A 109,944-nucleotide genomic window follows, 5' to 3' on the forward strand; every position below is an offset into this window, starting at 1 on the left:
CACGGCCACCACCCGGGAACGTCGCATGGCCCGAGATTACCGGCGGCCTCGCGCCGGCCCCGGGGCGGGGAAGCTGCCGGTCGGCTCTGGGCGCAATGGGCGATTGCCGCCGAGTCCGGGCAGGAGCGAACCGCCGCGCTGCACCAGGAAAGTCTGCGTCAGGCCGACTGCCAGCAGGAGCGTCACGACCAGGAAGCCGATCCAGTACGTCGGCGGCAGCAGCAGCCCGACCGCGCCGCCGAAGCACCACGACAGCTGCAGCACCGTCTCCGAACGCCCGAACGCGGACGCACGCGACTGTTCCGGCAGATCCTCCTGGATCACCGCGTCGAGACTGATCTTCGCCAGCGCGCTGGCCGTCGCGCCGATGAGGCCGACGATCGCCGCCGTGGCGAGGCCGGGCAGGAGCGTCGCGACCAACGTCGTCACCACACACGCCGCCACACAGGCCACGATCACCTGGTCCGCCGCACCGAAGTGCAGCCGCGAACCCAGCGCGTTGCCGACGAATCCGCCGACACCGGCCGCGCCGCCGATGATGCCCAGCAACAGCAGCTGTACGAACGGACTGTGCCCGGCGTGCTCGGTCTGCGCCTTCACCGCGAAGGCGGCGAACATCATCAGGAACCCGGTCAGCACGCGGACGGAACCGTTGCCCCACAAGGCAACGACGATGTGCCGTCCCATCGGCTGGCGCTGCCGCTTCTGCTTCGGCTCCGGCCGCGCGGACAGCGACGTCGGGACCTCGCCCTCGGTCACCTCGACCCACGACGGGATCCGCATCGACTGCACGGCCGCGGCCACGCAGATCGCGGCGGTGAACCACAGCGCGCCGGAGGAGTTGGTGAGCCCGCTCACGCCGCTGGCCAGCGCACCGAACGCGCCGCCCGCGATCAGGCCGAACACGGTGATCCGCGCGTTGGTCTTCGACAGCGTGATCTCCGGCGGTACCACGCGAGGCGTGACCGCCGCCTTCAGCACGGTGAACGACTTCGAGAGCACCATCATCCCGAGCGCCGCCGGGTACAGCAGCCAGTCGTCGAAGTGCAGCGCCATCACCACGGCCATCAGGCCCTGCCCGACCGACGAGACGCACATCGCGAGCCGGCGGCCGCGCTGGATCCGGTCCAGCGCCGGCCCGATCACCGGCGCGACGAGCGCGAACGGTGCGATCGTGATCAGCAGGTAGAGCGCGACCTTGCCCTTGCTCTCGCCGCTGGTCGCGGCGAAGAACAGCGTGTTGGCCAGCGCGATCGCCATCGCCGCGTCGCTGGCGTAGTTCAGCATCACCGCGTACATCAGCGAGGTGAGACCGGACTTGTCCGCGCCGTCCGCCTTGGTGGCGCGCTGGAACGCGCCGACGGCCCGCCCGCTCAGCTGACGGCTGCGCAGCGCGGCGACCCGCGTGACGGTGAGCTTCTTCGGCAGCTTTGGGACCGAGCCAGCGCCGGGGACCGCGGTGGTGTTGAAGGCCTCGTCTTGCTCGTCCTCGACGCGGGGCTCGCCCGCGTAACCGCCGGTGTCGTAGTGCTCGTAACCGGCGCTGCCGGGACGGTCGTCGTACGGCCGCGGGTGGACGGGCTCGGTGCGGTGCTCGCGAGGCGGGTACGGCCGGGCACCGCGCGGGGGCGGTGGCGGCGGACGGTGTCCCATCGGGACCGCGCCGGTGGGCGCTTCCTCGGCGTTCGGCTGGAACGGCGGCGCGTCGTCGTAGAACGAGCTGCGCGGCTCCGGCCGTCCGGGGTAAGCGCGCGGAGGACGCTGATCGACGTGCTCGGTCCGCGGTTCGGCCGGTCGGCCGCGGGGCGGTTCGGGTGGAATGCGCTCCGGCCGGGCCCTCGGCGGTTCCGGCGCGTACGCCGGCGGATCCTGGCGAACGCGCTGGTCAACGGCCTGATCGACCCGGGTCGGCGGGGTGTCGCGCCACGACCGGGCCTGCGCCGCGCCGGGCTCGGGAGTCCAGCGGCGCTTCTTCTTCCCACGGCCTTTGCCCGACTGCCCGCCGAGGGGGCTGTCGGAACCGGAGCGCGAGCTGAAGAGTGCCACGGTTCAATCCTGCCTCATCGAGGTCCCGCGCCGCCCGCTCACGTGCCAGTTCGCTGATTTTCGGGGACGAACTTCACGCGGAACGACGACGGCCACAGCTTCCCGGTGAGGAGGAATTGGTCGGTGCCGGGGATCGCGGCGATGCCGTTGAGCACGTCCTCGCCGGGCCGGGTCGGCGTGCGGAGCCGGCTGGCGTCGATCTTCGCGGTGATCCGTCCGGTGGCGGCGTCGATACGCAGAATGGTGCCCGTCTGCCAGACATTCGCGTAGACGGTGTCGCCGACGCACTCCAGTTCGTTCAGCTGATCCTGGCCGACGTCGACGGAACCGGTGACCGCAAACGTTTGCGGATCACGGAACGTGAGCTGCGAGGACCCATTGCTCATCACCAGCCGCCCGTTGGGCTGGTGGCAGAGACCCCACCCCTCGCCGTCGTAGTGAACGCGCCGCAGCTCGGCCAGCGTCTGGGAGTCGCGCTCGATGGCGATTCCGTCGCGCCAAGTCAGCTGCCACAGCTTCGGCCCGAGCACGGTGATGCCCTCGGCGAACAGCGGCGACGGCACCGTCACCTGTTTGGCTGGAGTTCCACCGGCCGGGCCGGCGGTGAGCGAGGACTGCCCTTCGAGGCCGCGACTTTCGTACAGCGTGCTGCCGGAGTACTCGAGCCCTTCGGTGAAGGCAGTCGAGTCGTGCGGCAGCGTTCCGAGCACCTGAACAGTGAGCCGTTCGGGCTGGGCGGGCGTGGCTTGAGTGCCCGCGCATCCGCCGAGCAGGGCAGCGGCCACCAGGGGCCAGACGATCCGGGTTCGCACGGACAACAGCCTGGCACGGGCGGCGCGGATGCGTGCGGCACAATTGGGGGTATGACGCTGCTGTTGACCCTGGACGACGGCTCTCTCCACCGGAAGCTCGCGGACGCCGTGGCGGTCGCGCGGGAGGCCGTGCTGGCGGAAGCCCCCGCTGAACAGGTCGGCGAGCACGTCGGGGTGGAGCGCGAGGACGCGGTCTCCGCGAGCCACCTCTTCGAAGCGACAGTGCCCGGATACCGCGGCTGGCGCTGGTCGGTCACCGTCGCGGTGGCCGGACCGGACGAGCCGGTCACGGTGAGCGAGCTGGTGCTGCAGCCGGGCCCGGAGGCCTTGGTCGCGCCCGCTTGGGTGCCGTGGGAGCAGCGCGTGCGCGCCGGCGACCTCGGCGTCGGCGACCTGTTCCCCGCGGACAAGGACGACCCGCGCCTCTCGCCCGCGTACCTCCAGTCGGACGACCCGGCCGTCGAGGAAGCTGCGCACGAGGTCGGCCTCGGCCGGGTGCAGGTCCTCTCGCGCTACGGCAGGCTGGACGCGGCCGCCCGCTGGCACAGCGGCGAGTTCGGCCCGCGCTCGGACATGGCCCGTAGCGCGCCCGCGACCTGCGGGACCTGTGGTTTCTTCGTGCCGCTGGCGGGTTCGCTGCGCGGCTCGTTCGGTGCGTGCACGAACGACATCGCGCCTGCGGACGGGCATGTGGTGGACGTGGCCTACGGGTGCGGGGCGCACTCGGAGGTGCGGGTCGAGGTCACTTCCTCGGTCCCGGTCGCGGAGCTGGTTTACGACGATTCGCTGATCGACTTCACGCCGGTCCCGGAGCCTCGGGGGACTGTTGCCGAGCCGAGCGCGGCGGCGGACCCGGCGGTGGTGGAAGAGGCGGCGGCTGCCGCGGCTGAGGAGACCGCCGCGGTCGCGGCGGTGGAGCCGGAGGCGGCTGCGGAAGTGGCTGTCGAGGAGGCTGCGGCGGAGGTGGCCGAGGTTTCGGACGCTTCGGACGCGGTTGAGGCTGCGGACGCGGTTGAGCCGGTCGCGGCGGAAGCGGCGGAGACTCCGGCCGAGGTCGAGCCGGTGGAGAGCGCGGCTGCCGAGCCGGTCGAGGGCGCGGGCGTCGGCGAGGCTTCGGTGGCGGGTACTGCGGCTGACGTTGTCGTCGAGTCGGTCACGCCAGTTGCGGCAGAGACGGCCGATGGCGCGCAGGGAGAAGCCCCTGGCGAGACCTCCGCGCAGCACGGCACCGACACTGACGACACCGACGGGAGCGATGTCCTCCGGTGAGCGAAGTCGCTGGGGGAGCGGCTGATCCTTTCGGGACAGTCCGTCTGCGGGAAGCAGTGCTGAGCGCCTGGCGCGACTCGCCCACCCGCTTCATCGAGGACACCAACTCCGAGCGCGACCTCCGCGTCGGCGCCTACCGCGATCGGTTGTTCGTCGAGCTGGCGCAGAACGCCGCCGACGCCGCACAGATCGCCGGGGAGCCGGGGCGGATTCGGGTGTCCGTTGTGGACGGTGAGTTGCGGTTCGCGAATACCGGCGCTCCGTTGGACATCCGGGGGGTCGAATCGCTGGCGTCGTTGCGGGCGTCGGCCAAGAAGGGAACCGTCGGGCGGTTCGGGGTCGGGTTCGCGGCCGTTCTCACTGTCACCGACGAGCCTCGAGTCGTCTCTGTCTCCGGCGGGGTCGCGTTTTCCGCGCAGCGCACGCGCGAGGAATCCGGGCGGGACGGCGACGTTCCGGTGTTGCGGCTTCCGTTTCCCGTCGCGGAGCAGCCGACCGACGGGTTTGCCACCGAAGTGCGGTTGCCGCTCAGGGAGTCCGGGGAAGGGCTGCTCGACGGGCTGGCGAACGAGATCGAGGATCTCTTGCTGGCGCTACCGTGGCTCGCCGAGGCCGAAGTGGACGGTCGCAAGTGGACTCGGAGCGGCGAGGGCATCGTCGAGATCGCTTCGCCGAGCGGGCATAAGCGTTGGCTGAAGCACGGGGTCTGGGCGGTGCCGGTCGACGCCGATGGAGTGCCGCAACCGCTTGAGGACGATTTGCTGCACGCGCCTACTCCGACCGACGAAGGGCTTTCGCTCCCGGCTCGGTTGATCGCGGAGGTGCCGCTGGAGCCGTCGCGGCGGCGGGTGCTTCCCGGGGAAGAGCTCACTCGGGCGTTGGAGAAGGCGGCGAGTGAGTACGTCGAGCTGGTTCGGGCGGTAACGGCGGAGCATCGACCAGAACTGGTTCCCGCGGCGGGGTTTCCGCAGTCCACTGTGGACGCGAAGCTGAAGGAGCTGGTGTACGCCGAGCTTGCGCGGAAACCCTGGCTGGCCACAGTGGACGGTCAGGAAGTCTCCGGACAGCAGGCTCGGGTGCTCGACGTCGACGGGCTGGCTCCGTTGCTCAAGGACGTCATTCCCGGTCTGGTGCAGGCGAATCCGCGACTGCTCAAACCGGTGTCCGCGAACATTCTCAACATCGGCGACGTTCTTGAAGTCCTGACTGGCATCGACCGCGAGCCCGACTGGTGGCAGAAGCTGTACGCCGCACTGGCGGTCGCGGTCGAGAGCCATGCGCTCAGTGCGAATCAGCTGGACGGGCTGCCGGTTCCGTTGTCGGACGGGCGGACGTTGCCGGGTGTCAAGGGCGCGCTGCTGGTCGACGGCAGCAGCGAACTTCGGGAACTTCTATCCGATGTGGACGTTCCGGGGCTCCGGCTGGTGCATCCGGGCGCGGCGCACCAATTGCTGGAACTGTTGGGGGCCAAGCACGCTGACGCGCGGCAACTGCTCGAAGCGGAGCAGCTGCAGTACGCGGTGGAGCACAGTGTCACCGACGTTCAGTCCGGTTTGGACGGGATGAACCTCGCCGGTGCGGTACTCCGGCTGGTCGCGGATTGCGGGAACCAGGCGCCAGCGTGGATCGGCGCGCTGGCGCTGCCCTCGGAGGACGGCTGGCGGCGTGCGGACGAGCTGGTGCTGCCGACGTCGCCGTTGCTGGAAGTGATCGACCCCGAGGTGTTCGAGCCCGGCGGCGCGCTTTCCGTGCTGGACGAGGAATTCGCGGAGGACTGGCCTGCCGAGATCCTCGTCGCGGCGAGGGTGCTCGACTCGTTCGCGGTCGTGCTGGACGAGGAGCCGCACGAACCCGATCATCATCTGCCGGACGAAGAGCAGTGGTGGGATTCGTTCGAGCAACCGCCAACCACGGTGGTGTCCATTCGAGACCTCGACCTCGTCGCGGACGACGCTTGGCCGGACGCGCTCCGGCTGATCGCGGCGCGTCCGGAAACGTGGCAGGCGCTGCACAGCCCGGACGGCCACGCGGGCTGGTGGCTCGCCCGGTACTCCTTGCTGGCCGGGGAAGCGCCTGGCGCGTGGCGGCTCGCTTCGGCGACCGCGCTGGCGGGGCTGTACGACCCGGTGCCGGACCTCGGCCTGAGCGACGACCTGCTCCGCGCGGTCGGCGTCCGGACGGGGCTGGATCTGGAGACCGCGGAAGACGTCACCGATCTGCTCGAAAGGCTCGGCGATCCGCGACGCACTCCGACGTCGGGGCTAGTCGCTCGTGCGCACGCGGCGTTGGTGGCCGCGCCGATAGACATCTCCGACGTGGACGCGCCCGCGCGAGTCCGTGCGGCGGACGGGAGCGTCGTCGAGGAAGCCGTGGTGCTGGACGTGCCTTGGGTCGCGGCGGCACTCGAACCGGCGAGGATCCTGGTCGCGCCGGTCGAGCCGGAGCGGTTGGCGGAACTGCTCGACGTCCCGGTCGCGAGCAGTCTCAAGGCCGAGGTCGACAGCACCGGCGAGTACGTCGCGTGGGCCGACCTGCCTGCCCTCGCGCTCGCCGCGGATCAGCTCGGCATCCCGCTGCCGGACGGCGGCGTGCTGCTGCACGATCCGCTTACCGTGACGGTCGACGGCGAAGCGGCCGAGGTGCCGTGGTGGTCCGACGACCGGCTGCACGCGGCCGACACGTCCGAGGGGCTGGCGCGCGCCTTCGCCTGGGCGAGCGACCACTGGGGCGAGCGCTACCGCATCACCGCGCTGCTGGAAGACCCCGCGCCGCGCACCCTGCTGAACTGACCGCCGCAAAGCCCGCGACACCAGTGAAAAGCGGCGGAAACGTCAGAGCCGCTGCGCCGACTTGGACCCGCGCCGAGCCGCCGCGCGCTGCCAGAAAATAATCCCGAACCCGATAAACCCGAGCGCGATCCCCGCGGCACAAGTCCACACCCACACGCCCCCGCTCGTGAAGAAGAGCACCACGAGCGCGACAAGCCAGAGCGCAGTACCTACGATCACCACCGGCGTCAGGTCGGTGAGCCGCTTCGGCAGGTCCGGCGTGTGCCGCAAGGCGGCCGGAGCGTCCGGGGCACTGGTCGGTTCGTCCACGGACCAGAGCTTACCCGGACGGAAACAGCGAGACAGGCGGGGAAATGGCGGAGCAGCGCGAACGGGCCGGGTCCACTCTGGACCGCTTCTTCCGGATCAGCGAACGCGGGTCGAGCGCCGGGCGGGAGATCCGCGGCGGCGTGGTCACGTTCGTGACGATGGCCTACATCGTGGTCCTCAACCCGCTGATCATCGGCAGTTTCGCGGCGGACACCCCGTCCGCGCACAAGGACGTGCTCGGCCACATCCTCCCGGTGCCGCAGGTCGCGGCGGTGACCGCGCTGGTCGCCGGCGTGCTGACGATCCTGATGGGGCTCGTCGCGAACTATCCGTTCGGCATCGCCACCGGGCTCGGCATCAACAGCCTGCTCGCGGTCACCATCGCGCCGCAGATGAGCTGGCCGGAGGCGATGGGCTTGGTGGTCATCGAGGGCGTGATCATCGTCCTGCTCGTGCTCACCGGCTTCCGCACGGCGGTGTTCCGCGCCGTGCCGCTCGCGCTCAAATCGGCGATCGCGGTCGGCATCGGGCTTTTCATCTGCTTGATCGGCCTGGTCGACGCCGGGTTCGTGCGCCGGCTGCCGGACGACGCGCACACCACCGTGCCGGTCGGGCTCGGCATCGGTGGTTCCATCGCGTCGTGGCCGACCGCGGTGTTCGTGGTCGGGCTGCTGCTGACCGCGGTGCTCGTGGCCAAGAAGGTCAAGGGCGCGATCCTGATCGGCGTGCTCGGCTCGACCGTGCTCGCGATCGTGGTCGAGGCGATCGTGAAGGCCGGGCCGTCGAACGGCACCGACCCGAAGGGCTGGAACCTCGGCTACCCGGCGCTGCCGAGCAAGGTCATCGGACTCCCGGACCTGTCGCTGGTCGGCGACGTGTCGTTCGGCGCGTGGACCCGGCTGCCGATCATCACCGTGGTGCTGCTGGTCTTCACCCTCGTGCTCGCGGACTTCTTCGACGCCATGGGCACGATGACCGGCCTCGGCAAGGAAGCGGGACTGGTCGGCAAGGACGGCCAGCTGCCGAACGTCGGCAAGGCGCTGTTCGTCGAGGGCCTCGCGGGCGCGGCCGGCGGGTTCGGCTCGGCCAGCTCGAACACGGTCTTCGTGGAATCCGCGTCCGGCATCGCGGAGGGTGCGCGGACCGGGCTGGCGAACGTCGTGACCGGCCTGCTGTTCATCGCCGCGATGTTCCTGACCCCGCTGTATCAGGTGGTTCCGGTCGAGGCGGCCGCCCCGGCGCTGGTCGTGGTCGGCGCGCTGATGATGGCGCAGGTCCGCGACATCGACTTCACCGATTTCAAGATCGCGCTGCCCGCGTTCCTGACCATCGTCGTCATGCCGTTCACCTACTCGATCGCCAACGGCATCGGCGCCGGATTCGTCAGCTACGTCGTGATCCAGGCGGTCACCGGCAAGGCCAAGAAGGTCCACCCGCTCATGTGGGTGATCGCGGTGGCGTTCATCGCGTACTTCGCCGTCGGCCCGATCGAGGCCGCGCTCAGCTGACCGGCGTAACCACCGGGCGCAAGTCGTGAGGTATGCTAACTATATGTCCGGCGACCCGCACGAGCGTTCCTTGGCGAGCCGCTTGCGTCTCGCGGTGGTGCGGCTCAACCGCCGTCTCCGGGCACAGCGGGTGGCTGACGACGTGTCGCTCACGCAGATCGCTGCGTTGTCCACCCTGCACAAATGCGGCCCGCTGACCCCAGGTCAGCTCGCCGCGAAGGAAGGCGTCCAGCCGCCCTCGATGACGAGGGTCATCGCCGCGCTCGAGGAGATGGGGTTCGTCGAGCGCAGGCCGCACCCGACCGACGGCCGCCAGGCCATCGTCGAGCTGTCCGACGACGGGCTCACGTTCGTGCGCAAGGCCATCTCGGTGCGGGAGGCGTGGCTGGACCGGCAATTGGCCGAACTCGGCGAGGAAGAGCTCGAGGTGCTCTCCCGAGCCGCGGAGATCATCGACAGGATGGCGGGGAACTAGCACAGGTGACCACCACGGGTAGCGAAACAGGATGTCCGGCCCAGTCCACTGCTACCCGGGACACGGCACCGCCGCCGTCCGGTTCCGCTCCGCCCGGCCCCTCTTCGGCCCCGGCCGGGAAATCGTCTTCCGCCCCGGAAACCCCCGCGGAATCCCCGGACACCAAGACCCGTCGCACGATGTTTTCGTCGCTGCGCGTGCGGAACTACCGGTTGTTCTTCAGCGGCCAGGTCATCTCGAACATCGGCACCTGGATGCAGCGCATCGCACAGGACTGGCTGGTGTTCACGCTGTCGGGCAACGACCCGGTGGCGCTCGGCGTCGCGGTCGCGCTGCAGTTCATCCCGACGCTGCTGCTGTCGCTGTGGGCGGGCGTGCTCGCCGACCGCGTCGACAAGCGCAAGCTGCTGATGCTCATCCAGGCGGTGAACTGCCTGCAGGCCGTGCTGCTCGGCGTGCTCGACCTGACCGGCGTGGCCCAGCTGTGGCACGTCTACCTGCTGTGCGTGATGCTCGGGACGACCTCGGCGATCGAGGTGCCGACGCGGCAGTCGTTCGTCGCCGAGATGGTCGGCCGCGACCAGGTCGCGAACGCGGTCGCGCTGAACTCCTCGATCTTCAACATGGCGCGCATCGTCGGACCGGCCATCGCCGGGTTCGCGATCACCTGGGTCGGCACCGGCTGGCTGTTCATCGCGAACGCGGCGAGCACGCTCGCGGTGATCACCGGGGTCGCGCTGATGAACCCGGCGAAACTGTTCCGCGGCCCGGCCATCCCTCGCGCCAAGGGCCAGCTGATGGAGGGCCTGCGCTACGTGCGCGGACGGCCGGACCTGGTGACCGTCATGGTGCTGATGTTCTTCGTCAGCACATTCGGCATCACCTACTTCACGTCGCTGCCGATCGTCGCCGCGAACGTCTTCCACACCCAGGCCGACGGCTACGGCCTGCTGTCGACGCTCGTCGCGGTCGGCACCTTCACCGGCGCGCTGGCGTCCGCTCGGCGTGGAGTCAAGAGCCAGCCGAGGGTGCGGCTAATGCTGGTGTCCGCGGCGCTGCTCGGGGTGTTCGAGTTCGCTACCGCGTTCATGCCGACGTACCTGGCGTTCGGGATCGGGCTGATCCCGCTCGGCTTCGCCACGATCACGTTCCTGAACACGGCGAACGCGCTGGTGCAGACGTCGGTGTCACCGGAGATGCGCGGCCGCGTGATGGGCATCTACGTGCTGGTGCTGATCGGCGGAAACCCGATCGGCGGGCCGATGACCGGCTGGATGGCCGACGCGTTCGGCGGCCGGTCGCCGTTCTACATCGGCGGCGCGATCTCGGCGATCGCGGCAGTGGTGTGCGCGGTGGTGCTGATCCGGCGCGGCGGCGTGCGGCTGCCCCGGCGGCTCGGCAACGGCCTGCGAATCCTGCCCCGGGAACGGGTCTGACCTGCGGTAATGGCTGTCAGAACCGGCGGAGACCGCCAAAAGTTGTCACTCGGGCGGGTGAGACTGAGGTCTCCGCTGGGACGGTCTTGCTTCCATTGGTGAGGTTAGGCTAACCTCATACATGTCCGCTTCGTGGTGGGAGCGGCAGTCAGTTCGGGAACGGACAGAGCCCCGCAACCTGGGAACCCCGGGAGGCGGGGCTCTGTTCATCCTCAGGGCTCTTCGCCGCGAGGGCAAGGCCGTTCACGAGGTGAGCGTCAGGACGCGTGCGGGGTCGGCTTCGAAGCCTCCAGCGGATGCTCGCCGGGGCGCATCGGAAGGCGGCGCAGCCGCAGGCCGAAGTACACGTGATACGCCAGCCGCACGGCCTCGTCGTTCGGCAGCAGCACCTCGTTCCGTACGCCGTCCACCGTCTCGATCAGGCGGTCGCCGGACAGTGTCACCCGGCCCTGGGCGGTCGGGCGGGAGCAGGTCAGGGTCTGCGTGAAGTGCGATTGCGGCGACGTCGACTGCCACCACGCCATCGGCCCGAAGTCCGACAGCTGCCGTGGGCGGCGCTCCAGGCGGTACTCGGGCTTGCCGTCGCGCAGGACGTCCACGTCGCCGTATGGAGCGTCCAGGAGGAGGTAGTCGCCCTCTGGGTCGCTCTGGGGCTCGACAGCGGACAGCGCCAGCGGCTGCCGGCTGAACTTGCCGAAGCCGACGTCGACCAGGTACTGCTCGTCGCCGAGCTGGACGAGGATGGCGGCGTGGTCCAGCGGCGGGCCGGGCACGCCGGCGTCGTTGAAAACGCGAGCCGCGTGCAGCGTCGCGGCGAAGCCCAGCTCTCGCAGCAGGGCGACGAAAAGACCGTTCAGTTCGTAGCAGAATCCGCCGCGACGGCGGCGCACGAGCTTGTCGAAGAGCGCTTCTTCGGTGAGTTCGATCGGTTCCCCGAGGTGCACGCTCAGGTTCTCGAACGGGACGTGCATCAGGTGTCGTTCCTGCAGTTGTCGCAGCGCGGCCAGGTCTGCCGCCGGAGGCACCGGCAGGTCCAGGCGAGCGAGATAGGCGTCGACGTCCATGGGTTCCACTCTCACACCTCCAGTGCACTCCAGGTCAAGCGAAATAAAACGGGGCCCGGCCTGTTCGCCAGGCCAGGCCCCGGTGCGCTGCGTGCCTCAGCCGAGCAGCAGGCCGTTGCCGCCGGCGACGGCGTTGTCGAAGCGCTTGCTGATCTCGGCCCAGTTGAAGATGTTCCACAGGGCGTTGACGTAGTCCGGCTTCACGTTCTTGTAGTCCAGGTAGAACGCGTGCTCCCACACGTCGACCAGCAGGATCGGCACGGTCGGCAGGATCAGGTTGTTGTGGTGGTCGCGCAGCTGCTGGGTGATCAGCGTCTTGCCGATCGGGTCCCACGACAGCGCGCCCCACCCGTTGCCCTGGATCGTCGTCGACACCGCGGTGAACTGGGCCTTGAACTTGTCGAACGACCCGAACGCCTCGTCGATCGCCGCCGCCAGCTCGCCGGTCGGCTTGTCCCCGCCCTCGGGCGAGAGGATCTTCCACCACACCACGTGGTTGGCGTGCCCGGCCAGGTTGAACGCCAGCGTCGTCTCCAGGCCCACGATCGACCCGAAATCGCCCGCGTCGCGCGCGGCGGCGAGCTTGTCCAGCGTGTCGTTCGCGCCCTTCACGTAGGTCGCGTGGTGCTTGCTGTGGTGCAGCTCGTTGATCTCGCCCGAAATGTAGGGCGCGAGAGCGCCGTAGTCGTAATCGAGTTCGGGCAGCTCGTACCGGGCCATTGGCCCTCCTTCTGGTCGACGCACGGTTTTGCTTGGCGGCTTCCCTCGCGGGAGCCTTCCGAAACCGAGCCTCGTACTTCAAGCTAGGTAGAGGTCAACTCGCTGTGACCCGGGTCATGCGGAAGGATCGCGGTACCGCGCGAGGTCGCGGGCCAGTTCGTCGAACACCGCCACGTTGTGCTCGAACGCGACCACGGATTCGTCGATCACCCGCGCGCGGTCGTCCTCGCTCCACGGCGCCTCGTCGAGCTTCGCGCGGTAGCGGTCGCGGAACGCGGGGGCGCTGCCGATCTCGTCGAAGCGGTAGAAGAGCGTGCCCGCCTCGGCGAGGTCGAACTTCTTCTCCAGCAGCCGCCGGATGATCTGGCCGCCGGCGATGTCGCCGAGATAGCGCGTGTAGTGGTGCGCCACGAACCCGCCGGACCAGCGCGACGCCTCGGCGATCCGCGCGGTGTAGGCCTCGGTGGCGGCGAGCGGAGCGATCTCGGTGCGCCAGCCGGGGCCGACCAGACGGGCGAGGTCGCGTTCCAGCGCGGGCAGCCGGCGCAGTTCCTCGAACACGAACTGGCCGCCGACCGGGTCGCCGGCCATCGCGTCGCCGGCGCGCTCGATGGCTTGGTAGATGAAGTAGTACTGGGTGGCGAGCGCCGCGTAGCCCTCCAGCGTCAGCTCGCCGCCGAGAAGCGCGTTCATGTACGTGGAGTGATTGGCCTTCTCGTGCACCGTCCTCGTGGACGCGCGCAGCTGTCCGGAGAACGGGCTGGCTTCGAGGTCCGCGGTCACCGTCATCAAAGGCCTCCGACGTTCTTTATGACAAGCTGTCAGAAAGAACTGTAGGCCACAATCCGCACTTAGGCTACCCTAAAATCAGCCGTTTTCACTCGAACCGACCGCCCGGCGGACGAACCGCACGGCGGCTTCAACAGCGTCTTCCAGCTGGTCAGCGGGCACATCGATGACCTGCCGGCTGCCGAGGGCGGCAGTGATCATCGGGACCACCACCTCGAGGTCCTGCGCGGGCCAGCTGCCCGCGTCGACTCCGGCGAGCAGTACCGAACGCAGCTGTTCGATGATCGGGTCGGCGTGCGCGCTGATCCGCTGATACGCGGCGGGCGCGAGCGCGGACTCCAGCGCGGTGCCCGGCGGAAGGTGGTGTTCGGCCAGCACGCGCAGCTGCAGCCGGACGAACGTGGCCAGTTGGGCGACCGGGTCGTCTTCGGCGTCCACCGCCGCGCGCAGCCGTTCGACATACCGCGCGGCCTCGTCCTCGACGAACGCGACGAGCAGGCTTTCTTTGTCCGGGAAGTGGTTGTACATCGCGGTGCGGCCGAGCCCCGCCTCCGCGGCGACGCCGGCGAGCGTGATCGCGTCGAAGCCGCGCTCGTACAGCTGCGCACGGACGACGTCGAACACTCGTGAACGCACTTCGCGGCGGTGCGCTTCGAGCGAACCGCCCAGCACCTTCGGCACGCGCGCCACCCCCTTCCCGTGCGAAACACTGTAGGGGACCGCGCGAATCGGCTCAGTCGTCGAGCGCCCAGGTGTGCACCGGCTCGCCTTCCGCCGACAGTTCGAGGTAGCGCCGCAGCATCCAGTTCAGCGCGGTTTCGCGGTCGGCTCCGCGTTCGTGCGCGCGCAGCACGTAGTCCCGCTGCCAGGTCGCGCCGCTGCGGCGGGCGAGGCAGCGGCGTTCGATGATGCCGAGGTAGCGCACCCGGGCCTCGTCGGAGACGTCCGACCGACGCAGACCTTCGTGGGCCAGCGGCAGCAGTACGCGCAACGCCAGTTCGTCCGGTGGGATCCAGCCGATGCCGGGCCAGTACAGCTGCGCGTCGAAACCCTTGCGTGCGCCCTCGTACAGGTTTTCTTCCGCTGCCTGGAACGACATCTGCGACCAGACCGGCCGCTCCTGCTCGGCCAGCGCGCGTTGTGCGCCGTAGAAAAACGCCGCGTTGGCCACCATGTCCGCGACTGTCGGACCGGCGGGCAGCACGCGGTTTTCGATGCGCAGGTGGGGCAGGCCGTCCACTACGTCGTACACCGGCCGGTTCCACCGCCAAATCGTTCCGTTGTGCAGCCGCAGTTCGGAAAGTTTTGGCGCCTGCCCGGATTCCAGCGCTTCGATCGGGTCCTCGAGATCAGTCTCCGGCAGCAGGCCCGGGAAATAGCGGACGTTTTCCTCGAACAGGTCGAAGATCGACGTGATCCACCGTTCGCCGAACCACACGCGCGGCCGGACGCCCTGGTTTTTCAGCTCCTCCGGCCGGGTGTCGGTGGCCTGCTGGAACAACGGGATCCGGGTTTCGTGCCACAGTGCCTTGCCCAGCAGGAAAGGCGAGTTCGAGGCGAGCGCGGTCTGCACGCCGGCCAGGCATTGCGCGGCATTCCAGTGCGCCGCGAATTCCTCGGGGGCCACCTGCAGGTGTAATTGGACCGAAGTACAAGCGGCCTCCGGGAGAATGGACTCCGCGTAGTGCCGCAGCCGTTCCGGCTGGGTTCCGGGAAGCGCCGGCCCGTCCATCGCGAGCGCGATCCGCTCGCCGCGCGCGGCGAAGATCTCGTCGTTCAGTGACGAATAGCGCGTTTTGTGGGAAAGCCACTTTTGGTCGAAGTGTTCCGGTCGCAGGGTCGGAAGAATGCCGATCATGGCCACCGACGAGCCGGTGTGCGCCGCGCTCTCCCCGGCTTTCGCGAGGTAGGAGTGCAGGTCTTCTTCCAGCCGCAGCGCGGAATCCCCGGCGAGCGGGCGCGGCGGCACGTTGAGTTCCAGGTTGTGCTGGCCGAGCTCCGTGGTGAACACGGTGTCGTCGAGCGCTTCCAGCACGACCGAGTTGGTCATCGACGGACGCAGCTGCCCGTCCACCAGATTCAGCTCGACCTCGAGGCCGATGTTCTTGCGGGGAAAGGAAAAACTGCCGTCAGTGAGCATCCGCGCCAGAGTGTCCAGACACCGCTGGACCTTCCGGCGGTACCGTCCGCGATCGAGCCGGCCGGGGTGTGCCGATAGATCCGTACCCATGGTTCGACGCGCTCCTTGGCTGCTGTCCGCAGTGGTCTGGGCGGCTAGTACGCCAGGCAGACCACCGTCGCACAGCGAAGTGTCCTGGGCTAGCGGCCAAACTGGTGCTCTCCGTCACCGGCGGTTGACCCTGCGCGTAACTACGCCGTTTGCACTAGAACGGGCCACGCGTTCGGAGCAATCGCCCGCGGGTCCGGTCGGGTGCGAGACTGTCCGATGTGGCTCAACTGATCTTCACCGAGGACCGGGCGCATCCGGGCCTCGACGATTTCCGCGACCTGTCCACAGCGGACCGTCGCCCGGACCGTCCCGGCGGACGCGGGCTGGTGATCGCCGAAGGAACCGTCGTGGTCGGACGGCTGCTTGCTTCGCGCTATCCGGTGCGAGCGCTGCTCGGCGTGGAGAGACGGCTGCGGGAACTGGAAAACGAGCTCGCGGACGTCGACGTGCCCGCGTATGTGACGTCGGCGGAGACGATGGCCGACGTGGTCGGTTTCCATCTCAACCGCGGCGTGCTCGCGGTCGCGGACCGCCCGGAACCGCCGACGGTCTCCCAAATCGTGGACAGCGCACAGGTTTTGGCGGTTCTCGAAGGCGTCGGCGACCACGAAAACCTGGGCGCGCTGTTCCGCAACGCGGCCGCGCTCGGCGTCGGCGGGATATTGCTCGGCCCAGGGTGTTCGGATCCTCTTTACCGGCGCAGTGTGCGCGTTTCGATGGGACACGTGCTGCGCGTCCCGTTCGCGACTTTCGACAGCTGGCCCGGCGGCCTGGATGTGCTGCGGGCACGGGGTTTCACGGTGGCCGCGCTCACTCCGCGCGCGGATTCCGTGCCGCTGCGCGGATTGCGCGAAAAGGTGCCGGGCCCGATCGCGCTGCTGCTCGGCGCGGAGGGACCGGGGCTGACGGATGAGGCGATCGACGCCGCGGACGTCGCGGTCCGCGTGGAGATGGTGTCCGGCGTCGACTCGCTGAATGTCGCCACGGCCGCGGCGATCGCGTTCCACGAAGTCTCGGCGGGGGTCTCCCCACTAGAGTGACCCCCGGCACGTTTCTTGCGGGGAGGGGCACCATGGAGCTGCGGATCCGCGGCGAGCAGGCGGTGCTGGCCGGACCGGGCGGCGAGCACGCGCGGGAGGTGGACCCGCGCCGGCTCGCGATCGGCGCGGACCTGGCGCAGGCGCTGCACGAGTGGGCGCGCGTGGCGTCGGCGTTGGCGCGATCCGAGTCAGACCCGGACGTCGCAGGTTCGGTGGTGTCTCAGCGCGGCCGTCAGCTCGCCGCTCGACTGGCCGCCGTGATGGGCACCGAGGTGCGTTTCGTCGACCCGGTGACTGGCGTGGAGACGGTGGTCGAACCGCCGCCGCGACCGGATCAGCCAGCGCGGGTCGCAACGCCGGACGAGCCGACGCCTTGGTTTACCGGGCTTACGGTGTCGGCGTTCGCGGCGGTCGTGGTGATCGTGGCGATGCTCGCGCTGGCCGGCACGCTCGCGCGGGAGACCAGTACGTGGCTTGCGCTGATCGCGTCGCTGGTGGTTACCGGCGGCGTCGCGCCGTCGCTGTGGCTGGGGCGGAAGGTGCCGATCCTTCGCTGGGCGGTGTACGGCGCGGCCGGCGGCCTGGTGCTCGCGTGGATCGGCGTGCTGGCCACGGTCTTCTGACTCGCGGATACTGGCCCGATGGCTCCGCTCGACGAACTGCGCGCCCTCTGCCTCGCCCTGCCCGAAGCCACCGAACGGCTCAGCCACGGCGAGCCGACGTGGTTCGTCCGCGGCCGCAAGACGTTCGTGATGTTCGCCGACCGGCACCACGACGACAAGCTCGCGTTCTGGTGCCCCGCCCCGCCCGGCGTACAGGAGGAGCTGGTGCGCACCGAGCCGGACCGGTTCTTCCGGCCGCCCTACGTCGGAGTGCACGGATGGCTCGGCGTGCGGCTCGACGTGGACGTCGATTGGACCGAGGTGGACCAGATCGTGCGCGAGGCTTACCGGCACGTCGCGCCGAAAAAACTGGCCGCCCTGCTGGACGCGTGAAAAAGCCGGAACCGCGCTGGGCGGTTCCGGCTTTCGTCAGTCAGGTCAGCGCGGGTCAGCCGCGCTGGGTGCGGACTCCGAGCAGCACGTCCTCCCAGGACGGCACTATCGGATGGCTCTTCTTCGCCTTCGTGCGCGGCTGCTCGGCTTCGTCCCCGTCGGACTCGCCCGGGACTCGCGGGATCTCGCGGGTCTCGTCGTCGCCCTCGTCCGGACCCTCGATGGCGCGCGGCTCCTCGACGGCGTCGAGCGTCGGCTGCACCACCGAATCACGGGCCGGGGCCAGCGCACGCACGGTGCGCGGGGCGACGTACGAGTTCGGGTTCAGCAGGACTTCGGCGTTCTCGTCGAGCGCGTGCACCGTTCCGCCGTGCGCGCCGGGCGAGAACGACCAGTGCGCGCGGTTGTCGGAGCGGCCGGCTTTCCAGCGCAGCACGACGACCCACTTGCCGTCGTCGCCGCGCCAGGCGTCCCAGGCGGCCTGGTTGTAGTCGTGGCCGCGGACGCCGAAGGCGTAGGCGATGACCTCGCCGAGCGTCTGGACGTCGGGCCCGTCCTCGCGGACCGGGTGCGCCGACTGCGCGAGCTCCGCCGTGCGGGACCGTTCGAGCAGCACCGGGTAGGCGAATCGCTCCACCCGCTGCGTCGAGACGCCCGCGCTGCTCGCGACCTGCTCGACGGACTCGCCCGCGCGGATTCGCGCCTGGATCTCGCGTGGCCGCATCTGGCTCTCCAACTCGATCTCGATCTGGCCCAGCCGGGCTATGTCCCCCCTCGCCGCCGCACGCAGTCTCTCGTCGGCCGGGAGCAGGAAGCGGGTACGGCTCGCCGGGTCCTCCAGCACGAGGGACTTCCCGTCCTCGTGCAGCCCGACCACCCGCAACGCCCGCATTTCTCGCCTCCCCGGTGTTCACCTTTGTGGGTGCCCACGTTAGAACGGCGCGTCGGCTTGACGTGCGAGGCGCGCCGACGCCTCACCCATCCGAACTCAATCCGACGACACTTTCCCGGCCATTTTCGCGGCGCCGGTTATCGGGCGCCGCCGTGACACGCCGACCACGGTGTGTCACGAACGAGTGGTCGTCAACGCATACCGCCCCGCGAGCCGGGCGGCTGGCGGGGCGGTATGGGCGTTTTTCTTTCAGCCCAGTCGTTCCACGACGTATTCGATGCTCTGGGTGAGCTTCGTGACATCGTCCGGGTCGATCGCCGGGAACAGGCCGACGCGCAGCTGGTTGCGGCCCAGCTTCCGGTACGGCTCGGTGTCGACGATCCCGTTGGCGCGCAACGCCTTCGCCACCGCGGCCGCGTCGACCTCGTCGGCGAAGTCGACCGTGCCGACGACCTGCGAGCGCAGGTCCGGGTTCGCCACGAACGGCGTGGTGTACGAGGTTTTCTCGGCCCATTCGTACAGCCGGGTCGAGGATTCCTTGGTGCGCGAGGTGGTCCAGTCGAGGCCGCCCTGGCCGTTCATCCACTCGATCTGCTCGGCGAACAGGAAAAGCGTGGCGACGGAGGGGGTGTTGTAGGTCTGGTCCTTGCGCGAGTTGTCGAGCGCCGTGGTGAGCGACAGGAACTCGGGGATCCAGCGGTCGCCGCCGCCGATCTCGCCGATCCGCTCGATCGCGGCGGGCGAGGCGAGCGCGATCCACAGCCCGCCGTCGGACGCGAACGACTTCTGCGGCGCGAAGTAGTAGACGTCGAAGTCCTCAGCCTTGACCGGAAGGCCGCCGGCGCCGGACGTCGCGTCGATCGCGACCAGCGCGCCGTCGCTGCCCTCGGGACGCTGCACCGGCACCGCGACGCCGGTGGAGGTTTCGTTGTGCGCCCAGCCGACGAGGTCCGCGCCCTGGGAGTAGGCGATCTCCGGCGCGCTGCCCGGGTCGGCCTTCACCACGATCGACTCGCCGAGGAACGGGGCCTTGTTCGTGACGGTGGCGAACTTCGAGGAGAACTCGCCGTAGGTGAAGTGCTGGGCGCGCTCGCGCACGAGGCCGAACGCGGCGGCGTCCCAGAACGCGGTCGTCCCGCCGTTGCCGAGGATGACCTCGTACCCGTCCGGGAGGGAGAACAGCTCGGACAGCCCGGCGCGCACGCGGCCGACGAGCGACTTGACCGGCTTCTGCCGGTGCGAGGTGCCGAGGTAGGTGGAACCGGACCGGGCGAGGGCGGCGAGCTGCTCTTCGCGGACCTTCGAGGGTCCGCAGCCGAAGCGGCCGTCGGCCGGCTTGAGGTCTGCTGGGATCGTCAACTCAGCGTCGGTCATGTGCTTAGTCTCTCAGGTCGGGACAACGCAGGTAACGGCGGTTGGCGGGTGTCCGACATGTGGAATCGTGACGGAAACGCACGGTTGCCGGCCGCGCTGGGGATGGTTTGCGCTCTTCGCCTTGACGGCGTTGGTGCACCCGTGGGACTCGACTGCGCTGATCGGCCTCCCGGTCGGGTTCGCGGTGACGCTGCTCCTGGTTTTCGTGCCGAGCTGGCCGCGGTGGTCGTTCCCGCGGCGGCTGGCCGCGCCCGCGGTGTTCGGGCTTTCGGTCGTAGTCGCTGGGCTGTTCGCCGGTGCCTTGGTCAAGGAGCCGCCGGACCCGGACGAGGTCGGCTCGGCGATTTTCGTGGTCGTGCTCGCGGCCGCGTTCGTTCTCGGCTCGTTGTGGTGGTGGCGGCCGTGGAACCGACCGGCCCGCGTGCGTCCGAAGGGACTAATGCGCGAGGTCCGCGCCGTGCTCGACGGGGATACCACTCAGTGGGACTTCGGGCAGGAGCCTTCGAGCCTGCTGCGGGTCGTGGTTCGTCCGCGCGGCTACCTGACTCTGCTCGACTGTCCGCAGGAGCAGGCGCGTGAACTGTGGCGGATCGGACGGCTGCGGCTGGACGAGCCGGACGCGCGGGGCCGGGTCGCGGTGGAGATCGGCGGAGTAGTGACGCCGGGGCTTTTCACGACCGAACCGATGGGCCTGCCCGTTCGGAAACGCTCGCTGCGAAGGTTGCGCTGGCAAGCGGCGGCGGCCGTGCCCGCCGCGGTGCTGGCGGTGATCATCGCGGTGGGCGGGGTGGTCGCGGCGTTCTGGTTCGGCGGAGGTTCCGCGTGGCCGGTGCTGATCCCCGCGCTGGTCTGGGGCGGGGTCGCGGTGGGGTGGGCCGGACGAGTCCGCGAAACCTGGCGGTCGGGCCGGGCTCCGCTCAACCCGGTCAGGGCGGCGCTCCCGGACCGGAATGTGTGGCCAGGGACGTCGGTGACCGGCTGGCTCGTGCTCGAACCCGGCTGGCCAGCCCGGTTCGGCATCGAGTCCTGCCCGCCGGAACTCGCCGCCGAGCTGATCGAGCACCGGCGGCTGTGGGCCTTCGGCATGCCGCGGATGGGCAACGTCCTGGTCGGCTTGCCCGGACAGAACTTCTACGCGAAGGCGTGGCTGATCCCGACCGGACGGCCTGCCGACCTCGACACCGAAGCAGAGCCCGGCGTCGAGGTCGAGGCAGGTTGAACCTCAGCGCCACCCGGCCTCGTCCAGCCCGCCGGGGATCGGTGCGGCCGGGTCGTACGGCGTGCGGCTGAAGATGAACGTCGCGAGGTTCAGGTGGTTCGCCGTCCCGTTCGCGTCGCGGCCGACACCGGCGGCTGTGGGTGTACGGCATGCCGCGGATGGACGTCTACGCGAAGGCGTGGCTGTCCCCGACCGGGCGAGCGCCCGACCTTGACGCCGAAGCAGAGCCCGGCGTCGAGGTCGAGGCAGGCTGAACCTCAGCGCCACCCGGCCTCGTCCAGCCCGCCGGGGATCGGTGCGGCCGGGTCGTACGGCGTGCGGCTGAAGATGAACGTCGCGAGGTTCAGGTGGTTCGCCGTTCCGTCCGCGTCGCGGCCGACGGTGAGCGTTTCGCCCGCGTAGTAGCCGTCCAGGCCGATCCAGGTGTCCGGTCCCTCGGCGCGGAATCGCGACGCCCGTCCGCCGCCGACGGCCGGGTTCAGCGAGATCAGGCCGTCGCCCTGCACGCGCAGGAAGTACGGCGACGGGCCCCAGTGCCACAGGCCGGTCAGCGCGAGCAGTTCCGGGTCCACAGTGGACGGGACCCACTCGTCGGGCAGCGCGGGTTCGAGGTCGTCGGCGGTGGTGAGCAGGTCGAGGCACAGCTGCGTGATGTTGACCCCCGCGGTGGAGTTCGCGAGGCACAGCGCGCCGGTGCCGCTGCGCGGGTCGACCAGGGTCGCGGCGAGGAAGCCGGGCATCGAGCCGGTGTGCCCGGCCAGGTGCCTGCCCTGGTAGCGCACGACCATCAGGCCGAGGCCGAATCCGGTCGACCACACCTCGGTGTCGTCGACGGTGTTCATCGTCCGCATCTCGTCGACGGTGTCCGCGGACAGGACGTCGCCGGTGTGGCCGCCGAGGAACGACGTCCAGCGGCCGAGGTCGGTGATCGTGGACCAGAGCTGGCCTGCCGGGGCCATCGCGCCGGCGTCCGGCCACTTCTCCGGCATCAGCACGTCGGCGAACGGGTGCACGGCGAATCCCTCGGCGTGCGCGCCTTCCGGATGCGGGGTCGTGCGGTTCATGCCCAGCGGGGTCAGGATTTCGTCGCGCACGACGTCGTACCAGGGCCGCTCGCGGTGCCGGGCGACCAGTTCGCCGAGGGTGCCGTAGCCGACGTTCGAGTAGTGGAACTTGGAGCCGGGACGCAGCTTGGTCGCGCCCTTTTCCAGGCTCGCGACGAGCGCCGCCCAGTCCGCGCCGGGCGCGCGTTCCCACCACTGACCTGGCGATTCCGACGTGAGGCCGGAGGTGTGCGACAGCAGCTGCGCGATGGTGACCGAGCCGAACGCGGTGCCCGGCAGATGCCGTTCCAGCGGGTCGGTGAGGTCGAGTTTGCCCTCGTCGCGCAGCCGCATGACCGCGGTCGCGATCATCGTTTTGGTGATCGACCCCAGCCGGTACTGCGTGTCGTCGTCCGGGCGCTGGTTGCCGACGCGGCCGCGGGCTCCGGACCAGACGACGTCGCCGCCTCGCACGACAGCGGCGACGAGGGACGGGGCGCGGCTGACGGACTGCTCCTGCGCGAGCCGTCGGTACAGGGCGAGTTCGGTGGAGTCGAGCATGGCGTCATTCTGCCCGGTTGGGTCAGCCGAGCAGTTGCCGGTCCAGCGCCGTCGTCACCGCCGCCGTGCGGTCGGAAACGCCGAGTTTCGAGAACACCCGCAGCAGGTGTGTTTTGACCGTCGCCTCGCCGATGTGCAGCTCGCGGCCGATTTCGGCGTTGGTGTGGCCCTTCGCGACCAGCCGCAGCACCTCCACCTCGCGCGCGGACAGCGGCGAGGCCGGCGTCGGGTTCCGCATCCGGTGCACGAGTTTCCCCGCGACCGACGGTGCCAGCACGGTTTCGCCGCGATGCGCGGCCCGGATCGCACCGGCCAATTCGGTGCGCGACGCGTCTTTCAGCAGATAGCCCGACGCGCCTGCCTCGACCGCGCGCAGGATGTCCGCGTCAGTTTCGTAAGTGGTCAGCACGACGATCCGGCGCGCGGGCGTCTCCTTGAGGATCGCGTGGATCGCGCCGACGCCGTCGAGGCCCGGCATGCGCAGGTCCATCAGGATGACGTCGGGCTGTTTCACGCGGTCGAGCGCCACGGCTTCGTTGCCGGAACCGGCTTCGCCGACCACCGTGAGGTCGTCCTCGGCTTCGAGCATGCCGCGCAGTCCTTCGCGCACCACGGGATGGTCGTCGACGAGCATGATCGTGATCACGCGGGCACCTCCAGTTCCAGTTCGGTGCCGCCGTTCGCGCCGGTCCGCACTTCCAGGGCACCGCCCACCTGCTCGGCCCGCGAACGCATGCCGCGCAACCCGAATCCCGTTCCGTCGGCGTCCGGGGTGAAGCCGCACCCGTTGTCGGCTACCCGCAACCGTATCGCTCCGTCCACAGCGGACAGCTGCAGGCGGACGAGCGTCGCGCTCGAATGCTTGCGCACGTTCGACAGCGCTTCTTGCGCCGCGCGCAACAGGACCACCTCGACCGCAGTGGACAGTGGCGGCAGTGCTTCGTCCACTTCGCACTCAACCGGAATGCCGAGCTCCTCAGCGAGCCGATCTGCCTGACGCTGCACGGCTTCCGACAGCGAGCCAGTGGCCAAATCGGACGGTGCGAGCGCAGCAACCATCGCGCGAGCCTCGGCGAGGTTCTCTCGCGCGGTGCGGCCGGCGAGCGCGAGATGTCTGCGCACAGTGGACAGATCAGTGTCCAGTTCGGACTCGATCGCCTGGGTCAGTGTGATGATACTGGTGAACCCCTGCGCGAGCGTGTCGTGGATTTCCCGCGCCAGCCGTTCGCGTTCGGCCGCGGTGCCCGCCTCCCGCGACAGCCGGGCGACCTCGGCCTGGCTGGACTCCAGTTCGCGGATCAGCTCGGCGCGGGCGCGACTCTGCCGCAGGACGTCGCTGGTGAACTTCCCGGCCAGCACGCTGAAGACGATGAGGATCGCGGTCATCGGCAGCAGGACCGACAGCAACTGGTTGTCCCAGCCGCCGTTCACCACCGCCGAGACCGGCTCGATCAGGATCAGCAGCGTCGTCGCGGCAACCCCCGGACGCAGGTCCAGCAGCATGAACAGCAGCGGGCAGGCGAGGAACAGCACGAAGCTCGCCGAGGTGGTCGCGAGAATGGCGGTGGCGGTCAACGCGATCAGCGCCCCCGCCGCGACGCCGCGGGCGGTTCCGTTGTCCTCGCCGTGCACGACGCGGCGTCCCACAGCCAGATACCCGACGGCGATGGCGCCCAGCGCCGCTTCGGTCACGATCTTCGTCGCCGCCGAACCGTCGTTGACGAGCACCAGGAGGGCGGTCGCCACGTAGGCGACCGCGAACATCACCTCCCACGCCCAGTACGACCGTTCCCACGCGTCGGGCTGGTTCACTTCGCTTCGTTCGTCCACCGGAACGTCACCCTCGCGAGCACCAGGCCCACCACGCACCACACCGCCAGCACCAGCGCCACCTTCGGAAGCTCCCATGTCCCCGCCATCTCCTGGGTCGCGGCCTCCGGCGGAAGGAACACCGAGCGGAAGCCCTGGCAGATCCATTTCAGCGGGAAGAACGACGCGACGTCGACCATGATCCTCGGCAGGTGCGTGATCGGCGTGACGAACACCCCGGAGATGAACTGCAGCACCAAGTACACCAGCTGCACCAGCGCCACGGTTCCGGTCGCGGACCGGGCGACCGAGCTGATCGCGATGCCGAGCAGCGTCGAGGAGACGATCCCGAGCAGCAGCACCCAGAGCAGGGTCAGCCACTTCGCCGGGTCGGACGGCAGTTCGAGACGGAACATCAGCATCGCCACCGCGCCCATCAGGACGGTCTGCGCCACGCTGGTCACCGCGACCATCACCATTTTGCCGACGAAATAGGCCGCCGCGGGCATCGGCGTGCCGCGCAATCGTTTCAGCGCCCCGATTTCCCGGTCCGCGGCGATGCCGATGCCGACGCTGTTGAACGAGGTCGACACGATGCCGGCGCCGATCATCCCGGCGGCGAGCAGCTGTCCGGACGACACCCCGGTCTGCGCCGTCGGGCCGTCCAGGATGGAACCGAGCAGGATCATCAGCACCGCGGGCAGCGAGAAGGTGAACACCACCTGCTCGCGGTTGCGGAAAAACTGCCGCAGTTCGAGCGCGCCGCGGGCGAGGCCGAGGCTGAACGTGCCCGGCACGGCCATGGTCGTGGTCACGGTTTTTCCCCGATCAGGTCGAGATAGACGTCTTCCAGGCTGGGTCGCGTCACGGTGAGGCCGGCGAGTTCCCCTTGTGCGCCAGCGAGTTGCGAGACGAGTTTCGTCGGGAACTGCGTGCGTTCCTCGTGACTGCCGTGTTCGTCCTGCCACCGCACGACGGCCTCGGCGCGTTCGCGGCCGCCGAGCGTCGCCGGCGTCCCCTCCGCGACGACCGAACCGTGCGCGATCACCGCGAGCCGATCGGCCAGCGCCTCGACCTCGTCGAGATAGTGCGTGGTCAGCAGGATCGTGGTGCCCTCGTGGGCGAGCCCGTCGATGAGCGCCCAGAACTGCCGCCGCGCCTCGGGGTCGAATCCGGTGGTGGGCTCGTCGAGGAACAGCAGTTCCGGACGGCCGACGATGCCGAGCGCGACGTCCACGCGCCGGCGTTGCCCGCCGGACAACGACTTCACCCGCGCGCCCGCCTTCTCGGTGAGGCCGACCTGGTCGATCACTTCTTCCGGATCTCGCGGGTTCGGGTAGTACTTCGCGAAGTGCCGCACGGTCTCCGCGACGGTCAGTTCCGCCGCGTCGGTGGCCGTCTGCAACACGATGCCGAGCCGGGCGCGCCACGCGCGTCCCGCGGTACCCGGGTCCTCGCCGAGGACAGTGGCTTCCCCCGCCGTCCGCTGCCGGTGCCCCTCCAGGATCTCGACGGTGGTCGTTTTGCCCGCGCCGTTGGGCCCGAGCAGGGCGAACACCTCGCCGTCGTGGATGTCGAGATCGATCCCGGCCACGGCGAGGTGGCCCGGGTACTCCTTGCGCAGTCCGCGCACTCGCACTGCTGTGCTCATGGCGTCAAGAGTGCGCCGCGAAGGCCGTTGACCGGGACATCCGGGCAGTGGAATCCGGCTGTCCACCGAACGGTGGACACGCTGGTTTCCCGTGGAACCACGCGACTCGCTGTTGACAAGTTGTCTAACATGACAAGATGTCTCACAAGCAGGTGACTGCCAGCGACGGAGTCCGCCTTTCGGTCCGGGTGAGCGGCAACCCGGACGGGCCCACGGTCGTGCTCGTGCACGGATACCCGGACAACAGCTCGATGTGGGACGGCGTCGCCGAGGAGCTGCGCCGCGAGCACCGTGTGGTTGTTTACGACGTGCGCGGTGCGGGCGAATCCGGCAAACCGCGAGCGCGCCGGGCGTACCGGCTGGATCAGCTCGCCGACGACCTCGCCGCGGTGGTCGACGAGGTGCAGCCGTTCGGCAAGGTCCACCTCGTCGCGCACGACTGGGGTTCGATTCAGGCTTGGCACGCGGTCACCGGCGACCAGCTGCGCGGCCGGATCGCTTCGTACACCTCGCTTTCCGGGCCCAGCCTCGATCACGCGGGCGCGTGGTTCCGCGACCAGCTGACCCGGCCGACGCCGCGTCGTCTCGGGCACGCGTTGCGGCAGTTCCTGCACTCGTACTACATCGTCGCGTTCCAGGTGCCGTTGATCCCGGAACTGTTGTGGCGCACCGGAATCATGCGCACGATGATCCGGAAGCTGGAGCCTGCCGAAACGTCGCCGAAGACCTTGGACGGAGTGCACGGCCTGAAGCTGTACCGGGCGAACATGGGGCCGCGGCTGTCCCGGCCGCGTCCGCGTCCGGCCGAGATTCCGGTGCAGGTGCTCGCGCCGACCGGCGATTCGTATGTCACCGCGCCGCTGCAGACCGAGGTCGAACGCTGGGTGCCGGATCTGCATGTCCGGCGGGTGGTCGGGTCGCACTGGATCACGCGTACCAAGCCCGCGGTGGTCGCTTCCGCGGCTGCTGAACTGATTGCTTCGGTGGAAACTGGCGAGGAAACGCGGGCATTGCGGCGGGCTCGCGTCGGAGGCCCCAGCGGCCGCTTCGCACACCACCTCGTCGTCGTGACCGGGGCGGGCAGCGGGATTGGCCGGGAGACTGCGCTGGCGTTCGCGGCCGAGGGCGCGGACGTGGTCGTCAGCGACATCAACGGCGATTCGGCGGCAGAAACCGCGAAACTGGTGCGGGAACGCGGAGTCGACGCCGGCGAGTACACAGTGGACTCTTCGGACGGCGCGGCGGTCGCTCGGTTCGCCGAGCAGGTGCGAGACGAGTTCGGCGTGCCGGACATCGTGGTGAACAACGCCGGGATCGGCATGTCCGGCCCGTTCCTCGACACGACGATCGAGGATTGGGAGAAGGTCGTGGACGTCAACCTGTGGGGAGTGATCCACGGGTGCCGCGCGTTCGCGCCGATGATGAAGGAACGTGCTGAGGGCGGGCAGATCGTGAACCTCGCGTCGGCTGCGGCCTATCTGCCGTCAAAGATTCTCACCGCTTACGGCACCACGAAGGCGGCTGTTCTCGCTTTGAGCAATGGCCTGCGCGCGGAGCTGGCGGCTGAGGGAATCGGCGTCACGGCGGTGTGTCCGGGGTTGGTGAATACCAACATCACCAGCACTACGAAGTTCGTCGGCGTGGACGAGGTCGAGGAGAAGCGGCGGCAGAAGGAATCGTCGACGCTTTACGCCCGGCGCAATTTCGGTCCGGAACGCGTGGCACGCGACATTCTGCGCGCGGTGGAGAAGAACGTCGCGATCCAACCGTCCACTCCGGAAGCGAAGGTCGCGCTGGTCCTTTCGCGACTGACTCCGGGTTTGCTGCGTGCGGCGGCGAAACTGGACGTCACGCCGTGAGTCGTCCGCGCCGGATGACCGCGCAGGCCCGGCGGGACGACCTCATCGCGGCGGCACTGGATCTTTTCGGCTCTCGGGCTCCCGAATTGGTCACGGTAGACGACATCGTGGCGCGCGCCGAGGTGTCGCGGCCGTTGTTCTACCGGTATTTCCCGAGCCTGCGGGAACTGCAAATGCAGGCGTTGCGCACGGTCACCGACGGCCTCGTCGACCGGCTTGCGACGCTTGAAGAAGGGCCACCGGAAGAACGGCTGCGCGCGGCCGTGCGCGGTCTCGTCGATGTCGCCGCGCATTACCGCGAGGGCTATGTCGCGTTGTTGCGCAGCGGTTCAGTCATCGCCACGTCGGAAACGGACGCGGCAATCGACGAGGTCCGCAACCGAGCCGTCGAGCTGATCCTGGAAGCGCTGCCGATCCCCGAACCGTCGCCGTTGGTGTTGCTGACGCTGCGCTGCTGGACCGCGGTGGTCGAGGGCGCTTTGCTGTCGTGGCTGCAGGAAGGCACCGTCCCGCGCGAAACGCTGGACGGCTGGCTCGTCGACCAGCTCACCGCGATGCTCGCCGCCACCGACGCGCACCTGGCCAAAACGCCGTGAAGGACTCCTTGAGGGAATCAGATTCTCTCAAGGAGTCCTTCACGGACAAACGGGTCAGGCCTGGGAGATGAGGTTCCAGCCTTCGACCTCGGAAGGCGTGCGCGGGCCGGGGCCGACGTACTTCGCCGACGGACGGACCAGGCGTCCGGTCTGCTTCTGCTCCAGGATGTGCGCCGCCCAGCCGGCGGTGCGCGCGGAGGAGAACATCGCGGGCATCATGTGCGGCGGCACCTTCGCGAAGTCCAGGATCACCGCGGCCCAGAACTCGACGTTCGTTTCGATCGGGTGGTCCGGACGGCGTTCGCGCAGTTCGGTCAGCGCGGCCTGCTCCAGCGCGGCGGCGACCTCGTAGCGTTCGGCGCCCAGTTCCTTGCAGGTGCGGCGCAGCACGCGGGCCCGCGGGTCCTCCGCGCGGTACACGCGGTGGCCGAAGCCCATCAACCGCTCCTTGCGGTCGAGGATGCCCTTGACCAGCGCGCGGGCGTCACCCGAGCGCTCGACCTCCTCGATCATCGGCAGCACGCGTGCCGGGGCGCCGCCGTGCAGCGGGCCGGACATCGCGCCGATCGCGCCGGACAGCGCCGCCGCGACGTCCGCCCCGGTGGAGGCGATGACGCGCGCGGTGAAGGTGGAGGCGTTGAGGCCGTGCTCGGCGGCGGAAACCCAGTACGCGTCGACCGCCTTGACGTGCGCCGGGTCCGGCTCGCCGCGCCAGCGGATCATGAACCGCTCGGTGATCGACTTCGCCTCGTCGACCCGCGACTGCGGCACCGCGGGCTGGCCGATGCCGCGCGCGGACTGCGCGACATAGGACAGCGCCATCACCGAAGCGCGGGCGAGCTGGTCGCGCGCGTCGGCGTCGGTGATGTCGAGCAGCGGACGGTAGCCCCAGATCGGGGCGAGCATGGCGAGCGCGGCCTGGACGTCGACCCGCACGTCGCCGGTGTGCACCGGAAGCGGGAACGGCTCGGCGGGCGGGAGCCCGTGCCCGAACCGGCCGTCGACCAGGAGGCCCCAGACGTCGCCGAAGGTCACCTTCCCGGCGAGGTCCTCGATGTCGACGCCGCGGTAGCGCAGTGCACCGCCGTCCCGGTCGGGTTCGGCGATTTCGGTCCGAAACGCGACGACGCCTTCGAGTCCGGGCCGGAACCCGTCGTCGGCCTCGTTGGTTGTGCTGATCGTGGAGGTAGTCACTCTTCGCGAACCCTTTCGATGCGCATTCCCCGGCTGTGTTGTGCACGCGCGGACGGGATACACGCTGGCTCCTTGCGCGCCTCATCGCACGGTGGGACAAACCATGCTCCCTTTACCCGGCTGGGGCAACGGAAGAAGTCGTGGTTTCGGTCACGATTACGAGAACGATTCAGTCCAGGTGAGCCGGGGACGCCACTTTCTCCCGTCCAGCGAGGTGACCGCAGACTGGTACCCCGGTGGACGGGAGGTGAATCCGGGTTTGCCGAGGCGGACGGGTTGTCACGCTCGGTGAGCGAGACGGACACCAAGGGTTGCTCCGAGAGTGGCGGGCCGCCGCTGGGCAGGAATCGCGGAATCCTCGCCGGGGTGTTCCCGGCTTGTCCGAATTCTTTTCGAGTTCGGCGAACAAACGCTGTCCGCGCGACGTAAACACTGTGTTGCCGAATCAGGCGGAGCGCGCCCTCCGGTGGTAGACCTTGGCCATGCACCTGAGCCCGCAGGAACGCGACAAACTGCTGGTCCACGTCGCGGCGGACGTTGCTCGCAAACGGCTCGAACGCGGTGTCCGGCTCAATTACCCCGAGGCCGTCGCGCTCATCACCGACTACGTCATCGAGGGCGCTCGCGACGGCCGCACGGTCAGTGAATTGGCCGCGGGCGGGCGCACTGTGCTGACGCGGGCGCAAGTGCTCGACGGGGTGCCGGAAATGGTGGATTCCGTCCAGGTGGAAGCGACATTTCCGGACGGCACGAAGCTCGTCACGGTGCACGAGCCGATCGGTTGAGGAGGACTTCTTGCGGCCAGGCGAGATCATTCCCGGCGACGAGCCGGTGCCGCTGAATCCGGGCCGGGCCCGGGTCCGGCTGCGCGTGCGCAACCTCGGCGACCGGCCGGTGCAGGTCGGGTCGCACTATCACTTCGCCGCGGTCAATCCCGGTCTGGAGTTCGACCGCGAAGCGGCTCGCGGGCACCGGCTCGATGTGCCGGCCGGGACCTCCGTGCGGTTCGAGCCGGGCATCGACCGGGAGGTCGACCTCGTGCCGCTCCGCGGAAACCGGCGGGTGCCGGGGCTGCGCGCCGAATACGCCGGGGAGTTCTGATGCCGGAGATCGACCGCGCCCGTTATGCCGAGTTGTTCGGCCCGACCGCTGGCGACCGGATCCGGCTCGCCGATACCGACCTGCTGATCGAGGTGACCGAGGACCGCTCGATGGGGCCTGGCGGCAGCGGCGACGAGGTGCTTTTCGGCGGCGGCAAGGTGATCCGCGAGTCGATGGGCCAGGGGATGGCCACCCGCGCCGAAGGAGCGCCGGATCTGGTGATCACCGGCGCGGTGATTCTCGACCACTGGGGTGTCGTCAAGGCTGACGTCGGTGTTCGCGACGGCCGGATCGTCGGCATCGGAAAGGCGGGTAATCCGGACACCATGGACGGTGTCGACCCGGCGCTGGTGATCGGGCCGTCCACGGAAGTGCTGGCGGGCAACGGGAAGATCCTCACCGCCGGCGGTATCGACTGTCACGTGCATTTCGTCTGCCCGCAGCTGGTGGACACCGCGCTCGCGGCCGGACTGACCACTTTGGTCGGTGGCGGCACCGGGCCGAACGAAGGCACCAAGGCGACCACGGTGACTCCCGGCGCCTGGAACCTCGGCCGGATGCTGTCCGCGATGGACGGTCAGCCAGTGAATGTGTTGCTGCTGGGCAAGGGGAACACCGTTCGGCACGATGCTTTGCGGGAGCAGCTGGCCGCCGGGGCGGGCGGCTTCAAGCTGCACGAGGACTGGGGATCGACACCGGCCGCGATCGACGCCTGTCTCACCGTCGCTGATGAATCCGGCGTGCAGGTCGCGATCCACACCGACACTCTCAACGAAGCGGGCTTCCTGGAGTCCACTGTGGAGGCGATCGGCGGACGGTCGATCAACGCCTACCACACCGAGGGAGCGGGCGGCGGGCACGCGCCGGACATCATCGAGGTCTCCGGAATGGCGAATTTCCTTCCTTCGTCGACGAACCCGACCCGGCCGCACACCGTCAACACTCTCGACGAGCACCTGGACATGCTGATGGTGTGCCACCATCTGAACCCGTCGGTGCCCGAGGACCTCGCGTTCGCGGAAAGCCGGATCCGGCCGAGCACCATCGCCGCCGAGGACGTGCTGCACGACCTCGGCGCGATTTCGATGATGAGTTCCGACTCGCAGGCCATGGGACGGATCGGCGAGGTGATCATCCGGACCTGGCAGACCGCGCACGTGATGAAAGCCCGCCGTGGCGCGCTTCCCGGCGATGGTGCGGCGGACAATCTGCGCGCCCGTCGTTACGTCGCGAAATACACGATCAACCCGGCGATCGCGCACGGAATGGACGCGGAGATCGGCTCAGTGGAGGTCGGCAAACTCGCCGACCTCGTGCTGTGGGAACCGAAATTCTTCGGCGTGCGCCCGCACGTGGTGCTGAAAGGCGGCTTCCCGGCCTGGGCGGCGATGGGGGACGCGAACGCTTCGATCCCCACGCCGCAGCCGGTGCTCGCGCGGCCGATGTTCGGTGCCGCGCCTGCCGTGGCGGCCGCGTCCAGCCTGCATTTCGTGGCCCCGGAAGCGCTGGACTCCGGGTTGTCAGAACGATTCCGCCTCGTGCGGCCATTGGTGCCGGTGGCCAATACCCGCCGCCGGACGAAAGCGGACATGGTGCTGAACGACGCGACCCCGGCGGTGCGAGTGGACCCGGACAGCTTCGCGGTGCGCGTGGACGGCGAGCTGATCGAACCGCATCCGGTGGCCGAATTGCCCATGGCGCAGCGGTATTTCCTGTTCTGATGGACCCGGTCGCACTCATTCTCTCGGACTCCCGGTTCCCCGGTGGCGGACATGTGCATTCCGGTGGCCTCGAGGAGGTAGCGGCACGCGGCCTTGTCCGGTCCGAACGCGATTTGCCGGGATTCCTCTTCGGACGGTTGCGTACCGCAGGACTTCTCGCCGCCGTGTTCGCCGCTGCCTCGGCACATGCCGCCGCCCGAGCTGTCGAAAGTGTCCATTGGCGACGGCTCGATCAGGAACTCGACGCCCGTACGCCCTCGCTCGCGCAACGGGAAGCGTCGCGAGCGCAAGGCCGGGGCACGGCGCGAGCCGGACGTGCCGCGTGGCCGTCACCAGTGCTGTCGCAACTGCTTGCCGAAACCCCGCGCCCGCATCACCCGATCATCAGCGGTGCGCTCGTCGGGATCGGCGGCGGCAGTCCGTTCGACGCGGCCATGGCGGTGGCCTACCTCGCCGTGAGCGGTCCGGCGAGCGCGGCCGTACGGCTGCTCGGGCTGGATCCGTTCGCCGTGAACGCAGTGGTCGCGCGGCTGGCTGGACCGTTGCGCGAAGTAAGCGGGCAGGCCGCCGAGACCGCCGGTGCCGAACCGGCCGATTTGCCAGCGCCAGCGTCGCCGGCGCTGGATTTGTTCGCCGAGGAACACGCTCGGCATCACCAGGAAGAGGTGCGTCTCTTTGCCAGCTGAACACGGTCACGGGCACTTCCACGCCGTCAACTTCGACCCCACCGCCGCCGAACCGGACCACTACGACGCGGCGCCGACCGCCGGGCGGGCGTACCGGATCGGCATCGGCGGCCCGGTCGGCAGCGGCAAGACCGCGCTCACCGCGGCGTTGTGCCGGGCGCTGGGCGGCGAATACAAGCTGGCCGTGGTCACCAACGACATCTATACGACCGAGGACGCGGACTTCCTGCGCCGAGCAGGCGTTCTCGACCCGGAACGGATCGAAGCGGTGCAGACCGGAGCCTGCCCGCACACCGCGATCCGCGACGACATCACCGCGAACCTCGACGCGGTGGAACGGCTGGAGGAAAAGTTCCCCGGCCTGGAGTTGGTGATCGTGGAAAGCGGCGGCGACAACCTGACCGCGGTGTTCAGCCGCGGACTGGCCGACAGCCAGATCTTCGTGGTCGACGTCGCGGGCGGCGACAAGGTGCCGCGCAAGGGCGGCCCCGGCGTCACGACAGCCGACCTGCTGGTGATCAACAAAACCGACCTCGCCCCTCTGGTCGGCGCCGACCTGACCGTGATGACCTCGGACGCCCACCACATGCGCGGCGAGCTGCCGGTGTTCACCCAGTCCCTAGTGGACACTCCGGACGCTCCCGCGGTCGCGGACTGGGTGCGTTCGCTGGTGCCGGTCCGGCAGGGGTGAAGGCGCACGCGCGCCTGGTCGCCGTCCTCGACGACGGACGGACGGTGCTGCGAGAACTGAAGTCGATGGCACCGCTGACGCTCGTCCCGCGTCGGCAGCGCGGCCCTGGTGCGGTGGTGCATCTGGTCAACTCGGCGACCGCGCCCCTCGGCGGCGATGAGCTACGGCTCGAGATCCGGGTCGGGCGCGGTGCGGAGCTGACGCTTTCCGGCGTCGCGGCGACCCTCGCGTTGCCCGGTCTGCGCGAGGTGCCGAGTTTGTCCACTGTGGAGATCGTGGTCGAGGACGGCGGTTCGTTCGAGTACCTGCCGGAGCCGACCGTCGTCACCGCCCGCGCCGACCACGTCGCCATGCTGCGCGCCGACCTGGCTGCCGACGCCCGGTTCCGCACCCGGGAGGTGCTCGTCCTCGGCCGCGAGGGCGAGCGTCCGGGCCGGTTGTCCTCGACAGTGCACGTGACCTGCGGCAACATTCCGGCACTTCGGCAGACGCAGACCGTCGGCGATGCTCTTTTGGACGCGAGCCTCGCCGTGCTGGCCGGACATCGGGTGCTGGTGACGGAGGTCGAGTTCGGCGGACCGCCGCGGCGAGCGGAGTCCGGACCCTGGTGGTCGCGGACCCCGCTCGCCGCGGGCGGCACGCTGACGACCGCGGTCGGCCCGGACGTGGTGACCGCGTCGAGACTCGGTCTATCCGGCGGTGCGGAAAGTCGGCTCGGGCAGTGAGACCGGGCCGGCCTCGCGGCACATGTCGTGGCAGCTGCTGTCCAGCGTGCAGCACAGCGAACAGATCGCGCCGCCTTGATTGGCGCAGTCGGCGATGTCCGGCAGTTCGTAGGCGTCGCCGCAGACCGAGCAGTTGTGCGTGGCGGTGGGGTCCTGGTCGATCTCCGGGCCGGAAACGAGGTTGGGCCGCACCAGGTAGTACCGGCCGCGGGTGGCCGCCGCGAGCACCGGCACCAGCGCGACGGCGATCACCAGCGCCAGCAGCGGACTGAAGGCCGCCAGGTATTCGCCGAACGCGCCGAAGTACGCCGCGATCGACACCGCGGAAGCGAGCACCATGGCACCGAAGCCGACCGGGTTGACCTTGTGCAGGTAAGCCCGTTTGAACTCGATGTAGCGCGGCGAGAGGCCGAGCGGTTTCGCGATCACGAGGTCCGCGCACACCGCGCCGATCCAGGCGATCGCGACGTTCGAATAGAAGCCGAGGATCTTGTTCAGGAAACCGAACGCGCCGAACTCCATCAGCGCGAGCGCGATCCCGCAGTTGACCAGCACGTACCAGGCACGGCCCGGGTGGCGGTGCACTACGCGGGAGAAGAAGTTCGCGAACGACAGCGAGCCGGAGTACGCGTTCGTCGTGTTGATCTTGATCTGCGAAACCACCACGAACAACGCGGCGAAGGTGAGCGCGGCCGGTCCGAGCGCGGGCCGCACCGCCTCGAGATAGGGCGCGATCGGCTCCAGCGCCGCGGTCTTGCCGACCGCTCCGAGCGCGAGGAAGGCCAGCAGGGCGCCGCCGATCTGCTTGGCCGCGCCGAGCACCACCCAGCCCGGCCCGGCGGCGAGCACCGCGGCCCACCAGGAACGCTTGTTCTCCGCCGTCTTCGCCGGCATGAAGCGCAAGTAGTCGGCCTGCTCGCCGATCTGCCCGATCAGCGAGAGCGCGATGCCCATCCCGAAACCGAAGCCGACCGCGGAGAATCCGGAACCCGCGCCCTCGATGCCGCCGAACGTCGCGAAATCGGCGAATCGTCCGGGTTCCCGCACGAGCACGACGACGAACGGCAGCACCAGCCCGGCGATCCAGATCGGCTGCGTCCAGGTCTGCATCTTCGCGACCGCGCCCATCCCGTAGAGCGCGAACGGCAGCACGATCAGCGTCGCCAGCAGGTAGCCGATCGGCAGCGGAATGCCGAGCGCCAGCTGGAACGCCTGGCCCATGATCGAGCCTTCGAGGGAGAAGAAGATCACGGTGAAACTGGCATAGACGAGCGAGGTGAGGGTGGACCCGAAGTAGCCGAACCCGGCGCCGCGGGTGAGCAGGTCCATGTCCACGCCGTAGGTCGCGCAGGCGCGCGCGATCGGCACCCCGGTCACGAAGATCACCGCCGCGGCGGCCAGGATGGCGAGAACTCCTGAGGTGAAGCCGTAGGACAGCACGATGCTGGCGCCGATGGCGAAGTCGGCGAGGTAGGCGATCCCGCCCAGCGCGGTCGTCGCGACGACGAACGGCGACCAGCGCCGGAACGATTGCGCGGCGAAGCGCAGCGAGTAGTCCTCGCGGTTTTCGTCGGCGGCGAGTGCGGCGTAGGTGCGTTGCGGTTTTTGCGTATCGTCGCGTTCGGACAGAGTTTCGGTCATGTGACCTGCCTCCGTAACTGGGGACGGGTGCCGGAGCAGGTCGAAAGGTAGGGGCGGGCTGTATCGATCAGGGGCCTGCCCGTGAACGGCGCGTTACAACTCGGCGTCCTGCGGTTAAGGCCCGATGGCCGGCCAGGCGTGGCAGGAGTCACCGTTCGGTGGGTTTCGCCGGGACCGGCGACCCAATACCGTCGCTGGATAGCCGTGATTCGACACCCTCACCAGGGGTAACGGAGGTTGGGCCGGATGACACCGGAGATCGACGAGGCGGTCGTGCGGCTGCCTGGCATGCGGGTGGCTTACGACAGCGCGCCGTTTGACGAGACGGCGCTCGCGGCCACGTGGCATGACCAGCTGGAAAGCTGGCTGAGCCAAGCGGTTTCCGAAGCGCTCGCGGAGCCCAACGCGATGGTGCTCGCGACCGCCGACGCCGAGGGCAGGCCCTCTTCGCGCACGGTGCTGTGCAAGGGCTTCGACGACCGCGGAGTGGTTTTCTACACGAACTACACCTCGTCGAAGAGCCACGACCTCACGGCCACGCGCTACGCGTCGGCCACCTTCCCCTGGTACCCGCTGCACCGCCAGGTGACGGTCCGCGGCGAGGTCGAGAAGGTCAGCGCGGACGAGACGGCCGCCTACTGGGCCCAGCGTCCGCGCGGTTCGCAGCTCGGGGCGTGGGCGTCGCCGCAGTCGCGAGTGGTCGAGGGACGGCGCGCGCTGGACAACGCCCTGCGCAACATCGAACGCCGCTTCGCCGACGTCGAGCACATCCCCGCCCCGCCGCACTGGGGAGGCTGGCGCATCCGCCCGGACTTCGTCGAGTTCTGGCAGGGCCGCGAGGACCGGCTGCACGACCGCCTCCGCTTCCACCGCACCCACGACGGCTGGCACGTGGAGCGGTTGGCTCCCTGATCTTTTGCTGTGGACGCCGTCCCTGGGCTTGGGCCTGGGGGCGGCGTTTCGTTTCACCGGGCGGGTCCACCACGCGAACGTCCGTGAGGGCCGCCTTGAGGGAATCAGATTCCCTCAAGGCGGCCCTCACGGACTTCTCAGCGACGAGACCCGTGCACCGAACGCCACGCTGGGGCGCTTCGGCCTCCGCCAAGGCGCGGCTCCGGTCGTCAACAAACCCCATCCCGCCAGCCTGCGGGGAAAATCACCTGCGTCAGCTTCGTTAGCGCAACTAAGCTGATAGCTCGTGACTTCAGAACCGGGGATACGCCCGCCCCGTACCGGGGCCCGCAAGCTCCTCGGCCGGATCGTCGTCGACACTCGTCCGCTCAGGATCCCGGCTTTTCGACGGCTGTGGATGTCCACCGCGGTCACCGCGGTCGGGTCGCAGCTCACCGCGGTGGCGGTGCCGAAGCAGGTCTTCGATATCACCGGATCGTCCGGTTACGTCGGGTTGACCGGTGCGGTCGCGCTCGTGCCGTTGCTCGTGTTCGGGCTCTGGGGCGGCGCGATCGCCGACGCCGTCGACCGGCGGAAGTTGCTCCTCGTCACCAACGTCGGCGTCGCGGTCACCTCCGCACTGCTGTGGCTCCAGGCGTTCGCCGGGATGCATTCGGTGTGGCTCGTGCTCGGGCTGCTCGCCGCGAACCAGGCGTTCTTCGCGATCAACATGCCCACTCGCGGCGCGGTCGTCGCGCGGCTGGTGCCCGCCTCGCTGCTGCCGTCGGCGAACGCGCTCAACACCACGATGGCCACGTTCGGCGCGGTGTTCGGACCGCTGTTCGGCGGGGCGCTGATCCCGGTGATCGGACTGTCCACTTTGTACTTGGTGGACGTCTGCGCACTGGCGATCACGTTGATCGCGGTGTGGCGGCTGCCCTCGATCCCGCCGCTCGGCGAGGGGACGCGCAAGGCGGGAATCGGCTCGGTCATCGACGGATTCCGTTATCTGGCCAAGCAAAAAGTGCTGCTGGCGTCGTTCGTCGTCGACATTATCGCGATGGTCGCCGGCATGCCGCGCGCGTTGATCCCGGAGATGGCCGAGCGGACGTTCGGCGACCCGCCCGGCGGCGGTCCGGCGCTCGGCATGCTTTACGCCGCGCTGCCCGCGGGCGCGATGCTGATCGGGTTGTTCTCCGGCTGGCTGCACCGGGTGCAGCGGCAGGGGGCCGCGGTCGTCATCGCGATCTGCTGCTGGGGCGCGGCGATGGCGGCGTTCGGGCTCGCGCATGCGCTGTGGCTGGCCGTGATCTTCATGGCGCTCGGCGGCGCGGCGGACATGGTCAGCTCGGTGTACCGGCAGGCGATCCTGCAGACCGCGACCACCGACGAGATGCGCGGACGGCTCCAGGGCGTGTTCACCGTGGTGGTCGCGGGCGGGCCGCGGATCGCCGACCTCACGCACGGCTGGTCCGCCGCGTCGTGGGGGACCAGGATCGCGGCGACCGGCGGTGGCCTGCTGGTGATCGTGTTGACGGTGGCCTCGCTGGCCGTCCTGCCCGGATTCTGGCGGTATCGGGCGCCGGTTGAAGAGGGCCACTGACGCTCGCGTTACTCCGATCGGAATAGCATGCCCGATATGCGTGCATATCCGATCGCTTTGTTGATCTCCGCCGCCGCTGTCCTGACCGCCTGCTCCTCCGGCGAGCAGAAAGCAGCCGCGCCGCCGCCCGCAACCAAGGCTCCGTCCTCCCAGCCCTCCTCGTCCGCGCCGGCCGGCAAGGCGTCGGACACCTGCGCCCTGCTGCCGTCCGACGACGTCAGCAAGGCGATCAAGATCCCCGGCATCACGTCGAAGGCCGGCCCCGCCCACGACAACCCGAGCAACGGCGGCAAGGCCACGAGCTGCGAATACCTCGTCGAGGGCAAGACCGCCGGCGCGCTCGCGGTGACCCGCTACGAGGGTCGCAAGGCCAAGGCCGCCGACATGATCGCCGCGATCAAGAAGGCCAAGCCGGGCGCGGTCGACGTGCCGGGCTTCCCGGACGGCGCGGTTTTCTACACCGACGAGCAGAAGACCGCCACGCTCGCCGCGGCCAAGGTGTCCAACGGGGTTCCGGTGCTGGTCAACTACACCGGACCGGTCAAGATGACCAAGGAAATGATGACCCCGCTCGTGCACACGGCGGTCGCCAAGGCCTGATCGGCCGACTTTCCTCACCTGTCCGGACAAGGCACACTAATCGCCCATGACGGACGTGAGCGAGGGCACCTCCCAAGCCGCCGAGCCGGCGCTGCTGCGGGTCATGGGACCGAAGCTGCTGCTGTTCTTCGTGGTCGGCGACATCATCGGCACCGGCGTGTGCGCGCTGACCGGGCAGGTCGCCGGACGCGTCGGCGGCGCGTTGTGGCTGCCGTTCCTGCTGGCGTTCGTGGTCGCGTTCATGACCGCGTTCAGCTATCTCGAACTGGTCGGCAAATACCCGCGCGCGGCCGGCGCGGCGCTGTATACGAACAAGGCGTTCGGGGTGCCGTTCCTGACCTTCATGGTCGCGTTCGCGGTGATGTGCTCCGGGATCACCTCGGCGTCGTCGGCGGCTGTCGCGTTCGGCGCGACCTATCTCGCGGCGTTCGTGAAGCTGCCGACGGTGCTGGTCGGCATCGCGTTCGTGGTGATGCTGGCGTTGATCAATTTCCGCGGCGTCGGCGAATCGGTGAAGGCCAACGTCGTCCTCACCTGCATCGAGCTGTCCGGTTTGCTGATCATCATCGGCGTCGGCGTGTGGGCGGTGCTGAACGGCGACGGCGAACCCTCCCGGCTGGTCGAGATCGACACCGCGGACAAGACGTGGCTGGTCGCCATCTCCTCGGCGACGTCGCTGGCGTTCTTCGCGATGGTGGGCTTCGAGGACTCGGTCAACATGGCCGAGGAATGCCATGACCCAGTACGGATTTTCCCGCGCGCGATGCTCTGGGGCATGGTCATCGCCGCGACGATCTACGTGCTGGTCTCGGTGACGTCCTCGCTGCTGGTCCCGGCTGCTGAGCTGGCCGGTGCGAAAAGCGACGCGCTGCTGAAGGTGCTCGACGTCGGCGCGCCCGGATTCCCGCGTGAAATTTTCTCCGCGATCGGCCTGTTCGCGGTGATCAATTCCGCCCTGATCAACATGCTGATGGCCAGCCGGTTGCTGTACGGCCTCGCGAACGAACGCGTTTTGCCGCCGGTATTCGGTCGCGTGCACCCGACACGCCGGACGCCCTGGGTGTCGATCATTTTCACCAGCGTCATCGCCATCGGTCTGGTGTCCTTTGTGGACATCAGTGCGCTCGGCGGCACGACCGCGTTGCTGCTGCTCGTGGTGTTCGCCATCGTCAACATCGCGCTTCTGGTGCTGCGCAAGGACAAAGTGCCGCACAAGCATTTCCGGGCGCCGACGGTGCTGCCGGTGCTGGCCGCGGTGTTCTGCCTGCACCTGGTCAGCCCGCTGTCCGGCCGCCCGGCGCAGGATTACCGGGTGGCCGGCATCCTGCTCGCCGTGGGCGTCCTGTTGTGGGTGGTGAACCTCCTGGTGAAGCGGGCGCTCAGCAGTGCGTCATCGCGGCCTGGAGCCACCAAGCGCTGAACCCGGCGATTTTCGCGTCGACCACCAGCGGGCGGTCGAGTCCGGCGGCGACCCGGGTCGCCACCTCGTCGAGGTCTTCCTTGGCGCGGACGGTGATTGCGTCACAGCCGTAACCGCGGGCGATGGCGGCGATGTCCGTGTCGGGGAAGGTGACTGTGTCGGCTGGATGTCCGCCGGGCTCGAAGAAATACACCTCGGCGCCGTAGGCGTGGTCGTTGTAGACGACGATCAGCATCGGCAGCTTCAGGCGTACGACGGTTTCCAGTTCGGCGATGCTCATCAGGAACCCGCCGTCGCCGCACGCCGCGACCGGGAAGCGGTCCGGCTGGGCGAGCGCCGCGCCGATCGCGGTGGCCAGTCCGAGGCCGATCGACTGGAACGCCTGGGTGAAGCAGAAGCCGTTCTCGTCGGGGACGTCGAGGTACATCGTGGGGTAGCCCATGAAGTTCCCCGAATCGACGCCGACGACCCGGTTGGCCGGAATGAGGTCGTCCAGCGCCGCGGACAGGGTGCGCGGGTCGATCACGTCGGCGGTTCCGGCGTCGTCGTGTTCGTTGTCGCGCCAGCGGATTTCCCGGGCGATCCGGGCTTTGAGCTCGCCGGTGCGGTATCCATTGTGGACACTGAGCTGTTCGGTCACCGCCAGCGCGGTACCGGCGACGTCACCGACGATGCCGAGATCGGCCGGCCGATTGCGGCCCAGTGCGGCGGATTCCAGATCGACCTGCACAAGCGTGGTTTCCGGCGAGAGCAGCCGTCCGTGCGCGGTGGTCCAGTCGTTGAGCGCCGAGCCCCAGCCGACGACGACGTCCGCACCCTGGATGAGTTCAGTCGTCAGCGGTGACGAAAATCCGCCAGACACCCCGATTGACCACGGCTCGCCGGTGAACAGTCCTTTCGCGACCGCGCCTTCGGCGAGCAGCGCTCCACAGCGGTCAGCCAGCGCGACCAGTTCCGTCCGGGCTGCTCGGGAACCGCGTCCACAAAGGAATACCGGACGCTCGGCCTTCTGCAGAATTGAAGCGAGCGCCTTCACCTCCGCCTCAGCGGCGCGCGGCTGAGGCAGTGGTTCGATAGCGGTCAGGCCGTCGAGAAGACCTTCCTCGAAAGGCTCGGCTTGCACGTCCAGCGGGAGTCGCAAAAGGACGGTCCGCCGGTCACGCCTTGCTTGAGTGAACGCCCGTCGCACGTCAGCCAGCGCGGTTTTCGCTGACCGCACCAGGATGCTGCCCGCTCCCACCGACCGGACGAGCGCGTCCTGGTCGATGTGGAAGTTCGACAGCGGATCCGTCGCCTCGCCGGTGACGATGACCAGCGGCGTTCGACTCTTCGCCGCTTCTCCGATCCCGGTGGCCGCGTTGCCCAATCCGCAGCCCTGATGCACCGACACCGCCGCGACCTCGCCGCTGCACCGCGCGTACGCGTCGGCCATCGTGGTCGCGCCGCCCTCGTGGCGGGCCGCGACAAACTCGGCCCCGCCCTGAATCAAGCCGTTGGTGAAGTGGAAATTCCCGCTCCCGACAACGCCGAACGCCTTGCGGACGCCGAACCGGGCCAACGCGATCCCGACGGCTTGCGCGACGTTCACGCCTGACCTCCCGGCACCACCGCGAGCACCCGCGCCGGACTGCCGGTGCCGCCGACGATCGGCAGCGGGCAGACCACGATGAGCGCACCGGACGGCGGCAGCGAGCCGAGATTCTGCAACGAGGTGATGCCGTACTTGTCCGCGCCGAGCAGGTGGTGGTGCGCGGGCATCGGCGGGTCGAGCGCGAAGCCGTTCCCGGCGTCGATGCCGACGGTTTCCACGCCGTAGCCGGCGATCGGCGTTTCCTCGGCGAGCCATTTCGCCGCCGCGGCCGAGATGCCGGGGGTGTGGCTGGCCCCGTCGGAGAAGTTGAGGAACGCGTCGCGGTCTTGCGCGTACTGGTCCCATCCGGAGTGCACGAGCAGCCAGCCGCCCGCGCGCAACGGACCGTGCTCGGCTTCCCAGGCCCGGATGTCGTCGATCTCCAGCAGGAAGTCCGGGTTGTCGGCGACGCGCGCGGAGATGTCGAGGACGTGCGCGGGCCCGATCAGCCTGCCGACCGGAAGCTCCGAAACGTCCGCGCCGTCGCGGTTGGAGATCCAGTGCCGCGGCGCGTCGAGGTGGGTGCCGATGTGCTCGCCGGTGTGGATGTTGTTGTGCCGCCACAACGGTCCGGAGTCGTCGAACTCGCTGACCGATTCGAGACTGAAGTCGATCAGGTTCGCGAACGGTTCGGGCAACTGCAGGGTCGGGGTGGCGGCGCTGAGCTTGTTGGTGAGGTCGACGACCCGCAGCCGGCCCTCGGCCAGCTGGGTCAGGAGCTGGTCGACCGCGGTTGCGGCGGGAGTGCTCATCGGTGCGTCCTCTCGGTCGCGGGGCGCGCTATTGCGGATCCTTGACGGTCGTTGACAGCGCGGAAGGCCATATCTACAGTACCGGTTTCAACAGCACTGACGGAATAGCTGCCGAAGATCAGTCAGGGTGAACACGGAGCCTCGACCAGGGCTTCCGGTGCCGCAAGGCCGCCGGGACGGAGCATCGACGCACGGTGCTCGCGCCGTTACGGTGGCGAACGGACCGGTCTCGCCCGCCAGTCAAGGAACGGAGTGTCGTGACCGACCAGCCCAGCCCGGCCGCTTTCCGGGCGCATTTCCCCGCCTTCGCGGACTCGGTGCACCTCGCGAGCTGCAGCCAGGGCGCGCTCTCGGACGCGCTGACCGCGGAGCTTTTCGAGTTCCAGCACACGATCCGCGAGCACGGGGCGCCGTGGGACAAGTGGATGGTGAAGGTCGCCGAGGCGCGGGCGTTGTTCGCTCAGCTGATTGGCGCGGACGCGGACGACATCGCCGTCGTGCCGTCGGCGTCCGAAGGGGCGTATCAGGTCGCGTCCACGCAGGCGTGGTCGCCGCGGACCGGAATCGTCACGACTGACCTGGAATTCCCGTCGCTGGGCCATGTTTGGCTGGCGCAGCAGGGCCGCGGTGCGGACATCCAGTTCGTTTCGCAGCACGACGGCCTGGTCGACACCGAGGATTACGCCGCGCTCATCACCGAGCAAACGCAGCTGGTATCCGTCCCATTGGTCAGTTACGCCAACGGTTTGCGGTTTCCGGTGCGCGAAGTCGCCGCACTGGCCCGGGAAAACGGTGCGCGGAGCTTTGTCGACGCCTACCAAGGGCTCGGCGTCGAGCCGGTCGACGTCGCCGAACTCGGCTGCGACTATCTCGTCAGCGGAAGCCTGAAGTACCTGCTCGGCATCTCCGGGATCGCGTTCCTCTATGTGCGGCCGGGATTGCACGACGAGGTCTCCCCGCCGCTGACCGGCTGGTTCGGCCGCACGAACCCGTTCGAATTCGACCCTCGGCACCTCGACTACCCCGAGCACGCCCGCCGATTCGAGACCGGGACACCGTCGATCCCGTCCGCGTACGGCGCGGTCGCCGGTCTGAAGCTGCTGCACCGGCTGGACGCGCATCGGGTGCGTGACCACATCGGAGGGTTGACCGGGCAGTTGCAGCAGCGGCTGCTGGACGCTGGGGAACAGCTCCGGTCCCCGCTGGAGGACGCGCGGCGCGGTCCGCTCGTCGCTTTGGCCGACCGGGATCCCGACGCGCTGGCGGCGTTCCTCGCCGGGCGGCGGATCGTGTGCAGTGCCCGCGGCGACGTGCTGCGGATGTCCTTGCACTACTACAACGTCGAGTCCGATCTCGACGCCGTCGTCGCGGCGATCGCCGAGTACCGGGCGAGCCAGTAGGGAGCAGACATGGCCGAGTCCCCGTCCCCGAACCGGTTGCAGCGGAGGCTGCGCGGCAGGCAGTTGACGATGATCGGAATCGGCGGGGCCATCGGCACCGGCCTTTTCCTCGGATCGAGCCTGGCGATCTCGCACGCGGGGCCGGGCGTCGTGCTCGCCTACGTCCTTTGTGGACTCGTCGCGCTGGCGATTTCCTGGGCGCTGGCGGAAATGGTGGTGGTGCACCCGGCCGCGGGCGCGTTCGGCAGCATCGCGCAGAAGTACCTCGGCGCGGGCAGCGGGTTCGTCGTGCGCTGGGCGTACTGGGCGATGCAAGTGATCGCGATCGGCGGCGAGACGATCGCGGCCGGCGTGTACGTCCAGTTCTGGTGGCCGCAGATCCCGCTGTGGGTGCCGGTCGCGGTGTTCTCGCTGCTGGTGATCGTCGTCAACGGCGCGGCGGTGCACATTTTCGGCGAGTTCGAGTACTGGTTCGCGATGATCAAGGTCTGCGCGATCCTGGTTTTCGTCGCGCTGGGCTTGATCCTCGTGTTCTTCGGCCTGCCGAAGGCGCCCGCTCCCGGTTTCACGAATCTCAGCGCGGGCGGCGGATTCCTGCCGAACGGCGTGTCCGGACTATTGCTGGCCATGGTGTTCGTCCTGTTCAGCTACATCGGCACCGAGGTCGTTTCGGTGACCGCGGCCGAATCCGAAAACCCGACCCGCGACATCCCGCGCGCGGCTCGGGCGATGGTGGTGCGGCTGGCGATTTTCTATGTCGCCGCAATGCTCATCGTCGTCTTGGTGGTGCCGTGGACCGTCACCGGCGAGGGCGGGTCTATCACCGCCAGCCCGTTCGTCCGCGTCTTCCAAGCCGCTGGGGTTCCGGCAGCGGCGACGATCATGAACTTCGTGGTCCTGACCGCCGCGTTGTCGAGCGCGAACACCAACCTCTACCTCACCACGCGCATGCTGCATTCCCTTGCCGAGCACCGATTCGCCCCGTCCTGGGCGGGACGGCTGACCAGGTCCGGAGTGCCGCGCAACGCGCTCGTGCTGTCCACCGCGGGCCTCGTAATCGCGACCATCCTGTCCAAGAATTCCGATTCGGGCGCGTATCTCGTGCTGTTCGGCATTTCGATCTTCGCCGCGCTCGTGGTGTGGATGATCATTCTGGTGACGCACTTGGCGTTCCGGATCCGCCGCCGACGGGCCGGTCTGCCGCCGTCGCCGGTGCGGTTGTGGGGCGCGCCGGTCGTGAACGTCGTGGTGATCGCTTTCCTTGCCACCGTCCTGATTTCGACGTTCTGGATCGAAGGTCTCGACCCGGCGTGGAAGTTCGGGATTCCGTTCTTCGTCCTGCTGGTGGTGGCTTACCTGGTGCTGAGGGCGACCGGGCGGACAAAGCAGGCCGCGGAAGCGGAATTGGAAGACTCTACGTTGGTCGAGGTGCGCGAAAAGGCGTAGTCACGGGGACAGGTGGGCGGCGAGTTCGGCCGCCGCCTCCTGCACCCGCACCGCGAAATCCGTGTCCTCGGGCTGATCGGACCATCGCTCGAACGCGGTTTGGAACACCGCGATGCCGACCTGGGCGAGCATCTTCGCGCTCGATTCGGTCGCGCCACGTTCCCGCAGTGCTTCGACGACTGCTGCGGTGATGGCGGCCAGTTTCGTGCGCTCACGTTCCTGCAGCTCCGGGCTGGACGCGATGATCGCGCGGCGTTGGGCGGCAGAAGAAACCAGGCCAGCGAACAAATCGCCTGCTTCGACCAGCGCGGCCAATAATGCTTGAAACGGCGGAAGTTCGGGGTCGGCGCGCCGGACGGCGTCGGCCATCGCGTCCGGGAGCATCTCCGACCCGGCGAACAGCACGTCGCGTTTGTCCGCGAAGTAACGCGAGAACGTGCGACGGGTCAGCCCGGCGCGCTCGGTGATCTGCGTGACCGTGGCGTTCTCGTAGCCGTGCTCAGCGAACAGCTCCAGCGCGGCCGCGCGGAGCCGCTCTTTGGCTTCTGGATCCCAGCGCGGCATGTGGAGATCTTAACAGTGATGACTCAGTGGGCCATCACTGCTACTGTTGATGTCTCACTGAGTCATCAACTTTGAGGGGACCGATCATGTCTTTGGTTGACCAGCGGGTCGTCGTCATCGGCGGCAGCTCGGGCATGGGATTGGCGACCGCGCGGGCCGCGGCGGACGCGGGCGCGTCCGTCACGATCGCGTCGAGCAGCAAGGAACGGCTGGACGCGGCGCTCGCCGAACTGCCGGATGCCTGCGAAGGATTCGTCACCGACGTACGCGACGACGCGAACATCGCGGCGCTGTTCGAGCACGTCGGCGAACTGGACCATCTCGTGTACACCGCAGGTGACGCGCTCGATCAGCGGCCTTTGGCGGACCTGCCGCTCGACGAGGCCAGGAGCCGGTCCGACGTCCGCTACTGGGGCGTGGTCGCCGCGGTCAAGCACGCCGCGCCCCGGTTTCGGCCGGGTGGTTCGATCGTGCTGACGTCCGGGATCATCGGCGTCCGCCCGATGCCCGGCGCGGCGCTCGCGGCTGCTTCGATCGGCGCGATCGAGGGATTGGCCCGTGGCCTGGCCGTCGAGCTGGCCCCGGTCCGCGTCAACACGGTTCGGCCGGGCCCGATCCGCACGCCGATGTGGGACGGCCTTCCGCAACCCCAGCTGGACGCGATGGTCGCCGCGTTCACCGAACGGACGCTGACCAAGGCGGTCGGCAAGGCCGAGCAGATCGCGGCGACGAATGTGTACTTGATGGAGAACGGTTTCGTCACCGGCGAAGTGATCACTGTGGACGGAGGGTTTGTGCTTACGGGAAGCTGATCTGCTCTCCTGGCTTGAGCAGATGCAGCCGGTCCGCGAGGCCGGCCTGGGTGAAAGCCGGTCCGAGGGTGTCTGGGCCTTGGGTGAAATGCGCCCAATGCTCGAAGTGCAGCGGGACGACCTGACGCGCGTTGAGGATCCGGGCCGCCTCGGCTGCACCGTCGCTGGGCAGCGTGAGGTAGGCGTCGCCGACCAACGGAGTTTGCGCCCCGCCAGCGAACAGGACGGCGATGTCGATCCGGTCGAAGCGCTCGGCGATCTGCCGCACCACGTCGAGGGAAGCGTTGTCTCCGCTGACGTAAACGGTCGGCTGGCCTTCGCTTTCGAGCACGAAACCGGTGACTTCGCCGACGAGATGCTCGCTGCCGTCGGGCCCGTGCTGTGCGGGCACTCCGGTGATGCGGACGCCGCCGAGGTCGTGCGACTCCCAGTTGGCCAAGGCGCGAACGGGGTCGCCGATCCGCTCCCTCGCCGAGGCGGTGGACAGGACCAGCGGGGCGTCGAGGGCGTACTTTCGCCCCGCTGCGTCCAGGTTGTCCGGGTGCTGGTCGTGGGAAAGCAACACCGCGTCCACCTCGCCGACCTCGACGGCCGGGCCGACGGTCTTCGTCAACGAGCGGGTGCCGATCGGGTAGTCGCCGGGGGCGTCGAAGGTGGGGTCGGTGAGCAGGCGGATCCCGCCGTACTCGATGAGGGCGGTCGGGCCGCCGACGTACCGGATGCGCGTCATGCGAGTAGTCAACTCGGGGAGGGCTGCGAGGTATTCCGGCGCAGCGCCTGGAATTCGACCTGGCTGTGCGCGCTGAACACCGAGACCTCGTCCTGCTTCTCGCGGGCGAGGGCCTGCAACCGGGCGAGGTTGGCGCGGCGGGCGGATCCGTCCATCTGGTTGATCGCCTCGAACGCGCGCATGCCCGGCGGGCAGTGCGGGCTCACCGGGGCGACCTCGCCGTGGAAGAAGTACGCGTCGCCGGCGTGCAGGAGCCAGCCGTCGCCGGTGTCGACCGCGACGCCGGAGTGGCCGTGCGTGTGGCCGGGCAGCGGGACGAGCAGGATCTCCGGCGGCAGACCGCGCAGCGGCCGCACCGTGTCGAAGCCGAACCACTTTTCGCCGGCTTCGTCGTAGGTGCTCCACAGTGGACTGTGGGCGAATTGCTCGGCGCGGTACCGCGTTTTCTCCGGGAAGCTCTTCGGATTGTCTGCTGCCCGCCGCTCAGTGGTGCGGACATGCACTGTGGCGTCAGGGAAATCGGCCAGACCGCCGGCGTGGTCGACGTCGAGGTGAGTCATCACGATGTGCCGGACGTCGGCCGGGTCGTGGCCCAATGCTCGGATCTGCGCCACGGCGGTCTCTTCCATGGTCGGCTTCGCGCCGACCATCGCCATGAACGGACCGCCGAGCCAGCGCCGCGATTCGGTGACGCCACGGGTGCCGAAGCCGGTGTCGACCAGCACGAGCGAATCGGCGGTCTCGACCAGCAGGCAGTGCGCCACGATCGTGCTTCGCCGCAGCATTCCGGGGCGGCCGTCGAGCGCCTTGCCGCCGAGCGGGCGCATCGTGCCGCAGTTGAGGTGGTGCACCTTCATACCGTGCTCCTCTCGCTGAGCCGGACGAAATCGGTCAGGTCGTGCGAGGCGAACACGGTCACCTCGTCGACGTGGTCCCGGCGCAGCTCGCGCAACCGGCGCTGGTTCTCGCGCCGCGGCCCGGGCAGCGTCTGGACCCGCCGTTCGAACATAGCCAATCCTGGCGGGCAATAGGAATCGGTGTCGATCTCCTGGTGGAAGAAATACGCGTCGCCCGCGTTGAGCACCCAGCCGGATCCGGTGTCGACGGCCACCCCCGCGTGCCCGACGGTGTGCCCGGCGAGCGGCACGAGCGCGACGCCCTCGACTCCGTCGAGCTCGCGGACCGCTTCGAGGCCGAACCAGCTGTCGCCAGCGTCCGAATAGGACTTCCACTGTGGACCGTGGCGGAACTGGACGTCGCGGTAGCGCGGGTTTCCGGCGCGGTAGGCGTCGAGTTCCTTGCCGTAGACGTGCACGCGGGCCTGCGGGAAATCGACCAGGCCGCCCGCGTGGTCGAGATCGAGGTGGGTGAGGACGATGTCGCGAACGTCGGCGGGGTCGAAGCCCAGTGCGCGGATGCGGCTCAGCGCGGTTTCGCTTTCGTCCGTCATCGGGTTCGACGTCCGCAGGAAGCGCGGGCCGAGCCAGCGTGCCGCATCGGTGACGGTGGGCGAACCCATTCCGGTCTCGATCAGCGTCAGTCCGGTGCCGGTTTCCACCAGCATGCAGTGACACACAAGCGTGGCTCGGCGCAGCAATCCAGGTTTTCCGTCGACCAGTCTGCCGCCGATCGGACGCATGGTGCCGCAGTTGAAGTGGTGTACCCGCATTAGGCGAACTCCCGTTCGACGGTGGTGTGCAGATGAGCGGCGACGGCTTGCAGCGGCGCGGTATCCCGCCGAGTGCGCGCGAGCAGCAGTGCGCCTTCGATCGCGGAAAGCACGATGGTCGCCAGAGAATCCGCGCGGTCCTCGCGGAGACCGCGCTGGGTGAAGTAGGCGGAAATACCGCGCAGCCAGCCTTCGTAACCCTGGTCGCACGCGGCGCGGATCGGCTCGCTGTCGGCGGCTTCCAATGCGACTGTCGCGATTGGACATCCGCAGCGGAAGTCCGATTCGGACAGTGAGGCGGCCAGTGCGGCCACGATGAGGTCGATAGCGGTGGCCGGATCCGGTGCGGCAGCGGTGATTTCGCGGAACTGTCCGGCCAGCCGCTCCCCGGAAAGCCGTACCGCTTCGGCGGCCAGCTGTTCCTTGCCGCCGGGGAAATGGAAGTACAGCGAGCCCTTCGGGGCCCGGCTTTCGGACACGAGCTGCGTCATCCCGGTGGCGTGGTAGCCCTGGGTGCGAAACAGCTCAGCCGCCGATTCGAGCATCCGGCGGCGCGTGTCGGTGCGGTTGACCATGCGCCCACCGTAGCTCAAACTATGACGACCGGTCTAGTTAGTTTCGAGCCGTGCCCGCGCGGCGCGGCCGATCGGTAATCTCAGCGCCATGGCGAACCCCACCGGAGAGCAGTTCGAGATCACCCGCGGCAACGCGCGCGCCGTCATCACCGAGATCGGTGCCGGACTGCGCGCGTTCGAGATCAGCGGAGTGCCGTACGTCGAGACGTTCGCCGAGGACGAGAAACCGCCGAAGGGGCTCGGCCAGGTGCTGCTGCCGTGGCCGAACCGGACCAAGGGCGGCAAGTGGGAGTTCGAGGGCGAAGAGCAGCAGCTGGAGATCACCGAGGAAGCACGCGGGAACGCCATCCACGGCCTGACCCGGCACCTGGAGTGGGAGCTGCTGGAGCACGCCGAAACGTCGATCACGCTCGCCATCGACGTCGAGGCGCAGCCCGGCTGGCCGGTCCCGCTGCGCGCGACGATCACCTACGACCTGCAGCCGCGCGAACTCGTCATCACGCACGAGATCCGCAACGAGGGGGAGAAGCCGATCGGCGTCGGCGTCGGGACCCACCCGTACTTCCGGATCGGCGACGCGCCCACCGACGAACTGACCCTCACGCTGCCCGCGACGCGCGTCCGGCCGTACGAGGGCGATCAGCAGATGCCGTACGCGGACGAGCAGGACGTCGAGGGCACCGAATACGACTTCCGCCAGGGTCGCGTGCTGGAGGGCGTCGATCTGGACACCGCGTTCGGCGGGCTGGAGCTGGCCGCCGACGGCACCCACCACCACGTGCTGTCCCACGGCGACCGTCAGCTGGTGGTCTGGACCGGCCCGGACTTCCGCTGGGTGCAGGTGTTCACGCCGGACGACCTGACCGGCCGCGGCCGCGCGGTCGCGATCGAGCCGATGACCTGCCCGGCGGACGCGCTCAACACCCGCACCGACCTGATCGAACTGGAGCCGGCCACGTCGTGGACGGGCAGCTGGGGGATCCGGGTCCCGTGAAACTCGAGCTGCTGACCGACGCTGCCGCCGGTGAGTTGTTGACCCTCCAGCAGGCGGCGTACATCACCGAGGCGCGGGCGCACCAGAACTTCGACCTGCCGCCGTTGCTGGACACCCTCGACCACGTGCGCGCGGCCATCGCCGACCCGTCGATCACGGTCTGGGGTTTCCGCGACGGCGGCAGGCTGGTGGCGAGCGTGCGGATGCGTGTGGACGGTCCGGTCGGCGAGATCGGGCGGCTCGTGGTGGCACCGGATCGCCAAGGCGAGGGACTCGGTACCGCGCTGCTGGCGGCCGCGGAGGAGGCGACCCCGGCGGACGTGACGGTCTTCCGGCTGTTCACCGGCGAACGTTCGGCCGGACCGCTCTATTTGTACCGAAAGCTCGGTTACCGCGAGACGCATCGCTCGCCGGAAGCGGACTATCAGTTGGTGCACCTGGAAAAACCCCGGATGCGCGAACCCGGGTGAGTTCGTTAGCGTGTCAAACTATGGCTTACAAGGCGATTGTCGGGGGCTATGTGGTCCCCGTCGGCGCCGCTCCGATCGAGGGCGGCACTGTGCTCATCGAAGACGGCCGGATCACCCACGTCGGGGCTGAGGCCGACGTCGAGGTGCCGGAGGACGCGGAGCTGGTGGACGCGTCCGGCAGCTGGGTCCTGCCGGGATTCATCGACGCGCACGCGCACCTCGGCGTCCACGAGGACGGCGAGGGCTGGGCGGGCAACGACACCAACGAAATGACCGACCCGAACGGCGCGCGCTTCCGCGCGGTCGACGGGATCGACCCGTACGAACCGGGTTTCGACGACGCGCTGGCCGGCGGCGTCACGAGCGTGGTGATCAAACCGGGGTCGGGCAACCCGATCGGCGGGCAGACCATCGGCGTGAAGACGTGGGGCCGGTCCATTCTGGACATGGTCTTCGCCGAGCAGGTGAGCGTGAAGAGCGCGCTGGGCGAGAACCCGAAAAGGGTTTACGGCGAGAAGAAGGTCACGCCGTCGACGAGGCTCGGCGTCGCCGCGATCCTGCGCGAGGCGTTCACGAAGGCGCGCAACTACCAGGCGAAGCGCGACCACGCGCTGGCCGAGGGCAAGCCGTTCGAAACGGACCTGACCAACGAAACGCTGGCGAAGGTCCTGGACGGCGAGCTGTACTGGGACCAGCACGTGCACCGCGCCGACGACATGGTGACCGCGATCCGGCTCGCCGACGAGTTCGGCTACAAACTGGTGATCAACCACGGCACCGAAGGCCATCTGATCGCGGACCTGCTGGCCGAACGCGACGTCCCGGTCATCCTCGGCCCGCTGTTCACCACGAAGTCCAAGGTGGAACTGCGCAACCGAAGCCTCCGCTCGGCGGGAATCCTCGCGCGGGCCGGGGTCCGTATTTCCATCACCACTGATCACCCGGTCGTTCCCATCAACTTCCTGGTGTACCAAGCCGCTTTGGCGGTGAAGGACGGCCTGGACCCGGAGACCGCGCTGAAGGCACTGACGCTGCACCCGGCGCAGATGCTCGGCCTGGACGACCAGGTCGGCACGCTGACGCCCGGCCTGGACGCGGACGCGGTGCTGTGGTCGGGCGACCCGCTGGACGTGATGAACCGCGCGATGCGGGTGTTCGTGCGGGGCCAGGAGGTCTACCACTTCGACGAGGCGATCGGCGAGGGCGTGTCGAAGGATCGGCGGTATCGGGAAGCTCGCTGAACGCTGGGTTGAGGCGGTCTTGTCGGCCGCCTCAATCGAGCAGCGTGGTGAGGTCGATTTCCGCGGGGAATGGCTCTGTCGTGCGGAAGATCCCGGTGGCTGCCGGGGCGTCTTGGTAACCGAGTTCCCCGGCTTGGTGACAGGCGACGAGGGAGATGGGGTCGTCGAGGTCGAGGATCCAGTAGAAGGGGATTCCGGCGTCGGCGTACTCGTCGTGCTTCGTGACGTAGTCGGTGCGTTTAGAACCAGGCGACACGATCTCGACGACGAGGAGAATTTCCTTGGCGCGGAGCATGTCCTCGTCGTGGTCAACGCGTGCAAGCGCTGCCTTCGTGGTGATCATCAGGTCTGGGCGACGAGAAAAGCCTGGTTCGCCGGGAGGGACCAGTTCGAGATCGACGTCGGTCTCGGCGACCGTTTTGTACCCGCTCGGCAGGTGAGGTCGCAGTTGATGCGCTAGCTCCAGCATGGCAACGCTGTGTCTTGGTTTGGGACTGGGCGACATCATCAAGCGACCCTCCACAAGCTCGGTGAAGCCGGAGTCGGTTTCACCGAGGGCCGCGTATTCCTCGATCGACAACAGGTGATCCGGGATCTCCCAGGGGAATTCACCACGCGTCGGCTCGGGAAGTGCTGTCACAGCGTCTCCTCACGTCACCGGCATTGTCTCACGCCTGCCGTGAGACTGTCAGTAATCATATCGACACGGAGAGCCATGTTTCGTCGCCGGTTGATCATGCTCGGCTCTCTAGGAGCGGTAGTCCGCCAAGAACGCCCGCAACCCCCGCGGCACGCGACCAGTGACCGCCGCGAAATCCTCCGACAGCCAAGCCCCGTCCCCCTGTGCCAGCAACGAGAAAACCTGCGCGTTCGACCCCGCCTCCGGCACCCCGTTCGACTCCATCACCGCGTGATGCTCCTCGACCGAGATCCGCCGGTACTCCACCGGCCGCCCCGTCGCCGAAGCCCATTCCCGCGCCACATCCGCGAACGTGACCAGCTCCGGTCCGGTCAGCAGATACGTCCGCCCGGCATGCTCCGCCGGAGCCGCGGCGATCACCGCGGCAGCCGCCGCGACGTCGCGGGCGTCGATCATCCCGATCCGGCCGTCGCCCGCGGAGTTCGAAAAGCCTCCGGTCGCCGTGATCTCCGGCGCGAGGCCCAGCAGATTCTGCATGAAGAAGTTCGGCGCGAGCAGCGTGTACCCCATCCCCGAAGCCTTGAGGTGCGCATCGATCCGCGCGTGCTCCCGCCGTCGGGCGACGGGCGAATCGTCAACAGCCTTGTGGTTCGTGACCCGCACGACATGCCGTACCCCGTGCGCGACCGCGCGATCAAGGACCGCGATCTGCGACGTCACCGCGGGGCCGATGAGCAGGAGGGTGTCGACGCCGCGCAGGGCCGCGTCCAGGGTGTCCGGGCGGTCGAAATCGCCGACCACCTCGTCGGCGCCGCCTGACGGGGTGCGGACGAGCGTCCGGACCTCTCCGAGCAGCCGAACCGCCTCGCTGCCGACTTTTCCCGTAGCACCGGTAACCAAGATCATGCGAACAGACTGCTCGCCACCGGTATCGTTTGTGAAGAAGGCACCTCGACGATCTATAGGTACCCAATGGATACCAAGTATGCGAAAGCCTGTCCCTCGCGCACGGTGATGGACGTGCTGGCCAACAAGTGGACGCTGTACGTCCTCGGCCTGCTCCGCCAGTACGAACGCCCGTTGCGGTTCACCGAACTGCGTCGCGGCGTCGAGGGGGTGACGCAGAAATCGCTCACCCAGGCGCTGCGCAACCTCGAACGCGACGGGCTGGTCACCCGCACGATCTACCCGACGATCCCGCCGCGCGTGGAGTACGCGCTCACCGGCCTCGGCCTGGAGATCGGCACGTTGACCAGCGCGATCGCCGACTGGTCGAAAGCCAACGCGGGCCGCGTCCACGCCGCCCGCGAGGCCTACGACAACCGGCAGGACTAGGCGTTCTTCAGCGAACGCGCGATCACCATCCGCTGAATCTGGTTCGTCCCCTCGAAGATCTGCGGCACCTTCGCCTCCCGCATGTACCGCTCCACCGGGAAGTCCCGCGTGTACCCCGCGCCTCCGAGCACCTGCACCGCGTCCGTCGTCACCTTCATCGCGCCGTCCGTCGCCACCAGCTTCGCGATCGACGACTGCCGCTGGAAGTCCAGCCCGCGGTCGCGTCGACGAGCAGCGTCCAGATAAGTCGCACGAGCCGATTCGACTGTCGCCGCCATGTCGGCCAGCAGGAACTCCATGCCCTGGAAATCCACGATCGGACGTCCGAACTGCGTGCGTCCCTTCGCGTACTCCACGGCCTCGTCCAGCGCCGCCTGCGCCAGGCCCACCGCGCACGCGGCGATCCCGAGCCGACCGGAACTGAGTGACGCCAGCGCGATCTTCAGTCCCGCGCCCTCGCCGCCGATGAGGCGATCAGCGGGAACCCTCGCGTCCTCGAACAGCATCTGGGCGGTCGGGGACCCGGTGAGGCCCATCTTCCGCTCGCGCGGAGCCGCCGAGAGGCCCGGAGTCGACGAGTCGACCAGGAGGCACGAGATGCCGTGCCCGCCGTCGTCGCTTGTGCGGACCATCGTCGTGTAGAAGTCCGCGACGCCAGCGTGGGTAATCCACGCTTTCGTGCCATTGACGACGTACTCGTCCTCGGAAAGCCGCGCGCGGGTCGACAGCGCCGCCGCGTCGGAGCCGGCCTGCGTTTCCGACAGGGCGTACGCGCCGAGCAGCGAGCCGCCCAGCATGTCCGGGAGCCAGCGGTCCTGCTGTTCCTCCGTGCCGTAGTTCGCGAGCGCGTAGCAGGACATCGTGTGCACTGACAGTCCGACGCCGACGCTCATCCACGCGGCGGCGATCTCCTCCAGCGCCTGCAGGTAGACCTCGTACGGCAGCTCCGCCCCGCCCCAGCGCTCCGGGTACGGCAGGCCCAGCAGGCCGGACTTGCCCATCAGCGTGAACAGATCGCGCGGGAACTGCTCGGCTTCCTCGTCGGCGGCGGCGCGCGGTTTCAGCTCGTCACGGGCGATTTCCGTGACGAGCGCGAGCAGGTCTTCGGACTCCGGCGTCGGCAGCAGACGGTCGACCGGCATGGGTTCCTCCCAGAACGCGGTGGTACTGAAAACAGTACTAACGGCTGATTGAGAGTACCGTATGCGGAGCGGGACTGTCCCTGATCGGTAGGAGATAGTGACGTGATGTCCACCCCTGAAGCCCGTCGCCGTCCCACCGCGCGGCAGCAAGTCCTGCTGCGCGAGTTAGAGGCGTTGTTCCTGGCGGAAGGCTTCGCCGGCTTCACGCTCGACGATCTGGCCGCCCGGCTCCGCTGCTCGAAGTCGACGCTGTACGCGCTCGCGCCGAGCAAGGAGCAGCTCGCGGTCAAGGTCGTCGCGCACTTCTTCCGCGACGCCGCCGAACGCCTCGAGAAGCGGATCGCGGGCATCGACGACGCGCGCGAGCTGATCGGCGAGTACCTCTCCGGCGTCTCCGAGCACCTGAACCGGGCGTCGCCGGAGTTCATGGCCGATATCGCCGCGTTCGCGCCCGCCCGCGACACCTATCAGCTCAACAGCCGCGCCGCCGCCCGCCGGATTCGCGCGTTCATCGACAAGGGCGTCGCCGACGGGGTGTTCCGCGACGTGCACGCGCGGCTCGTGGCCGAAATGACCGGTCTGATCATCGAAGGCATTCAGACCGGTGTGCTCGGCCGCCGCACCGACGTGTCCGACGCGGAAGCGTTCACCGCGCTCGGCGAACTTCTGCTCGGCGGACTCGACAAGAACTGATTTGTCCGCATCGGGACAGGAATTGTCAGCGCCGGTTCCTCTACACTCGCCGCTTGTGATCGTGGTGGGTGGAGAGGCGCTGGTCGACCTCGTTCCTGGCGAACCGTTGGATTCCACTGTGGACGGTGGGCTGCGCGCGTTGCTGCCGAGGCTCGGCGGCGGCCCGTACAACGTCGCGCTCGCCGCGGCCCGGCTCGGCGTGCCCGCGTCGTTCCTGTCGCGGATTTCCACTGACCGGTTCGGCGTCGCGTTGGTGGATCGCCTTTCCGCTTCGCACGTCGACACTTCGTTGCTGCAGCGCGGCAATGAGCCGACGACGCTCGCCGTCGTGGCGCTCGACGAACGCGGCGCGGCGGAATACACCTTCTACGTCGAGGGAACCGCCGATCGGCTGGTCTCCGATCCTGGTGCGCTGCCGGAAGAAACCACCGCGCTGTCGCTCGGAACACTTGGCATGGTGCTGGAACCCGGCGCGAGCGCGTACGAGCGAATTCTGCGCCGCGAATCCGCGCGTGGGACCCTGACCGTGCTCGACCCGAACATCCGGGAGGCGCTCATCGCCGACCCGGCGGCTTACCGCGCGCGCTTCGCGTCCTGGCTGCCCGACGTGCGGCTGCTGAAAATCTCCGACGACGACGCCGCGTGGCTCGCCGAAGGAGCCGACCCGGTGGCCGCGGCGAAATCGTGGGTGGAGTCCGGTGTGGACGCCGTAGTGCTCACCCGGGGCGCGGACGGCTTGTCTGTGATCACTTCGGCCGGTGAGCTGGCCCACGTCGCGTCCCGCAAGGTCGCGGTGGCGGACACGATCGGCGCCGGCGACACCGTGCAGGGCGCGTTGCTGGCCTGGCTGCACCAGCGCACCGTGCGCGACCTGGCCGCACTCGACGCCGGCGCGTGGAACGAAGCGCTTGCTTATGCGGCGAAAGCGGCCTCGATCACGGTTTCCCGCAGCGGGGCGGAGCCGCCGACCGCCGCGGATATGGCGGCCACCGTGTGAACCTGGTCCCAATGGGGCCTTTTGGGGCAACGCAGCGAGTGCGGACTGACCCACCCTTCGACTAGCGTAGTGGTGAATTCATACCCAGCGGGTCGGTGTGCAGCGAGGCGCGTGTTTCCTCGCGTGAACACGTGGCTACTGCGGAACCCGCAGACGCCGCCGTCCCGTGCCCAACGTGAGAGGGACCTGCATGTCCGACGCGACGAATGCGGGGCAGTCCGGCGGCGAAACCGCGACGCTGCGCCTGCCGAGTGGCGAGCACGAGTTCAAGGTCGTCAACCCGGTCGAGGGCGCGCCGGGGATCGAGCTGGGAAAGCTGCTGGCGCAGACCGGGTACATCACCTACGACCCCGGGTTCGTCAACACCGGCGCCGCCTCGTCGGCCATCACCTACATCGACGGTGATGCGGGCATCCTGCGCTACCGCGGCTACCCGATCGAGCAGCTGGCGGAGAAGTCCACCTTCATCGAGGTGTCCTACCTGCTCATCTACGGCGAGCTGCCGACCGAGGCCCAGCTGGCCGACTTCACCGAGCGGATCCAGCGGCACACCCTGCTGCACGAGGACCTCAAGGCGTTCTTCTCCGGCTTCCCGCGCGACGCGCACCCGATGCCGGTGCTGTCCAGCGCCGTTTCCGCGCTGTCGACCTTCTACCAGGACTCGCTGAACCCGTTCGACGAGCCCAACGTCGAGCTGTCCACCATCCGCCTGCTGGCGAAGGTGCCGACGCTCGCGGCGTACGCGTACAAGAAGTCCGTCGGCCAGCCGCTGCTGTACCCGGACAACTCGCTCGGCCTGGTGGAGAACTTCCTGCGGATGACGTTCGGCTTCCCGGCCGAGCCGTACGAGGTCGACCCGGACATCGCGAAGGCGCTCGACCTGCTGTTCATCCTGCACGCCGACCACGAGCAGAACTGCTCCACCTCCACGGTGCGGCTCGTCGGCTCGTCCGAGGCGAACCTGTTCGCCAGCATCTCGGCGGGCATCAACGCGCTGTTCGGCCCGCTGCACGGCGGCGCGAACGCGGCGGTGCTGGAGATGCTCGAGGGCATCCGCGACGACGGCGGCGATGTCGCGACGTTCGTCAACCGGGTGAAGAACAAAGAGCAGGGTGTCAAGCTCATGGGCTTCGGGCACCGGGTCTACAAGAACTACGACCCGCGCGCGAAGATCATCAAGAACACCGCGGACGAGATTCTCGGCAAGCTCAAGGGCGGCGACCAGCTGCTCGACATCGCCAAGAAGCTCGAGGAAACCGCGCTTTCGGACGACTACTTCGTCGAGCGCAAGCTGTACCCGAACGTGGACTTCTACACCGGTCTGATCTACCGCGCGCTCGGGTTCCCGACGAAGTTCTTCACCGTGCTGTTCGCGCTCGGCCGGCTCCCCGGCTGGATCGCGCACTGGCGCGAGATGATCAACGACCCGCAGACGAAGATCGGCCGCCCGCGGCAGATCTACACCGGCCACGCCTCCCGGGACTACACCCCGATGTCGGAGCGCTGAGTCTCTGCTTGGTGAAACGCCCCGCCGTGCTTTCGCGCGGCGGGGCGTTTATCGTTGTGCGGCATGACGATGGAAGCGCCGGTCGTGCTGTGGTTCCGCCGGGATCTGCGGCTGCGAGACCACGCCGCGCTCTTTGAAGCGGCCAAGCACAGCAAGCACATTCTGGCGCTGTACGTGCTGGACGACCGGCTGCTCAAGCCGGCCGGTTCGCCGCGGGTCGCGTTTCTGCTGAATTCCCTGCGAGAGCTGGACAATGCGTTGTCCGGCCGGTTGATGGTGCGCTACGGCGATCCGGCGCGCGAGGTTGTCGCCGCCGCACGGGAGATCCGCGCGGCGGCGGTGCATGTCTCCGCGGATACCGCACCATATGGCCGAAAGCGCGACGAGGCTGTTGCTTCAGCCTTGGCAGAGCACCGAATTCAGTGGGTGCCGACGGGTTCTCCGTACGCCGTGACGCCGGGCCGGGTCACCAAGCCGGACGGTACCCCGTATCGGGTCTTCACGCCGTTCTATCGCGCTTGGGCACAACACGGCTGGCCTCGTCCGGCGGACACCAATGTGTCTATTGTGGACTGGATAAAGCCTTCTTCTTCCGCGGCGTTGCCGGAGACTCCTGAGGTGGACTGCGAACTGCCGCCTGCGGGGGAGGAGGCCGCTTTGTCCGTGTGGCATGACTTCCTCTCCGACGGCCTCGCGGATTATGCCGCTGAACGCGATCGGCCGGATCATGCTGGCACCACAAGGATTTCGCCCTATCTGCGGTGGGGAGCGATCCATCCGCGGACGATGCTCGCCGACTTGGCTTCCAACCGGTCCGAGGGGGCGCAGGCGTTGCGTTCCGAGCTGTGCTGGCGCGAGTTTCACGCCGACGTACTGTGGAACCGCCCGGAGACCGCGCGGCAGAACTATGACCGTCGCTTCGACGGAATGCGTTACGACACCGGGAAAACCGCGCAAGAGATGTTCACGCAGTGGCGCGAGGGACGGACCGGCTACCCGATCGTCGACGCCGGAATGCGGCAGCTGCTGGCCGAGGGCTGGATGCACAACCGCGTCCGAATGATCGTGGCGAGTTTCCTGGTAAAAGACCTGCATCTGCCGTGGTGGTGGGGCGCACGGCACTTCATGCGGCATCTGGTGGACGGCGACCTGGCGTCGAATCAGCTGAACTGGCAATGGGTCGCCGGTTCCGGGACGGATGCCGCGCCGTACTTCCGGATCTTCAATCCGACCACGCAGGGCCAGAAATTCGACCCGCAGGGCGATTACGTGCGCCGGTATGTGCCGGAATTGCGTGGGGTGGAAGGGAAAGCGGTGCATGTGCTGAAGGAGCGTCCGGAGGGGTATCCGGAGCCGATCGTCGACCATGCGGAGGAACGGCAGGTCGCGTTGCAGCGGTATGGGGCGATCACGGGGTCTTAGGGTGGTGCGCCCGTTCGTGGCTTTCGGCCAGCGACAGGCCGCGCTGGCGGTCTTCGATGATCGACCAGAACCGGGGGCACTTCAGGGGATCGCTGGCCGGGCACTGCCGCCCGTGCTCGAGCGCGGCGCGGGCCACCTCGATGCGGCGCTGCCGCTCGGTCAGCTCGGCGAGTTTGCCGTTGATCATTTCCTGCCGGCGCGGTTGTTCGCCGGTCAGGAAACGGCTGATTTCCGACAGCGTGAAGCCGATTTCCTGGAAGAAGAGGAGCACCCCGACGTCCTTGACCGCGGACTCGGCGTAGCGCCGCCGGCCAGCTTCTCGTTCCGCCGGGCGGACGAGACCGAGTTCGTCGTAGTAGCGCAGCGCACTCGTCGGCACGCCGGTGCGCTCGGCGAGTTCGCCGATGGACAACGTGCGCTCGGTGGCAGTCATTTGACTTCAAGCGTACTCGAAGTGGTTTGCTCGCCCCATGAACGTTGTGGAACGGGCTCTGCGATGGTGGGGTCCGCGTGGCGGGATCGCGCAGTTTCACCGGCCGACCGGGGTTCCGGGACACGTCGCCGGGATGATCATGGGTCGGCGGTCGTCGAATGTGACGCGTAATCGGTGGGCGGTGCGGCTGCTGGACATCCAGCCAGCAGAACGGGTTCTCGAACTTGGGTGCGGTCCTGGCGTGGCCGTTGCCGCGCTGGCTGACCGGGCGGCACTGGTGGTCGGCGTCGACCATTCGGCGGTGATGATTCGCCAAGCTCAGCACCGAAATCGGTCGGCGGTCCGGGCCGGACGGGTGCGTTTGGTGTGCGCGTCGGTCGAGAATCTGTCGTTCGACGAGGGAGCGTTCGACGCCGCGCTGGCCGTCAACACGCTGGGCATGTGGCCGGATCCGGTTGCCCGGCTGCGCGAACTCGCCGGGTTGTTGCGTCCGGGCGGGTGCGTTGCGCTGGTATCTCAACCACGCCTTCCTGGAGTGACTTCGGCCGCCGCGGCCGAGGAGCTGACTGGGAAACTCACCGAGGCTGGCTTTGTCCAGCTCAGAACCGAAACGCTCGACCTGGAGCCACCGGTGGTGTGCGTCCTCGGTCGCGTCCCCTAACGGCGCAACGCGTCGATCAGCCGCACCCGGCTGCCGACCCGCAGTACCCCATTCCGATACACCCGCGCTCCCGCCCAGGTGACCACCGCGATCAGCGCGACCGTCAGCACCAGCGACAGCACGATTTCCCAAGCCTCCACCGCCCCGAGCGCGATTCGTGCGGGCATCAGAATCGGCGACAGCAACGGAATCAGCGAAACAACCCGTGTAGCCGTCCCATGAGGTGCTTGCGTCAGCAGATTGATCCCCGCGACGAACCCGATCACCAGCGCGATATTCACCGGCCCGACCACCGCCTGCGTGTCCTCCTGGCGCGACACCAGCGCGCCGGCCGCGCCGTACAGCATGGCGTAGAGGAGGAAACCCAGCAGATACCAGACGAGACCCCAGCCCAGTGTCCCCAGCACGACGCTGGAGATCGAGAAAACGCCCGACACGCCACCGGCGAGCAACCCCGCCGCGGCGAGGATCGCGAGCTGCGTCAACCCGACCAAGCCGAGGCCGAGGACCTTGCCCAGCAGCAAATGCACCGGCCGGACGGTCGCGAGCAGAATCTCCACCACACGGCTGGATTTCTCCTCGACCACGCCCTGCGCGACGAACATCCCGTAGGTCATGATGCTGATATACAACAGAATCGCGACCACGATCCCGGTCGCCAGCTTCGTGCCGGCTTGCGGATCCGCGGGTTCGAGAGCCTGTACGTCGGCGTGCGTGGCGGATACTGCCTGGTGTACGGCGGCGGGATCGAGGTTCGCGGAGTACAGCTGAGCGTCCAGCACCTGTTGCTGCGCGATGTTGTCCAGCACGGAACGCAGCTGCGGGTCTAAAGTGGACTTCACGATCACGCGAGGCCGGGATGCGCTGCCGGACACGAGCGCGTCGACATCGCCGTCGCGGACCTGGGTCAAACCGTCCGATTCGGACTGTACCAGGACGATCTTGAGGTGCCGGTCGTTGTTCTCCAGCTGCGCGGCGATGCCCTGCGCTTGCCCGGTCAGCGCGACGCGAGTCGTCTCCCGGTCTCCGGCGAGGAACGCCTGCAGGGCGACGTAACCCAGCAGCAGCAACAGCATCACCGCGGTACTGACCACAAAGGACCGGGTGCGCAGCCGGGCGTTGAGCTCCCGTTTGGCCACCAGTCGCACGGCGCGGGCGGGGCGGATCCGGCTCATCGGGGTGCTCCCGGCGTGGCGACCGAATCGCGGAACAGATCGGCGAGCGTACGGCGGCGGTGGCTGAATTCCGTCACCGGGCCGGTGGCGAGTGCGGCGGCGAGCACGGCCTGGTCGTCGGCGCTCGGCGACAGTTCCAGCACGGTCGTGGGGCCGCGGTCTTCGAGGACGCGCGCGCCGGGAACCGTTGCCGCCCAACCGGGATTCGCGCTCGGTGCGGTGACGACCAGGCGACGACCGGCGTCGCGGGTCAGCTCGTCCACGGTGCCGACCGCGACCATCCGGCCGTCGCGGATGATGCCGACCCGGTCGCACAGCCGCTCCACGAGGTCGAGCTGGTGGCTGGAAAACACCACCGGCACGCCCGTCGCCGCCTTCTCGCGCAGTACGCCGCTCAGCACGTCCACCGCGAGCGGGTCGAGGCCGGAGAACGGTTCGTCGAGCACCAGCAACGCCGGATCGTGCACGAGCGCGGCGGCGAGTTGCACGCGTTGCTGATTGCCGAGACTGAGCTGCTGGACGTCGTCCTTGCGCCACGGCCCAAGCCCGAGCCGCGCGATCCACAACTCGGCGGCGCGGTGTGCGTCGTTGGTGCTGAGACCGTGCAGTTCCGCGAGGTAGACGAGCTGGTCGACGACCTTCATTTTCGGGTACAGCCCGCGTTCTTCCGGCATGTACCCGATTTGCGCGCGGGTGTCGTGCGTGACCGACCGCCCGGCGAAGCGCACCTCGCCGGAGTCGGCCTCCAGCACGCCGAGCGCGATCCGCATCGTGGTGGTCTTGCCCGCCCCGTTGCTGCCGACGAACCCGAACAGCTCGCCCGGCACCGCGGTGAAGCTCACGCCGTCGAGCGCGGTTTTCGTGCCGAACCGTTTGCTGATCCGGTCGATCTCCAGCGTCACGCGTCCCCCTTCGCCTGGTTCGAGAACGACGCGCGGCTGAACACGGCTTCCACCGGCAGGCCGAACACCGCGCAGATGCGCAACGCCAGGTCGAGGCTCGGATAGTGATCCCCGCGCTCCAGCGCCCCGATGGTCTGCGGATTGACCTCGACCGCCTCGGCGAGATCCGCGCGGCTCATCCCGCGCTCCGCGCGCAGCACCGGCAGCCGGTTGTGGATCGGCAGCTCCTTGCCACGCCGCACCGGGCTCATGGACCGCACTGTTGCAAAAACCCAACAAGGCGTCAAGCTGCCTTGCCGGGATTTACCCAGGGTTTTCAGGACAGTCCGGCCAGCGTTTTCTCCACCAGTTCGGCTACCCGGTCCCGGGCGGCTTCGGCGTCGGCGGGGACGAGGCCCAGCCGGGTGCGGCGTTCGAGGACGTCCTCGACAGTCGTCGCGCCCTCATGCCGAACTGCCCACACCACCTCGGCGGCGGTGATTTCCGTCGACGCACTCAGTGGGGCCGCGAATTCCGGTTCCAGTTCGCCGAGTGCCGCCACGCGGGGTGCTTCGGTGCCGTATTTGGCCACCAACCGCGCCGGAGCGTCCACAAGAGACAGTCGGGAGCGCGGTGCGGCGCCGAGCAGCGGCAGCTTCGCGGTTCGCGAAGGGCCAGCGGGTAAACCGGCGTGCGTCAAGGCGGCATCGACGGCGTCCTCGGCCATGCGTCGATATGTCGTCAGCTTCCCGCCGACCACGGTGAGCACGCCGTCGGAACCGGTGATCACAGCGTGTTTCCGAGACAGATCCGCACTGCGCCCAGCGGAACCGGAGACGAGCGGTCGCAACCCGGCGTACGAGCCGATCACATCGGCGGCGGTCAACGGGCGATCCAGGACAGAAGAAGCTGTGGAAAGCAGGAAGTCCACATCGGACTCGGGAACGGTCGGGACATCGGGTACGCCGCCGGACACCGGCTCGTCGGTGAGTCCTAAGTAGACCCTTCCGTCGAGCTGCGGCAACAGGAAAACGAACCGGTTGGTCTCGCCGGGAACCGGAATGTTGACCGACGTGGCCCCGACTCGCACAGTGTCCGGCGCGAGCACCAGATGGGACCCGCGCGAAGGGCGTAGCTGGACAGAGTCGGTCAGAGTGTCCGCCCAGACGCCGGTCGCGTTGATGACCTGGCGTGCGCGAAGGGTGTACTCCGAATAGCCGTCGAGAACCCGAGCTTCGTTACCGGCCAAGGAAACCGCCGACAAGCGCGTCAGGATCCGAGCCCCGAGCAAGGCCGCCGTACGGGCAATGCTGACGACCAACCGGGCATCGTCCACCAAAGCGCCGTCGTACGCCAAAAGAGCGCCGCGCAGTCCAGCAGGAGCCAGACCGGGGGACAGGGCCAGCGCTTCAGCAGCGGGAATCCGGCGCGGTCCAGGCAGCACCGACGACGGCGTCCGCGCGGCCCGACGCAATCCGTCGCCAGCCCGGAGACCGGTCGCGATCAACGCCTGTTGCGCGGCGGAAGTCCCGGGATAGAGCGGAAAAAGCTGCGGCATGGCGCGCGTGAGGTGCGGCGCGGTGCGGGTCATCAGAATCCCGCGCTCCACGGCACTCTCGTGCGCGAGCCCGAGTTCGCCCTTGGCCAGGTACCGCAATCCGCCGTGCACGAGCTTGCTGGACCAGCGCGACGTGCCGAACGCGAGATCGTGCGCCTCCGCCAATGCGACCGAAAGCCCACGGGCCGCGGCGTCGAGAGCGATGCCCGCGCCGGTAACCCCGCCGCCGACCACCAGCACGTCGACCTGTTCGCCGTCGACCAGCCGGGACAGTTCGCGTTCGCGGCGGCGCGCGTTGAGGGATCCGGTGCTCATGGTTTCAACCCCGCTTCGACCAGGTGCCGGAATTCGGCGAGCAGCGCGGCCTCGTCCACGTCGGCGGTGGCCGGGCGCAGCGAGAACGCGAACGACTGCACGACCAGCAGCACCGACCGCGCCTGCGCGGCCACCTCGGCGGTGCGCACCGATCCGTCTCGGTGTCCCTCTTCGAGCAGGCTTCGGAGCACATGCTCGGCGAAGTGCTGCGTCGCACCGAGCCGTTCGACGATGTACGGCAGCACCAGTTCGGCATCGACATCCAGCAGCGTCCGGAACAGCGGATCGGCCGACAGCGCGCCGACACTGGCCGCCGCCAGGTGCACGATGCGGTCGCGCGCGTGCGCCGCGCGGTCGCCGGACTCGCTCACCCGCTGCAGCAGGCCGCTGAACTCGCGCGTCATCAGCGCGGCGAGGACGCTGCGCACATCGGGGAACCGCCGGTACACCGTCATGCGGCTGACCTGCGCGGTTCGGGCGATCTCGGCGAGCGTCGTGCGCCGGACGCCGACCGCGAGCACGCACTGGCGCGCGGCGTCGAGGAGCTCGTCGTCGGCGACGCGAGCCGAGGTCGGGCGGCTGCGAGCGTCCGCGAGTGCGGAGGGGGCCGCTCCCGGTCGGGAGTGACGTTTGACGTCCATGTGTCACACTGTAGTCGTGAGCGATCTCATCAACCACCGCATCCGGCGTTCGTGGACCGAAGAGGGCTCGGCCTCGGCCGGCCTGCCCGACCGCGCGGTCCGGTGGCTTGGCCAGCGTATCGGCCAGGTCGGCCTGGATCGAGGAGGGAAAACCGGCGCTCGAGGCCCGGTCGCCGAGTCCGCGCTGACTGTGCCCGTCCGTACCGAATTCGAGGAACTTCTCGGTGCGGATCACGTCCTCCTCGATCCGGAGGAACGCCTCGGCCGCGCCGGTGGTCTGTCCTATCTGGACCTCCTGCACGCGCGAGCGGGCGACGAGGTGCCGGTGCCGGACGCGGTGCTGCTGCCCGCGGACCCGGACCAGGTGCAGGCCGTGCTGGACCTCTGCGTGCGGCACGACATCGGCGTGGTCCCGTTCGGCGGCGGTACGTCGGTGGTCGGCGGGGTCGCGGCGCTGCGCGGCGACAAGACCGCGGTGATCGTGCTGGACCTGGTGCGCCTCGACGAGCTGGTGTCGGTGGACCCGATGTCGCGGATCGCGGTGCTGCAGGCCGGCGTGCGCGGTCCGGAGGCGGAGCGGCTGCTCGCGGCGCACGGGTACACGCTCGGTCACGTGCCGCAGTCGTTCGAGCGCGCCACGATCGGCGGGTTCGCGGCTACGCGTTCGGCCGGGCAGGCGTCGTCCGGTTACGGCCGGTTCGAGGACATGGTCGCCGGGGTCCGGCTGGCCACGCCCAAGGGCGAGTGGCGGCTCGGGGTCGCGCCGGCGTCCGCGGCGGGTCCGGATCTGCGGCAGCTCGCGGTCGGCAGCGAGGGCACGCTCGGCGTGATCACCGAGGTCGCGCTGCGAGTCCGGCCGTTGCCGGAGCAGCGGCATTACGAGGGCTGGATCGTCGACGGCTGGGAGGCCGGCGCGGCGGCAGTGCGGAAGCTCGCGCAGGACCACGCTTTGGCCGACGTCACCCGTCTGTCCGATGTGGACGAGACGAATGTGTCGTTCTCTCTCAACGCAGGGCTCAAGACCACTGCGCTGAAGGCTTATCTCAAGGCGCGCCGGATCAAGAACCCGTGTCTGCTGATTGTCGGCTGGGAAGGCGACGTCGCCCGGCGCCGTCGGCGGACGTCGGCGATGCTGAAGTGTTCCGGTGCCGTGCGGATCGGCAAGGTGCTCGGCGAATCCTGGCGGCACGGCCGGTTCAACGGACCGCGGCAGCGCGACGCGTTGCTGGATCTCGGGGTCTGCGTGGAAACCCTGGAGACCGCGGCTTACTGGTCCAATTTGGACGAACTGCACGACGCGGTGCGCGCGGCTTTGGTGGCTTCGCTGGGCCGCGCGATCGTGATGTGCCACGTTTCGCACGCTTACGAAACCGGTGCGTCGCTGTATTTCACCGTGCTGACTTCGCGCGACGACGCCGATCCCGTCGGACAGTGGCAGCGCGCGAAGGCGGCGGCGTGCGAGGCGATCACCGGTATCGGGACGATCAGCCACCACCACGCGGTCGGCGTCGACCACGCGCCGTACCTGGAGGCGGAGATCGGCCGGATCGGGCTGGACGTGCTGCGCGCGGCCAAGTCCGCGGTGGACCCGACCGGGATCCTGAACCCCGGAAAACTGCTCGGCTGAACGCGTCCGCCCGGGCAGACTGGCGCGGGTGAGCGATGCAGTGGGTTCCTTTCCGCAATACGAAGTGTTCGCCGACGAATTCCTCGACCACGCCCAGAACGGGTTCTACAACGCGCACTACGACCGCCCGGCCTGCCTGGAATTGCTGGGCGACGTCGCCGGGCAGCACATCCTCGACGCCGCGTGCGGCCCCGGCCTCTATGCCGGAGAACTGACCGCACGCGGCGCGCGAGTGACCGGGTTCGACCTCAGCCCGCGCATGGTCGAGCTGAGCCGCGAACGGGTACCGGCGGGCGAGTTCCGCGTGCAGGACCTGGCCGAACCGCTGACCTGGCTGCCGGACGCGTCGGTGGACCAGGTGCTGTTCGCCCTCGCGCTGGAGTACGTGGACGACCGGGTCGGCGCGTTGCGCGAGTTCCGCCGGGTGCTGCGGCCCGGCGGCGCGCTGGTGTTGTCGAGGCAGCATCCGACCGGCGATTGGCTCCGGCACGGCGGCAACTACTTCGACGTCCGGGTGGTCGAGGAGGTCTGGAGCCGCGGCTGGAAGGTGCGGTACTGGCTGGCTCCGCTGGAACGCACCTGCGAGGAACTGCGCGAGGCCGGGTTCCTGATCGAGCAACTGCGCGAGGGACGCCCGGCCGCCGAAGCTGCTCTGGTCGATCCGGAACGCCATGCCCGGCTGGCGCAGGAGCCGCTGGGCTTCCTGACCGTGCGCGCGATTCCGCGGGTCAGCTGAACGTGCGCTCCGGCGGCAGGACGGTGCAGGCGAGGCCGTGCCCTGCCGCTGGTTCGCCGATGAGCGACGCGGCGTCAGCCTGAGCCACGTCAGCGACGCGGACCGGAGAACCGTTGACCAGCAACGGAAACCGGATCGGAGAGGCCCCGACGTAAGCGTGCACTCCGGACAGCAGCACGCCGTCCAGCCGGATGTCGGCGTGGTCCAGCGTCGCCAGGTCGTACCGGTTCCCGCGGCCCTCGCAGACATCCAGCACGGCCAGCTGTTCCGGAGTCGCGAACCAGACGAAGTGGTCCTCTGTCACGCCCGGCAGCGCGGTAAGCGTTGCCGGGCGCTGGCCGTCGCGCTGGCGCAGCCCGGCGGCCCACACCGCGGCGAGCCCGGTGCACTGAACGCGAGCCGCGACGACCGGCCCGGTCAGCCCGAGCCGGGTGCGCAGCCAGGTGATCTTCGACGGGCACGCGTTCGACCCGTACGCGAGCACCGGCGTGCGCGAACGCCACCCCGGCGGCGCTGTGTCCAGTGCGTGGCCAGCGCCGTCGAGGTGCACGTACGAGCAGTCCGGCCGCGTGCCCGGGTACGGGTCGGCCGGATAGTCCGCGTCGGCGAAAAGGATCAGAACTCCACCACGCTGCGCAGCACGTCGCCGTGGTGCATGCGCTCGAAAGCCTGCTCCACGCCGTCGACGCCGATCCGCTCCGTGACGAACTTGTCCAGCGGCAGCCTGCCCTGCAGGTAGAGGTCGACGAGCATCGGGAAGTCCCGCGACGGCAGGCAATCGCCGTACCACGAGGACTTCAGCGAGCCGCCGCGCGAGAAGAAGTCGATCAGCGGCAGGTCGTTGAGCTTCATGTCCGGCGTGGGAACGCCGACCAGCACGACAGTGCCGGCGAGGTCACGGCCGTAGAACGCTTGGCGCCAGGTCTCCGGACGGCCGACCGCGTCGATCACGACGTCCGGGCCGAACGAGTTCGTCGCGTCCTGCATCGCAGAGACGACGTCCTCCTCGCTCAGGCCGCGGCTGTTGACCGTGTGCGTGGCCCCGAAGTCCTTGGCCCACTGCAGTTTCCGGTCGTCGGTGTCGATCGCGACGATCGTGGTCGCCCCGGCCAGCTGCGCGCCCGCGATGGCCGCGTCGCCGACGCCGCCGCACCCGATCACCGCGACCGAATCACCGCGCCCGACCGCGCCGGTGTTGATCGCCGCGCCCAGCCCGGCCATTACGCCGCAGCCGAGCAACCCGGCGACGGCGGGTTCAGCACGCTCGTCGACCTTGGTGCACTGTCCACTGTGGACGAGCGTCTTCCCGAGGAACGCTCCGACCCCCAGCGCGGGCGACAGCTTCGTGCCGTCGGTGAGCGTCATCGGCTGCTCGGCGTTGAAAGTCGAGAAGCAGTACCAGGGCTTGCCGCGCTTGCACGCCCGGCAGGTGCCGCAGACCGCGCGCCAGTTGAGGATCACGTAATCCCCGGGCGCGAGGTCGGTGACGCCCGCGCCGACTTTGTCCACCCGCCCCGCGGCCTCGTGCCCGAGCAGGAACGGGAACTCGTCGTTGATCCCGCCCTCGCGGTAGTGCAGGTCGGTGTGGCACACCCCGCACGCCTGCACCGACACGACGGCCTCGCCCGGTCCGGGATCAGGCACCACCACCGTCTCGAGCGTGACCGGCTCACCCTTGGCCCGTGACACGACTCCCTGGACCTCGTACGGCATGCGCACAACCTTTCACCTGCGACGGCGTTCCCAAGCCGCAGCTAATCACGGATCATGCGCATATCGCCATAGCCCGGATCGGTTCCCTATTCGCCGGTCGCGCCGTCGGCAAGCTCGCGCACCACGTCGAGCTGCCCGACGTGCCGGGCGTACTCCTGAAGCAGGTGAAAGAGGATCCAGCTCAACGCGGGCGGCTGTGCCGGAGAATCGAAGCGACCGCCGCTGCGGGCGATGTCCTGGAGCTGCGCACCGGACACGATCGCCCGGGAGTCCGCGCACGCGTCCAGGAAGAGCGTTCGGATTTCGTCCGCCGATTCCTCCGCGCCGACCGACCACTTTCCGGTCTCCGGGTCGTTCTCGCCCCAGACCGGATCCACGTCCTCGCCCAGGAAACCCCAGCGCAGCCACCGTCGCTCCACGAACGCGAGGTGCTTGAGCAGCTCGAGCGGAGTCCAGCCCGACGGGAGCCTGCTGGTGCGCAGTTCGTCGTCGGACAGACCGTCGAGCTTGCGCAGTAGCGTGTCGCGGTAGTAGTCGAGATAGGCGAGCAACAGCTCGCGGGGGTCGCTCAAGGTGTCCGAGGGCTCGCTCACGGACGGCACTGTAACGCCGGAATCGCTAAGCGGACCAGCGCGTTTACGGCGTGATCAGGTAAACGACCCCGCCCGGACCACCGGCCACCGCGCCGCTCTCGGTGTGCCGCTTCGTGCGCTGCCAGATCTTCTCGAACTGGTCGCGCTTGTACACCGTGCGCACGCGGCCGTCGGAGCTGGACGCCGGGTCGTTCGCGATCACATCGCCCGCCTGGGTGAATCCGACGACGACCATCAGGTGTCCGGCCGTGCCGTAGCCCGCGCCGTCGAGTTCGCTGGCCAGGAACGACTGCGAGGTGATCACCGGGATGCCGCGCGCGATGTAGCCCTCGAGTTCGTTGAGGTCGTGCAGCCGCGTGATGTGTCCGCGCAATCCGAGCGAAGCGGCGTACGCGGTGTTGAACGGCCAGTTGCCGGTGCCGTCGTAGGCATAGTCGTAGGTGCCGCGCGCGGCGTAGACGACCGACCGGTCCTGGTAGTCCGCCGGGATCCAGTCCATCTGCTGCGCGGACGGCTTGCGGCCCCAGTACTCGGCGACCATCTCGGTCGACGTCGGGCTGCACCAGGCTTCGCCGCCCCCGCCGTACTGCGGGAACTGTCCTTTGTGGATGTTCTGGGCGAACGGGGGCACGTTCAGCTCGATCCCGCGCGCCCGGCCGGGTTTGGTGGTCTGGACGTCGAACCGGTCCGGAACGTTCGAGGTCATCGCCCCGAGCGAGGACAGCGTCGGCGTGGTCGGCGAACCCTGCTCGCGGTAGAGCGTCACGCGCAGCTGGTACGAGCGCAGCGTGACGCCTGCCTTCGTGGCGAGCGTGTCGACGTCGACCGAGGCGTTGGCGTCGCTCTGCCCGTCGACACTGGTGCGGTGGATGTCGGCGTCCCCGCTGGCCCAGCGGCCCATTGTGTACCAAGTGGTTTCGGCCCCAGCCGAAGTCCGGCCGCGCGCCTGCACCTCCAGCCACGTCTTCGCCGGGGTGCGCGCGTTCCACGACGCGATCAGCTGCGTCGCGTCGAAACCCTGCCGGTACTTCGGCGACGTCCAGGTGCCGTAGTCGTAGGTGCGCGTGGTGCCGAGCCCCGGTTCGGTGTGCGCGACGCTGCCCGCGGGATGCGTGATCCGCAGGCCGCCGTAGCCGAAGCCGAGCCCGTCGAGCCTGCCCGCGAAGAACGAGCCGGACGACCATTCGTGGTAGTCGATGGCCTCGTCGTTACGCGCGTGCTGCGGTTCGGCAGCGGCCTGAGTCGCACCAGCCGTGAGCATGACGATGGACAGTAACGTGACCAACCCGCGAACCCGCATTCCGGCTCCGTCCCCAGACCCCAGTGGTAGCCAAAGATTTTCGCCTTCCGGAGCGGGTAAGTAAAGAGCCGCCGCTACAACACTGCTTGCGTCTGGGTGATTTTCGCGGCCAGCTTGCCTTCGTCATCGTGGATTTCGGTCTCGACGACCACGACGCGGCGCCCGGTGTGCAGTGGTCTGGACGACGCGGTGGCGTACCCCGAACGGACGCCGCGCAGGAAGTTCGTCTTGGATTCCAGCGTCGTTGTGCCCTGCGCGCCCTCGGGAAGATTGAGGAACGCGCAGACGGCCCCGGTCGAATCGGCCAGCGCCATCAGCGCCCCGCCGTGCAGCACGCCGCCGAGCGTGCACAGCGATTCGTCCCACGCGATCCGGCTGCGGACCAGGTCCGCGCCGTGCTCCAGCACCTCGATGCCGAGCCGTTCACTGAACGGCATCGTCTTGTGGAACAGCTGCGTACCCTCGACGTCGGTCATGCCGAGCAGTCAACCGCAGCCGGACGCATGGCGTCGATTACCTCGCGGGTAATCAGCTGAGCGGGTTGGTGAGCAGCAGTTCGGTGTTGCGGTCGCCCGCCTCGCCGACGTGGCTGAGGTTGGCGTGGATGTCGTTGTAGGAGAACTCGCGGTACATCGAGGCGAGCGCGTCGGGGGTGCGGGCGGAGTAGTCCACGGCGTACGGGGCGTCGGCCTCGATGAGCGTGGTGAACACCGAGAGCGTGCCGTCGTGGTTGTCGGCCAGCTCGATGATCCGCGCGTGCTGCGGGAAGTCGATGTGGCTGGCGGTGTTGATCTCCCAGAAGCTCTGCGCCGGGGTCTTGCCGGCGTGCGGGGTGATCTTGTTGAGATGGGTGTGCCCGTTGACCCAGGCCACGACGTTCGGGAAGCGCTGCAGCATCGCGACGAACGTGTCTCCGTTGAGCCGCGGGTCGAGCAGATGGCGCGCGTCGGGCAGGAGGTTGCCCATGGTGCCGCTGGTGTGGTGGCTGAAGAGGACGAACAGCTCGTCGGTCACGGAGTGGGTGATCTTGCGGCCGAAGAAGTCGTAGTACGTCGAGCTGTTCCGCTTGAGCGTCGACTCGACCCAGTTGAACTGCGCGAGCCCGATCGACCCGTCCGCGAACCCGCCCTGGGTGGTGGTGTCGAGGCTGATGCCGGTGACGCCGGGCGCGATCCGGAAGGTGTAGTAGACGTTGCGCCCGTCGGAGTTGGCGTCGGTGAAACCGTGCCCGACCGGCCCCGGCCCGGTGTTCTTCGCCGCGAGATGCGCCTTGACGAACTCCGAAGTGCTGAACGGCCGCCGGCGCGGATCCGGCGTGACCTCGCGAACGGTGCCGCCGCCGAACAACTCGCCGAGCGGCACGCTCTGGCCCTGCTGGATGGCGGTGCCGAGCTTGCGCGCGCTGCTCTCGTCCTTGCCGATGACCTTGTATTTGCCGGTGTACCAGGCCTCGATGCCCGGAATACCCTCCGGCAAGGTGCCCACGACGCTGTCGTCGTGATTGCCGAACGTGCAGTACCACGGCAGGTTCAACCCCGGCGCGGTGAACGACGAGATCCCGGCCTCCAGCAGTCCGGGGATCTGCGGGAAGCCCTTCTTGGTGTAGTCGTCGGCGAGCCGCGTGCCCGGATTCCAGAACTCCGGGTTGCCCGACGCCTGGACGCCCTCGTAGCGGTTCGGGTCGCCGGAATTGGGCGTGATCGCGCCGCCGTTGAGCGTGGTGAGGAACCAGTCGAGTTCGAGCAGCTCGTGGTTGTCGGTGTTGTCGCCGGTGGTCATGACGAAGTCGAACTGCCGCCCGGTGAACGGCCCCGCGCGGAGGCTGTTGACCCGCTTGACGAGCGCGCTGGTCGCGACCGTGCCCAGGGTCTCCTGCGGCCGGTGCGCGGACCCGATGAACGGATGCAGATACTCGAACCGGGCAGGCGATTCGGTGTCGGTGATATGCAGGTCGGTGAACTGCACGAACGCCCCGAGCGCAGTCCGCCGATCGTCACGCCCGGCTTTAGCCTCGACAAGATCCGCCCGCACAGCAACCGGCCATCCCGGCCCGGCGGACAACCGCGAGTACCCAGTCGGCGCCCCGGAAGCCGCCTGATCCAGCGTGGTCCCACCAGTCCGGACGGCCCGCTGACTGGTCCGCCTCAACGCCCGGTCCAACGCGTTGGCGGTCGGAGTGCACAGCAGCAACCCCACCCCGGCCACGCCCGCGGCAGTGAACGCCCGCCTGGTCAGTTCCGCCATGTCTCACTCCCCGTCTCGCCGTGCTCACGGCACGCTCCCGGACCCCGATGACCGTCCGGTGAACTAAGCCGAAGCAGAACGCGAAGGTCTCTCACCTTTACCGTGACAACGCGGGAGACTCTGTCACACAGGGCCAGGTGCCACTACCGCCGAACGGAGGGCGAGATCACGACTGCGAGCCGTCTGTGAGGGGACCCCTCACAGACGCTGATTCCCCCAGGGTTCCCCTCACAGCCCAAACTCGAGGGCAGGATGCCGCACCCCAACGCCACTTTGGATGCTCCAGATGCCCCGAACGCCACCTTGGGTGAGTCAGATGCACCGAACGCCACATCGGTGCAGTAACCCCACCCGCCAAAACCGCAGACCACCCACCACCCAACCGCAGCCCGCGCACACAAACCCACCAGCGCACCCACACCACCCCCGCACCCCGATACGAAGCCAAAAATGCGGTCTGGGGTTGCTTGTCAAGGCATCTTTCCCGCCTCGACAAGCAACCCCAGACCGTCATCACAATCGGGCTTCGGGGTGCCCCCACAACCCCCACGCGCAATGTCGCCGCCAGGCGACGAGCCGACCCCGACCCCCCCAAGACCTCAGCAGTAAAACGCGCAGGTAGCCCCCACCGCGGACAACGACACAAAGAACCAAATCAAGAAAATCACCGCCGGAATAGCCGCCAGAATCCCGCAAACCAGCCCGGCGATCCCCATCCCCTGCCCAGTCCACCCAGGCTTCCCCGCCTGCACCATCCCCGCCCAAGACAGCCCGATCGCCGTAATCGCCGCGACCACGTCGAAGAACGGCACCCAGAAGAAGATCAACGCAACAATCCCGACGACCATCCCGGCCACCGCGAGCCCGCTGGTCTTCAACGGCACACCCCCCGGATACGGAGCGGCATACGGCGACCCGTACATCGGCGCCCCATAAGGCACCGGCGCCTGGCCATACCCCGGCGCGGGCATAGGCCCAGACGGATACCCAGGCGCGGGCACCGGCCCTGAGGGATGACCCGCCGGGTCTTGGCCGGGGTAGGGCTGCTGCTGGTACGGGTCCGTCATGGGTGCACTCCTGCTACGACTGTTGCGACGGTGAGTCGTCGGCGGCTAACGGCGAAACGTTACGCGCGGTCGCCGGTCGATGTGACGGTTTTCAGCCTTTCAACCCGGATTCGGTGACCCCGCGTACCAGATAGCGCTGGAGAAACGCGAAGAGCGCCACGATCGGCACGATCGACAGCACCGCGGCCAGGAATAGCAGGTTCAGCTGCGGGTTCTGCGAGGTGAGCAGCCCGGACAGCGCGACCTGCACCGTCCACGAGTCCGGCGACTGCGCGATGATCAGCGGCCACAGGAACGCGTTCCAGCTGCCGATCACGGTGATCACCGCGATCGCGGCGAAGAAGCCGCGCGAGTTGGGCACCACGATCTTGCGGAAGACGCCCCAGCGGGACAAGCCGTCGACGCGGCCGGCGTCTTCCAGTTCCTTCGGGAAGTCCAGGAAGTACTGCCGGAACAGGAAAACGCTGAACGCGCTGAACAGGCCCGGGATCACCAGGCCGCGGAAATCCGAGAGCCAGCCCAGCGTCGACACCACCACGAAACTCGGCACGAACGTCACCGACGTCGGGATCATCAGCGTCCCCAGCACCGCGTAGAACACCGGCTTCGAGTAGCGGTACGGCACTCGCGCCAGCCCGTAACCGGCGAGTGAGCAGACCACCAGCAGGCCGACGGTTTGAAGGACCGCGACGACGACCGAGTTCACGATGCTGCGCGCGAACGGCACGTCGTGCTGGTCGAACAGCTTCGAGAAATTCTCCCAGTGGATCTGCTTCGGCCACAGCGTCCAGCCCGGCGCGGTGAGCTCCGCGCGCGACGCGAGACCGTTGCGCAGCAACAGGTAGAACGGCAGCAAGAACAGGATCGCGGCCACTATGAGCGCCGTCCAGCGAAGCACCGCGCGGATCATGTCGCGCTCCGATCGAAGCGGAAAAGCTTGCCCTGCAGGAGAGTGACCACGGCGATCAGCAGCGCCAGGATGATCGCGCCCGCGCTGCCGCGGCCGAGATCCTGGCCGCCGGAGCCGAGGGAGGTGTAGTAGAGGTACACCAGCGGCGGCCGCGCGAACGGCGGGTAGCCCCGGGAATCGCCCATGATGTTGTAGAACTCGTCGAACGCCTGATAGGCGTTGATCAGGTTCAGCAGCAGGACGGCCACCGACGTCGCGCGCAACTGCGGCAGCGTGATGTGCCGGAAAACCTGCCAGCCCGGTTTCGCGCCGTCGAGCCACGCCGCCTCGTACAGATGTTGCGGAATCCGTTGCAGCGCGGCGAGGAACAGGATCATGTAGAAGCCGAGCTGCAGCCACAGCCGGGCGGTCACCAGCACGATCCAGTACAGCGGCGGGTGCACGGTGCCGGTCCACGCCACCGGGTCGATGCCGAAGACGCCGAGCACGGTGTTCGCGAGGCCGTAGCGGACGCCGGAGAACAGCGACGTCTTCCAGATCAGCGACGCCACCACGTACGAACACGCGAACGGCAGGAAGAACACCGAGCGGAAGAACGCCTTCGCGAACCGCAGCTGGTTCACGCCGACCGCCAGCGCCAGCGACAGCACGAACGTCAGCGGCACGATGAACACCGCGAACACGCTGAACGTGCCGAGGCTCGCGACGAACGGGCCGTCGGAAAGCATGTGCGCGTAGTTGTCCAGGCCGACGAAGACGCTGGGGGTGACCGTGTTGCGCGCGTCGAAGAACGACAGGTACAGGCTCCACCCGATCGGCACGTAGGCGAAGATCGCCAGTCCGAGCAGGAACGGGCCGACAAACCCCCAGAACGCCAGCGTATCCCGGGTTTTCCGGGACAGCTTCATCCGAAAAGGCGTTTCAGCTCGGACTGCGCGACGGTGACCGCGGCCTTCGTCTGCGCCACCGGGTCCGTGCCCTCCTTGGCGATTTTCGCGACCGCGTCCGACAACGCGGTGTTCGACGTCTGTGTCCACACTGGACCGCCGATGAGGTGGCTGTTCTCCTTGACGAACTTCACCACGTCCGCGGCCGGACCGGTTTGCAGCGTCTGCGCTTTGTCGATCAGGCTTTGGCGGGCGGGCACGTGGAAGCCGTAGCGAGTGGCGAACTCGAGCTGGCTGTCGGTCTGGTCGATCCACAGCCATTTCACGAACGCCTTGGCCTCGTTGACGTGCGCGCTCTTCGCGTTGACCATCGCGCCGTACGCGCCGACCGGAACCGACGGCTTGCCGCTGTCGTCCAGCTTCGGGAACGGCAGGACGCCGAAGTCGTCGTTGAGCGCGTCGCGGACCTTCGGGACGTTCCACAGTCCGGTCCACTGCATCGCGCAGAGCCCGTCGACGAACGCACCCGGGTCCGACCAGTCGGCGGGAGCGCCGAGCAGCAGGGAACCGTTGGTGTTCAGCGTGTGCAGCTTGCTGAACGCGGCGGCCGAGCGCGGGTCGTCGAAGCCGACCTCGCGGTTGTTGTTCTTCAGGTAGTCCAGCCCGGCCGACCACAGCAACGGCCCGGTCAGCGTGCCGACGCCGCCGTCATTGCCCGCGAACAGGCCCTTCACGCCGTCCTTCGACAGCTTGCTGGCGGCGTCGATCAGCTCGTCCACGGTCTGCGGCGGCTGCACGCCGGCGGCCTGCAGCATGCTCTTGCGATAGAACAGCACCTGCGTGTCGGTGGCCTGCGGAATGCCGTAGACCTTGCCCTCCACGGTCTGCGCGGCGAGCACGGCGGGGCTGAAGTCGTTCTTGACCGGCCCGATGATGTCGTCCAGCGACACCACCTGGTTCTGCCGGACCCAGTCGATCTTCACCTGCGCCTCGAAGACGTCCGGCACCGGGCTGTTCTGCAGCGCGGTGACGATCTTCGAGTCGTAGTCGCCGGGGTTCCACACCACGTTGACCTTCGCGCCCGGATAGCTGGCCGCGTAGTTCTTGACGGCTTCCTGCACGCCGTCCTCGCCGTAGGCGTGGTACCACTGCTGCAGCGGGACCTTCGGGGCCTGCGACGGGGTCGAAGCGCCCGCCGACATCGCCGTGGACGGCGGCGGATCCCCCGGCCGCCCGGTATTCGACCCGCACGCCGCCGCGACCGCTCCCACCGCCGCCGTTCCCGCCAACGACAGGAACGCCCTCCTGCTTCGCTGCTGCATCCCCAGTTCTCCTCCGACGTGCTGGGAAGGACTCCTTGCGTGCAACAGATTCCCGCACGAAGTCCTTCCCAGGCCGACAACTCGCCGGAGATTTACCGCTCAGAGGTGTGAGATGTCGAGCTTTCCCTCGGAGTAGGACGCGCGCAGCCGCTTCTTGTCGAACTTGCCGACACTCGTCTTGGGCACCTCCTCCACGAACGTCCAGTTCTCCGGCAGCTGCCACTTCGCGACCTTGTCCGACAGGTACTCGCGCAGTTCCTCAGCGGTGACCTGCTGGCCTTCCTTCACCACGACGGCGACCAGCGGCCGTTCGTCCCACTTCTCGTCCGGGATGCCGACCACCGCCGCCTCGGCGACCGCCGGATGGCCCATCACCGCGTTCTCCAGGTCCACCGACGAGATCCACTCGCCGCCGGATTTGATCACGTCCTTGGCGCGGTCGGTCAGCGTCAGGAAGCCGTCCGGACTGATCTTGCCGACGTCGCCGGTGCGCAGCCAGCCGTCGTGGAACTTCTCTGGATCGATATCGGACCCGCCGTGGTAGGCGCCCGCGATCCACGGACCGGAGACCTCCAGCTCGCCGACCGCCTCGTTGTCCCACGGCAGTTCCTCGCCGTCGTCGCCGATCAACCGGGCCGCCACGGACGCCGGGAACCGGCCCTGGGTGTAGCGGTAGGCCCAGCGCTCGTCGCCGGTGGCACTGGCCGGCGGGCGCGCGACGCTGCCCAGCGGCGACGTCTCGGTCATGCCCCACGCGTGCAGGATCGGCACGTCGTAGCGCTCCTCGAAGGCGTGCATGAGCGACGGCGGCGCGGCCGACCCGCCGACGACCACCTCGCGCACGTGGCTGATGTCCTGCGGGTTCGCGTCCAGGTGTGCGAGCAGGCCCTGCCAGATCGTCGGCACCGCGGCGGCGAAAGTCGGCTTCTCCGCGGCCAGCAGCGCCGCGATCGGGGCCGGCTGCAGGAACCGGTCCGGCATCAGCAGCGAGGCACCGACCATCATCGCCGCGTACGGCAGGCCCCACGACATCGCGTGGAACATCGGCACGATCGCCAGCGCGAGGTCTTCCTGGGCGAGCCGCATGCTGTCGGTCATGCAGACCTGCATCGAGTGCAGCCAGATCGACCGGTGCGAGTAGACGACGCCCTTCGGGTCGCCCGTGGTGCCGGACGTGTAACACATCGCGGCCGCGGCCCGCTCGTCGATCTCGGGCCAGTCGAACTCGTCGGACTGCCCGGTCAGCAGCTCGTCGTAGGAGTGCACGGTGACGCCCTCGGGCGCGGTCAGCGCGGACGCGTCGCCGTTGGCCACGATCACGTGCTTGACCGTCTTCATCCCCGGCAGGTTGCTCGCCAGCAGCGGGACGAGCGTGCCGTCGACGATGATGACGTGGTCCTCGGCGTGGTTCGCCACGAAAACCAGCTGTTCGGGGAACAGCCGGATGTTCAGCGTGTGCAGCACCGCGCCCATGGCGGGCACCGCCAGGTAGGCGGCGAGGTGCTCGGCGTTGTTCCACATGAACGTGCCGACCCGCTGGTCGCCGGTGACGCCGAGACCGCGCAGCGCGTTCGCCAGCCGGGCGGCGTGCTTGCCGAGTTCCGCGTACGTCTCCCGGCGGGCTTCTGAACCGGTCCAGGTGACGACTTCGCTCTTCGCGTGCACCTTCGTGCCGTGGCGCAGCAGCTTCGCGAGCGACAGCTGTCCGTCCTGCATCGTGCTCAACATGGGTGACTCCCGTGGTGCTCGTTCGCCGGTGAACTGGGGTGCGCCCGACTCTAATGCGCATCCGCCGGATCGGGCACGAACAAGTTCGGTCACGGCTTGTCGGACCCCTCCCGCCATCGGGTGGCGGCCCCGGCCGTTCATGATCCACTTCTGTCGCGCTTTCTGTTGCGGGACAAGAAAATGCGTTGTGTTAACTGTGCGGAAATACACTCCCGTTCGGGTGAGGTAATGGGGGTGGAAATGAGCCCTTCGAGGCCGTTTTCACAGGTCGCGAGGGGTCCCCTCACGCAGGTCCGCCATGCCCGTCGACGGGTGATAAGTGCGTGTCGGTTGCGCGTACTGCGGGCACGTGGCGTTTACTGGGGCCGTGGTAAGTGACGGCTGGCCAGCGCTTGCAGCTGCAAGCATCGGCTGAGACCGTCGGCCGCGAAAGCGGAGACCTGAGAGGAAAGGACATTACGTTGGCTCTGCCCACGTTGACTCCGGAGCAGCGCGCCGAGGCCCTCGCCAAGGCGGCAGAGGCTCGTAAGGCGCGTTCGGAGCTGCTCGCTTCGATCAAGTCCGGCAAGGAGAGCATCGAGTCGGTGCTCAAGCGGGCCAAGGAGAACAAGACCGTCGGCAAGACGAAGGTCACGCAGCTTCTCAAGGCGGTGCCCGGCCTGGGCGCGGTCAAGGTCGCCGCGCTGCTCGAGCAGGCGGGGATCGACCCCGACCGCCGGGCCGCTGGCCTGGGCGAACGGCAGCGCGAAGCGCTGATCGACGCGCTCAAGTAACGCTGATCCGGCGGCCGCGGGGAAGGTGTGCGCGAAGATGTTGCACCGGCAACACTTTCCCCGCGGCGCTCCCGGATCCTGAGACGCTGGTGGAGTGACGACCAGTACCGCGCCGGTGACCCCGGCCGAGACCACCGTCCGCTACCAGCGCGGCGACTTCCTGTTCGCGACCGCCCGGCGGGCCCTGCTCGCCCGCGGCGCGCTCGGGACCGTCACCGACGCCGACCCTCGCCGCCTCGCCCGCTCGGCAGCCGCTGAGCTGGACCGTTCCGGCGTGCCGCTCGCCGTCGGCGTGCTGCCGTTCGACACCGGACCCGGCGCTGCCTCGCCGGGGCACCTCGTGCTGCCCCGGACGGTGCATCGCGCCCAGGCGGATGCCGAGACCCCGGCCGCTCCGCCCGCTGTCGACCTGCCCGCTCCCGCGGCCACCCGGCGGCTCCCGTCCGCCGACGGCCACCGCGAGAACGTGCGGGCAGCTGTCGCCGCCCTGCACGACCGTGACCTGCGCAAAGCCGTGCTGGCCCGCGCGCTCGAGCTGGAATTCGACGCACCGATCCCGGTCGAGGGGATCGTGCGCAATCTCGCGCGCGGCAACCCGCGCCACTTCACTTACGCCGCCGAACTGCCCGGCGGCCGCACTCTCGTCGGTGCCACCCCTGAGCTGCTGCTTTCCCGGGCCGGCGACTCCGTGTTCACGACCCCGCACGCCGGGTCGATGCCGCGTTCGGCCGATCCGGAGACCGACCGGGCCAACGGCGAAGCCCTCCTCGCGTCCGCGAAAGACCGCGAGGAGCACGACCTGGTGATCGACTACGTCATCGAATCGCTGCGGCCGTTCTGCCGCAAGCTCGACGTCCCCGCCGGTCCTGAGCTGGTCTCCACGCCCGCGATCTGGCACCTGCGGACGTCCATCACCGGCGAGCTGGCGGACCGCTCGGTGACCGCGCTCGACCTCGCCGCCGCGATGCATCCGACGCCGGCCGTCTGCGGCACCCCGACCGTCGCCGCGCGCGACCTGGTGCAGGAGCTGGAGCCGTTCGACCGCGGCTACTACGCCGGCGCGGTCGGCTGGGTCGACGCGGCGGGAGACGGCGAATGGGCCGTCGCGATCCGGTGCGCCGAGGTGGCCGAGAAGTCGATGCGGCTCTACGCGGGCGGCGGCATCGTGCCCGCGTCGGACCCGGACACCGAGTACCAGGAGACGATCGCGAAGTTCCGCACGCTGCTCGGCGCGATGGGGCTGGACGACAGCGCGTCGTGAGCGGTGAAGCCGGTTAGAACCGGCTTCACCGCTCACGAGCTTTTACGGCAGCCAGCGCTCCTCGGTGACGCTCAGGCTGTCCGCGGTCAACGCCGCGACCGCCGCCCGATGCCCGTCGGCCGCCTTGAGGTCGGCGAGCCGGGTCCGTGCCGGGTCGAGCGCTTCGTCGCCGGACGCCACCAGCTCGGCGGGGGCGTCGTAGCGGGAGAACGTGATGCTCTGCAGCGGGATCTTCAGCCCCTTGCCGGTGGCCTTCATCACCGCTTCCTTGCGCGTCCAGTAGATGAAGAACGCCGCCGACCGCTCCTCGTCCGACAGGCCCGCGACGGCTTCCCGCTCGGCCGGGCTCAGCGCGTACTCGACGAGCGAGGCGTCGGCTTTGCGGCTGGCGGTTTCGACGTCGAGGCCGACTGGCACGCCGTCAGTGACCGCGAGGCCGATCAGGTTGCCCGAATGCGAGATCGACAGCACGAGGTCCGAACCCGGCACGCGCGGCCGGCCGTGCGGTTTGCCGCAGTCGTCGCAGGTCGCGTCGAAGCGCACGGCCTCCGCCGCGCCGCCGAGACGTTCCGCGACGAGCGTCTTCGCGAGCACCCGGCCGGTCAGGAAGCGGCGCTGGTCGATTTCGAGCCGGTACGCGTCGTAGCGGCCGCGCTCCAGGTCGTCCAGCAGCTTCAGGTACCGGTCCTCCGCGGGCAGCGGTTCGGACCAGCGCACCACGATTTCGGTCACCGGCATACCCTCCCTCGTCCGCCTCCGATCTTGCCCGGGTGCGCCGAGGTTTGTCATGCCCCTACCGGCGAACGCGGCGAAGGCCCCCTCGGAGTCCGAGAGGGCCTTCGCGGCGGAGATGACGAGTGCTAAGACTTGTTCTTGTCGCGCATCGCGATCGGGACCCCGGCTAGGTCCTCCTCGTTGCACAGCAGTTTCACGTCGTAGTAGGGCGAACCCTGTCGCTCGTCGTAGTCTAGGTGGATCGCGAGGACGTCGAGCGGTTCTCCCAGCCACTCCTGCGCTTGGCGCAGCCATACTGCGCAGCGCTCGAGCGCGCTGGGCAGGTCGTCGTCACGAAACTCGACTGGCCGATACGGGACGTCCTGGACCTGATCGCGCGGGTTTGAGGGTGCGGGCAGGCCAGGCGAGAGTCCCGAGTCGTCCAGTTCGAGTTGGATCGTTTGCTCAGTCACCCTTCGAGCGTCCCCCACGTTCGCCGTCTGAGCAAGGCGTATGGCGCTAAAAGCCCTCTTGGACAGGCAAGTCCCACACCTGGGCGACCACTTCGAGGCATTGCCGGAGGTCGTGGGCACGCACCGCGACCGGATGTCCGAGCACCCGCAATGCCAGTTCCGCGTAGTGCGCGGCCAGGTCTTCGAGCTTGAGCGGGCCTTTCGGCGAATACCACCTGGCCACGCCGCTGCACATTTCCAGCAATGCGAGCCGGGTCACGGCCGGTTGTGCGGTGTGGAACACGTTTGCCGCGGCGCCGTCTTCGATCGCGTTCGCCCAGTACTGCTCGTATTCGTCCCGCAGCGCGACGACCTGGGCACGCGCCGGAGCCGAAAGCGCGTCGACTTCGTTGTCCACCACCCGGGTTTCGCCCGGCTGGGCAGCGTGCGCGAGGACGTGCAGCGCGACCAGCGTGCGCATCCGGACCACCGGATCGTCGCTGCCCGCGGTGGCCTTCGCGACCGCGTCGATCAGGCGGCGCAGCGAGGTCGTCATGATCTCGACAAGAAGATCTTCCTTGGTGCCCATGTAGTGATAGAGCGTCGCCGAAGAAAGTTCGGCCTCCTGGGCCAGATCCCGAATACCTGTGCCGTGGAAACCCTTGGTGGCGAACAGTTTCACGGCCGCCGCCCGGACGCGTTCGGCGCTGCTCACTGCCACTCTCCGGTGCTGCGGTCCCAGGAGCCCGCGCGGAGGTCGGCGACCTTGCGCAGCTCGCCCTTCGCGACGCGTTCCGACGGCGTGCGCGGCAGGTCGTCCGCGAACGTCCAGAACCTCGGCACCTTGAAGTAGGCCAGTTGCTGCGCGCAGAACTCCGCCAGTTCCTCGGGCGACGGACGGTGCTCGCCGCACACGACGTACGCCTTCACTTCCTCGCCGCGCAGCTCGTCCGGCACCGCGAGCACGGCCGCGAGCTGCACTTTCGGATGTTGCAGCAGCGCGCGCTCGACCTCGTCGGCGGAGATGTTCTCGCCGCTGCGGCGGATCATGTCCTTCGTGCGGCCGAGGTAGTAGACGCGGCCCTCGGCGTCCATCCGCGCGAGGTCGCCGGTGTGGAACCAGCCGCCGGCGAAGGCGCGCGCGGTCGCTTCGGGATCCTCGTGGTAGCCGTGCATCAGCCCGATGCCGCGGATCAGCAGTTCGCCAGTTTCGCCGCGCGGCAACGGTTTCCCGTTCTCGTCGGCGATCATCGCCTCGCGGTCGCGGGTCGGCCGTCCGATGCAGCCGGTGCCGACCGCGGCGTCGTGATCGGCCTCGGAGACCCGGATGTCGCCGCCGGTCTCAGTCATCCCGAACGCCTCGTACCACGGCACGCCCCAGCGTTGCTCCAGTTGGGCGTGCAGGTCGGGCGGGATCGCCGAGGCGCTGATCGCGCGGACTCGGTGGTTCCGGTCGTCCGGATGCGGCGGCTGGCGCAGCAGCAGCGTCGGCATCAGGCCCAGGCAGTAGAACCAGGTGACCTCGTACTCGCGGACCTTCTCCCAGAACGTGGAGGGGTGGAAGCGGTCCAGCACGACGAGCGTCGCTCCGGCGGCCAGCGCGAGCGCGACGTTCCACTGTGGATCAATGTAGTGGAATGGTTGTGCGGTAAGGAGAATGTCGTCTTCGCTGACGGAGGGGAAGCCGGTAGCGAGGCCGATCGCGAGCGTGGTCCAGTACCGGTGCGGCAGCACGCAGCCCTTCGGCGCGCCGGTGGTGCCGGAGGTGTACTGGATGTTGACCGGCTGTTCGGCGACCACCTGCTCGGGTTCGTAACGCGTTTCCGACTGCAACGCGTCCGGGGTGAGGACGCGTTCTACGGCCGTTTCCGGCGCGATTTTCTCCAGCAGTTCCACGAACTCTTCGGCGGCTACCGCGAGTCGCGCACCGGAGTGGCGCAGGACGTGCGCGCCGTCGAATTCGCGGTAGTTGATGTTCACCGGGACCAGAACTGCGCCGAGTTTGGCGAGTGCGAGCCAGAGGAGCGGGAATTCCGGCTCATTGCGAAGCATCACCGCGACGCGATCGCCCGCCTGGACGCCTTGGTCTCGGAGTGCTTTCGCCAGACGTCCGCTGCGGTCGTCGACCTCGGCGAAAGTGAATCGGGTGCCGGTGCTGTCGAAGATCCACGCCGTCCGCCCGGGCCAGAGCTGCGCGGCGCGCGTGACCAGGGCGACCAGGGTGTCGACGTTCTGCAACGGCGTCACGCCCGGCTCCGGAACGCTTCGGTCGACTCGCGGACGGCGGCCGAGTGCTCGGTGATCAGGGCGTGGGTGACCTCCAGTTCCAACGCGGAGTCGAAGGCGTGGTCGATCCCGGCGTCCAGCGCCCGCTTCGCCATCGCGGCGGCCTCCGGCGGGTGATGCGCGATCTTCTCCGCCCAGCCGAGCGCGAGGGGCATCAACTCGTCGGACGGCACGGCGGCGTTGACGAGGCCGAGGTCGTGTGCGCGACGGCCGTCGAACCGGTCGCCGAGCAGCAGCAGTTCCTTGGCCTTGACCGGCCCGACCAGCAGCGGGAGCAGCCTCGACGCGGCACCGGTGACGCTCAGCCCCAGCGAGACCTCGGGGAACGCGAAGACGGCGTCCTCGGCGGCCAGGATCAGGTCGCAGCCCAGTGCGAACTCCGCGCCCGCGCCGATCGCGTACCCGTGCACGGCGGCGATCACCGGCTGACGCAGCGCACGCAGCCGGCGCGTGACGTCCTGGAGCCGCTCCAGCCTCGCCCGCGAATCACCCGCGGGGGTGGGTTCCTTCAGGTCATGCCCGGCGCAGAAGGCGCGGCCGTTGCCGGAGAGGAGGACGACGCGAGAGTCGCTGTGCGCGACTTCCTCCAGCGCGGTCAGGAAGTCGTCCACCAGCACGGGCGCGACGGCGTTGAGCCGCTCGGGCCGGTTCAGCCGGATCTGCGCGATGCCGCCCTCGACGGCCAGGTCAACGGTGCTCATGGGAGGGAGCCTAGACGTTCGATCGATCGATCGATAGTGTCCAAGGCATGCAGGTTGACGCGGTGTACGAGAACGCCAGGCTGGTCACCGGCGACACCGCGCTGGCGGTGCTGCACGGCCGGATCGTGGCGCTGGGCGACGACGCGCGCGAGCTGTCCGCCCGCCGCAGGGTGGATCTCGGCGGGGGCTTCGTCGCGCCCGGGTTCCACGACGCGCACAACCACATGGCCTGGTTCGGCATGGGCCTGGACGACGTGCCGCTGAGCGACTGCCGCAGCGTCGACGAGGTGTACGACGCCGTGGCGCGACGCGCGGCCGAGCTGCCCGCCGGGAGCTGGGTCGTCGGCAGCGGCTACGACCAGAACAAACTCGCGGGCGGCGAACACCCCGACCGGCACGGCCTGGACCGCGCCGCCCCCGGCATGCTCGTGCGGCTCAAACACACGTCCGGCCACATGACCCTGGTCAACTCGGCGGTGCTGGACCAGCTGGACCTGGCGAACGTCCCCGTCGGCGGCGACGTGGCGCTGTCGGCCGACGGGTCGCCGACCGGCCTGTTGCGCGAACAGGCGCAGTTGTTGTTGCGTCCGCTGACGTACCCGACGCCGCTCGAGTCCGTGGTCCGCGGTCTCGACCGGGCGAGCCAGCAGTACCTGTCCGAGGGCATCACGAGCGTCCAGGAAGCCGGAATCGGCGGCGGCCTGGTCGGCGAGACGCCCGCCGAGCTGGCCGCGTACCAGCTCGCGCGCGAACGCGGCGTCCTGCGAGTGCGGAGCACGGTGATGGTCGCCGCGAGCGTCCTGCACGACCTCCCCGACGGCGCCGGCTTCGGCCTGGACCTGGGCCTGCGCACCGGCCTCGGCGACGAGTGGCTGCGCGTCGGCCCGATGAAGCTCTTCGCCGACGGCTCGCTGATCGGCCGCACCTGCGCGATGCACGAACCGTTCGCCGGCGAACCGGACAACCGCGGCTACTTCCAGGTGCCCGAGGACGAGCTGACGCGCACCATCCGCCAGGCTCACGACGCCGGCTGGCAAATCGCGACCCACGCCATCGGCGACCGAGCCGTCACGGTGGTCCTGGACGCCTACGAAGCCGCCCTGGCCGCCACCCCGCGCCCCGACCACCGGCACCGCATCGAGCACTGCGCCGTGCTCCCGCCCGCGGAGCTGACCCGACTTGCCTCGCTGGGCCTGATCGCGTCCCCGCAAGGCCGATTCGTGAACGAACTCGGCGACGGCATGCGCGCGGCCCTCGGTGAATCGCGGGTGCCGTGGTGCTACCGCCTGCGCAGCGTCCTGGACGCCGGCTGCGTGCTGCCCGCCAGCTCAGACCGCCCGGTTGTCGACGGAGCCCCGCTGCTGGGCCTCGCCGACATGGTCCACCGCCGGACGTCCACCGGCGAACCGTTCTCGGTCGAGGAAGCGCTGACCCCGGCGGAGGCCCTGCGCGCCTACACATACGGTTCGGCGTACGCCACCTTCGCGGAGAGCTACATCGGGACGCTGGAGCCGGGGAAGCTCGCGGACTTTGTGGTGCTGTCCGCGGATCCACTGTCCACTGTGGAGGACGCCCAAGTGCTCGGCACGGCGGTGGGCGGCGAGCTTCTTTACGAGGCCTCGTGATGGGGAGGGCTTCGTTCGGGGCGGCTCGCGGGCTGGGTTGCTCGGCGGTTGGCTTGGGTGCGCGGGGCTGTTCGCTGGTTCGCTTGGGGGCCTCTCGCCGCCCTGCGGTTGGCTTGGAAGCCCTTCGCCGTCCGGCGGTTCGCTCGGTTGCACCCAGCCGCTCGGCGGTGCGGTTGGGTGCGCGGGGCCGTTCGCCGGTTCGCTCGCACGCCCTTCGCAGCCCGGCGATTCGCCTGGTCGCTCCCAGCCGTTCGGCGGTCCGGTTAGGTGCGCGGGGCGGTTCGCTCGTCCGCTTGGGTGCTCCTCGACGTCCGGCGGTTGGCTTGCGCGCTCTCCACCGCTCACCGGTGAGCCTGCGCGCTCCCCGCCGTGCGGTGGCTCGCCAGCCGAGCCCGTCACCTCACCTGCCGACTCATCCGCCTATTCACTTGTCGATTCACCGATCAACAGCCACCAACTCCTTCCCTCTCGCGATGCTCCACACCGGCTCCGCCGCGCCGGATTCCTGCTGTCTTGCTCTGATACCTGCACCGTAACCGCCACCACCGACAAAAAAGGGGTGCCCGATGCCCGTTCGCGACGCCGTCTTCGAGGACGTCGAGGAGATCTGCAGCCTCATCGAGGAACACGCGGTCTACGAGGACAAACACGACCTCAAACTCGACCGCGCCGAGATGAGCGGCCACCTGTTCGGTCCGGAGCCGAAGGCGTGGGTGCTGATCTGCACGCCGCCGGGACGTCCGGATCTCGTTGCCGGGTTCGCCTTCTGCAGCTGGAATTTCTCCACCTGGGAGGGCCGCCCGGGGATCTGGCTCGACGACCTGTTCATCCGTCCGGAGCACCGCAGGCACGGACTCGGCCGAGAACTGCTGGACGCGTTGCGCGCCCGCACGACGGGGCGGGTCGAGTGGGACATGCAGGCGGGCAATGCCAAGGCGGAGGCGTTCTACGCGCAGCTCGGCGCGGAGCCGGTGCCGGGATGGGTTCGCTACCGCTGGCGGCCTTGATCGAGCAGCCGCGTCGGTCTTGAGCGAGGGGCGACTGCGGCAGGGACGGTCGTGCGGACCGGGCGGGCGGCTGCGGCAGGGCTGGTCGAGCGGCCCAGGTCGGGCGGCTGCGGCAGGGGCCTGGCCGGGGTGGCGCGATCGGGTAATCGTTGCGGGCTCGGTCAGGTGGCCGCGTTCCCATGGCCGGACAGTCGCGGCGGACCGGGCCGAGGACCGCGACCGGCCGGGCGGCCGCGAGGAGCTGTCCGGAGCCGCGCAGTTCCTGACTGGGTGATCGTGTGTCCTGATCGGGAAATCGCTGAGGGCTGGCGGGGTGACCGTGTTCCCTTCGCCGGACCGGCGACACAGACCAGCGACACAGACCAGCGACACAGACCAGCGACACAGACCAGCGACACAGACCAGCGCGACAAGACCAGCGCGACAAGACCAGCCGACGGCCCATGACGGCCCTAACCCGCCGACCACAACAGACCGGGCCCCGTATCGTATGCGGCATGGGAGATGGTTCCGTCCGGAGGTCGTCGTCGGTCGAGGACTACGTGCGGGTGATCTACGGGCTGGTCGAACGGGGCGAGGCGGTCACCAACGCGTCGCTGGCCGGGCGGCTTGAGGTGAGCCCGTCGTCGGCGTCGGGCATGGTTACGAAGCTTTCGCAGCTCGGACTGGTCGCGCACGTGCCCTACCGCGGCATCGAGCTGACCTCCGAGGGGCGCCAGCTCGCCCGGTCGGTGCTGCGCAGGCACCGGCTGATCGAGACGTACCTGGTCTCCGAGCTCGGCTACACCTGGGACGAGGTCCACGCCGAGGCCGACGCGCTGGAGCACGCCGTCTCCGATCGGCTCGTCGAGCGCATCGCGGCCAAGCTCGGCAATCCCGTTCGCGATCCGCACGGCGATCCGATCCCGGCTCCGGACGGCAGCGTCGAGGAGCTTCCGATGCGCATTCTGGACGACCTGCCGCCCGGTGCGGTCGGCGAGATCGTCCGGGTGTGGGACACCGATCCGGACCTGCTGCGCTACCTCACCGAGCACGCGATCGGCCTCGGCGAGCGGATCGAGGTGGTCGAGCGGCAGCCGTTCGGCGGGCCGATGGTGGTGAAGGTCGGGCAGCCGCCGGACGCCGCCACGCACGCTATCGGCAAGGAGATCGCGCAGGCGTTGTCCGTCACCCTGCGCTGACGCGCACGAGGGCTGCGCTCCAGGGCGTACGCGCGAATGTCGCTGCCGAACGGATGTGGCGGGAAGGTCCCCACACCGACGATAAGCGGCATGACCACTACCAAACCCTTCCGCTTCGGGATCGTCGCCGGGCACGCGCCGGATCTGCCGTCCTGGACCGCGCAGGCCCGGCGGATCGAAGAGCTCGGGTTCGACGCCATGTTCGCGACCGATCCGGTCGGCGGGCTCGATCCGTTGACGCTCGTTCCGGCCGCCGCCGCGGTCACCAGCACGCTCACTCTCGGCACTTTCGTGCTCGCCGATCCGTTCCGTGCTGCCCGGAACCTCGCGTGGCAGGCCGATTCACTGCATCAGGCGACTGGGGGCCGGTTCCTGCTGGGGCTGGGCGTCGGGCACCCCGGGGCCGGGAAACACGCCGAAACGCTCGGGCGCGAGTTCGTTTCGCCGGGGGAACGCGTCGCCCGGTTGGCGGACACCATTGAGGTGCTTTCGCAGCGCCCCGACCGGCCGCGGCTATTGCTCGCGGGTTCCGGGCCCAAAATGCTCGCGCTCGCCGCGCGCACCGCCGACGTCGTGACGTTTTCCTGGGGGCCGCGCACGACCGAGGAGCAGGCTGACTCCATTGTGGACACTTTTCGCTCGTTCGCGGGAGGCCGGGACGTCGAATTGGCGGTGAACCTGACCGCTGTCGGGGACAAGCCTTCGCCGTGGCTCGCCCGCTACACCGGCGTGGACGTTCCGCAACTGGTGGAGGAGAAAGCTGTCACCGTGCTGCCGGAAAACCCCGACACCGCTGGGGAAATGCTTCTCCGCTGGCGAGAGCGGTGGGGGATTTCCTGTGTCACGGTCAATTCCGGCTATGCGGAACCGTTTGCCGCGATTGCCCAGGCACTCTCCGCACAAGGGTGACAGCTCTTCCGATCATGCGTTATCCGGCCTACGCTCCGAGGTTTCCCAGCGACGTGGTTCGGAGCGTGTGCGATGACCGGTCAGCGAACACCGACGATCGACCGGGGGAGTACAACAGGGCGGGATCTCGGGCAATTGCTCGAAACCGGCCCGTTCGCCGAAGCGCTGCGCGCGGCCATCCGGGCCCGCGGGCTCGGCCTCGAACGCATCAGATATCGGCTGCGGGGAAGGGGAACCACGGTCAGTCTCGCGACATTGAGCCATTGGCAATCCGGACGCTGCCGCCCGGAACGCCCGGAATCCTTGCGGGCATTGCGAAATCTCGAGCAGATCCTCGGCGTCCCGGACGGGTCGTTGCGCAGGCTGCTCGGCCCGCCGCGTCCGCGCGGCCAGTTCCATCAGCCGGGCCAGCAGCTCTCCTGAGCGCGCCCGGCCGCGGCGGACGGCGAGTGCGCCGGCGTATCCCGACGCCTACGCGCCGTCGTCCGCCGCGTTCGCCTGAAGCCCCGCTCCCTTCCGCCGGGTGCGCGCCGCGGCACGGCGGCCCGACGGGGTTTCGCGCGATGCGAGGCAGTTCGCGTGCGCCACCGAGCAAACCTCATCGGGGCACGCAGGCCCAGTCGAGCTGAAACCGGCGGCTTCTACGATCGGACCCATGCGTGCGGTCGTGATCGAAAAGTTCGGCGTGCTTCCGGAAGTGCGGGAAGCACCGGATCCGGTGACCCCGGACGGCGGGGTCGTCATCGCCGTCGAAGCGACCGGGGTGTGCCGCAGCGACTGGCATACCTGGCAGGGCCACGACGAGACCGTCCGGTTGCCGCACGTGGCCGGGCACGAGCTCGCCGGGCGGATCGTCGAGGTCGGCAAGGGAGTGAAGGGCTGGGCGAAGGGCGACCGGGTCACCGTCCCGTTCGTGTGCGCGTGCGGCGTCTGCGCGCAATGCGCCAAGGGCGACCAGCAGATCTGCGACGACGAGTTCCAGCCCGGCGCGACCCACTGGGGCTCGTTCGCCGAGCTGGTCGCCATCGAGCATGCCCAGACGAACCTGGTCGCGTTGCCGGACTCGATGTCGTCGGCGGAAGCTGCCGCGCTCGGTTGCCGCTTCGGGACGGCTTTTCGCGCAGTGTTGCGCCAGGGCGGCGTACGCGCGGGGCAGTGGGTGTCTGTGTACGGCTGTGGCGGCGTAGGCATCTCCGCAGTCCTCCTGGCGGCCGCTGCGGGCGCGAAGGTGGTGGCGGTGGACGTCTCGCCGCAGGCGCGTGCGTTGGCGGAGCGTTCTGGTGCCGTACTGAGTGTCGACGCCAGCGCGTTCGACGGGCCGGAAGCGCTGGCTGCGTACGTCCGTGAGCGCACTGAAGGCGGTACGCACGTGTCGCTGGACTGTCTCGGCTCTCCAAGCACCTGTGCGGCTTCGGTGGGCAGCCTCCGCAAGCGCGGACGGCACGTCCAGGCCGGGTTGATGCCGCCCAGCCAGGGGGTGCCGCCGATTCCGATGCATCGGGTGGTCGGCGGCGAGCTGGAGATCGTCGGGATCCATGGGCTGCAGGCGTATGAGTATCCCGAGTTGCTCGGGGTGGTCGAGCGGTCCGGCATCGATCTGGACGGGTTGATCGGCACGCGGATCGGGCTGGACGGGGTGCCGGCGGCGCTCGCTGCGATGAGTGACCCGGTGCCTGCCCGCGCCGGGGTGACTGTCGTCGAGTTCGGGTGACGAATGGTGACCGGCGAACACCCTGGGTGGCGAGTCCGAGTTGTAGCTGTCGAAAACCTGGCGGGTCTCGCGGCGGTGTGCAATTCTCCGAAGCTTGGCGGCAAGTGGCGAGGGGAACCCGCCGCAGGAGCGCCCGACAGGGTGGCTCCTGCGGCCGTCGGCCACGGAGCGGCATGATGGAGCTGCTGCCGCGTCCGCGCCGGGAAATCGCCCCGGGAGCGGTGCACGTCCCGGATTGGCTTTCCGAGCAAGAACAACGCGACCTCGTCACGGCCTGTCGCGGCTGGCGCGGTTACCGTTCGACCCGGCTGCCGAGCGGCGGGGTGATGTCGGTGCGCACGGTCTGTCTCGGCTGGCAGTGGCTGCCGTACCGCTACGACCGGCTGCGCGAGGACGGTTCGCCGGTGGAGCCGTTCCCGGACTGGCTGGCCGACCTCGGCCGCCGCGCGCTCGCCGACGCCTACGACCGGCCCGCTGACGACTACCAGCCCGACGTCGCGCTCGTGAACTACTACGACGCCACCGCGAAAATGGGCATGCACCAGGACAAAGACGAGCGTTCGACGGAGCCGGTCGTCTCGCTGAGCCTCGGCGACACCTGCGTGTTCCGTTTCGGCAACACCGAACACCGAAACCGGCCTTACACCGATGTCGAGCTGCGCTCGGGAGACCTGTTCGTGTTCGGCGGCCCGGCGCGGCTGGCGTTCCATGGGGTGCCGAAAACCCTGCCGGGCACGGCGGATCCGGATCTTGGCTTGACCGGGCGCCTCAACCTCACGCTGCGGGTGTCGGGGATGTGAACCGGACCCGCTGACCTGGCCGGAGCTGGGCGGCGAGATCCAGGTCATCCTCGTCCACGACGGCCGCGACGGGGTACCCGCCGGTCACCGGATGGTCGGCGAGGAACAGGATCGGGACCCCCGACGGCGGCACCTGCAGCGCGCCGGGAACAGCGGCTTCCGGGGCTAGTTCGCCGACCCGGGCGCGGGTCAGCGCCGGGCCGTCCAGGCGTACGCCGACGCGGTCGAGGTCGCTGGTCACGGTGTAGGCACCAGTGAGCAAAGTGGACAGTGCGGAGGCGGTGAACCAGTCCAGCCGCGGTCCGGGTTCCAGGCGCAGCACGGGTTCCGCGGCAAGCCGGGGCAGCGGGGCGAGATCGACACAAGGGTCGCCCTGTACTGCCGAACCGATCGGGAGCGACATGCCGGCCGCGAGGACGGGCGGGCCGAGTTTGCCCAGCGTGTCGGTGGCTCGCGCGCCGAGCACCGGCGGCACGTCCAGTCCGCCGCGCACCGCGAGGTAGCTGCGCAGGCCGAGTGAAGCGACGCCGAGTTCGAGTTCGTCCCCCGGGCGCAGGACTATCGGCGCACCGATGGCGGCAGCCCGCCCACCAGCGCGGATCGGCACCTGAGCACCGGTGACCGCGACGGTGGTGTGTTCGGAAACCCGCAGCCGCAGGCCGCCGAGGGTGACCTCGAGCGCCGCGTGCGTTTCGGGGTTGCCGACGAGCCGGTTCGCCAGCTTGAGCGAACCGCGGTCCGCCGCGCCGGACCGCCCGACTCCGACCGCCGCGTACCCTGGCCTGCCGAGGTCTTGCACGGTCGAGAACGGACCGGGCGCGAGGATCTCGATTTTCCCGGTCACCGAACCGCCTCGAACCGCACTCGGGTGCCCGGGACCAGCAGGTTCGGTTGCTCGCGGTCGACGTTCCACACCTGCGCGTCGCTGTGGCCGAGCAGGTGCCAGCCGCCGGGCGACGGATGCGGATAGATCGCGCTGTACTCACCGGCGATCGCCACCGCACCCGCTGGCACGCGCGTGCGCGGCGTGCTCCGGCGCGGCAGGTGCAACGCCGGATCGAGGCCGGTCAGATAGGCGAAACCGGGTGCGAAACCGCAGAACGCCGCGACGTAGGTGCCCGCCGAATGCCGTTGCACGACTTCGGAAACGGACAGCCCGGCGGCCTCGGCGACGTCCGCCAGGTCAGCGCCGTCGTAGCGCACCGGCAGGGTGACGGTGTCCGCCGAGCGCGCAGAGACGTCCACTATGGACAGTGAAGCAAGCGAACGAGTCAACGCGGCGGAATCAGTGCGGGCCGGGTCGAACCGGACCAGCAGAGTGCGTGCGGCGGGGACGAGTTCGACGACGCCCTCGGGCCGAGCGGCTTCGCAGGCCGCCTGGAACCCGAGCACGTCATCGACCTCCACCAGCAACGCGGAACGGCCGTAGCGCAAAACAGTGCTCACACGAACGACCTCAGCACGACACCGGATTCGGTGAGCAGCTCGCGAATCCGCCGGGCCAGCTCGACCGCGCCGGGCGTATCTCCGTGCACGCAAAGGGAATCCGTCCGCAGTGTGAGCTTGCCACCGTCAGCATCGACGACCTCGCCGGTGGTCGCCATGGTGAGCGCACGCGCGGCGGCTTCGTCGGCGTCGTGCAGCACTGCGCCAGGCAGCTTGCGCGACACCAGTCGTCCTTCAGGCGTGTACGCGCGGTCGGCGAACGCTTCTGCGTACGCAGGCACGCCCGCCGCTTGAGCCGCGCGCAGCATTTCGGAGTCCGGAGGACAAAGCAGGGCCAGATCGGTGTGATAGCGCCGTACGCCTTCGACAAGCGCAGCTGCCTGCTCCGGATCAACAGCTGCGGTGTTGTACAGCGCGCCGTGCGCCTTCACGTAACGCACGCAGCTGTGCGCCGCGCGCGCGAAGGCGTCGAGAGCGCCGATTTGGTACAGCACTTCGTCCGCGAGGTCTTCCGGCGCGATGTCGAGCGCGCGACGGCCGAAGCCTGCCAGGTCGCGGTAGCCGACGTGCGCGCCGATGGCGACGCCGCGTTCCGCCGCGCGTTCGCATACCCGGCGCATCACGCTGGCGTCTCCCGCGTGGAAGCCGCACGCGATGTTCGCGCTGGTCACGATGTCGAGCATGGCTTCGTCGTCGCCCATGGTCCAGGCGCCGAAGCCTTCGCCGAGGTCGCTGTTGAGGTCCATGTCATCCCACCTGGTAGTCGCGATCGGGCCGGTCGGTCAAGAACATGTACCCGGGTGCGTGCGTGATGGCGAACGGCGGCCGGGACGCCATCAGCGCCGCCTGCGGGGTGACGCCGCACGCCCAGAACACCGGCACGTCACCGGGCGCGGCGTCGACCGGATCGCCGAAATCCGGCCGGGTCAGGTCGGTGATGCCCAGCTCAGCGGGGTCGCCGATGTGCACCGGAGCGCCGTGCACCGCGGGCATCGCGGCGGTGATGCGCACGGCGTCCTCGACCTGGTTTTCCGGAATCTGCCGCATCGACACCACCATCGGACCGCTCAGCCGCCCGGCTGGTTCGCATTGCCGGTTCGTCACGTACATCGACACGTTGCGGCCCTGCTCCATGTGCCGCAACGGGATGCCCGCGGCGCGCAGCAGCGTCTCGAAGCTGAAGCTGCAGCCGATGGAGAACGCGACCATGTCGCTGCGCCAAACCCCGGTGGCGTCAGTGATTTCGCTGGTCAGCGCTCCGTTGTGCCAGACGCGATAGCGCGGCAGATCGGTGCGCAGGTCCGCGCCGGGCGCGAGCCGGGTGGTCGGGTCGCCGGGTTCGCTGACGTCGAGCACCGGGCACGGCCGCGGGTTGCGGGCGCAGAACTCGCGGACGTCGTCGGCCCAGTCCGCCGGGACGGCGATCAGGTTGGTCTGGGCGTAACCGTCGGCCCAGCCGGTGGTCGGGCGTTCGGTACCGGTGCGGAAAAGCGCGCGGGCGTCGGCCGGAGCGAGTGTCGAAGGATCGTAGGAAGTGGTCATACCTCCACCAATTCCTTGCCTCGAGTTTCCGGCAGACCGAGCAGCGCCACCGCGGCGATCGCGTAGCCGACCGCGCCGAGCACGATCGCGCCGCCCGCACCGAGAAAGCCCACCACAGCGGGGAAAGCGGCACCGACTGCGCGGCCGAAGTTGTAGGTGAAGCCCTGTCCGGTGGCGCGCAGCTCTGTCGGGTACAGCTCGGCGAGGTACGCGCCGAAACCGCTGAAGATCGCCGAAGTCGAGAAGCCGAGCGGGAAACTGATCAGCAGCATCAGGCCGTTCGCGCCGTAAGGCAGTTGCACGAACAGCACGATCAGCAGCGCGGAAACGACGGAGAACAGCAGGAACGTCTTCTTCCGGCCGAGCAGGTCGGTGAGGTAGCCGCCGCAGATGTATCCGATGAACGCTCCGGGGATCAGCAGCGCGAAGTAGCCGCCGGTGTTGACCACGGAAAGGCCGCGGCTGCTCTGGAGGTACTTCGGCATCCAGGTGAACAGCGTGTAGTAGCCACCCTGGACGCCGGTCGCGAGAAGCGCGGCGAACACCGTGGTGCGCAAGAGATTCGGGCGGAAAATCCCGGCGAGCGAGCCTTTGACCTTGGCCGAAACCCGCCGTGCGGCTGCCTCCGGCGCGTCCTCGACACTGCGCCGGACCCACAGCACGAGCAGCGCCGGAATGACGCCGACCCAGAACAGCACGCGCCACGCGATGTCCTGGTCGAGGACGCTGAACAGCACCGTGTAGACGATCACCAGCAGGCCCCAGCCCACCGCCCACGCGCTCTGCACGAACGCCACCGTGCGGCCGCGGTACTTGGCCGAGCAGTACTCGGCGACCAGCGCGGCGCCGACCGCCCACTCGCCGCCGAACCCGAGCCCCTGCAGGCCGCGGAAGATCAGCAGTGTCTCGAAGTTGGGCGCGAATCCGCACAGCACCGTGAAGATCGTGTACATCGCGATGGTCAGCTGCAGCGTGCGGACGCGGCCGATGCGGTCGGCGAGCACGCCGGCTCCGACGCCGCCGATCGCGGACACGACCAGCGTGACGGTGCTGAGCAGGCCCGCTTCGCCGGACGTGATGCCGAAGTAGGCGGTGATCGCGGCCAGGCCGAAGGGGAGGGTCTGGTAGTCGAACGAATCGAGGCCGTAGCCGCCGAACGCGCCGAGGAAGGCGCGGCGGCCCTTGTGGCCGAGCGAGCGATACCAGCCGAACGGGCGGGCCGCGTTCGCGGTGCCGTCGGCGACGTTGACGTTCATAAGGGCACCTCACAAGGGGGACGAACTCATGGTGGCACGAGTCACATGGCCGCTACCGTACGGATCGTTCAACAATTCCACAAGTCCCTCATTTTATTGTTCACCGCCAGCTGGCTACGCTGGGCGACGTGGTCACCGACGGAGAGCCCATGGGCCTGGAAGCGGATCGCGGCCTGCTCGGCCGGACGAGCACCGCGGAGCGGGTCGCCGGCGTGCTGCGCACGCGTGTTTCGGAGGGGTACTTCCTGCCCGGGGTACGGCTTTCGGAGCAGGACATCGGCAGCGCGCTCGGGGTCTCGCGCAATACGCTCCGTGAGGCTTTCCGGTTGCTGACCCACGAACGGCTGCTGGTGCACGAGCTGAACCGCGGGGTGTTCGTGCGGGTGCCGAGCGTCGAAGACGTGCGCGACATCTACCGGGTCCGCAAGGTCATCGAGTGCGCGGCGGTACGCGACGTGACCGAGAAGCCGGCGGCGTACGAGAAGATCGCCAGCACGGTCGCGGACGGTGATCGTGCGGCGAAGCAGGCGCAATGGCAGGACCTGGGTACCGCGAACATCCGTTTCCACGCGGAACTGGCGGCGCTCACCGGCAGCGAGCGCATCGTCGAGTTGATGCAGGCGCTCGCCGCGGAGCTGCGGCTGGTGTTCCACGTGATGGCCGACCCGCGCCGCTTTCACGAGCGGTACCTGCCGCGGAACCACGAAATCCTGGACGTGCTCGTGACCGGCGACGGGATCCGTACGGCGGAGATGCTCGCCGTCTACCTCGACGACGCGGAAGCGCAGTTGGTCGAGGCCTATGCGGAGCTGGCCGGCACTCGCTGAAACCGGCCGGTTTGCCCGGGAAGGCAGCGAGCATGGCCGTTCGGGCCCTCCTGCCGCCCGGGAGGCTCCACAGCACGGCTGGTCTGGCTACCGTCGGCAGTGGGCCGCGTGAGAGCGCCGCCCCGGGCGTCGGGACCCCCAGCCGACGCGCGGAGGACGGCCCACGGCCGGGCGGTTGACCTTGGTTCCCGCCCGGCCCGCGCGGTTTTCGCGGCGGACCGTGGCCACCGGGGGGAGGTCACGGCCCGCCGTCCTTATTTGTCCACAGTGGACGGCTACTGGTTCACCGACCATTTCTGGTTGACGTTGCCGGTGCACGTCCACAGCTGCAGTTTCGTCCCGTTGGCCGAACTGACCCCCGCCGCGTCGAGGCACTTGTTCGCGTGCGGGTTGACGATGTCGTGCGCCGCGGTCACGACCCACTGCTGCGCGTTGCTGTTGTTGCAGTCGTACATCTGGACCGGGGTGCCGTCGTCGGTTCCGGAGTACTTGACGTCCATGCACTTGCCGAGCGCGCGAATGGTCCCGTCGCTGCCGACGGTCCAGTTCTGCGCGGCGTTTCCGTTGCAGTCGGTGATCTGCAGCTGGGTGAAGTTCGCCGGATTGGCCCAGGGCACGTCGACGCATTTGCCGCCGATGCCGATGATCCGGCCGCCGGACCCGCCGTCGCCGCTCGTGGTGACGTGCACGTAATCGACGACCAGCTGCTGCGGGAATTGCGTGTTCCCGTCCGGATCGCCGGGCCAGTCACCGCCGACGGCGAGGTTCAGGATCACGGAGAAGGGATGGTCGAAGACCCAGCGGTTGCCGTTCAGATCCGCGGGAGTGCGGGTCTGGTAAGCGTTGCCGTCGACCGACCAGACGATCTTGTTCGGCGACCAATCGACCGCGTAGGTGTGGAAATCGTCGGCGAAGACGGGGCCGTTGTACGCCGCGCCGATGCCGCCCGCGCCGGAGTAGCCGGGGCCGTGGATGGTGCCGTGCACGGTGTTCGGTTCGCGGCCGATGTTCTCCATGACGTCGATTTCGCCGTCGTTCGGCCAGTTTCCGCCGCCGAGCATCCAGAATGCGGGCCACATGCCCTGGCCGCGCGGGATCTTCATCCGGGTTTCGACGTGCCCGTACGCCTGGCTGAATTTGCCTGCGGTGTTGAGCCGGGCGGAGGTGTACTGGCAGGTGCCGTACCAGCAGGTGTGGCCGGAGTTTTCGCGTTTGGCGGTGATGACCAGGTGGCCTTGGCCGTCGAGGGCGCCGTTGGCGGCTCCCGCGGTGTACCACTGGCGTTCGTGGTTGTTTCCGTTGTTGTCGCCGGTTTCGTAGGTCCATTTCGACGCGTCGGCGGCGGCGCCGGCCGGGCCGTTGAAATCGTCGGTGAAGCTTTCGGCGGCTGCCGCGGTGGGAGGGGCGAGCACTGCTGGAGCGGTCTGCAGGCCAAGCGCCAGCAGTGCGGCCGCGGCGAGGGCGGTGGGGACGCGTCTCAGGAATCCGGACATGCGTGGTCACCTCGGTTTCGGGGAGGAACCTAGAGCGAGGGAGTGCTTTGTTGTGGCGGGCAACAAAGTAGGAAGAGTATGCCTGGTCTGGACCTCTGCGGCAATGGTCAGGCGATGGTCACCGAGGGTGCGGGGGTCACCTGGCCGAGGGTAAGGCTGCCCCCACCGCGTTGACGCCAGTCGGCACCATGGTTCGCCGGAAGCCTCCGTCCTACGTTCGGAAGTGCCAGCCGAGACCGGACGACAGGAGAGAGGCCGACATGACGGCGGGGACGGATCTTCGACCACCGCGGGCCACGCCCGCAGCGGAGCGAACGGTACGGGTCGAGCCGGGAAAGCGCTGGTGGCGGAGACCGTGGGTCGGGCCGCTGGGGCTGGTCGTGGTCGCGTTCCTGGCTTATTCCCTGCCGCCGTATCTGGCGTTCGATCCGGCGCGGTCGAGGGTCCCGTCGACCTTCCCCGCGCACTACTTGTTCCTGGTGGGGCACGTGGTGTTCGGGTCGATCGCGATGGTGACCGCGCTGCTGCAGGTCTGGCCGTGGATCCGGCGGAAGCATCCGGTGCTGCACCGCTACTCCGGCCGCGCGTACGTGTTCGCCGGAGTGCTGCCGTCCGGGCTGCTGGCGTTGACCATCGGCGCGGCGACTCCGTTCGGGCCGGTGACGCGGGCCAGCGACGTGCTGCTCGCGGTGCTGTGGCTCGGTACGACGTGGGCGGGCTACCGCGCCGCTCGCGAACACCGGTTCGGCGATCACCGGCGCTGGATGGTCCGCAGTTTCGCGCTGACGATGTCGATCATTCTCAACCGGCTCATCGGCCCGATCGCGGCGATCTTCCTGGAACCGCAGCTCGCCACCACGTTCGGCGGCAGCGAGATCGCGCTCGGGCAGTCGATCGCGGCGCTCGGGGCGTGGGTGAGCTGGACGGTCGCGCTGATCGCGGCGCAGCTGTGGCTCGACCGGAAGCCGAAACGCCGCGCGAGCGTTTAGCCCTGGCTCTTAATCGTTTGGCTTCCGCGCCGCTTGCTTGTTAGAACACCGGCAGGCGGCGCGGAGGCATTCGGTGCGAGGGGTACACCGAACGACGGCTCATCCGCGCCGCTGCAGCGACCGGGCGATGATCGTCCGCTGGATCTCTGACGCGCCTTCGTAAATGCGCGGCGCTCGGACCTCCCGATACAGATGCTCCAGCAAATGTCCTCGTCGAAGCGCTCGTGCCCCGTGCAATTGCACCGCTTGATCCACGACGTATTGCGCGGTCTCGGTCGCGAACAACTTCGCCATTGCCGCGCGACCGGCCAGGTTCTGCTCGCCCGCGTCGTAGGCTGCTGCGGCGGCGTAGACCAGCAGCCGGCCCGCTTCCGTTCGCGTCGCCATCTCGGCCAGCGTGTGGGCGACCGTTTGCTGCTTCACCAACGGACCGCCGAATGCCTCGCGCGAAGCTGTGTACTCCACGGTCGCGTCGAGCGCGGCTTGTGCCATCCCGACCGCGAAGGCGCCGACGCTCGGGCGGAACAGGTCCAAAGTCCGCATGGCTACGGCGAAACCGCGGTTTTCCTCGCCGAGCAGCTCGTCGCGATTTACCCGGACACCGTCGAAGACCACCGTGCCGATGGGGTGCGGGCTTACCAAATCCAGGTGTTCGCCGCTGAGTCCTGCGCGGTCGCCGGGGACGACGAAGGCGCTGACCCCGCGTGAACCGGCGTCGGGCGTGGTGCGGGCGAAGACCGTGTAGAAATCGGCTTCGGGGGCGTTCGAGATCCACATTTTCGTGCCGGTGAGCCGCCAGCCGTCGCCGTCTGGTTCGGCGGCCAATTGGAGGGCGGCGGCGTCGGAGCCAGCGTCCGGTTCGGTCAGCGCGAAGGCGGCGACGGCGTCACCGGCGGCGACGGCGGGGAGCCAGCGCTTGACCTGTTCGTCCAAACCGGACTGAAGTACCGGGTAGCTGCCCAAGCCCTGCAACGCCAGGGCCGTCTCGGCTTCGGTGCTTTGCGTGGCGAGGGCTTCCCGCAGCAGACACAGGTCGGTCGCGGCTGCTTGCCGGGTCGGCTGTCCACTTTCGACACCGGGGAAAAGCCGGGCGAGCAAACCGTGCGAGCCCATTGCCTTGAGCAGCGGTCGGTTCACCGCGCCTTCGGCACCGGCGGCGGCCAACTCGACTAGCTGTTCGGCGGCGATCTTCCGGACGGAAGCGGCGTAAGCGGTCTGTTCCGGAGTGAAAGCGAAGGCGTTCATCGGGCATCCTCCGGTCGCCAGCGGGCATGGGCGGTTTGGTGGCCGCCGGTGCGGACCAGGTCGAGTCGCGGCTCTGGGCCGTCGGTGCGTCCGGTCTGCGGTGGGCGTTTGCCCGCTGCCCACTGTTTCGGCCACGCCACCGGGTACTCCTGTGCGGCAGCCGCATGCAGAGTCCATTGTGGATTGAACAGGTGGGTGCGGCCAAGCGCGCACAGGTCGGCTCGGCCCGCGAGGATGAGCGAGTTCACGTCGTCGTAGGAGGAAATCGCGCCGACGGCGATCACCGCGGTGCCATAGCGACGGCCGACCTCGTTGCGGATCCGGTCGGCGTACGGCGTTTGGTAGCTGCGGCCGAACTTCGGCCGTTCTTCGCTGACCACCTGGCCGGTCGACACATCGATCGCGGCCGCGCCGTGTTCGGCGAACGCCTGCGCGATGGCCACAGCTTCGTCGGAGTCGTTGCCGCCCTCGAACCAGTCGGTGGCCGAGATCCGGACCGTCAGCGGGCGGTCGGCTGGCCACACCGCGCGGACGGCGTCGAAGACTTCCAGCGGGAAACGCAGCCGGTTATCCGGGGAACCGCCGTAGGAATCGGTGCGCTGGTTGGTCAGCGGGGACAGGAAGGACGACAGCAGATAGCCGTGCGCGCAGTGCAGCTCCAGCAGATCGAACCCGGCGCGCGCGGCGGCTTCCGCGGCCGAAACGAACTGGTCGCGGATCTCGCCCAGTTCGGCGACACTCAGCTCGCGCGGCGTCTGGTTGTTCGGCGAATACGGCAGCGCGGACGGTGCGCAGACCTCCCAGTTGCCTTCCGGCAGCGGGTCGTCAATGCCTTCCCACATCAGTTTCGTGGAGCCCTTGCGGCCGGAATGCCCCAGCTGCAACCCGATCTTGGCCGGGGTCTCGCGGTGCACGAACTCGACGATCCGCTTCCACGCGGTTTCCTGTTCGGAGGTGTACAGCCCGGGGCAGCCCGGCGTGATCCGGCCTTCGGCGGACACGCAGATCATCTCGGTCATGACCATCCCTGCCCCGCCGAGCGCCTTGCTTCCCAGGTGCACCAGGTGGAATTCGCCGGGCACGCCGTCGACCGCGGAGTACATGTCCATCGGCGAAACGATGATCCGGTTCGGCAATTCCAGCGAACCGATCCGCACCGGCTGGAACATCGGCGGCGCGACAGAAGTGCCGAGCGAATCAGCGAACCACTGATCCAGCGACGCGGCGAATTCCCGGTCCCGCAGCTTCAGGTTGTCGTAAGTGACCCGGCGGCTTCGGGTAAGCAGGTTGAACGCGAACTGCTCGGGTTCCTGGTGCGTGTACTGCGCCAGATTCTCGAACCACTCCAAGCTCGCCTGCGCCGCACGCTGCGTGGAAGCGACGACCGGACGTCGCTCTTCTTCATACGCGGCAAGGGCTTCCGGGACACTCGGCTGTTCATGCAGACACGCGGCGAGCGCGAGCGCGTCCTCCATCGCCAGCTTCGTTCCGGAGCCGATCGAGAAATGCGCAGTGTGCGCCGCGTCGCCGAGCAGCACGACATTGTCGTGGACCCAGCTTTCACAGCGGACCGTGCCGAAGGTGGCCCACTTGGAGTTGTTGGCCAGCAACTGATGTCCGTCGAAAATGTCGCCGCACAGTTCGCGGATCAGCTCGATCGACTTCTCGTCGCTCTCGCCCGGACCGAGTCCGGTGGCAGCGATCGGGCCGAATGCCCGCTGCCACACGTCTTCGTGCATCTCGAGGATGAACGTGCTGCCGTCGCGGCCGTAGGGATAGCCGTGGACCTGCATGATGCCGTGCGGCGTTTCGAGCACGTAGAACTTGAACGCGTCGAAGACGAGGTCGGTGCCGAGCCAGATGTAGCGGCACTGCCGGGTCTCGACGCTCGGCCGGAACGAATCGGCGAACGCCGTGCGCACCGCGGAATTCACGCCGTCCGCGGCGACCACCAGGTCATAAGAAGCGGCCAGCTCGGCCGGATCCGGCGCAACACTGCGGAATCGGACATCAATGCCCATTTCGCGGCACCGCTGCTGCAGGATCGCGAGCAGCCGTTTGCGGCTCATCGCGGCGAATCCGTGCCCGCCCGAGGTCGACACGGTGTCGCGGTAGTGCACGTCGATGTCGTCCCAGCGCGCGAACTCCCGGCTCATCGCCTCGTGCACGTCCGCGTCGGCGTGCTCGATGCCGCCGAGCGTCTCGTCGGAGAAGACGACGCCGAAGCCGAACGTGTCGTCCGGCGCGTTGCGCTCCCAGACCGTGATCTCGTGGTCCGGGCCGAGTTGTTTCGCGAGCACGGCGAAGTAGAGGCCCGCTGGCCCGCCGCCGACTACTGAAATCCGCACGCCGTTCAGGGTATGTCGTCTGAAGTACGGTCGTCAAGAAGACGATAGATGGGTTACGCTCCCGGCATGGAGCGGATCAATCCCCCCGAGCTGGGCAAGCCGTCGGGGTTCTCGCACGCGGTGGCGGCGCAGGGCAGGCTGGTGTTCCTCGCCGGGCAGACCGCGCTGGACGCGGACAACCGGATCGTCGGCGAAGGCGTCGTGGAGCAGTTCGAGCGCGCGCTCGGCAACCTGCTCACCGCGTTGCGCGCGGCCGGCGGCGAACCCGCGGACCTGTGCAGCCTGACCGTCTACATCGTCGACATGGACGACTACAAGGCCAACGCGCGCGAGATCGGTCGCGTGTGGAAGCGGCTGGTGGGCGCGGATTACCCGGCGATGGCGGGCATCGGCGTGAACCGGCTGTGGGACGTCGAGGCGCTGGTGGAAGTGCAGGGCTACGCGGTGGTCAACCGCTGAGCACCTGCTGAAGGTGCGTGCGCGCGGCTTCCTCGAGCCGGTCGTGCAGCGTGAAGAACACCTCCGCGGCGCGGATGCCGGACCAGCCCTCGGGCAGCAGCTCCGCGGGCAGGCACGGGTCGAGATACGGCATCCTCCGCCAGCCGGTGAGCACGCGCAGGTAATCGGCGAATGCTTCGTCGGCGGGCGTCGTGCGGCGGCGCTGCCATCGGCGCAGCGCCGGTTCGTGCTCTTCGAGGAACGCCGTGTACAGCTCGTCCAGCTGGTCCAGGTCCCACCACTCGCGCACCTTCTCGCGCGGATCGCCGAAGGCGAGATGCTCGGCGCGGAAAACGTCGGCGTACTCGGCGAGCCCGAGGCGCTCCAGCGTGCCGACAGTGGCCTCGTACAGGTGCGCCGGCGCGATCCAGACGCCTGAGGAAGCGGTGCCGAAACCCAGCCGCGACAGCTGGGTGCGCAGCACATGCCGCTTGTGTCGTTCGGCTTCCGGCACCGAGAACACCGCGAGCAACCAGCCGTCGGCGAGCTTCGCGCGATCGCGGCGGAAGATTCGTTCGTCGCCCTCGCGCAGCAAATCCAATGCCGTACCGGACAATTCGTACCCGGCGGATCCGTCGCGGCGCACGGCTTCGAGCACTCCGCGCCGTTTGAGCCGGGAAATGGACGACCGCACCGCGGGCTCGTCGACCCCGACCGCGGCGAGCAGATCGATCAGCGAGGCGACCGAAAGCCATTCGCCGCCGGTCAGATGGTGCACGCCGTAGACCGACACAATGAGGTGCCGGGGCTGGGCCGCGCGCCCGCCGTCGGCATCGGCTGCTTCCGGTACGGCCGTCACCCGGTCACCATACCGTGCCGTTCGCCGCCAATCCGACCGCAGACGGGTTTCTCCGAGCACCTCGGCCCGGACCGGCTCCGCCTCCTTCCGGTCGGATGAGCAACAGCCGAGGGGTAGCATTTCCGGCGCGATGGCGTTTGTGAGCAATGCACCTTTGGTGAGCCGGCTGACCCGCCGCGGACGGCTGATGGCGAAACGCACCTGCGACCGCCGGGGACACGCCTTCGTGTACGGCCGGTTCCTTTTCCGCACCCCCACCGCGTGGGAGTACGCGGCGGCGGTCGCGGGCGGCAGTGATCCGGCGGCGCAACGCTGGCTCGGCTGGCTGTCCGACTCCGTGGTGGCCGAGCCGATGCGCGCCGAGGCGCTGCGCGTCATCCCGGGCACCGGACCGGACTGGACCACGCCGGATCCGCATTCGGTGGACGTCGTCGCGATCGATCTCGCGGCGGGCCGCTGCGCCGGACTCGTGAGCGTGCACGCGGGCGAGGACGGCGGCCCGGAAACCGGCGGCTATCTCGCGCCGGAGTATCGCGGACAGGGATTCGGCCGCGATCTGTTCGCCGCCGGTCTCGTACTGGCGCACGAACATCTCGGGCTCACCCGGGTGCGCGCGGGCGCGGAGGTCGGCAACGTCGCGAGCGGCCGTTCGCTGGAAGCCGCCGGATTGCGCCGGGTGCCGGGACCGCCGCGGTACACGCTGCCGGACGGGCGGGCCTGCGAGGCCTGGTGGTACCAGCACGACGCGGCGTGGCCGAAGAAATGCGCGGGCCCGCAGGCGCAATGGCTCGGCCCTTAGCTGTACTCCTCGTACGCCTTCAGCGTCTTGATCACCAGCGCGCGCTCGCTCGGGCTCAACGGGGACAACGCTTCCTGCCACGCCTTCGCACCGCGCGCCAGCCACGCGTCGACCGCCGGGCGCTTGTCCGCGTGGATGCTCACGATGGTGCGCCGCCGGTCGTCCGGGTCCTCGGTGCGCTCCAGCACGCCTTGGCGGGAAAGGTCGCCGACCATCAGGCTCGCTGTGGTGGGCGCGATTTCGAGCTGCCCGGCGAGTTCGTTGACCGTCATCGGGCCGTCGAACAACAGATAGGCCAGCAGTGACAGATGCCGCGGCGCGAGCGTCACGTCGTCGAGCTCCGGAGGCGGTGGCGTCCGCTTCGCGCGCCCGACGAGGCGGGGCATGAGAAGCAGCAGTTCGCGGACCCCGTCCTCGACGGTCGGGCCGGATTCGGTGGCCATGCCGCGACAGTACCTGCGCGTGTGTTGACAGCCCGATTCGCGCGATCCTAGGTTTGTTGTTACATCATCAACAGGGGAGTTCTCCGATGTCGGACTGGAACCAGCAGATCATCGACGAGTTCCGCGCGAACGCGGGCAAGGTCGGCGGCATGTTCGAGGGCAAGAACATGGTGCTGATCACGCACACCGGTGCGAAGAGCGGCAAACAGCGGGTGAGCCCGCTGGTGTACACCACCGACGGCGACCGGATCGTGGTCGTCGCGTCCAAGGGCGGCGCGGACACCAACCCGGACTGGTACCACAACCTCGTCGCCAACCCGTCCGTCACGGTCGAGATCGGCACCGAGAAGTTCCCGGCGACCGCGAAGCTCGTGGAAGACCGCGCCGAGCGCGACCGGCTGTACGCCGGGATGGTCGCGCACGCGGAGGGCTTCGCCGAGTACGAGAAGAAGACCGAGCGCGTGATCCCGGTCTTCGTTCTCGAACGCTGAGTTACTAATCCGGCCAAAAGCAGGCCGCCCCCACGCGGCGCGTAACCGTTGCTGCGAAGCCATTAGGCCGTGACTGTGGTCGGATTAGTAATGATCGGCACAGTTACTTGAGCGGCTGTCCGTAGACGAAGCTCCGCAGCCGTCCGGTCGACATCGGGTCCAGCGGGGCGAACAGCTTGGCGTGCGCGGCCTGAACGGTCGCCGCGTCGGGCTCGATCATCGACAGCGCGCGCACGGTGTAGCGCGAATCGGCGGTGAAATCCGGTGCGGTCGCGTGCTGATACGCACCGCCGAGCAGGTCGATGATCAGCACGGTCGGCACGGGTGCGTCCGGGCCGGCGTGGTCGAGCACGGTGCTCAGCACGTCGTCCCGGAGCGTCGGCAGCACGCGGTTGTCGCCGAGGTAGGAGTGCGGGTTCGGCGGTTCCGCGGCGATCTTGCCGGAGTCGGTGAACGGCATCGTGGTGAGCGTTTCCTGCAGCGGCCCGAGTGCGCGCAGCGGTGCGACGAGTTGATCGCCGTCGCTGCCGAGGTAGGCCACGCGGATGTGCGCGATGTGCTTGCCCCGCAACGGTTCCGGTGCCATCGGCAAGTCCGGGTAGGGCACCATCGCGACCGAGGTGCCGACGGTGTCCGGCAGGTCGGCGGTCCAGTCGCGCCAGGTGCGCAGGACGTCCGGGATCTTGGCGGTGTCGAAGTACAGTCCGCCGCCGTACAGCGTGGTCACCGGGACGAGTTCGAACTCCAGCGAGGTCACGATCCCGGCGTCGATCGGGCCGGTCGTGCGGGTGCCGTCGGGACGGACGATCTCGGCGGAGCGGACGCGGTCCGAGGCCAGGCCGAAGTGCCTGCCGAGGAGACCGAAGCCGCCGCCGAGGGTGTAACCGACCACGCCGACGCCCGGGGCCGAACCGCTCAGCGGCGCGAGCCCGTGTTCCGCGGCGGCGGTGATGACGCTGCCCCAGGTGGTTCCGGCTTCGACGCGCGCCACGGCGCGGTCCGGGTCGACGGTCACGCCGGTCATCCGCCGCGTCGAGATCAGCACGCCTTCCGCCGGCGCGCGCAGCCCGTGTCCGGTCGCCTGCACGGAAACCGGCAGGTCGCGCTCGGCCGCGAGCTGGACCGCGGCGGCGACGTCGTCCGCGCTGGTGGCGGCGACGACCAGCTGCGGGGTGGAGCTGATGCCGGTCTGGAATCCGGCGATCTCTTCGCGGTAACCGGCCTGGTCAGGGGTGAACGTCTGCATGCCTTCAGCGTGCTCGCCGCGCAGCGATAAGTCCAAGAGATACTAGTTCCGGAAGCTAGAATGACTGGTTATGGAACTGCATCAGCTTGAGTACTTCGTCGCGGTCGCGGAGGAAGCCAACTTCACCCGCGCGGCGGCCCGGATGCACGTCGCGCAGCCCGGGGTCAGCGCGCAGATCCGGCGGCTGGAACGCGAACTCGGGCAGCCGTTGTTCGATCGGTCTGGTCGCACAGTACGGCTCACTGGGGTCGGCGAGGCCGCGCTGCCGCACGCTCGGGCCGCGCTGGCGGCGGTCGCGGCGGTGCGGGAGACAGTCGCGGAGCACGAAGGGCTGGTGCGCGGCCAGGTGTCGATGGGGATGGTGACTTCCCTCGGGCCGGTGGAACTGCCGGAGTTCCTGGCCGAGTTCGCGGAGCGCTACCCGGGAGTGGAAATCACGCTCAGTGAGGCGAATTCCGACCTGATGGTCGACGCACTGCGCGAGGGACGGCTGGACGTCGCGGTGATCGGCCTGGCTGATGGCGTGCCCGCCG

Annotated in this window: 111 protein-coding genes (2 of these 111 only partly in view); 50 read left to right on the top strand and 61 right to left on the bottom strand. The window is 68.8% G+C overall.

Features of this window, described 5'->3' with window-relative positions; genetic code table 11:
• The 3 genes in view from ACZ7OI_RS07045 to ACZ7OI_RS07055 are tightly spaced (at most 38 nt apart) and all read right to left on the bottom strand, a layout consistent with a single transcriptional unit that may run on beyond the window.
• Positions 1 to 27 carry the 5' portion of a DUF2771 family protein gene (locus tag ACZ7OI_RS07045; RefSeq protein ID WP_470263205.1) on the bottom strand. 450 nt of this gene lie to the left of the window's left edge, so only the first 27 of its 477 coding nucleotides appear in the window; it begins with the start codon at positions 25 to 27; the stop codon falls past the left edge of the window.
• 9 nt (positions 28 to 36) lie between these two features.
• Positions 37 to 2,046: an MFS transporter gene (locus tag ACZ7OI_RS07050; RefSeq protein WP_470263206.1), complete on the bottom strand. Its 2,010-nt coding sequence runs from the start codon at positions 2,044 to 2,046 to the stop codon at positions 37 to 39.
• Between the two features lie 38 nt (positions 2,047 to 2,084).
• Entirely contained in the window at positions 2,085 to 2,858 is a 774-nt protein-coding gene (locus ACZ7OI_RS07055) for a glutaminyl-peptide cyclotransferase (protein WP_470263207.1), read from the bottom strand.
• 51 nt (positions 2,859 to 2,909) lie between these two features.
• Between ACZ7OI_RS07055 and ACZ7OI_RS07060 the strand changes: the two genes are divergently transcribed.
• The gene (locus ACZ7OI_RS07060; RefSeq protein ID WP_470263208.1) at positions 2,910 to 4,127 is read left to right on the top strand and encodes a DUF3027 domain-containing protein; all 1,218 of its coding nucleotides are present in this window, start codon (positions 2,910 to 2,912) and stop codon (positions 4,125 to 4,127) included.
• Positions 4,124 to 6,916, top strand: a complete 2,793-nt coding sequence (locus ACZ7OI_RS07065; protein ID WP_470263209.1) for a sacsin N-terminal ATP-binding-like domain-containing protein — start codon at positions 4,124 to 4,126, stop codon at positions 6,914 to 6,916. Before ACZ7OI_RS07060 ends, ACZ7OI_RS07065 begins: the two co-directional genes overlap by 4 nt.
• Before the next feature lie 42 nt (positions 6,917 to 6,958).
• On the opposite strand, the gene ACZ7OI_RS07070 is transcribed toward ACZ7OI_RS07065, so the two are convergent.
• Positions 6,959 to 7,186, bottom strand: coding sequence for a DUF2530 domain-containing protein (locus ACZ7OI_RS07070; protein ID WP_470263457.1), 228 nt, complete (start codon positions 7,184 to 7,186; stop codon positions 6,959 to 6,961).
• Between the two features lie 83 nt (positions 7,187 to 7,269).
• On the opposite strand from ACZ7OI_RS07070, the gene ACZ7OI_RS07075 reads away from it, so the two are divergent.
• From ACZ7OI_RS07075 to ACZ7OI_RS07085, 3 genes are all read left to right on the top strand, one after another.
• Positions 7,270 to 8,733, top strand: coding sequence for an NCS2 family permease (locus ACZ7OI_RS07075; RefSeq protein ID WP_470263210.1), 1,464 nt, complete (start codon positions 7,270 to 7,272; stop codon positions 8,731 to 8,733).
• Between the two features lie 43 nt (positions 8,734 to 8,776).
• Entirely contained in the window at positions 8,777 to 9,208 is a 432-nt protein-coding gene (locus ACZ7OI_RS07080) for a MarR family winged helix-turn-helix transcriptional regulator (RefSeq protein WP_037807762.1), read from the top strand.
• A 179-nt stretch (positions 9,209 to 9,387) separates the two neighbouring features.
• A complete protein-coding gene (locus ACZ7OI_RS07085; RefSeq protein ID WP_354750596.1) occupies positions 9,388 to 10,644 on the top strand; it encodes an MFS transporter in 1,257 nt (418 codons plus the stop codon).
• 257 nt (positions 10,645 to 10,901) lie between these two features.
• Here the strand turns inward: ACZ7OI_RS07085 and ACZ7OI_RS07090 are convergent, their stop codons facing one another.
• From ACZ7OI_RS07090 to ACZ7OI_RS07110, 5 genes are all read right to left on the bottom strand, one after another.
• On the bottom strand, positions 10,902 to 11,708 hold the full coding sequence (locus ACZ7OI_RS07090; protein ID WP_470263458.1) for an arylamine N-acetyltransferase family protein: 807 nt from the start codon (positions 11,706 to 11,708) through the stop codon (positions 10,902 to 10,904).
• Between the two features lie 96 nt (positions 11,709 to 11,804).
• On the bottom strand, positions 11,805 to 12,428 hold the full coding sequence (locus ACZ7OI_RS07095; RefSeq protein ID WP_470263211.1) for a superoxide dismutase: 624 nt from the start codon (positions 12,426 to 12,428) through the stop codon (positions 11,805 to 11,807).
• 114 nt (positions 12,429 to 12,542) lie between these two features.
• On the bottom strand, positions 12,543 to 13,217 hold the full coding sequence (locus ACZ7OI_RS07100) for a biliverdin-producing heme oxygenase (protein ID WP_470263212.1): 675 nt from the start codon (positions 13,215 to 13,217) through the stop codon (positions 12,543 to 12,545).
• A gap of 78 nt (positions 13,218 to 13,295) precedes the next feature.
• Positions 13,296 to 13,898: a TetR/AcrR family transcriptional regulator gene (locus ACZ7OI_RS07105; RefSeq protein WP_470263213.1), complete on the bottom strand. Its 603-nt coding sequence runs from the start codon at positions 13,896 to 13,898 to the stop codon at positions 13,296 to 13,298.
• A 52-nt stretch (positions 13,899 to 13,950) separates the two neighbouring features.
• The gene (locus tag ACZ7OI_RS07110; protein ID WP_470263214.1) at positions 13,951 to 15,447 is read right to left on the bottom strand and encodes a glutamate-cysteine ligase family protein; all 1,497 of its coding nucleotides are present in this window, start codon (positions 15,445 to 15,447) and stop codon (positions 13,951 to 13,953) included.
• A gap of 218 nt (positions 15,448 to 15,665) precedes the next feature.
• On the opposite strand from ACZ7OI_RS07110, the gene ACZ7OI_RS07115 reads away from it, so the two are divergent.
• From ACZ7OI_RS07115 to ACZ7OI_RS07125, 3 genes are read left to right on the top strand one after another with little or no spacing between them, the layout of a single operon-like run.
• Positions 15,666 to 16,487, top strand: a complete 822-nt coding sequence (locus ACZ7OI_RS07115) for a TrmH family RNA methyltransferase (RefSeq protein ID WP_470263215.1) — start codon at positions 15,666 to 15,668, stop codon at positions 16,485 to 16,487.
• A gap of 32 nt (positions 16,488 to 16,519) precedes the next feature.
• Positions 16,520 to 17,110, top strand: a complete 591-nt coding sequence (locus tag ACZ7OI_RS07120; protein ID WP_470263216.1) for a DUF2537 domain-containing protein — start codon at positions 16,520 to 16,522, stop codon at positions 17,108 to 17,110.
• Between the two features lie 18 nt (positions 17,111 to 17,128).
• Complete coding sequence (locus tag ACZ7OI_RS07125; RefSeq protein ID WP_470263217.1) at positions 17,129 to 17,482, top strand: MmcQ/YjbR family DNA-binding protein; 354 nt, start codon at positions 17,129 to 17,131, stop codon at positions 17,480 to 17,482.
• A 55-nt stretch (positions 17,483 to 17,537) separates the two neighbouring features.
• Here the strand turns inward: ACZ7OI_RS07125 and sepH are convergent, their stop codons facing one another.
• Both sepH and serC read right to left on the bottom strand, forming a co-directional pair.
• Complete coding sequence (gene sepH / locus ACZ7OI_RS07130) at positions 17,538 to 18,374, bottom strand: septation protein SepH (protein ID WP_470263218.1); 837 nt, start codon at positions 18,372 to 18,374, stop codon at positions 17,538 to 17,540.
• A 249-nt stretch (positions 18,375 to 18,623) separates the two neighbouring features.
• Positions 18,624 to 19,748 carry a phosphoserine transaminase gene (gene serC, locus ACZ7OI_RS07135; protein ID WP_470263219.1) on the bottom strand — a complete coding sequence of 375 codons (1,125 nt, stop codon included), beginning with the start codon at positions 19,746 to 19,748 and terminating at the stop codon, positions 18,624 to 18,626.
• Positions 19,749 to 19,869: 121 nt separating this feature from the next.
• On the opposite strand from serC, the gene ACZ7OI_RS07140 reads away from it, so the two are divergent.
• Positions 19,870 to 20,967 (top strand): hypothetical protein, encoded by a 1,098-nt coding sequence (locus ACZ7OI_RS07140; RefSeq protein ID WP_470263220.1) that lies wholly within the window; start codon positions 19,870 to 19,872, stop codon positions 20,965 to 20,967.
• A 257-nt stretch (positions 20,968 to 21,224) separates the two neighbouring features.
• On the opposite strand, the gene ACZ7OI_RS07145 is transcribed toward ACZ7OI_RS07140, so the two are convergent.
• Genes ACZ7OI_RS07145 through ACZ7OI_RS07165 form a run of 5 tightly spaced genes read right to left on the bottom strand, consistent with a single transcriptional unit; the run spans position 21,225 to position 26,031 of the window.
• Entirely contained in the window at positions 21,225 to 22,571 is a 1,347-nt protein-coding gene (locus ACZ7OI_RS07145; RefSeq protein WP_470263221.1) for a serine hydrolase domain-containing protein, read from the bottom strand.
• Positions 22,572 to 22,593: 22 nt separating this feature from the next.
• Positions 22,594 to 23,217 carry a response regulator gene (locus ACZ7OI_RS07150; protein ID WP_470263222.1) on the bottom strand — a complete coding sequence of 208 codons (624 nt, stop codon included), beginning with the start codon at positions 23,215 to 23,217 and terminating at the stop codon, positions 22,594 to 22,596.
• Complete coding sequence (locus tag ACZ7OI_RS07155; protein ID WP_470263459.1) at positions 23,214 to 24,335, bottom strand: sensor histidine kinase; 1,122 nt, start codon at positions 24,333 to 24,335, stop codon at positions 23,214 to 23,216. Before ACZ7OI_RS07155 ends, ACZ7OI_RS07150 begins: the two co-directional genes overlap by 4 nt.
• A gap of 44 nt (positions 24,336 to 24,379) precedes the next feature.
• Positions 24,380 to 25,195 carry an ABC transporter permease gene (locus ACZ7OI_RS07160; protein ID WP_470263223.1) on the bottom strand — a complete coding sequence of 272 codons (816 nt, stop codon included), beginning with the start codon at positions 25,193 to 25,195 and terminating at the stop codon, positions 24,380 to 24,382.
• Positions 25,192 to 26,031: an ABC transporter ATP-binding protein gene (locus tag ACZ7OI_RS07165; RefSeq protein ID WP_470263224.1), complete on the bottom strand. Its 840-nt coding sequence runs from the start codon at positions 26,029 to 26,031 to the stop codon at positions 25,192 to 25,194. Before ACZ7OI_RS07165 ends, ACZ7OI_RS07160 begins: the two co-directional genes overlap by 4 nt.
• A gap of 152 nt (positions 26,032 to 26,183) precedes the next feature.
• Here ACZ7OI_RS07165 and ACZ7OI_RS07170 point away from each other — a divergent pair, with 152 nt between their 5' ends.
• Complete coding sequence (locus ACZ7OI_RS07170; RefSeq protein WP_470263460.1) at positions 26,184 to 27,890, top strand: SDR family oxidoreductase; 1,707 nt, start codon at positions 26,184 to 26,186, stop codon at positions 27,888 to 27,890.
• A 14-nt stretch (positions 27,891 to 27,904) separates the two neighbouring features.
• Positions 27,905 to 28,486 carry a TetR/AcrR family transcriptional regulator gene (locus ACZ7OI_RS07175; protein WP_470263461.1) on the top strand — a complete coding sequence of 194 codons (582 nt, stop codon included), beginning with the start codon at positions 27,905 to 27,907 and terminating at the stop codon, positions 28,484 to 28,486.
• Between the two features lie 54 nt (positions 28,487 to 28,540).
• Here the strand turns inward: ACZ7OI_RS07175 and ACZ7OI_RS07180 are convergent, their stop codons facing one another.
• Complete coding sequence (locus tag ACZ7OI_RS07180; protein WP_470263225.1) at positions 28,541 to 29,680, bottom strand: citrate synthase 2; 1,140 nt, start codon at positions 29,678 to 29,680, stop codon at positions 28,541 to 28,543.
• Between the two features lie 482 nt (positions 29,681 to 30,162).
• On the opposite strand from ACZ7OI_RS07180, the gene ACZ7OI_RS07185 reads away from it, so the two are divergent.
• The 6 genes from ACZ7OI_RS07185 to ACZ7OI_RS07210 are packed head-to-tail and all read left to right on the top strand — an operon-like array spanning position 30,163 to position 34,604.
• Complete coding sequence (locus tag ACZ7OI_RS07185; protein WP_344288362.1) at positions 30,163 to 30,465, top strand: urease subunit gamma; 303 nt, start codon at positions 30,163 to 30,165, stop codon at positions 30,463 to 30,465.
• A 10-nt stretch (positions 30,466 to 30,475) separates the two neighbouring features.
• Positions 30,476 to 30,781, top strand: a complete 306-nt coding sequence (locus ACZ7OI_RS07190; protein ID WP_470263226.1) for an urease subunit beta — start codon at positions 30,476 to 30,478, stop codon at positions 30,779 to 30,781.
• Complete coding sequence (locus ACZ7OI_RS07195) at positions 30,781 to 32,502, top strand: urease subunit alpha (RefSeq protein ID WP_470263227.1); 1,722 nt, start codon at positions 30,781 to 30,783, stop codon at positions 32,500 to 32,502. The genes ACZ7OI_RS07190 and ACZ7OI_RS07195 overlap by 1 nt, the downstream gene beginning before the upstream one ends.
• Positions 32,502 to 33,188 carry an urease accessory protein UreF gene (locus ACZ7OI_RS07200; protein WP_470263228.1) on the top strand — a complete coding sequence of 229 codons (687 nt, stop codon included), beginning with the start codon at positions 32,502 to 32,504 and terminating at the stop codon, positions 33,186 to 33,188. Before ACZ7OI_RS07195 ends, ACZ7OI_RS07200 begins: the two co-directional genes overlap by 1 nt.
• Complete coding sequence (ureG, locus tag ACZ7OI_RS07205; protein WP_470263229.1) at positions 33,178 to 33,879, top strand: urease accessory protein UreG; 702 nt, start codon at positions 33,178 to 33,180, stop codon at positions 33,877 to 33,879. The genes ACZ7OI_RS07200 and ureG overlap by 11 nt, the downstream gene beginning before the upstream one ends.
• Entirely contained in the window at positions 33,876 to 34,604 is a 729-nt protein-coding gene (locus ACZ7OI_RS07210) for an urease accessory protein UreD (protein WP_470263230.1), read from the top strand. Before ureG ends, ACZ7OI_RS07210 begins: the two co-directional genes overlap by 4 nt.
• Here ACZ7OI_RS07210 and ACZ7OI_RS07215 read toward each other — a convergent pair.
• Positions 34,569 to 36,245, bottom strand: coding sequence for a purine-cytosine permease family protein (locus ACZ7OI_RS07215; protein ID WP_470263231.1), 1,677 nt, complete (start codon positions 36,243 to 36,245; stop codon positions 34,569 to 34,571). The genes ACZ7OI_RS07210 and ACZ7OI_RS07215 overlap by 36 nt on opposite strands.
• Before the next feature lie 246 nt (positions 36,246 to 36,491).
• Here ACZ7OI_RS07215 and pdxH point away from each other — a divergent pair, with 246 nt between their 5' ends.
• The 4 genes from pdxH to ACZ7OI_RS07235 all read left to right on the top strand — a co-directional run bounded on the left by pdxH (position 36,492) and on the right by ACZ7OI_RS07235 (position 40,759).
• On the top strand, positions 36,492 to 37,157 hold the full coding sequence (gene pdxH / locus ACZ7OI_RS07220) for a pyridoxamine 5'-phosphate oxidase (protein WP_470263232.1): 666 nt from the start codon (positions 36,492 to 36,494) through the stop codon (positions 37,155 to 37,157).
• A 286-nt stretch (positions 37,158 to 37,443) separates the two neighbouring features.
• On the top strand, positions 37,444 to 38,739 hold the full coding sequence (locus tag ACZ7OI_RS07225; RefSeq protein ID WP_470263233.1) for an MFS transporter: 1,296 nt from the start codon (positions 37,444 to 37,446) through the stop codon (positions 38,737 to 38,739).
• A gap of 36 nt (positions 38,740 to 38,775) precedes the next feature.
• Complete coding sequence (locus ACZ7OI_RS07230) at positions 38,776 to 39,339, top strand: hypothetical protein (RefSeq protein WP_470263234.1); 564 nt, start codon at positions 38,776 to 38,778, stop codon at positions 39,337 to 39,339.
• 46 nt (positions 39,340 to 39,385) lie between these two features.
• Complete coding sequence (locus ACZ7OI_RS07235; protein WP_470263235.1) at positions 39,386 to 40,759, top strand: APC family permease; 1,374 nt, start codon at positions 39,386 to 39,388, stop codon at positions 40,757 to 40,759.
• Here the strand turns inward: ACZ7OI_RS07235 and ACZ7OI_RS07240 are convergent.
• Together ACZ7OI_RS07240 and ACZ7OI_RS07245 are read right to left on the bottom strand one after the other, a co-directional pair.
• Positions 40,719 to 42,347, bottom strand: coding sequence for a thiamine pyrophosphate-binding protein (locus ACZ7OI_RS07240; protein WP_470263236.1), 1,629 nt, complete (start codon positions 42,345 to 42,347; stop codon positions 40,719 to 40,721). The two genes, ACZ7OI_RS07235 and ACZ7OI_RS07240, sit on opposite strands and share 41 nt — an antisense overlap.
• Positions 42,344 to 43,141, bottom strand: a complete 798-nt coding sequence (locus ACZ7OI_RS07245; RefSeq protein ID WP_470263237.1) for a cyclase family protein — start codon at positions 43,139 to 43,141, stop codon at positions 42,344 to 42,346. The genes ACZ7OI_RS07240 and ACZ7OI_RS07245 overlap by 4 nt, the downstream gene beginning before the upstream one ends.
• Positions 43,142 to 43,398: 257 nt before the next feature.
• Here ACZ7OI_RS07245 and ACZ7OI_RS07250 point away from each other — a divergent pair, with 257 nt between their 5' ends.
• Together ACZ7OI_RS07250 and ACZ7OI_RS07255 are read left to right on the top strand one after the other, a co-directional pair.
• A complete protein-coding gene (locus ACZ7OI_RS07250; protein ID WP_470263238.1) occupies positions 43,399 to 44,541 on the top strand; it encodes an aminotransferase class V-fold PLP-dependent enzyme in 1,143 nt (380 codons plus the stop codon).
• Between the two features lie 9 nt (positions 44,542 to 44,550).
• Positions 44,551 to 45,987 carry an amino acid permease gene (locus ACZ7OI_RS07255; RefSeq protein ID WP_470263239.1) on the top strand — a complete coding sequence of 479 codons (1,437 nt, stop codon included), beginning with the start codon at positions 44,551 to 44,553 and terminating at the stop codon, positions 45,985 to 45,987.
• Here the strand turns inward: ACZ7OI_RS07255 and ACZ7OI_RS07260 are convergent, their stop codons facing one another.
• Positions 45,988 to 46,551: a TetR family transcriptional regulator gene (locus tag ACZ7OI_RS07260; RefSeq protein ID WP_470263240.1), complete on the bottom strand. Its 564-nt coding sequence runs from the start codon at positions 46,549 to 46,551 to the stop codon at positions 45,988 to 45,990.
• A gap of 86 nt (positions 46,552 to 46,637) precedes the next feature.
• On the opposite strand from ACZ7OI_RS07260, the gene ACZ7OI_RS07265 reads away from it, so the two are divergent.
• A complete protein-coding gene (locus ACZ7OI_RS07265) occupies positions 46,638 to 47,363 on the top strand; it encodes an SDR family oxidoreductase (RefSeq protein WP_470263241.1) in 726 nt (241 codons plus the stop codon).
• Here the strand turns inward: ACZ7OI_RS07265 and ACZ7OI_RS07270 are convergent.
• Genes ACZ7OI_RS07270 through ACZ7OI_RS07285 form a run of 4 tightly spaced genes read right to left on the bottom strand, consistent with a single transcriptional unit; the run spans position 47,350 to position 50,337 of the window.
• Entirely contained in the window at positions 47,350 to 48,093 is a 744-nt protein-coding gene (locus ACZ7OI_RS07270; RefSeq protein WP_470263242.1) for an MBL fold metallo-hydrolase, read from the bottom strand. The genes ACZ7OI_RS07265 and ACZ7OI_RS07270 overlap by 14 nt on opposite strands.
• Positions 48,094 to 48,101: 8 nt before the next feature.
• Entirely contained in the window at positions 48,102 to 48,950 is an 849-nt protein-coding gene (locus ACZ7OI_RS07275; protein ID WP_470263243.1) for an MBL fold metallo-hydrolase, read from the bottom strand.
• A complete protein-coding gene (locus ACZ7OI_RS07280; protein WP_470263244.1) occupies positions 48,947 to 49,762 on the bottom strand; it encodes an MBL fold metallo-hydrolase in 816 nt (271 codons plus the stop codon). The genes ACZ7OI_RS07275 and ACZ7OI_RS07280 overlap by 4 nt, the downstream gene beginning before the upstream one ends.
• Positions 49,762 to 50,337 carry a TetR/AcrR family transcriptional regulator gene (locus ACZ7OI_RS07285; protein WP_470263245.1) on the bottom strand — a complete coding sequence of 192 codons (576 nt, stop codon included), beginning with the start codon at positions 50,335 to 50,337 and terminating at the stop codon, positions 49,762 to 49,764. Before ACZ7OI_RS07285 ends, ACZ7OI_RS07280 begins: the two co-directional genes overlap by 1 nt.
• Positions 50,338 to 50,425: 88 nt before the next feature.
• Between ACZ7OI_RS07285 and ACZ7OI_RS07290 the strand changes: the two genes are divergently transcribed.
• The 3 genes from ACZ7OI_RS07290 to ACZ7OI_RS07300 are packed head-to-tail and all read left to right on the top strand — an operon-like array spanning position 50,426 to position 53,042.
• Positions 50,426 to 51,331 (top strand): aldose 1-epimerase family protein, encoded by a 906-nt coding sequence (locus ACZ7OI_RS07290; RefSeq protein WP_470263246.1) that lies wholly within the window; start codon positions 50,426 to 50,428, stop codon positions 51,329 to 51,331.
• Positions 51,298 to 51,801, top strand: a complete 504-nt coding sequence (locus ACZ7OI_RS07295) for a GNAT family N-acetyltransferase (RefSeq protein ID WP_470263247.1) — start codon at positions 51,298 to 51,300, stop codon at positions 51,799 to 51,801. Before ACZ7OI_RS07290 ends, ACZ7OI_RS07295 begins: the two co-directional genes overlap by 34 nt.
• 20 nt (positions 51,802 to 51,821) lie before the next feature.
• Entirely contained in the window at positions 51,822 to 53,042 is a 1,221-nt protein-coding gene (locus ACZ7OI_RS07300; protein WP_470263248.1) for an amidohydrolase, read from the top strand.
• A 31-nt stretch (positions 53,043 to 53,073) separates the two neighbouring features.
• Here ACZ7OI_RS07300 and ACZ7OI_RS07305 read toward each other — a convergent pair whose 3' ends face one another.
• Positions 53,074 to 53,682: a Uma2 family endonuclease gene (locus ACZ7OI_RS07305; RefSeq protein WP_470263249.1), complete on the bottom strand. Its 609-nt coding sequence runs from the start codon at positions 53,680 to 53,682 to the stop codon at positions 53,074 to 53,076.
• Positions 53,683 to 53,790: 108 nt separating this feature from the next.
• The gene (locus ACZ7OI_RS07310) at positions 53,791 to 54,588 is read right to left on the bottom strand and encodes an NmrA family NAD(P)-binding protein (RefSeq protein WP_470263250.1); all 798 of its coding nucleotides are present in this window, start codon (positions 54,586 to 54,588) and stop codon (positions 53,791 to 53,793) included.
• A gap of 66 nt (positions 54,589 to 54,654) precedes the next feature.
• Here ACZ7OI_RS07310 and ACZ7OI_RS07315 point away from each other — a divergent pair, with 66 nt between their 5' ends.
• Positions 54,655 to 55,017, top strand: a complete 363-nt coding sequence (locus ACZ7OI_RS07315) for a winged helix-turn-helix transcriptional regulator (protein WP_470263251.1) — start codon at positions 54,655 to 54,657, stop codon at positions 55,015 to 55,017.
• Here ACZ7OI_RS07315 and ACZ7OI_RS07320 read toward each other — a convergent pair.
• Entirely contained in the window at positions 55,014 to 56,159 is a 1,146-nt protein-coding gene (locus ACZ7OI_RS07320) for an acyl-CoA dehydrogenase family protein (protein ID WP_470263252.1), read from the bottom strand. The two genes, ACZ7OI_RS07315 and ACZ7OI_RS07320, sit on opposite strands and share 4 nt — an antisense overlap.
• Positions 56,160 to 56,264: 105 nt before the next feature.
• Here ACZ7OI_RS07320 and ACZ7OI_RS07325 point away from each other — a divergent pair, with 105 nt between their 5' ends.
• The 4 genes from ACZ7OI_RS07325 (at position 56,265) to ACZ7OI_RS07340 (ending at position 60,778) form a co-directional block, all read left to right on the top strand.
• Positions 56,265 to 56,852: a TetR/AcrR family transcriptional regulator gene (locus ACZ7OI_RS07325; protein ID WP_470263253.1), complete on the top strand. Its 588-nt coding sequence runs from the start codon at positions 56,265 to 56,267 to the stop codon at positions 56,850 to 56,852.
• A 55-nt stretch (positions 56,853 to 56,907) separates the two neighbouring features.
• Complete coding sequence (locus ACZ7OI_RS07330) at positions 56,908 to 57,849, top strand: carbohydrate kinase family protein (protein ID WP_470263254.1); 942 nt, start codon at positions 56,908 to 56,910, stop codon at positions 57,847 to 57,849.
• A 190-nt stretch (positions 57,850 to 58,039) separates the two neighbouring features.
• A complete protein-coding gene (locus tag ACZ7OI_RS07335) occupies positions 58,040 to 59,356 on the top strand; it encodes a citrate synthase (RefSeq protein WP_182889565.1) in 1,317 nt (438 codons plus the stop codon).
• Positions 59,357 to 59,419: 63 nt separating this feature from the next.
• On the top strand, positions 59,420 to 60,778 hold the full coding sequence (locus ACZ7OI_RS07340; RefSeq protein WP_470263255.1) for a cryptochrome/photolyase family protein: 1,359 nt from the start codon (positions 59,420 to 59,422) through the stop codon (positions 60,776 to 60,778).
• Here the strand turns inward: ACZ7OI_RS07340 and ACZ7OI_RS07345 are convergent.
• On the bottom strand, positions 60,765 to 61,211 hold the full coding sequence (locus tag ACZ7OI_RS07345; RefSeq protein WP_470263256.1) for a MerR family transcriptional regulator: 447 nt from the start codon (positions 61,209 to 61,211) through the stop codon (positions 60,765 to 60,767). The genes ACZ7OI_RS07340 and ACZ7OI_RS07345 overlap by 14 nt on opposite strands.
• 37 nt (positions 61,212 to 61,248) lie before the next feature.
• On the opposite strand from ACZ7OI_RS07345, the gene ACZ7OI_RS07350 reads away from it, so the two are divergent.
• The gene (locus tag ACZ7OI_RS07350; protein WP_470263257.1) at positions 61,249 to 61,872 is read left to right on the top strand and encodes a class I SAM-dependent methyltransferase; all 624 of its coding nucleotides are present in this window, start codon (positions 61,249 to 61,251) and stop codon (positions 61,870 to 61,872) included.
• Here ACZ7OI_RS07350 and ACZ7OI_RS07355 read toward each other — a convergent pair.
• From ACZ7OI_RS07355 to ACZ7OI_RS07375, 5 genes are all read right to left on the bottom strand, one after another.
• Positions 61,869 to 63,047 (bottom strand): ABC transporter permease, encoded by a 1,179-nt coding sequence (locus ACZ7OI_RS07355; RefSeq protein ID WP_470263258.1) that lies wholly within the window; start codon positions 63,045 to 63,047, stop codon positions 61,869 to 61,871. The two genes, ACZ7OI_RS07350 and ACZ7OI_RS07355, sit on opposite strands and share 4 nt — an antisense overlap.
• Positions 63,044 to 63,943, bottom strand: coding sequence for an ABC transporter ATP-binding protein (locus tag ACZ7OI_RS07360; protein WP_470263462.1), 900 nt, complete (start codon positions 63,941 to 63,943; stop codon positions 63,044 to 63,046). The genes ACZ7OI_RS07355 and ACZ7OI_RS07360 overlap by 4 nt, the downstream gene beginning before the upstream one ends.
• A 2-nt stretch (positions 63,944 to 63,945) precedes the next feature.
• Positions 63,946 to 64,200, bottom strand: coding sequence for a helix-turn-helix transcriptional regulator (locus tag ACZ7OI_RS07365; RefSeq protein WP_470263259.1), 255 nt, complete (start codon positions 64,198 to 64,200; stop codon positions 63,946 to 63,948).
• A 65-nt stretch (positions 64,201 to 64,265) separates the two neighbouring features.
• Positions 64,266 to 65,801, bottom strand: a complete 1,536-nt coding sequence (locus ACZ7OI_RS07370) for a glycerol-3-phosphate dehydrogenase/oxidase (protein WP_470263260.1) — start codon at positions 65,799 to 65,801, stop codon at positions 64,266 to 64,268.
• Positions 65,798 to 66,442 (bottom strand): TetR/AcrR family transcriptional regulator, encoded by a 645-nt coding sequence (locus ACZ7OI_RS07375; protein ID WP_470263261.1) that lies wholly within the window; start codon positions 66,440 to 66,442, stop codon positions 65,798 to 65,800. The genes ACZ7OI_RS07370 and ACZ7OI_RS07375 overlap by 4 nt, the downstream gene beginning before the upstream one ends.
• Before the next feature lie 16 nt (positions 66,443 to 66,458).
• On the opposite strand from ACZ7OI_RS07375, the gene ACZ7OI_RS07380 reads away from it, so the two are divergent.
• Together ACZ7OI_RS07380 and ACZ7OI_RS07385 are read left to right on the top strand one after the other, a co-directional pair.
• Positions 66,459 to 68,069, top strand: coding sequence for an FAD-binding oxidoreductase (locus ACZ7OI_RS07380; RefSeq protein ID WP_470263262.1), 1,611 nt, complete (start codon positions 66,459 to 66,461; stop codon positions 68,067 to 68,069).
• 28 nt (positions 68,070 to 68,097) lie between these two features.
• On the top strand, positions 68,098 to 68,805 hold the full coding sequence (locus ACZ7OI_RS07385; protein ID WP_470263263.1) for a class I SAM-dependent methyltransferase: 708 nt from the start codon (positions 68,098 to 68,100) through the stop codon (positions 68,803 to 68,805).
• Here the strand turns inward: ACZ7OI_RS07385 and ACZ7OI_RS07390 are convergent.
• From ACZ7OI_RS07390 to ACZ7OI_RS07440, 11 genes are all read right to left on the bottom strand, one after another.
• Positions 68,798 to 69,355, bottom strand: a complete 558-nt coding sequence (locus ACZ7OI_RS07390; RefSeq protein ID WP_470263264.1) for a gamma-glutamylcyclotransferase — start codon at positions 69,353 to 69,355, stop codon at positions 68,798 to 68,800. The two genes, ACZ7OI_RS07385 and ACZ7OI_RS07390, sit on opposite strands and share 8 nt — an antisense overlap.
• Positions 69,356 to 69,420: 65 nt before the next feature.
• Complete coding sequence (locus ACZ7OI_RS07395; RefSeq protein WP_470263265.1) at positions 69,421 to 70,518, bottom strand: S-(hydroxymethyl)mycothiol dehydrogenase; 1,098 nt, start codon at positions 70,516 to 70,518, stop codon at positions 69,421 to 69,423.
• Positions 70,519 to 70,604: 86 nt separating this feature from the next.
• Entirely contained in the window at positions 70,605 to 71,111 is a 507-nt protein-coding gene (locus ACZ7OI_RS07400; RefSeq protein ID WP_470263266.1) for a DinB family protein, read from the bottom strand.
• A gap of 43 nt (positions 71,112 to 71,154) precedes the next feature.
• The gene (locus tag ACZ7OI_RS07405; RefSeq protein ID WP_470263267.1) at positions 71,155 to 72,411 is read right to left on the bottom strand and encodes a peptidase C39 family protein; all 1,257 of its coding nucleotides are present in this window, start codon (positions 72,409 to 72,411) and stop codon (positions 71,155 to 71,157) included.
• Between the two features lie 74 nt (positions 72,412 to 72,485).
• Positions 72,486 to 72,887 carry a PaaI family thioesterase gene (locus ACZ7OI_RS07410; RefSeq protein ID WP_470263268.1) on the bottom strand — a complete coding sequence of 134 codons (402 nt, stop codon included), beginning with the start codon at positions 72,885 to 72,887 and terminating at the stop codon, positions 72,486 to 72,488.
• Between the two features lie 52 nt (positions 72,888 to 72,939).
• Entirely contained in the window at positions 72,940 to 74,655 is a 1,716-nt protein-coding gene (locus ACZ7OI_RS07415) for a TIGR03767 family metallophosphoesterase (protein WP_470263269.1), read from the bottom strand.
• A gap of 599 nt (positions 74,656 to 75,254) precedes the next feature.
• Complete coding sequence (locus ACZ7OI_RS07420; RefSeq protein ID WP_470263270.1) at positions 75,255 to 75,722, bottom strand: DUF4190 domain-containing protein; 468 nt, start codon at positions 75,720 to 75,722, stop codon at positions 75,255 to 75,257.
• Positions 75,723 to 75,813: 91 nt separating this feature from the next.
• On the bottom strand, positions 75,814 to 76,632 hold the full coding sequence (locus ACZ7OI_RS07425; protein ID WP_470263271.1) for a carbohydrate ABC transporter permease: 819 nt from the start codon (positions 76,630 to 76,632) through the stop codon (positions 75,814 to 75,816).
• Positions 76,629 to 77,540, bottom strand: coding sequence for a carbohydrate ABC transporter permease (locus ACZ7OI_RS07430; protein ID WP_470263272.1), 912 nt, complete (start codon positions 77,538 to 77,540; stop codon positions 76,629 to 76,631). The genes ACZ7OI_RS07425 and ACZ7OI_RS07430 overlap by 4 nt, the downstream gene beginning before the upstream one ends.
• Positions 77,537 to 78,841 (bottom strand): ABC transporter substrate-binding protein, encoded by a 1,305-nt coding sequence (locus ACZ7OI_RS07435; protein ID WP_470263273.1) that lies wholly within the window; start codon positions 78,839 to 78,841, stop codon positions 77,537 to 77,539. Before ACZ7OI_RS07435 ends, ACZ7OI_RS07430 begins: the two co-directional genes overlap by 4 nt.
• Before the next feature lie 99 nt (positions 78,842 to 78,940).
• Positions 78,941 to 80,569 carry a long-chain fatty acid--CoA ligase gene (locus ACZ7OI_RS07440; protein ID WP_470263274.1) on the bottom strand — a complete coding sequence of 543 codons (1,629 nt, stop codon included), beginning with the start codon at positions 80,567 to 80,569 and terminating at the stop codon, positions 78,941 to 78,943.
• Positions 80,570 to 81,030: 461 nt separating this feature from the next.
• Here ACZ7OI_RS07440 and mihF point away from each other — a divergent pair, with 461 nt between their 5' ends.
• Both mihF and ACZ7OI_RS07450 read left to right on the top strand, forming a co-directional pair.
• Positions 81,031 to 81,342 (top strand): integration host factor, actinobacterial type, encoded by a 312-nt coding sequence (gene mihF / locus ACZ7OI_RS07445; RefSeq protein ID WP_020664542.1) that lies wholly within the window; start codon positions 81,031 to 81,033, stop codon positions 81,340 to 81,342.
• A gap of 94 nt (positions 81,343 to 81,436) precedes the next feature.
• Positions 81,437 to 82,603, top strand: coding sequence for an isochorismate synthase (locus ACZ7OI_RS07450; RefSeq protein ID WP_470263275.1), 1,167 nt, complete (start codon positions 81,437 to 81,439; stop codon positions 82,601 to 82,603).
• A gap of 42 nt (positions 82,604 to 82,645) precedes the next feature.
• Here the strand turns inward: ACZ7OI_RS07450 and ACZ7OI_RS07455 are convergent, their stop codons facing one another.
• From ACZ7OI_RS07455 to ACZ7OI_RS07475, 5 genes are all read right to left on the bottom strand, one after another.
• Positions 82,646 to 83,335 (bottom strand): 4'-phosphopantetheinyl transferase family protein, encoded by a 690-nt coding sequence (locus ACZ7OI_RS07455; protein ID WP_470263276.1) that lies wholly within the window; start codon positions 83,333 to 83,335, stop codon positions 82,646 to 82,648.
• Positions 83,336 to 83,463: 128 nt separating this feature from the next.
• Positions 83,464 to 83,790: a hypothetical protein gene (locus ACZ7OI_RS07460; protein ID WP_037810987.1), complete on the bottom strand. Its 327-nt coding sequence runs from the start codon at positions 83,788 to 83,790 to the stop codon at positions 83,464 to 83,466.
• Between the two features lie 46 nt (positions 83,791 to 83,836).
• Positions 83,837 to 84,484, bottom strand: coding sequence for a TetR/AcrR family transcriptional regulator (locus ACZ7OI_RS07465; RefSeq protein WP_470263277.1), 648 nt, complete (start codon positions 84,482 to 84,484; stop codon positions 83,837 to 83,839).
• Positions 84,481 to 86,016, bottom strand: coding sequence for an ATP-dependent acyl-CoA ligase (locus ACZ7OI_RS07470; RefSeq protein WP_470263278.1), 1,536 nt, complete (start codon positions 86,014 to 86,016; stop codon positions 84,481 to 84,483). The genes ACZ7OI_RS07465 and ACZ7OI_RS07470 overlap by 4 nt, the downstream gene beginning before the upstream one ends.
• A complete protein-coding gene (locus ACZ7OI_RS07475) occupies positions 86,013 to 86,756 on the bottom strand; it encodes an enoyl-CoA hydratase/isomerase family protein (RefSeq protein WP_470263279.1) in 744 nt (247 codons plus the stop codon). Before ACZ7OI_RS07475 ends, ACZ7OI_RS07470 begins: the two co-directional genes overlap by 4 nt.
• A 47-nt stretch (positions 86,757 to 86,803) precedes the next feature.
• On the opposite strand from ACZ7OI_RS07475, the gene ACZ7OI_RS07480 reads away from it, so the two are divergent.
• From ACZ7OI_RS07480 to ACZ7OI_RS07510, 7 genes are all read left to right on the top strand, one after another.
• Positions 86,804 to 88,381 carry an amidohydrolase gene (locus ACZ7OI_RS07480; protein WP_470263280.1) on the top strand — a complete coding sequence of 526 codons (1,578 nt, stop codon included), beginning with the start codon at positions 86,804 to 86,806 and terminating at the stop codon, positions 88,379 to 88,381.
• 566 nt (positions 88,382 to 88,947) lie between these two features.
• Complete coding sequence (locus tag ACZ7OI_RS07485; protein WP_370933880.1) at positions 88,948 to 89,388, top strand: GNAT family N-acetyltransferase; 441 nt, start codon at positions 88,948 to 88,950, stop codon at positions 89,386 to 89,388.
• A gap of 497 nt (positions 89,389 to 89,885) precedes the next feature.
• A complete protein-coding gene (locus ACZ7OI_RS07490; protein ID WP_101437417.1) occupies positions 89,886 to 90,569 on the top strand; it encodes a metal-dependent transcriptional regulator in 684 nt (227 codons plus the stop codon).
• Positions 90,570 to 90,659: 90 nt separating this feature from the next.
• Positions 90,660 to 91,478 (top strand): LLM class flavin-dependent oxidoreductase, encoded by an 819-nt coding sequence (locus ACZ7OI_RS07495; RefSeq protein WP_470263281.1) that lies wholly within the window; start codon positions 90,660 to 90,662, stop codon positions 91,476 to 91,478.
• Positions 91,479 to 91,550: 72 nt separating this feature from the next.
• Positions 91,551 to 91,901, top strand: coding sequence for a transcriptional regulator (locus tag ACZ7OI_RS07500; protein WP_116201118.1), 351 nt, complete (start codon positions 91,551 to 91,553; stop codon positions 91,899 to 91,901).
• A gap of 232 nt (positions 91,902 to 92,133) precedes the next feature.
• Positions 92,134 to 93,189: an alcohol dehydrogenase catalytic domain-containing protein gene (locus ACZ7OI_RS07505; protein ID WP_470263282.1), complete on the top strand. Its 1,056-nt coding sequence runs from the start codon at positions 92,134 to 92,136 to the stop codon at positions 93,187 to 93,189.
• Between the two features lie 173 nt (positions 93,190 to 93,362).
• On the top strand, positions 93,363 to 93,989 hold the full coding sequence (locus tag ACZ7OI_RS07510) for an alpha-ketoglutarate-dependent dioxygenase AlkB family protein (RefSeq protein ID WP_470263283.1): 627 nt from the start codon (positions 93,363 to 93,365) through the stop codon (positions 93,987 to 93,989).
• Here ACZ7OI_RS07510 and ACZ7OI_RS07515 read toward each other — a convergent pair.
• The 5 genes from ACZ7OI_RS07515 to ACZ7OI_RS07535 are packed head-to-tail and all read right to left on the bottom strand — an operon-like array spanning position 93,964 to position 98,233.
• Complete coding sequence (locus tag ACZ7OI_RS07515; RefSeq protein WP_470263284.1) at positions 93,964 to 94,833, bottom strand: 5-oxoprolinase subunit C family protein; 870 nt, start codon at positions 94,831 to 94,833, stop codon at positions 93,964 to 93,966. The genes ACZ7OI_RS07510 and ACZ7OI_RS07515 overlap by 26 nt on opposite strands.
• Positions 94,830 to 95,435: a 5-oxoprolinase subunit B family protein gene (locus ACZ7OI_RS07520; protein ID WP_470263285.1), complete on the bottom strand. Its 606-nt coding sequence runs from the start codon at positions 95,433 to 95,435 to the stop codon at positions 94,830 to 94,832. Before ACZ7OI_RS07520 ends, ACZ7OI_RS07515 begins: the two co-directional genes overlap by 4 nt.
• Complete coding sequence (locus ACZ7OI_RS07525; protein WP_470263286.1) at positions 95,432 to 96,181, bottom strand: LamB/YcsF family protein; 750 nt, start codon at positions 96,179 to 96,181, stop codon at positions 95,432 to 95,434. Before ACZ7OI_RS07525 ends, ACZ7OI_RS07520 begins: the two co-directional genes overlap by 4 nt.
• 1 nt (position 96,182) lies before the next feature.
• Positions 96,183 to 96,977: a putative hydro-lyase gene (locus ACZ7OI_RS07530; protein WP_470263287.1), complete on the bottom strand. Its 795-nt coding sequence runs from the start codon at positions 96,975 to 96,977 to the stop codon at positions 96,183 to 96,185.
• Positions 96,974 to 98,233 carry an MFS transporter gene (locus ACZ7OI_RS07535; RefSeq protein ID WP_470263288.1) on the bottom strand — a complete coding sequence of 420 codons (1,260 nt, stop codon included), beginning with the start codon at positions 98,231 to 98,233 and terminating at the stop codon, positions 96,974 to 96,976. Before ACZ7OI_RS07535 ends, ACZ7OI_RS07530 begins: the two co-directional genes overlap by 4 nt.
• A gap of 149 nt (positions 98,234 to 98,382) precedes the next feature.
• Between ACZ7OI_RS07535 and ACZ7OI_RS07540 the strand changes: the two genes are divergently transcribed.
• Positions 98,383 to 99,060, top strand: coding sequence for a GntR family transcriptional regulator (locus ACZ7OI_RS07540; protein ID WP_470263463.1), 678 nt, complete (start codon positions 98,383 to 98,385; stop codon positions 99,058 to 99,060).
• Positions 99,061 to 99,335: 275 nt separating this feature from the next.
• Here the strand turns inward: ACZ7OI_RS07540 and ACZ7OI_RS07545 are convergent, their stop codons facing one another.
• The gene (locus ACZ7OI_RS07545; protein ID WP_470263289.1) at positions 99,336 to 100,553 is read right to left on the bottom strand and encodes a family 16 glycosylhydrolase; all 1,218 of its coding nucleotides are present in this window, start codon (positions 100,551 to 100,553) and stop codon (positions 99,336 to 99,338) included.
• A gap of 260 nt (positions 100,554 to 100,813) precedes the next feature.
• Here ACZ7OI_RS07545 and ACZ7OI_RS07550 point away from each other — a divergent pair, with 260 nt between their 5' ends.
• Positions 100,814 to 101,542, top strand: a complete 729-nt coding sequence (locus ACZ7OI_RS07550; RefSeq protein WP_470263290.1) for a DUF2306 domain-containing protein — start codon at positions 100,814 to 100,816, stop codon at positions 101,540 to 101,542.
• Positions 101,543 to 101,641: 99 nt separating this feature from the next.
• Here ACZ7OI_RS07550 and ACZ7OI_RS07555 read toward each other — a convergent pair whose 3' ends face one another.
• Positions 101,642 to 102,787, bottom strand: a complete 1,146-nt coding sequence (locus tag ACZ7OI_RS07555) for an acyl-CoA dehydrogenase family protein (RefSeq protein WP_470263291.1) — start codon at positions 102,785 to 102,787, stop codon at positions 101,642 to 101,644.
• Positions 102,784 to 105,135 (bottom strand): bifunctional salicylyl-CoA 5-hydroxylase/oxidoreductase, encoded by a 2,352-nt coding sequence (locus tag ACZ7OI_RS07560; protein ID WP_470263292.1) that lies wholly within the window; start codon positions 105,133 to 105,135, stop codon positions 102,784 to 102,786. The genes ACZ7OI_RS07555 and ACZ7OI_RS07560 overlap by 4 nt, the downstream gene beginning before the upstream one ends.
• Positions 105,136 to 105,201: 66 nt before the next feature.
• On the opposite strand from ACZ7OI_RS07560, the gene ACZ7OI_RS07565 reads away from it, so the two are divergent.
• Positions 105,202 to 105,594: a RidA family protein gene (locus ACZ7OI_RS07565; RefSeq protein ID WP_470263464.1), complete on the top strand. Its 393-nt coding sequence runs from the start codon at positions 105,202 to 105,204 to the stop codon at positions 105,592 to 105,594.
• Here the strand turns inward: ACZ7OI_RS07565 and ACZ7OI_RS07570 are convergent.
• Positions 105,584 to 106,432: a PaaX family transcriptional regulator gene (locus tag ACZ7OI_RS07570; RefSeq protein WP_470263293.1), complete on the bottom strand. Its 849-nt coding sequence runs from the start codon at positions 106,430 to 106,432 to the stop codon at positions 105,584 to 105,586. The two genes, ACZ7OI_RS07565 and ACZ7OI_RS07570, sit on opposite strands and share 11 nt — an antisense overlap.
• A gap of 130 nt (positions 106,433 to 106,562) precedes the next feature.
• Here ACZ7OI_RS07570 and ACZ7OI_RS07575 point away from each other — a divergent pair, with 130 nt between their 5' ends.
• The gene (locus ACZ7OI_RS07575; protein ID WP_470263294.1) at positions 106,563 to 107,231 is read left to right on the top strand and encodes a GNAT family N-acetyltransferase; all 669 of its coding nucleotides are present in this window, start codon (positions 106,563 to 106,565) and stop codon (positions 107,229 to 107,231) included.
• Here the strand turns inward: ACZ7OI_RS07575 and ACZ7OI_RS07580 are convergent.
• Positions 107,228 to 107,674 carry a MarR family winged helix-turn-helix transcriptional regulator gene (locus tag ACZ7OI_RS07580; RefSeq protein WP_470263295.1) on the bottom strand — a complete coding sequence of 149 codons (447 nt, stop codon included), beginning with the start codon at positions 107,672 to 107,674 and terminating at the stop codon, positions 107,228 to 107,230. The genes ACZ7OI_RS07575 and ACZ7OI_RS07580 overlap by 4 nt on opposite strands.
• Positions 107,675 to 107,760: 86 nt before the next feature.
• Between ACZ7OI_RS07580 and ACZ7OI_RS07585 the strand changes: the two genes are divergently transcribed.
• The gene (locus ACZ7OI_RS07585; RefSeq protein WP_470263296.1) at positions 107,761 to 108,165 is read left to right on the top strand and encodes a nitroreductase family deazaflavin-dependent oxidoreductase; all 405 of its coding nucleotides are present in this window, start codon (positions 107,761 to 107,763) and stop codon (positions 108,163 to 108,165) included.
• 103 nt (positions 108,166 to 108,268) lie between these two features.
• Here the strand turns inward: ACZ7OI_RS07585 and ACZ7OI_RS07590 are convergent, their stop codons facing one another.
• Entirely contained in the window at positions 108,269 to 109,411 is a 1,143-nt protein-coding gene (locus ACZ7OI_RS07590) for an FAD-binding oxidoreductase (protein ID WP_470263297.1), read from the bottom strand.
• 70 nt (positions 109,412 to 109,481) lie between these two features.
• On the opposite strand from ACZ7OI_RS07590, the gene ACZ7OI_RS07595 reads away from it, so the two are divergent.
• On the top strand, positions 109,482 to 109,944 hold the 5' portion of the coding sequence (locus ACZ7OI_RS07595; RefSeq protein WP_470263298.1) for a LysR family transcriptional regulator. Its footprint extends 413 nt past the window's final position; 463 of the gene's 876 nt are visible here — the first part of the coding sequence; its start codon is at positions 109,482 to 109,484; its stop codon lies beyond the right edge, outside the window.

The sequence above is a fragment of the Amycolatopsis sp. NPDC114503 genome, assembly GCF_055633655.1.

Excerpts from the sequence above, each read along its gene's own strand:
- ACZ7OI_RS07235 (WP_470263235.1), top strand. The coding sequence starts at position 39,386 with ATGACGGACGTGAGCGAGGGCACCTCCCAAGCCGCCGAGCCGGCGCTG.
- ACZ7OI_RS07485 (WP_370933880.1), top strand. The coding sequence starts at position 88,948 with ATGCCCGTTCGCGACGCCGTCTTCGAGGACGTCGAGGAGATCTGCAGC.
- ACZ7OI_RS07285 (WP_470263245.1), bottom strand. The coding sequence starts at position 50,337 with ATGGTCAACCGCACCGACACGCGCCGCCGGATGCTCGAATCGGCGGCT.
- ACZ7OI_RS07585 (WP_470263296.1), top strand. The coding sequence starts at position 107,761 with ATGTCGGACTGGAACCAGCAGATCATCGACGAGTTCCGCGCGAACGCG.
- ACZ7OI_RS07550 (WP_470263290.1), top strand. The coding sequence starts at position 100,814 with ATGACGGCGGGGACGGATCTTCGACCACCGCGGGCCACGCCCGCAGCG.
- ACZ7OI_RS07215 (WP_470263231.1), bottom strand. The coding sequence starts at position 36,245 with ATGACCGAAACTCTGTCCGAACGCGACGATACGCAAAAACCGCAACGC.
- ACZ7OI_RS07060 (WP_470263208.1), top strand. The coding sequence starts at position 2,910 with ATGACGCTGCTGTTGACCCTGGACGACGGCTCTCTCCACCGGAAGCTC.
- ACZ7OI_RS07340 (WP_470263255.1), top strand. The coding sequence starts at position 59,420 with ATGACGATGGAAGCGCCGGTCGTGCTGTGGTTCCGCCGGGATCTGCGG.
- ACZ7OI_RS07290 (WP_470263246.1), top strand. The coding sequence starts at position 50,426 with ATGGCGAACCCCACCGGAGAGCAGTTCGAGATCACCCGCGGCAACGCG.
- ACZ7OI_RS07580 (WP_470263295.1), bottom strand. The coding sequence starts at position 107,674 with ATGGCCACCGAATCCGGCCCGACCGTCGAGGACGGGGTCCGCGAACTG.
- ACZ7OI_RS07320 (WP_470263252.1), bottom strand. The coding sequence starts at position 56,159 with ATGCCGGTCGACCGTCTGCTGCCGACGCCGGAGTCCGAAGACCTGCTC.
- ACZ7OI_RS07270 (WP_470263242.1), bottom strand. The coding sequence starts at position 48,093 with ATGACGCGCATCCGGTACGTCGGCGGCCCGACCGCCCTCATCGAGTAC.
- ACZ7OI_RS07325 (WP_470263253.1), top strand. The coding sequence starts at position 56,265 with ATGTCCACCCCTGAAGCCCGTCGCCGTCCCACCGCGCGGCAGCAAGTC.
- ACZ7OI_RS07415 (WP_470263269.1), bottom strand. The coding sequence starts at position 74,655 with ATGGCGGAACTGACCAGGCGGGCGTTCACTGCCGCGGGCGTGGCCGGG.
- ACZ7OI_RS07480 (WP_470263280.1), top strand. The coding sequence starts at position 86,804 with ATGCAGGTTGACGCGGTGTACGAGAACGCCAGGCTGGTCACCGGCGAC.
- ACZ7OI_RS07490 (WP_101437417.1), top strand. The coding sequence starts at position 89,886 with ATGGGAGATGGTTCCGTCCGGAGGTCGTCGTCGGTCGAGGACTACGTG.
- ACZ7OI_RS07370 (WP_470263260.1), bottom strand. The coding sequence starts at position 65,801 with ATGAGCACCGGATCCCTCAACGCGCGCCGCCGCGAACGCGAACTGTCC.
- ACZ7OI_RS07080 (WP_037807762.1), top strand. The coding sequence starts at position 8,777 with ATGTCCGGCGACCCGCACGAGCGTTCCTTGGCGAGCCGCTTGCGTCTC.
- ACZ7OI_RS07545 (WP_470263289.1), bottom strand. The coding sequence starts at position 100,553 with ATGTCCGGATTCCTGAGACGCGTCCCCACCGCCCTCGCCGCGGCCGCA.
- ACZ7OI_RS07315 (WP_470263251.1), top strand. The coding sequence starts at position 54,655 with ATGGATACCAAGTATGCGAAAGCCTGTCCCTCGCGCACGGTGATGGAC.
- ACZ7OI_RS07195 (WP_470263227.1), top strand. The coding sequence starts at position 30,781 with ATGCCGGAGATCGACCGCGCCCGTTATGCCGAGTTGTTCGGCCCGACC.
- ACZ7OI_RS07075 (WP_470263210.1), top strand. The coding sequence starts at position 7,270 with ATGGCGGAGCAGCGCGAACGGGCCGGGTCCACTCTGGACCGCTTCTTC.
- ACZ7OI_RS07090 (WP_470263458.1), bottom strand. The coding sequence starts at position 11,708 with ATGGACGTCGACGCCTATCTCGCTCGCCTGGACCTGCCGGTGCCTCCG.
- ACZ7OI_RS07375 (WP_470263261.1), bottom strand. The coding sequence starts at position 66,442 with ATGGACGTCAAACGTCACTCCCGACCGGGAGCGGCCCCCTCCGCACTC.
- ACZ7OI_RS07355 (WP_470263258.1), bottom strand. The coding sequence starts at position 63,047 with ATGAGCCGGATCCGCCCCGCCCGCGCCGTGCGACTGGTGGCCAAACGG.
- ACZ7OI_RS07155 (WP_470263459.1), bottom strand. The coding sequence starts at position 24,335 with ATGTTCGCGGTCGCCTACGTGGCGACCGCCCTCCTGGTGCTCGTCAAC.
- ACZ7OI_RS07120 (WP_470263216.1), top strand. The coding sequence starts at position 16,520 with ATGGAGCTGCGGATCCGCGGCGAGCAGGCGGTGCTGGCCGGACCGGGC.
- ACZ7OI_RS07565 (WP_470263464.1), top strand. The coding sequence starts at position 105,202 with ATGGAGCGGATCAATCCCCCCGAGCTGGGCAAGCCGTCGGGGTTCTCG.
- ACZ7OI_RS07300 (WP_470263248.1), top strand. The coding sequence starts at position 51,822 with ATGGCTTACAAGGCGATTGTCGGGGGCTATGTGGTCCCCGTCGGCGCC.
- ACZ7OI_RS07310 (WP_470263250.1), bottom strand. The coding sequence starts at position 54,588 with ATGATCTTGGTTACCGGTGCTACGGGAAAAGTCGGCAGCGAGGCGGTT.
- ACZ7OI_RS07265 (WP_470263241.1), top strand. The coding sequence starts at position 46,638 with ATGTCTTTGGTTGACCAGCGGGTCGTCGTCATCGGCGGCAGCTCGGGC.
- ACZ7OI_RS07200 (WP_470263228.1), top strand. The coding sequence starts at position 32,502 with ATGGACCCGGTCGCACTCATTCTCTCGGACTCCCGGTTCCCCGGTGGC.
- ACZ7OI_RS07425 (WP_470263271.1), bottom strand. The coding sequence starts at position 76,632 with ATGATCCGCGCGGTGCTTCGCTGGACGGCGCTCATAGTGGCCGCGATC.
- ACZ7OI_RS07575 (WP_470263294.1), top strand. The coding sequence starts at position 106,563 with ATGGCGTTTGTGAGCAATGCACCTTTGGTGAGCCGGCTGACCCGCCGC.
- ACZ7OI_RS07365 (WP_470263259.1), bottom strand. The coding sequence starts at position 64,200 with ATGAGCCCGGTGCGGCGTGGCAAGGAGCTGCCGATCCACAACCGGCTG.
- ACZ7OI_RS07590 (WP_470263297.1), bottom strand. The coding sequence starts at position 109,411 with ATGCAGACGTTCACCCCTGACCAGGCCGGTTACCGCGAAGAGATCGCC.
- ACZ7OI_RS07125 (WP_470263217.1), top strand. The coding sequence starts at position 17,129 with ATGGCTCCGCTCGACGAACTGCGCGCCCTCTGCCTCGCCCTGCCCGAA.
- ACZ7OI_RS07555 (WP_470263291.1), bottom strand. The coding sequence starts at position 102,787 with ATGAACGCCTTCGCTTTCACTCCGGAACAGACCGCTTACGCCGCTTCC.
- ACZ7OI_RS07475 (WP_470263279.1), bottom strand. The coding sequence starts at position 86,756 with ATGAGCACCGTTGACCTGGCCGTCGAGGGCGGCATCGCGCAGATCCGG.
- ACZ7OI_RS07275 (WP_470263243.1), bottom strand. The coding sequence starts at position 48,950 with ATGAAGGTGCACCACCTCAACTGCGGCACGATGCGCCCGCTCGGCGGC.
- ACZ7OI_RS07410 (WP_470263268.1), bottom strand. The coding sequence starts at position 72,887 with ATGACCGACGTCGAGGGTACGCAGCTGTTCCACAAGACGATGCCGTTC.
- ACZ7OI_RS07350 (WP_470263257.1), top strand. The coding sequence starts at position 61,249 with ATGAACGTTGTGGAACGGGCTCTGCGATGGTGGGGTCCGCGTGGCGGG.
- ACZ7OI_RS07165 (WP_470263224.1), bottom strand. The coding sequence starts at position 26,031 with ATGAGCACAGCAGTGCGAGTGCGCGGACTGCGCAAGGAGTACCCGGGC.
- ACZ7OI_RS07505 (WP_470263282.1), top strand. The coding sequence starts at position 92,134 with ATGCGTGCGGTCGTGATCGAAAAGTTCGGCGTGCTTCCGGAAGTGCGG.
- ACZ7OI_RS07345 (WP_470263256.1), bottom strand. The coding sequence starts at position 61,211 with ATGACTGCCACCGAGCGCACGTTGTCCATCGGCGAACTCGCCGAGCGC.
- ACZ7OI_RS07495 (WP_470263281.1), top strand. The coding sequence starts at position 90,660 with ATGACCACTACCAAACCCTTCCGCTTCGGGATCGTCGCCGGGCACGCG.
- ACZ7OI_RS07530 (WP_470263287.1), bottom strand. The coding sequence starts at position 96,977 with ATGACCACTTCCTACGATCCTTCGACACTCGCTCCGGCCGACGCCCGC.
- ACZ7OI_RS07260 (WP_470263240.1), bottom strand. The coding sequence starts at position 46,551 with ATGCCGCGCTGGGATCCAGAAGCCAAAGAGCGGCTCCGCGCGGCCGCG.
- ACZ7OI_RS07095 (WP_470263211.1), bottom strand. The coding sequence starts at position 12,428 with ATGGCCCGGTACGAGCTGCCCGAACTCGATTACGACTACGGCGCTCTC.
- ACZ7OI_RS07175 (WP_470263461.1), top strand. The coding sequence starts at position 27,905 with ATGACCGCGCAGGCCCGGCGGGACGACCTCATCGCGGCGGCACTGGAT.
- ACZ7OI_RS07435 (WP_470263273.1), bottom strand. The coding sequence starts at position 78,841 with ATGCAGCAGCGAAGCAGGAGGGCGTTCCTGTCGTTGGCGGGAACGGCG.
- ACZ7OI_RS07500 (WP_116201118.1), top strand. The coding sequence starts at position 91,551 with ATGACCGGTCAGCGAACACCGACGATCGACCGGGGGAGTACAACAGGG.
- ACZ7OI_RS07145 (WP_470263221.1), bottom strand. The coding sequence starts at position 22,571 with ATGCTCGACTCCACCGAACTCGCCCTGTACCGACGGCTCGCGCAGGAG.
- ACZ7OI_RS07280 (WP_470263244.1), bottom strand. The coding sequence starts at position 49,762 with ATGCGGGTACACCACTTCAACTGCGGCACCATGCGTCCGATCGGCGGC.
- ACZ7OI_RS07430 (WP_470263272.1), bottom strand. The coding sequence starts at position 77,540 with ATGAAGCTGTCCCGGAAAACCCGGGATACGCTGGCGTTCTGGGGGTTT.
- ACZ7OI_RS07185 (WP_344288362.1), top strand. The coding sequence starts at position 30,163 with ATGCACCTGAGCCCGCAGGAACGCGACAAACTGCTGGTCCACGTCGCG.
- pdxH (WP_470263232.1), top strand. The coding sequence starts at position 36,492 with ATGACACCGGAGATCGACGAGGCGGTCGTGCGGCTGCCTGGCATGCGG.
- ACZ7OI_RS07230 (WP_470263234.1), top strand. The coding sequence starts at position 38,776 with ATGCGTGCATATCCGATCGCTTTGTTGATCTCCGCCGCCGCTGTCCTG.
- ACZ7OI_RS07510 (WP_470263283.1), top strand. The coding sequence starts at position 93,363 with ATGATGGAGCTGCTGCCGCGTCCGCGCCGGGAAATCGCCCCGGGAGCG.
- ACZ7OI_RS07540 (WP_470263463.1), top strand. The coding sequence starts at position 98,383 with ATGGGCCTGGAAGCGGATCGCGGCCTGCTCGGCCGGACGAGCACCGCG.
- ACZ7OI_RS07255 (WP_470263239.1), top strand. The coding sequence starts at position 44,551 with ATGGCCGAGTCCCCGTCCCCGAACCGGTTGCAGCGGAGGCTGCGCGGC.
- ACZ7OI_RS07440 (WP_470263274.1), bottom strand. The coding sequence starts at position 80,569 with ATGTTGAGCACGATGCAGGACGGACAGCTGTCGCTCGCGAAGCTGCTG.
- ACZ7OI_RS07395 (WP_470263265.1), bottom strand. The coding sequence starts at position 70,518 with ATGCCGTACGAGGTCCAGGGAGTCGTGTCACGGGCCAAGGGTGAGCCG.
- ACZ7OI_RS07110 (WP_470263214.1), bottom strand. The coding sequence starts at position 15,447 with ATGGGTACGGATCTATCGGCACACCCCGGCCGGCTCGATCGCGGACGG.
- ACZ7OI_RS07535 (WP_470263288.1), bottom strand. The coding sequence starts at position 98,233 with ATGAACGTCAACGTCGCCGACGGCACCGCGAACGCGGCCCGCCCGTTC.
- ACZ7OI_RS07525 (WP_470263286.1), bottom strand. The coding sequence starts at position 96,181 with ATGGACCTCAACAGCGACCTCGGCGAAGGCTTCGGCGCCTGGACCATG.
- serC (WP_470263219.1), bottom strand. The coding sequence starts at position 19,748 with ATGACCGACGCTGAGTTGACGATCCCAGCAGACCTCAAGCCGGCCGAC.
- ACZ7OI_RS07420 (WP_470263270.1), bottom strand. The coding sequence starts at position 75,722 with ATGACGGACCCGTACCAGCAGCAGCCCTACCCCGGCCAAGACCCGGCG.
- ACZ7OI_RS07405 (WP_470263267.1), bottom strand. The coding sequence starts at position 72,411 with ATGCGGGTTCGCGGGTTGGTCACGTTACTGTCCATCGTCATGCTCACG.
- ACZ7OI_RS07245 (WP_470263237.1), bottom strand. The coding sequence starts at position 43,141 with ATGAGCACTCCCGCCGCAACCGCGGTCGACCAGCTCCTGACCCAGCTG.
- ACZ7OI_RS07085 (WP_354750596.1), top strand. The coding sequence starts at position 9,388 with ATGTTTTCGTCGCTGCGCGTGCGGAACTACCGGTTGTTCTTCAGCGGC.
- sepH (WP_470263218.1), bottom strand. The coding sequence starts at position 18,374 with ATGCGGGCGTTGCGGGTGGTCGGGCTGCACGAGGACGGGAAGTCCCTC.
- ACZ7OI_RS07100 (WP_470263212.1), bottom strand. The coding sequence starts at position 13,217 with ATGACGGTGACCGCGGACCTCGAAGCCAGCCCGTTCTCCGGACAGCTG.
- ACZ7OI_RS07335 (WP_182889565.1), top strand. The coding sequence starts at position 58,040 with ATGTCCGACGCGACGAATGCGGGGCAGTCCGGCGGCGAAACCGCGACG.